Origin of the sequence: Erwinia sp. HDF1-3R (assembly GCF_039621855.1) — a bacterium.
Classification (GTDB): Bacteria; Pseudomonadota; Gammaproteobacteria; order Enterobacterales; family Enterobacteriaceae; genus Erwinia.
In genome coordinates this window covers 3104078-3219420 of the sequence record NZ_CP155071.1, presented here as the reverse complement: position 1 = coordinate 3219420, position 115343 = coordinate 3104078, and the positions used below count along the sequence as shown (strand labels likewise).

Genomic DNA, 115343 nt, shown 5'->3' with positions numbered 1-115343 from the left:
TAACCCTGCTGCAGACGCAGCAGCAGGCTGCCGATGCCCGTTTTGCGCGGCTGTGGGTCTGCCGTGCGGGTGCGCAGCAGGCGGGCGCACATCATCGGCGTCAGCGTCAGCGATATCACCAGCGAGATCGCAATCGACACCGAGAGGGTAACTGCAAACTCTTTGAAGAAGCGGCCGATCAGCCCGCCGAGCATCAGCAGCGGCAGGAACACGGCGATCAGCGACAGGCTCATCGCCAGCACGGTAAAGCCCACCTCGCGCACGCCCTGTAGCGCCGCCTGCAGCGGCTTCATTCCCGCTTCAACGTGGCGTGAAATATTTTCCAGCACCACAATGGCGTCATCTACCACGAAACCGGTAGCGATGGTTAGCGCCATCAGCGACAGGTTGTTCAGGCTGAAGCCGCACAGGTACATTGCCGCGAAGGTGCCAATCAGGGAGACCGGTACGGCAACGGCGGGAATTAGCGTGGCGCGGCCGGAACGCAGGAACAGGAACACCACGAGGATCACCAGCCCGACGGAGATGACCAGCGAATGCTCAACCTCCGCCAGCGATGCGCGGATGGTCGGGGAGCGATCCTGCGCGATATTCAGTTCGACGGAAGCGGGGATCAGGTTGCGCAGCTCGGGCACTTCGGCGCGGATGCGGTCAACCGTGGCGATGATGTTAGCGTCAGGCAGCTTGCGGATCAGCACCAGAATCGCGGGTCGCGCATTGGCCATACCGGCATTACGCACGTCCTGTACCGAATCGGTGACGTTCGCCACGTCTTTAAGCTGCACCGCCGCGCCATTGTTATAGTGAATAACCAGTGGCCGGTAATCAGCGGCGGTTTGCAGCGCATCATTGGTTTTGAGCTGCCAGCGCCGATCGGCATCCTCAACGGCCCCCTGTGGCCTGCGCTGGTTGGCGTTAGCGATGGCGGTGCGTACCGCATCCAGCGACACGCCCTGATTAAACAACGCCTGCGGATTGAGGTCCACGCGCACGGCGGGGAGGGAGCTGCCGCCAATCGTGACGTCACCGACGCCCTCAATCTGCGACAGCTTTTGCGCCAGCTGGGTCGAGGCATAGTCATACAGCTTGCCCTGCGACCAGCTGTCCGAGGTGAGCGTCATGATCATAATCGGCGCATCGGAGGGGTTGATCTTGCGCCAGCGGGGACGATCAGGCATCCCGGAGGGGAGCAGGCTCTGCGCGGCGTTGATGGCACCCTGTACGTCGCGCGCGGCACCGTTAATATCCCGGTCGAAATCAAACACCATGATAATTCGCGTCATGCCCAGCGAGCTGGTGGAGGTCATTTCGCTGACCCCCGCGATGCGGCCCAGCGCCCGCTCCAGCGGCGTGGCAACCGACGACGCCATGGTTTCCGGTGAGGCGCCGGGCAGCGAGGCGGAAATCATGATCACCGGAATATCCACCTGCGGCAGCGGGGCGACCGGCAGCAGCCGAAAACCCAGTATCCCCGCCAGGGTAATGGCAAGGGTCAGCAGAATTGTCGCCACCGGACGGTGAATAAACAGCGCAAAAAACCTCATTCTGCCGCCTCCCGCCGGAAGCGGCGACGCAGGGCGTGCGCCAGACGGTCAAACAGCAGATAGATAACCGGCGTGGTAAACAGGGTCAGCACCTGGCTGACGATCAGTCCTCCCACCATGGCAATGCCCAGCGGGCGGCGCAGTTCGGCCCCCACGCCGGTGCTAAGCATCAGCGGCAGCGCGGCCAGCAGCGCGGCCAGCGTGGTCATCAGAATCGGTCGAAAGCGCAGCAGGCAGGCCTGATAAATGGCCTCACCCGGGGGCATACCCTGCTCACGCTCCGCCGCCAGCGCGAAGTCGATCATCATAATGGCGTTTTTCTTTACGATGCCGATCAGCAGAATAATGCCAATGATGGCGATAACGTCCAGCTCGCTGCCGCTGATCATCAGCGCCAGCAGCGCACCGACCCCCGCCGTCGGCAGCGTGGAGAGGATGGTGATCGGGTGAATAAAGCTTTCATACAGCACGCCCAGCACGATATACATCGTCACAATAGCGGCCACGATCAGCCAGACGGTACCCGACAGGGCGGCCTGGAAGGCCAGGGTACTGCCCTGGAAGTGAGTGATGATATCGGACGGCATCGCCAGATTTCGTTCCGCCTGACTGATGGCGTTCACCGCCTCTTCCAGCGAGTAACCGTCGCTGACGTTAAAGGAGAAGGTGGTGGAGGGGAACTGATCCAGATGGTTGATGCTTAAGGCCCCGTGGCGCTGCTCAACGCGCGCGATGGCGCTGAGCGGCACGGTACCACCCGACGCATTCTTTAGACGGATGCCGTCCAGGCCTGCCAGACCGGGCGTTTCGGTGGTGTTGTGCTCCAGCACCACCCGGTACTGGCTGGACTGAGTATAGATGGTGGAAATCAGCCGCTGGCCGAACGCGTTATAGAACGCATTATCCACGTCGGCCATGGTAATGCCGAGGCGGCTGGCGCTGTCGCGATCCACCCGGATATAGGCTTCCAGCCCCTGGTCCTGCCAGTCGCTGCTGACGTCTTTAAGCTGCGGCAGGGCGGAGAGCGTTTCCACCAGCTTCGGTACCCACAGGCTTAATGCCTCCAGCGATCCCGTTTGCAGGCTGAACTGATATTGGGTCCGGCTGAGCTGGGTATCTATGGTCAGGTCCTGTACCGGCTGTAAATAAAGAGTCACGCCTGGCAACCCGGCAATATCGCGCTGCAAACGCGCAATGACCGCCTGAATACGATCGTCGCGCTCGCTGAGCGGTTTAAGCGTTATTTGCAGTCGACCGCTGTTAAGCGCGGGATTGGTTCCATCAACGCCCACAAAGGAGGTCAGGCTCTGTACCGCCGGATCCTTCATGATGATTGAGGCAACCTGCTGCTGCCGCTGGGCCATATTGCTCCAGGAAACCGACTGTGGCCCCTGGAGTGTCCCCTGAATAATGCCGTTATCCTGGAGCGGGAAAAATCCTTTAGGAATGGCGATCCACAGCAGGACGGTGATGGCCAGCGTGCTCAGCGCCACGGTGAGCGTCAGCCAGGGGTGATGCAGGACCCGGCGGAGTAAGCGGCCATACGCGGCAATCACCCGATCAAACATCCCCTCGCTGGCGCGCGAGAAGCGGTTCTGTTTTCGCAGTGATTCTGCGCTGAGCATGCGCGCGCACATCATCGGGGTCAGGGTCAGCGAGACCACCGCCGAGATAAGAATCGAGATCGCCAGGGTGACGGCGAATTCGCGGAACAGCCTGCCGACGATATCCCCCATAAACAGCAGTGGGATCAGCACCGCAATCAGCGAAAAGGTCAGCGAAATAATAGTAAAACCGATCTCTCCGGCCCCTTTGAGCGCCGCGTCCAGCGGCTTTTCACCCTTTTCGAGATAGCGGGAGATGTTTTCAATCACCACGATGGCGTCGTCCACCACGAAGCCGGTGGCGATCGTGAGCGCCATCAGCGTCAGGTTATTGATCGAAAAGCCGAGGAACCAGATCACCGCGAAGGTGCCGATGAGCGACAGCGGCACCGCCACGGCGGGGATCAGCGTGGCCGGGACGTTGCGCAGAAACAGGTAGATGATCATCACCACCAGCGCGATGGAGAGCATCAGCTCAAACTCCACGTCGTGAACCGAGGCGCGGATATTGGTGGTGCGGTCGGTGAGAACCCTGACCTCCACCGATTTTGGCAGCGAGGCGGTGAGCGCGGGGAGCATCTGACGGATGCTGTCGGCGGTGGTGATAATGTTTGCCCCAGGCTGGCGCTGAATATTCAGCACAATGGCGGGCTGCCGGTTGGCCCAGGCACCGAGCCAGCGGTTTTCGGCACCCTGCACGACGCTGGCGACGTCGCCAAGGCGAACCGGTGCGCCCTTCTGGTAAGCGACGACCAGCTGGCGATAATCCTCGGCAGATTTCATCTGATCGTTGGCGGAAAGGGTTATTGCGCGCTCCGGGCCGTCCAGGCTCCCCTTAGCCGAGTTAACGTTGGCATTGGTGATGGCGGTGCGGATGGTTTCACTGTCCAGCCCCAGCGCCGCCAGGGCCTGAGCATTCAGCTTTACGCGCACGGCGGGACGCTGCCCGCCCGCCAGGGTGACCAGCCCGACGCCGGAGACCTGAGAGATCTTTTGCGCCACGCGGGTTTCCACCATATCTTCAACCTGGGTCATCGCCATGCTGGTGGAGGTGACCGCAAGGGTCATAATCGGCGGATCGGCCGGGTTAACTTTGCTGTAAACCGGTGGATTAGGCAGGTCATTCGGCAGCAGATTGGTGGCGGCATTGATCGCCGCCTGCACCTCCTGCTCGGCCACGTCCAGCGGCAGGGTAAGCTGGAACTGAAGCGTTACTACCGATGCCCCCCCGGCGCTCTGGGAAGACATCTGTTTTAAGCCCGACATCTGGCCGAACTGGCGCTCCAGCGGGGCGGTGATCGCCGAGGTCACCACGTCCGGGCTGGCACCGGGGTAGAGCGTGACCACCTGAATGGTCGGATAATCGACCTCCGGCAGGGCTGAAACGGGCAGGGCGCGATAGCCAAGGATGCCAGCCAGCAGGATAGCCACCATCAGCAGGGTGGTGGCGACGGGGCGTAATATGAACGGGCGCGACGGGCCGCCGCCCGGATTAGGGGACATCACCTGCATCAGACACCTGCTCCCGCTGCGGGCAGCACGCTGTTGGTCGGGGTGCCGGAGGTAGACTGCGGTGCAATGACCTCAACCTGTGCGCCCTCTTTCAGACGGTCAATGCCGTCGGTGACCACCCGCTCTCCGGCATCCAGCCCGGCCTTCACCACCACGCTGTGACTGTCCTGCATCCCGACGGAAACCTGCTTTTTACTGACCTTACTCTCAGCGTTTACCACCCAGACGAAATTGCCCTCGTTGCCCAGCTGTAGCGCAGCGGTCGGGATAACGATGGCATCCTCCAGCGTATTGACCTTCAGCCTGGCGTTAACAAACTGATTGGGGAACAGCCTGTCATCGCTGTTGCTAAAGCGCGCTTTCAGCTTCACCGTGCCGGTGGTGGCATCGATCTGATTATCCATACTCAGCAGGCTGCCCTGGGTCAGCAGCCTGCTGTTCGTGCGATCCCAGGCTTCAACCGGAACGGGCAGGCCGCTTTTCTGCGCGGTTAGCAGGGTAGCGATGTCGTTTTCGGGCAGGCTAAATACCACGTCGATGGGGTGAGTCTGGGTAATCACCACAATCCCGGTGGTATCACTGCTGGCGATCATATTGCCCACATCCACCTGTTTCAGGCCAACGCGGCCCGAAATGGGGGCCACCACGCGGCTGTAGGTGAGATTAAGCTGGGCGCTGGCGACACTGGCTTCATCTACCTTTAGCGTGCCCTGGGTCTCACTGACCAGCGCACGCTGCGCGTCCATCTCCTGACGTGATACCAGGTTGGTTTTGACCAGGGATTCATAGCGCGCCAGATCGCGGCGGGCGTTAGCCAGCGTCGCCTGGTCCTTTGCCAGCTGCCCCTGCGCCTGCATCAGCGCAATTTGATAAGGTCGCGGGTCGATCTCCGCCAGCAGCTGTCCGGCCTCCACCTGCTGCCCTTCAGTGAAGTGCAGCGCCATCAGCGTGCCATCCACTCGGCTGCGCAGGGTGACCGTATTGGTCGCGGTAACGGTGCCCAGGCCGGCCAGATACTGCGGCACACTTTGTCTGACGGCTTCTGCCGCCTGCACCGGCGTGGGCGCGCCGCTGCCGCCGCGATGGCCACCTTCGCCTTTCCCACCGGCTCCCGCCTGCCTGGCATGTTTTGCGTTCGGCGGCGAGGCTGCCTGCTGACTGTGCCACCAGATGTAGCCACTCACTGCACAGGCCGCGACGATCAGAATAAGCAGGATCCTGCGGGAAGGTCGTTTGGTCTTCATGTTGTTAAGCGCTCTCCGGTAGCAATAGGGTGTCCTCTGGATCGAACGGCGATCCTTAAGCCTGTGAGTTTAACCAGTTTAAAGGGTGTAAAAATGAATGAAATATGAATTAAGGCTATTTTTTCTGCTTTATTGTCAGCGACGTAATGCGCGATTGCGCTTGATAACTTAAGTACTCATAAACTGAAAATGTTATGCCACAAATGTACCACGCGCTCGTGACAATGTTTGCTACGCTAATTAGCACGCGAAAATCATTCATTTCAGGAGAGACATGATGAGTCAGATAGAGCACCGTTCATTAGGCCGCACCGGCATTCAGGTTCCCACGCTCACCTTCGGCGGCAACGTCTTCGGCTGGACAATCGACCAGAAAACCTCCTTCTCACTGCTGGATGCGCTGGTTGAGAAAGGGCTGTATTTCATCGATACCGCTGATGTGTATTCGCGCTGGGCACCCAGCAACCAGGGCGGCGAGTCGGAGACCATTATCGGCAACTGGCTGAAGCAGAGCGGCAAGCGCGATAAAATCGTGCTGGCTACCAAGGTGGGTATGGATCTGGGTGACGGAAAAACCGGGCTGGCACCGGCCCGCATCCGCCAGGCGATTGAAGACTCCCTGCGACGTTTGCAAACCGACACTATCGATCTGTATCAGGCCCACCGCGACGACAGCGACACGCCGCTGCAGGAGACGCTGGCGACCTTTGACGCGCTGATTAAAGAGGGCAAAGTGCGTGCAGTAGGGGCTTCTAACTATTCGGCAGAGCGGCTGGCGGAAGCGTTAAAGGTCAGCGAAGCGCAGGGGCTGGCGCGTTATGAAACGCTCCAGCCGGAATATAACCTTTACGATCGCAAAGAGTATGAAAGCGGGCTGGAAAAGGTCGCCAGCGAGAACGGGCTGGGCGTGATTAACTATTATTCCCTGGCGAGTGGCTTTCTGAGCGGTAAATACCGCCGGCCGGAAGATGCCAGTAAGAGCCCGCGCGGCGACGGCGTGGTGCAGAAATACCTCAACCCACGCGGGCTGAGCATCCTGAAGGCGCTCGACAGGGTGGCTGAAAGCAATAACGCCACGCCAACGCAGGTCGCGCTGGCATGGCAGATTGCCCGACCCAGTATTACGGCACCGATTGTTAGCGTGACCTCGCTGGCCCAGCTTGACGAGCTAACGAAAGCCGCCGCGCTTAAGCTGAGCGACGCGGATCTGCGTGCGCTCTCCGACGCCAGTGCCGGTCAGGCTTAAGGCTTAGCTGAACCTCGCTGGCGCGGCATAAGGCTTTAGCGGAACATCACCTGCGCCCAGCGCGCCAGTCCGGCGGTGACCGAGCCGAAGTCATCGCCGCTGGTCAGCGGGATGTCAGGCAGCAGTTCGCTTAGCGCCTGGCGTAGCACCGGCGAGCGTGCGCTGCCGCCGGTGAGGAACACCACATCCGGGCGGGTGCCGCTGGCGGCTAACGCCAGTTTCACCTGCTCCTTTATGCGCTCAACCGGCTGAGAAATGGCCGCCTGAAGCGCATCCACGCTGATAAGCGTCTCCAGGGATGCCTCAATAAAGCTCAGCGGTGCGCCAACCTGCTGGCGATCCGACAGGGCGATTTTGCTCTCTTCCGCCGCGCGAACCAGCCGATAGCCCAGCCGCTGCTGCCAGACTTTTAATAACCGTTTCACCTTTTCGGGCTCGGCGGCATCGCGGATCAAATCCTGGAGCTGCCTGCGGCTGGCGGTGGCGTAGAAGTCGCTTTGCGCCGGGACATCATTGATTGCCACCGCATTCCACCAGGGCAGGGCGGGCAGGTTAATGCCTTTAACGGTCGAGCCACCTAATCCCAGCAGCGGCATCAGCTCTTTGAATGCCAGCATGATATCCAGGTCGTTTCCGCCGACGCGGCAGCCGCTGTGGCCCAGCAGGCTACTGCTACGATCCGCCTTGTCATGCCACTCGGGCCCCATCAGCAGCATCGAGCAGTCGGTGGTTCCGCCGCCAATATCCACTACCAGCACGCGCGTTTCGGCTGTGAGGGTCGCTTCAAAGTCCAGCCCGGCCGCTACGGGCTCATACTGGAACTCAACGTCCTTAAAGCCTGCGCGGGAGGCTGCTCGCGCCAGAATTCCCTGCGCCTGACGGTTGGCCTCATCGCCGCCTAACCCCTGGAAGTTGATCGGGCGGCCAATCACCGCCTGGCTGACGCTGCCGTTAAGCTGTTGTTCAGCCTTCTGGCGAATATGCAGCATCGTGGCGCACACCAGATCTTCAAAAAAGGCGACCTGCTGGGGTTTAAGTCCGTTTGCGCCGAGGAACGACTTAGGGGATTTAACAAACCAGACGTCCTCGGGGTCTTCCATATACTGCGCCAGCGAGGCGAGGCCGAACTGCACGCTGCCGGGGGTGACGTCGATATCTTCTTCACGATTTAAAGCCACCGCGCGACGCAGGATCGCCTGATTCTCCGCGTCCGGCGTGGGCACCTGATGGTGACGAAAAAGCCACTCACTGACGGCCTCTCTGGTCGGTGCACACAGCATCGAGGGCAGTAAGGTCGAGCCCTGCTCCAGAGGCAGCAGTTCGGGTGCGCCCTCGTTCATGATGGCTACCGAGCAGTTTGCCGTACCGTAATCAAAGCCGATAAACATATGTCCCCTCCGCGAGCGGTGAAAAAAGGGGGGGACTTTAGCCCAGGGCCGCGTGGAGAGCAAGAACCCCGCGCGATTAAATCGCCTGACCTGAGCGGGATGAGCGCGTCGGGTTACTCGTTTTCACGGCGGGAGAGCAGGGGGTTCAGATGCTTAAGCAGAGCGGAACCGTATACTGAGAACTGCCCGCGCCCGCTATGCTTGGCGTTGTAGCAGGCGAGATCGGCCTGCGCCATCACCTCGCTGTCGTTGCAGTTATGGCGATTGATCAGCGTAATGCCCGCGCTGGCACCAATCGGGTAGCGCTGACCCTGCCACATAAAGCGGTATTCGTTCACCGCCAGCACCGTGCGGGAAATTCTCTCGCGTGCCTCCTCCAGCGTCACGTCGGCCAGCAGCACGCCAAATTCGTCACCGCCCAGGCGTGCCAGCATGTCGCTACTGCATAACCGTTGCCTCATGACGCCTGCCAGCTCGCGCAGCAGGGCATCTCCGGCCGCGTGTCCTGCACTGTCGTTCACCGATTTAAAGCGATCGAGGTCGATAAATACCAATACGTGCTGCTGATGATTGTCCCGTGCCGATTGCAGCAGTCGCTGGAGCTGAAGCTCAAAATTGACGCGGTTAGGCAGGCGGGTCAGCATATCGTGTGAGGCGCTGTGGCTCAGGCGGCGCATCATTTCCCGCGACTCACTGACGTCCTGTATCACCAGTACGCTGCCAATACTCTCCCCTTCCTGAGTTTTCAGCGGCGTGATGGTGTAGTGAATTTCATACTGCGTGCCGGCCGCGTTATGCAACACCAGCTCCCTGTCGATATCCGGCAGGGTAATTTCACATGACGGTTCGCCCTGCAGCAGGATCTCCATGGCGGGGCCGCTGTGTCCACGAGTTATACGCAGAATGTCGCCGATCGGCTTACCCGCCGCGTTCTCCTGCGTCCAGCCGCTCATACTTTCCGCCACCGGGTTCATAAAGGTTACCCGCATCGCTTTATCGGTGCTGATCACCGCTTCGCCAATCGAATCCAGCGTAATATGCATCCGCTCTTTCTCCTGGTAGAGCGCATCGGTCAGCAGGCGCATTGTCGTCATGTCCTGACTGATACCCAGCATCCTTTCCAACTGGCCCTTTTCGTCCAGCACCATCGTCGACTGACTGCGAATATGGCGAATGCCCGACGCGGTGTTGATGCGAAAGTGAATATCCAGCGGCGCGGGCGTCAGGGTGGCCAGGTTGAACGCGTCCGTGGCCATCTGCCGGTCGGCAGGCAGCAGCATGTCAGCCCAGGTGTCATAGGTCGGCTGCGCATCTTCCGGCAGTTGATAAATCTCACACATCCGTTTGTCCCAGCTTATCCTGCCGGTTCGCAGGTTCCAGTCCCACACGCCGATACCGCCCGCCTCATTGGCCAGGGTGATCCGCTGCATCAGACGACGGTTGATCGCCTCGGTTTTTTTCAGCTCGGTGATATCTTCAATCTGCGAGATAAAATAGAGCGGCTGACGTTCGCTATCCCGCACCAGCGAGACGGCGAGCCTTGCCCAGACAATCCTGCCGCTCCGATGGTAATAACGCTTTTCCAGGCTGTAGCTCTCCACTTCACCCTGTAGAAGCGTCCGGGCGTGGGCAAGATCGGCCTCGACATCTTCGGGATGGGTGATCTGCTGGAAGGTGAGCTGCAACAGTTCGTGCGCCTGATAGCCCAGCAGCGAACAGAGCGATTTATTGACCTGTACCCACTGCCCCTCCGGGGAGAGCAGCGCCATGCCAATTTTTGAAAACTCCATGGCGTGGCGAAAGCGGGTTTCGCTCTCCACAATGTGCTTTCTCTCTTCGCGAAAAGAGTGCATCACCAGCGTCATAATATGGCTGGGAATGATGGCCATCAGGAAGGGCAGCCAGGGGGTACGGGTAGTAAACCACCCGCTGTTTGAGCGCAAATCGAGCAGATGTAGCGTTAGCATCAGGGACATCATCGCCAGCGTCGCCAGGAAGACCACAAACGCTTCGAAGCGCGGCAGACGTACCGCGCTGTAAAACAGCACAACAATGACAAAAGTAAACGGCCACGGCAGATAACGCAAAGCCAGATAGCTTAACAGCAGCGTAGCGACCAGGGTCAGGAGGGTTTCCAGCAGCACATGCTGGCTAAAGTTTTTGTGAAAATAGTCGCTGCGCCACAGCAGGCAGACCGGCCCCAGCACCAGCATGCCAATCATTTCTGAGATAACCCAGGTAGAAAAGAAGTGCAGATTCGAACGATCGCTGACGTTGATTAGCAGCGTGGCAACCACCCCACCCAGCAGCGGGGCCAGCAAACCGACTGACGCCACGATTTTTACCCAACTCAGCAAGGTGTCCAGCGGTGCCAGGGGGTCAATCAGACGACGCAGCAGTGCCCCGCCGAAAGCAGCCTGAAGCAGATTAAGCAGGGCAAAGGTCACGACCTCCGGGGAGGGGCCCGCCATCATCGCGTTCGCCCCTGTCAGCCCGACCAGGCAGGCGGAAAGGATCAGCGGCAGGGATTTTAACGGCAGGCGGAAGACGACGATGGTCATCAGCGCCGTGGGGAACCACAGCGGCGAAACAGGTCCCCCGAGTTTAATCAGCATCAGGCAGAATATTGCCAGCGAAAAGGTGAGTGCGCCAAGCGATAACGCCAGCATCCCGTGGGATAAAGCCGTCGGGCTAGCCTGTAAAGGAGTCTGAGTCGTCATTAACTATTCCAGCGGGGACAGACGGTCACGTCAGCGCACTAAGCGTTGCTCAGAACATGCTAGCATAACCTTTTCTGAATGCCTGCCAGAATTCAAAACTGTGCGTTATTCGGGCGATTGATTAGCCGGGCTTGCCTGCTACTGGCGCATTTTTAACAACTCTTCGCGTGTCCAGGCATGATCGATCCCGGCAATATGCACCGACAGGCGCTGCAGAAACTGCTGCGTTGTCGCCAGTCGTCCGTGGCCCAGCAGCACCAGGGGCAGCAGCAGGGCAATAGTGAGCTGACCGGTCGAAAAGCCCTTCAGCTGGGCATGGCGCTGGCTGACCAGGAAGGCGCTACTCAGCGTAAAGCCCAGGATGAGCCCCGCGAAGACTTCGCTATGGGAATGGTAGTTGAGGATCAGACGCGATGCGCCGACCATTAGCGGGATAAGGTAGCCGATGCCGACCGCAAATCCCCGCCAGAGTGGGGGCAGACGGCCGCTCAGCAGCCAGAGCATTACTGGCCACAGCGTCGCGGACATGGCGCTGTGGCCGCTGAATCCGGTGAAGTTATAGCGTGCGCTGCCAATGCCAAAGCCGAGAAAGGCAATTTTAGAGAGGCTGACAATTGCGCCAGCGGCACAAAAAGCCAGCACCCAGTACCAAACCGCACGACGGTCGCTGTTTTTCCAGTTAATCAAAATAGCCATGATGACGGCGGTCGGGATAAGCAACATGCTGTCGCCGAAATAGGTCAAAAAATGCAAAATATGCCAGGACACCTGATTTCCTTTTTATTGTGTTACGGGGCAGACGGGCTTTCACCCGGGGCTGTCTGGTCGTGATCCATTGTTTATTTGTCGTTTGCCAGGCGCAATGACCGGGCTAAAATTGTGAAGCCTGTCTCACTATTGTCATTCTAACGGTGAACCTCTTTAGCGCATAACGGGAAAGTCTTAAAAGCGTTATGTCGCATTTCGCTGGCATCAAACCCCCGAAATCCCTATAATTACGCGCGAAATCCTCCTCTCCATTGTCTCTGACAATCAGTAACCAGGTCTTTAATTTATGACTGACAAGTCGCATCAGTGCGTCATCGTAGGTATCGCCGGCGCATCTGCCTCCGGGAAAAGTCTTATTGCCAGTACGCTCTATCGCGAAGTCCGCGACCGGGTCGGTGATGAAAATATTGGTGTGATCCCTGAGGACGCTTACTACAAAGACCAGAGCCATCTGACCATGGATGAGCGGGTGAAAACCAACTACGATCACCCCAGCGCTATGGATCACAGCCTGCTGCTCCAGCATTTGCAGATGCTTAAGGCCGGGCAGGCGATCGATTTGCCGGTTTACAGCTACGTCGAGCATACCCGTACCGAACAGTGCATCCAGCTTAAGCCAAAGAAGGTCATTATCCTTGAAGGCATCCTGCTGCTGACCGACGCCCGACTGCGCCAGGAGATGAACTTCTCTATATTTGTCGATACGCCGCTGGATATCTGTCTGATGCGCCGCATGAAGCGTGACGTTAACGAACGCGGTCGCTCCATGGATTCGGTCATGGCGCAGTACCAGAAAACCGTTCGTCCAATGTTCCTGCAATTTATTGAGCCTTCCAAGCAGTATGCCGACATTATCGTGCCGCGCGGGGGTAAAAACCGTATCGCCATTGATATTCTGAAAGCCAAAATTAATCAGTTCTTCGAATAGCAGGATAAGGTCACCCGCTGCCTGATGAAGGGCGCGGGTGGCACAACGCGCAGGAAGCGCACCTGTCCCAGCCTTCCTGCCAGTTTTAGCCCATTCACACCTAGTGGAGACGCCACCATGAGATTATGCGACAGCGACATTGAAGCCTGGCTCGACAGCGGGCAGCTCGACATTGCGCCGCGCCCACCGGTTGAACGCATTAACGGAGCCACCGTAGATGTGCGCCTGGGCAACCAGTTTCGAACCTTTCGTGGACACACGGCCGCCTTTATTGATCTGAGCGGCCCGAAGGATGAGGTGAGTGCCGCGCTGGATCGCGTCATGAGCGATGAGATCGTGCTGCCGGAAGGCGAAGCTTTCTATCTTCATCCCGGCGAGCTGGCGCTGGCGGTCACGCTTGAGTCCGTGACCCTGCCGGATAACCTGGTCGGCTGGCTGGATGGCCGCTCCTCGCTGGCGCGCCTCGGCCTGATGGTGCACGTGACGGCGCACCGTATCGATCCCGGCTGGCAGGGACGTATCGTGCTTGAGTTCTATAATTCAGGTAAGCTGCCTCTGGCGCTACGTCCGGGTATGCTGATTGGCGCACTGAGTTTTGAACCGCTTTCAGGACCGGCTGCCCGACCCTATAACCGTCGGCAGGACGCGAAATATAAGGGGCAGCAGGGCGCTGATGCCAGCCGTATCGACAAAGATTAAGTCTCAGGCACTGAGGGGAAGGCATGAAAAGATTCATTACCACGCTGGCCATTTTGCTGGTGGTGATAGTAGCCGGAATGACTGCGCTGGTATTGCTGATCAATCCTAACGACTTTCGCACCTATATGACCAGCCAGGTGGAACAGCGTAGCGGCTACCGGCTGGCACTGAATGGCGATCTGCGCTGGCACGTCTGGCCACAGCTAAGTATTCTGTCGGGGCCGATGAGCCTGACTGCGCCCGGGGCCGCACAGCCGGTGGTCAGCGCGGAAAATATGCGTCTGGACGTGCACCTTCTCCCTCTTCTCTCTCACCAGCTGTCGGTTAAGCAGGTGATGCTGAAAGGCGCGGTTATCCGTATGACGCCCGACAGCGACAGCCAGCAGCCCGCGAATACGCCGATGGCGCCCAGGGACAGCCGTCCGCCGGAAACCAGCCGGGGATGGAAGTTTGATATTGACGAACTGCGCATGGCGGACAGCCTGCTGATCTGGCAGCAAAGCAATGGCGAGCAAATTAATTTCCGCGATCTGAATTTACAGCTCTCCCAGAACAGGCAAAAACAGGCACATCTGGATCTGAGCAGTCGCATCAGTCGCGATCAGCGCGAACTGCTGGTGCATGTTAACGCGGATACGGATATGAGCCGCTATCCCCGGCAGTTCTCAGCGACCATTAATCAGCTTGACTACCAGCTCACCGGCGCGGATTTGCCGACCCGCGGCGTGAAGGGCCAGGCAAATATGCAGCTGAGCTGGCAGGGTGACAGCCAGGCGTTCAGCCTGAAAAACCTTTCGCTGCAGGCGAACGACAGTCAGCTGACGGGAAGCGTCAGCGGCACGCTGGCCGAACGTCCAAAGATCGATATTAATTTACACTCTCCCTCGCTGAATATGGATTCCCTGCTGGGGCTGACGCTTAACGGCAGTAACGGCAGCCAGGGCATACAGGCCCAGCGCGCCGCTCCCGGACCGGTTATTGCCCAGCCCGCCCAGCGGAGTAATGCCGATTCACCGTTAAATGCGCTGGACGGCAGCCTTAAGCTCACCGTCGATAAAATGCGCTGGCGCGGGATGGATCTGGCACAGGTGCAGGTTAATGCGGCCAGTCAGCAGGGCATCCTGAATCTCACTACCCTGCGCGGCAAGGTTGGTCAGGGTGAGTTCTCGCTTCCGGGGCGCATAGATGTATCAAATGCCGTGTCGGCTATCGCCTTTCAGCCAGTATTCAGTGCTATTCCCGTGGCGCCACTGTTGCAGGCGTTTGACCTTCCGGCATCGCTGAGTGGAAACCTCAGCCTGACCGGGAATTTCAGCGGCACAGGCCTGTCAGTGCGTTCGTTCCGGCACGACTGGCAGGGCAGGGCGGACGTCAGCCTGTCGGATGCGCAGATGGCGGGGCTTAATTTTCAGCAGATGATCCAGCGTGCGGTAGAGCGCAGCAGCGATCGCGTGCGCGGGCCGTCTGACCACCCGGCAGGTAGCGCACTGCAGCATATCACCGCCGGTGCCACGCTCAATAAGGGCCTGTTGGCCTTTGATTCGCTAAAGGGCACCTCGTCAATGCTGAACTACAGCGGCGAGGGGGGGGTGAACCTGGCAAACCAGCAGGCGGATATGACGTTTGGTATCACAGTGACGCAGGGCTGGCAGGGTGATGACGAGATCGTTCGGCGCCTGCAACAAACCCCCGTGCCGCTGCGCGTTTACGGGCCCTGGTCGGCGCTGAATTACTCATTGCAGATTGATCAGGTGCTGCGACAGCAGCTACAGGACGAGGCGAAAAAACGTTTGCAGCAGTGGGCCGATCGTAATCAGAACAGCGATAAGCGCGGATCCGTGCAGAAGCTGATTAAGGATTTATAAACGAGGCCGGGAGGGAGGGATCCCCCGGCCCTGCTTTACGCCCTTCTCTGGACCTGTAGCGCGTATCTGAGAAGGGTTGCGTTGCCTCGATCCTGACGCTAAGAAACGTATTCCTCTCCCCGAAGCCTATACCTCGTAATCTTCTTCGTTGACTGCCAGCGGAACAATCTGCACCTTCTGCACCCGATGGCTGTCAACCTGAAGGATACGGAACAGCGTGTCGCCGATCTGAATCTCATCTCCTGCCTGCGGCACCCGTTGCATATGCTCCATCAGTAATCCTGCCAGGGTATGATAATCGCGCTTCTCATCGATCGGCAGCGCCATATACATGACCAAATCGTCCAGCGGCATATGACCATTTGCCGTCCAGCTGCCATCGACGTTTTGCTGAATGTCGTAGCGGGGATCGCTATTCTCCCCCTCATTGGGTAAATTCCCGGCAATGGTCTCCATCACGTCGCTCAGCGTCACGACGCCCTCTATCGAACCAAATTCATCCGCGACAAAAGCGAAGTGGGTTCGCGCGTTGCGAAACTGCTCCAGCGCAGGCAGCAGGGTAAGCTGTTCCGGAAACACCAGCGGCTGACGTACCAGCGCGCGGATATTCAGGCTGTTGCCGTGCAGCGCCTGCTGCAACAGGTCGATAACATGAACCACGCCCAGAGGGTCATCACTGTTATCCGTGACCACCAGCCGCGTATGCTGATTACTGTCCAGCAGCGCCATTATCTTCTCCGGCGATTCGCTGAGGTCGACGTGCTCCACGTCGTGGCGTGAGGTCATGATGCTGCTGACGGTGCGCTGTCCCATCCCCAGCACGCGGGCAATCATCATTCGCTCCTGCTTGTTGAAGATGGCCTGGCTTTCAGCGGAATCGGGTGCCAGAGACGCGGTTTCGCTGTCCAGCTCGCTGCGGTCAGGGTCGCCCCGCAGCAGGCGAAGCACCGCTTCTGCCGTACGCTTACGCAGTGGAGATTTCGCAGACAGGAAACGCCGCCGGTTAAACTGCGCCAGCTGATTAAGCGCCTCAATAATGATTGAAAAGCCAATGGCCGCGTAGAGATAGCCTTTCGGTATGGCATAACCAAAGCCGTCCGCCACCAGGCTGAAGCCAATCATCAGCAGAAAGCTCAGGCACAGAATCACGATGGTGGGGTGCGCATTGACGAAACGCGTCAGCGGCTTGCTGGCCAGCAGCATCAGGAAAATGGCGATGATCACTGCCGCCATCATCACGGCCAGGCTGTCGACCATGCCCACGGCGGTAATCACCGAGTCCAGCGAGAACACCGCATCCAGCACCACGATCTGCGCCACTACCGGCCAGAATTTAGCCCCACGCTTTTGTGGATTTTCGTCTGCATCCTTTCCCTCCAGACGCTCGTTCAGCTCCATGGTGGCTTTGAACAGTAGAAAAACTCCGCCCGTGAGCATAATCAGGTCCCGTGCACTAAACGGATGACCGGCAAGGGTAAACAGCGGCGTAATTAAAGACGAAAGCCATGAAATGGATGCCAGCAGCAGCAAACGCATCACCAGCGCCAGCAGCAGCCCGGTTATGCGCGCTTTGTCGCGCAGGGCAGGGGGGAGCTTTTCAGCAAGAATGGCAATAAAAACAAGGTTATCGATGCCCAGTACCAGTTCCAGCACAATAAGCGTCACCAGCCCGGCCCACACAGACGGATCGACGATCCATTCCAACATTAGATACTCACCCAATCGGCGTTAAGAAATTTTTATGATGATAGTGAATCCTGATCAATACCACAAATAAACCCATCAGCGGCGGAAGCTGGCTCTGATAAATAACCACGGCAGGGATAATCATCAAATGAAATCACTCTGTCGCGCCATTACCAATTAGCGTACGCACGCTTTTCAAGATTATTCGTATAGGTGGGTAAAGCAATCTGGTAGATACTTAACGGGTGGAGAGAAAGTGTTCAGGATTAATCTTAGTCCCACAGGGAGTAAATCTGAATTTCAACCACCGGGGAAACAGGATATGTGCGCGACAGTCTGGCAGCAAAGGTAGTCTTAATCCTAAAAGACAGTGCGGGCGGGGAGAGACTCTTGTAAACAGGCCATTTATAACTAGTATAGCAACGTGTTAGGAAATGTCTGTGGTTATGTGGCAAAACGGCATTTCGATGTTCTTTTTTGCGAACACACGCACATTAAGACGAAACACGTTAGCCTGCCGCTCAGAGAGGACAGGATAAAACCAACAAAGTATGAGCGTTACAGCGCATTGGCAGCTACAAGCCAGGGGCGGTAGCGTGTCCGGAGAGGGGTTTTTGCCCCGGTCAATTCTCTTCTGACCCGTCATCTGTTGTTGATTTTACATGTCAATTCTCTGCTGCAACGTCAGTTAAGATGACCTTTTACACGACTCCCAAATACGTTTTCTGTGTAATAAATGACGTGATTAAAAAACACGCAATTATTTCCAGTGATGGAATTAATAAAGCACAGGCTTTCGAAAAATAATTAAGAGTTAACTATGCGCGATATTGAATACACCTTCAAAGGGTTGTTGATTAAACTGTCACTGGCTCTTTCAGATCTCATTTTATTTAATGCCTCTTTATTTATTGCTATCCTGCTGATTAAAGCGTTTCCAGGCCATATGCTGGAAGATATTTCCTCGCAGGATCTCCATTTAAAAATTGCCACACACATCATCCTCTCAATAGTTTGTATTGGCTGGTTCTGGGTGCGTCTGCGACACTACACCTATCGCAAGCCTTTCTGGTTTGAATTAAAAGAGATCTTCAAAAGCATTTTGATTTTCTCGGTGATTGACCTTTCCATTACCGCCCTCTCGAAGTGGGATATGTCACGCTGGATTTGGGTGATGACCTGGTTATTAGCACTGGTACTGATCCCGATTGGTCGTGCGCTGGTCAAGCGCGTGCTTAATCACTACGGGCTGTGGAAAAAACAGTCGATCATTATCGGTAGCGGCAAGAACGCCGAGGAAGCCTGGCTGGCGCTGCAAAGCGAAGAAGTGATGGGCTTTGACGTCGTCGCGTTCTACGATGTTGATAACACCACTCCCGCACTTGCTCTGTTTGGCGTACCCGTTATTCGTGATGAAGAGTCGCTGTGGCAGAGAGTGAACAGCGAAACGCAGTTCATCGTCGCGGTGGAGTACGAACAGAGTCAGTATCGCGACCTCTGGCTGAAGAATCTCGCCAAGCACAACTGCCGTTCCGTTTCGGTTATCCCTTCCCTGCGCGGCGTTCCCCTTTATGGTACGGACATGGCCTATATTTTCAGCCATGAAGTGATGATCCTGCGCGTCAGCAACAATCTGGCTAAGCGTACATCCCGCATCCTGAAGCGTGCGTTCGACCTGGTCGGGGCGCTGGGGATTATTACCATGCTGATGCCTGCGCTGGCCGTACTGATCTTTATGGTGGCGCGCGACGGCGGTAAACCTATCTATGGCCATGAGCGTGTCGGGATGAATGGACGCAAGTTCAAGTGCCTTAAATTCCGCTCAATGGTAGTGAATTCGAAGGAAGTGCTGGAAGAAGTGCTGCGCACCGATCCCGTGGCCCGCGCCGAATGGGACAAAGACTTTAAGCTGAAAAACGATCCACGCATTACGCGTATCGGCCACTTTATCCGTAAAACCAGCCTGGATGAGCTGCCGCAGCTGTGGAACGTGGTGCGCGGAGATATGAGTCTGGTCGGGCCGCGTCCGGTTATCGAAGATGAACTGGAGCGCTACGCCGGTGACGTTGACTACTACTTTATGGCAAAACCGGGTATGACCGGCCTCTGGCAGGTCAGCGGGCGTAACGATGTTGATTATGAAACACGCGTTTATTTTGACTCCTGGTACGTCAAAAACTGGTCGCTGTGGAATGATATCGCCATTCTGTTCAAAACCATCGGCGTTGTTTTAAAACGTGATGGTGCCTATTGATTCACGGGGTTACCCGTCAATCGGGAGCAGGTCGCAAGGCCTGTTTCTGTATTACCAGCGTCTTTTGACTGTTAACTGTCATTGACTTGCTAGCTAAACAAACTTTTTTATTGACGAATGTTAAGCGTCGGTTTTAATCAAACCGGCAAGGCATAAAAGGATAGGGAGTTAATTAAAATGACTGACAGTTACAGCGCCTGATGTGAGACTCACTTTATAACTTTTGCATGACGCTACACAGCGGCGGATTCGCCACTATCAATCAAATTACTGATAGCGATGAGATAGATGATTACAATCAAAACGAAATTGATACCCCTGATGGTATCAGCAGCTCTTCTGTCCGGATGTACCATTGCACCGGGCTCTGGTCTTTCCACCAGCGGAAAAGACGTTATTAAGCAACAAGACAGCGATTTTGATATTGATAAGTACGTTAACGTCTTCCCTCTGACTCCGGGCCTGGTGGAGCAGATGCGTCCGCAGCCCGTGGTCGCCCAGCCGAACAGCGGCCTGCAAAATGAGTTGCAGAACTATGAGTACCGGATCGGCATTGGCGATGTCCTGACCGTCACCGTCTGGGATCACCCAGAACTGACCACCCCTGCGGGTCAGTACCGCAGCGCCAGCGATACCGGCAACTGGGTTCACTCTGACGGCACCATCTTCTATCCTTATATCGGTCGCGTCCGCGTAGCAGGCCGTACCGTACAGCAGGTTCGTGATGAAATCTCGAAGCGCCTGGCACAGTATATTGAAAGCCCGCAGGTTGACGTCAGCGTGGCCTCGTTTAAATCGCAGAAAGCCTACGTGACGGGTGAAGTCACCACGTCCGGCCAGCAGGCGATTACCAACGTCCCCTTAACGATCCTTGATGCCGTTAACGCAGCAGGGGGTCTGACGCAGAACGCCGACTGGCGTAACGTTGTACTCACTCACAATGGCAAAGAGATCCCCGTTTCTCTCCAGGCGCTGATGCAAAACGGCGACCTGTCGCAAAACCATCTGCTCTACCCTGGCGATATTCTCTACATTCCGCGCAATGACGATCTGAAGGTCTTTGTGATGGGTGAAGTGAAACAGCAGGCCACGCTGAAAATGGACCGCAGCGGCATGACGCTGGCTGAAGCGCTGGGCAGCGCGCAGGGCATGGATCAGACGACGGCTAATGCTACTGGTGTATTCGTTATTCGCGCCATCAAAGGGCAGAACCGCAGCAAGATCGCCAATATTTATCAGCTGAATACTAAAGACGCCTCGGCGATGGTGATGGGTTCCGAATTCCAGCTCCAGCCTTATGACATCGTCTATGTGACCGCGACGCCTCTGGCGAATTGGAACCGTGTTATTTCACAGCTGGTCCCAACCATTAGCGGCCTCTACGATGCGACGCGCAACGTACAGACTATTCATAACTGGTAATTTTCCGGGAACATTATGATTAATTCGATCTTAGTGGTCTGCGTCGGCAATATCTGCCGCTCTCCAACCGGGGAGCGGCTGCTGAAAGCGGCGCTGCCCGATAAAAAGATTGCCTCTGCGGGCCTTAGCGCAATGACGGGCTATGCGGCTGACGGTACGGCAAGCAGCGTTGCCAGCGAACATGGCCTGTCGCTGGATGGCCACGTGGCTCAGCAGCTCACCTCGGGCATGTGCCGGGATTACGACCTGATTCTGGTGATGGAAAAAAGACAGGTGGATCAGGTCAATCGTATTAACCCCTCCGTACGCGGCAAGACCATGTTGTTTGGTCACTGGCTTAACCAGCAGGAGATAGCGGATCCCTACAAGAAAAGCCGCGAAGCCTTTGAAGCTGTGTACGGATTACTCGAAAACGCTGCCCAGAAATGGGTCAACGCATTAAGCCGATAGTTGGGATTATCCATGAATATAAAAAGTAAGGTACCGTCTGCGCCGAAAGAGGAATCTAACGGATGGGATTTGGCGCATCTGGTGGGGCAGCTGATTGACCATCGTTGGGTAATTGTGGCCGTCACAGCGCTGTTTATGCTGCTGGGTACGCTGTACAGCCTGTTTGCGACGCCAATCTACAGCGCCGACGCGATGGTGCAGGTGGAAGACAAAAATTCCAATACCGTGCTGAACGACCTGACGCAGATGATGCCGAACGCGCAGCCGATGTCCGCCACGGAAGTGGAGATCGTCACCTCACGTATGGTGGTGGGTAAAACCGTTCACGATCTGGGGCTGGACGTGCTGGTTCAGCAAAACTACCTGCCGGTGATTGGTAAAGGCCTGTCCCGCATTATGGGTAATAAGCCGGGTCAGCTTGAGATCCCCCAGCTTACCGTACCGACCGACTGGGAAAAGCGTGAACTCGAGGTTGAGGTTAACGGCCCGGACAGCTACACCGTCAGTAAAGACGGTAAAGAGCTGTTTAAAGGTAAAGTGGGTCAGCTGGAAAATCATAATGGCGTGACCATGCTGGTCAGCGGCATCCAGCAGGTTGATAAAGGAACCGACTTCACGGTCACTAAACTGTCGGACCTGCAGGCGATCAAACTGGTGACCGATAATCTGGCGGTCGCAGACAAAGGTAAAGATACCGGCGTACTGGGTCTGACCTACACCGGCGAAGATCCGGTGTTGATCAGTAAAGTTCTGAATCAGCTGATCGATAACTATGTGGGTCAGAACATTGACCGCAAATCCGCGGAAGCTCAGAAGAGCCTTGAGTTCCTGAAGGTGCAGCTGCCGGACGTGCGTGAAAAACTTGATGCCGCGGAAGATAAGCTTAACCGCTATCGTCGCCAGAATGATTCAGTCGATATGTCGCTTGAAGCGAAATCTGCGCTGGACTCATCGGTCAGCATCCAGAGCCAGCTCAACGAGCTGACCTTCAAGGAAGCCGAAGTTTCTCAGCTGTTCACCAAGGATCACCCAACTTACCGCGCGCTGCTGGAAAAACGCCAGACGCTGGAAAATCAGCAGAAGCAGCTGAACCAGAAAATTGGCCAGATGCCGCAGACCCAGCAGGAAATCGTGCGTCTGACGCGTGACGTTCAGTCCGGTCAGGAGATCTACATGCAGCTGCTGAATCGTCAGCAGGAGCTGAACATCAGCAAAGCCAGCACCGTGGGCGATGTTCGCGTCGTTGACCATGCGGAAACGGCAGGCAGCCCGGTAGCACCGAAGAAGATGCTGCTGATCCTTGCCAGCATGATTTTAGGTCTGGTGGTCTCCGTCGGCTATATCCTGCTGAAAGCGCTGTTCCACCACGGCATCGACAGCCCGGATCAGCTGGAAGAGCAGGGCATGAACGTTTATGCGAGCGTCCCACTGTCTGAATGGCAGCGTAAGAAGGATACGGAAGCGCTGACGAAGCGCGGTCTGGGCAAAACCGACCCGCATAACACGCTGCTGGCGCTGGGTAACCCGACTGACCTGTCAATCGAAGCGATCCGCAGCCTGCGTACCAGCCTGCACTTTGCGATGATGGAAGCGAAAAACAACATTCTGATGATTACCGGCGCCAGCCCGGGTATTGGTAAAACCTTTATCTGTTCAAACCTGGCGACGCTGGTGGCGAAAGCCGGTCAGAAAGTGCTCTTTATTGATGGTGACATGCGCCGTGGCTATACCCACGAACTGTTAGGGGCAAGCAGCAAAACGGGCCTGTCTAACATTCTGTCGGGTAAAACGCCGTTCACCACCGAACTGATCCAGCAGGGCGCTTACGGATTTGATTTCCTGCCGCGTGGGCAGGTGCCACCTAACCCGTCCGAGCTGCTAATGCATAACCGGATGCAGGAGCTGCTGGCATGGGCGAGCAAGAACTACGATCTGGTGCTGATTGATACGCCACCGATTCTGGCGGTGACCGATGCTTCGGTTATCGGCAAGATGGCCGGTACCTCGCTGATGGTGGCGCGTTTTGAAACTAACACCCTGAAAGAGCTGGATATTAGCTATAAGCGCTTTGCCCAGAACGGCATTGAGATTAAAGGTGTGATCCTTAACGCCGTGGTGCGTAAAGCGGCTAACGCCTATGGATACGGCTACGACTATTACGATTACAGCTACAAGCAGGATGCGAAAAGCTAGCGGATTGCGATGACCTTCCCAACGTTGGGAAGGTCATCTTATTACCGACAGCGTGGCGATTAAGGCCGTTTTTTTTAGACGTTTAAAGGTGCCTGCAATGAAGGATATTTTCTTTTCGATAGTTATTCCTGCATACAATGCATCTGAATCTATCGTAACCACATTAGATTGCGTGGCTGCGCAGACCTGGCAAAACTTTGAGGTCATCATTGTTGATGACAAATCCAGCGACGCAGATAAGTTAGCCGCGGTAGTGCAGTCAGAAAAATACAGTAAGCTCAAAATCAACCTCGTGCTGTCGCAGGAAAAACTGAATGGCTCGGGTGCCCGTAATAAAGGCATTGAGCTGGCGACCGGGGATTACATCAGCTTCCTGGATGCGGATGATGAGTGGCACCACGACAAGCTGCTGGAGTCGGTGAAAACCATTCAGCGACTGGAAGCCGAGGGTCGCCAGAAAAGCATCATTTTCAGCCAGGTCAATATCATTCAGGATGGTCATTTCCTGAAGGTGATGCCGATGCAGCGACCAGGCCGCAACGAGACGGTGGCTGAATATCTGTTTGGCTGTTACGGCTTTATTCAGACCAGTACCCTGGTGATGAAGCGCGAATATGCCGAAGATATTCGCTTCGACACCCGCTACATTCGCCATCAGGATTATGATTTCTGCATCCGTGCAGACAAAAAGGGCTATGAGTTCGTGATGATTGAGCAGCCTCTGGCTAACTATCATCTGATCACTAAATTTGGGTCTAAACATAAGGGCGAGTCGGTTAACTACTCACTTTTCTGGCTGGATACCATGAAGCCTTATCTCACCCAGCGCGATATCAATACTTATAAAGCGTATAAGCTGCCGCTGAGATACAAAATGGATGGCAAGTCTCTCCAGGCCAGCGTGAGTTTTATTCGCTACTTTTTCTTAACAAATAAAGACAACCGTACCTACTTTATCAATCGTTTGAAGGATAAAGTCAGCCAGCGGTTCGGTAGAAAATAGCGTTATCTTCCGCCAGGAAAGATAGCGCGGTGGGGAAAAGAATGGCGATATACTGGATAATTAGCTACACACTGCTCATTTTTTGTCTTTTTGAGCTGGCAACCATTGGCCAGCTGACGCAGCCTAAAATGCAAAGGGTAGTGACCTATTTCTTCTTTATCGGTGCGGTTGGCCTGATCCTTTTCGCCGGGATGAGGGGACCCGGTTCCGGGATTGATGACTGGCAGTATCTGGGCTTTTTCCACGACTTTTCCCGTCAGACGGAAATGAGTGGTTATCAGACCGTAGCCAACGTTTATCGGTACGAAAATCTGTTTATGCTGCTGGCGTGGGTGCTGTCATGGTTTACCCAGCAGAGCTACTACTTCCTGTTGTTCATCGCATTTATCGCGGTATCGACCAACGCCTGGATCTATAAAAAATATTCGCCGCTGATCCTCTGTTCGCTCTGTCTCTATTCGGCGCACCTGTTTATCAACAAGGATATGAACCAGATCCGCTTCGGTCTTTCCAGCGCTTTCGCGGTGGCCTGCATCTGCTCCGCCGCGGGACGGAAATACCTGCTGGCGATTATTTTTCTGGTACTCAGTTCGCAGTCGCACTCAACCGGCTATGCCGTGCTAATGGTGACGCCGTTCCTGTTCCTGAAAGAGCGTAAATATTTTGGCCTGGCGATGGTGATTGCTGCCATTCCACTGGGGATAGTCGGCGGTAAAAGGCTGTTTCTTGACTCGCTGGGGATCGTACCGGTGATCGGTGACAGGGCCATGGGCTACAGCGGGACCAACTTTGACGTCGCCTCGCCGGTTTTCGGTCTGGCGAACTTAAAGAACATCGCTTTTATTGCCTTCTTTACGATGGTCTACTTCCGCAAAGCTATTACGGAAAAAGATCGCCTGGCCTACCTGCTGTTTATCGCTTACTCCGCTGGTGCGGCCGTCCGTATCGTCTTCTCAGACTTCTCGATTCTGGGAGGCAGGGTGGGGAACCTGTTCCTGCACTGTGAGCCACTGCTGCTGGCCTTCCTGATGCTGCGTATCAGGAACGTGATCCTCAACTTCGCGCTGCTGTTTGCCATGACGTCCTACTATCTGGCTTATAACACCATCCTGTCCGTACAGTCGATCGACGGCTACAGCGTTGCACCACTCTTCAGGCTTTTCTGATTAACTGGCCAGGGTTCCCCTGGCCGTCTTACGTATAACCCTTTTAATCGTTCAGTTTGCAGCGATGCTGACTGCCGTCCCTTGCCCCGGCAGGGCTGGCTTTTAACGATTCAGATTCAGGATATCAGATGAACAATCAAATCGGCACGGTGGGCATCATCATCCCCATGTACAATGCGCACAGCACGGTCCTGCGGGCGGTACAATCGGTACTTGATCAAACCTGGACGGACTGGCGCATCTATCTGATTAATGATAAATCGACCGATGACTCGCTGGCGCTGGTGCAGGAGCACTGCAGGGATCCGCGTATTACCCTGCTCAATAATGAGGTCAATCTCGGTGCGGCCGAAACCCGTAACGTGGGCCTCCGCGCCGCAAAAGAGGAGTTTATCGCTTTTCTTGACAGCGACGATGAATGGCAGCGCGATAAACTGATGCTACAGGTTCAGGCCCTGGCAGCGGGTGACGATCTGGTCATCTCGCATTATGGCTACAACTCCCGCACCAAATCCTACAGCGTCACTTACAACAAGCCCTTGCTGATGAAAGACAGCTTTGTGAAAAAGCAGTTTCGTATCTGTTTTTCCTCCGTCTGCTACCGACGGCCCGCGCGCAGTATCTATTTTCAGAAAAAAGGTCATGAGGACTTTTTGTTCCTGTATGAGCTCTTTGAACAGTACCGCCAGGCTCGCGTAATTAATAAGGAACTGGTTGTTTACTATGAGCTGGGTGATTCACTTTCGCGTAATAAAAACAAAGCGGCGAAGTGGCACCTCGACTTATTAAGATTTATCTATAAAAACAATCCACTAAAAGTGTATTACTATTACGTCTGGTACATGGTTAACGGGGTTTTGTTCGCGCTGAAGCACAGATAGCGTTGCAGACTGAAACGTTTCAGTTGGGCACAGGCTAAGCCCGCCTGGTGCGAAAATTCTTTGTAGCACCAGGTATTTAACATTGATGTGATTAAGGTGATGACTTCGCGATGAAAAAAATAGTGCTGGTGATTAAAGACGCCTACTCCTATGCCGGAACGGAAAACATTTGCAACTTTATGTCCGAATGTCTGGGCGACGCGCATCAGGTGACCGTCTATTCGCTGGAAGGATCCGGTCAGCCCTTTTATCCGTTTGAAAAAGTGAAAGAGATCGTCAGCTTTGCCGGCGTGAAGAATCCTATTCGCAGCGCGGTGCAGCGCATTAATCAGGAAGGGTTTGATGCGGTTTTCCTGATCAGTATGGGGCGCCTGAGCGTGATGTTTGCTCTCTACAGCCTGCTGGCGCGCAAAAAGAAAACGTCAAAGGCCTACGCCTGCGAGCATATTGCGATTAACTCCTTCGGCAAGCCGATCAAATTCCTCAAGTACCTCTTTTTACGCTATTACGACCGCGTCATCGTGCTGACCGACAAAGACCGCAGCGTCTTTACCCGCTGGGGCATCGCCAGCCAGACTATCCCCAACCCCGTGGTGTATAAAAATCATCAGCGCAGCGTGCGGCACCGCCAGGCGCTGGCGGTTGGCCGTCTCGATCATCAGAAAGGTTTCGACCTGCTGCTGGACGTCTGGCAGGGCTTTGCCGCCACCAACCCTGACTGGAAGCTGGTGATTGCGGGCGACGGTGAGTTAAAAAGCGAACTGTTGGCTAAAGCGGCGACGCTTAAGATTACCGACAGCGTTAACTTCGTCGGCAAGGTATCCAACATCAACGACTACTACCGCGACAGCGATATGGCATTGATGACCTCGCGCTATGAGGGGCTACCGCTGGTGCTGCTCGAGGCAAAGTCCTGGGCGCTGCCGGTTGTCGCCTATGACTGCCCGACGGGTCCGCAGGAAATTATTAACGACAGTCAGGATGGATTTCTGGTCGCGATGAATGATCGGACCGCTTTTATTGAAAAAATGAACCAGCTCGCACATAACGATGCGCTGTTTTTTGCCGTGAGCGCGAAAACAGCCGAAACCTCGCTGAAATTCGACGGCAAGGTCATTAAAGAGAGCTGGCTTTCACTGGTGTAATGTCACCGGTTTCTGGTATGCCGGGCAATGCCTTTGGGACACACATTCACGCCTCCAGGGGCACATTGACTATGGGATTCCATCAATGAAAAGAAGAGAAGTAATTACCGCATTCTCATCCATTTTCGCCGCCCTTTCGGTAAGCTCGTTCTCGAGCCAGGCTGCCAGAAAAGAGCCCGCCGTGTCGCTGAAAGAGGTACCGGTAAGCGATCTGCCTAAAGAAGACGTCCCGATCCTGACGCCTGAAAATATCTACACCATGCCTGACCGCTTTTGGAAAAACTTCAGTGGCAAGCTGTACATTGGTAAAGTCGGCACCGATCCGACTCAGTCAGCTAACCTGACGGATGTTTTCCTGCGTAACGCCAGCGGTAAGCTCTCTAAGATTGAACAGCCTATTGCGCTCAACGAGGGGACCTTTCAGAAGTTTATCGCCGATAACGGCGCGCTGATTGCCACGCCCGCGCACTCCATGGCGGTGGTGGATGATGGCGGAAACGTTCTGTTCAATATTCCTGACGTCAGCCATCCGGGGGCAAATACCTTCAGTAAGCGCCTGTCGCAGCCCGCCGGTTACCAGCTGATTGGCGAAATCGCCTCCGTTGACGATCTGCGAAAAACGCGTCCGCTGTTCGAAGGGGCCAAGGTTAAGCTCAGCAGCTGGCATAACGGGCTGGAGCAGGGCGGTGGCGAGTTCGTCGGCAGCCTGAGCGCTGCGCCGGATGACGGCGGGGTGATTTTCTCCGGGACCGACTTCCACTGGCGGCGCGTGGTTGACGACTTCAACCGCCTGACGCTGTTTGATTTTGGTGCCATCGACGACGGTAAAACCGACGCGGCACCGGCCATCAAAGCCATGTATGCCTGGTCGCAAAAGGCCAACCAGCAGATCTGCATTCAGTTTCCCGCCGGTGACTTCTTCGTCAGCGCCTGTGATTTCTCCGGCGAGCAGACGCGCTTTTTCCGCGTCTGTGGGGCCATGGTCAACTTCGGCTACTTCCCGGCCACCAATATCGTCTCCGACGGCAAACCCGGGTTTGTTTTCCAGGTTAACGCCCGCTGGGTGGAAGTCAGCAACCTGAACTTTAACGGTCGCACCGACGTAAAAGACAACGGGCAGGGCTTCTTTAACAATACCTGCAAAGGCGGACAGTTCTTCCGCGGCGCCTGCCTGCGTTTTGTTCAGGTCGGCGGCACCTCACTCAGCCTGATGGATACGCTCGATTGTAAAATCGACCAGTGGTACGCCCTGCGCTGTACCGGCGATGTGATCAAGTCCGTCTGGTCAAACCTGCCGAAAGGCAAGTGGGACCACAGCACGGCGATCGAGCTCTCAAACTTCAATGCTCAATACTGTACCAAAGGGATGGTGCTTAACCTTGAGCGCTGCGGTCAGTCACTGATCCATAACGGCTGGATTGAGCACTCCGAACATCCGGGCAACATTTCCAACGGCCAGTGGATCATTGATGCCCTGAGCCTGGAAACCTGCCCGAATCCGCTGATAGCCCACAATTCGCGCCTGAATATGCGCCAGACCAATTTGCAGGCCGGAAGCTGGATCGACAACTCGCTGGGCGATCACGAATGGCTGAGCGCCTATGAGCGAGGCTCAACGCGCGTGGAGTCCTACGGCATCGCCGTTGACGGCAGCATGAAGTACAACTACCTGACGTCGCGCTATCGCATCATCAACAATACCAATCAGGAAAAGTGGTATGAGCTGGGCAATATCTTTACGCCCGACGTCGGCGACAACTGGGAAATCGAAATTTTCGGCCAGTCCTCCTACAGCAACGGCACCGATAAGAGCCTGCTGAACCAGGTAGTGGACGGCAAAACCACCGGCGGCAAGGCCATAATCAGCCTGCAGCGTAAAGCACATAAATTCGAAGCCAGCTGGCATGCAGAAGGTGCCAGCCCGATCCTCGATGTGATGTACGAAACGCCCTATGACACCGATACCCGCGTTTATGTCAAGCTGGCCGGCTGGCTGGCATCCGCTGGCGTACTGATGAAGTCGACCGCCCGGGACCGGTTTATGACCGGCAAATGCGCGCGGTTCGACAGCAAAATGGCCTTTGCAGATAAGCCTTCAGGCGGAAATGCTCATCAGGCGCTACAGCGCTTCACCCTGCACAACGGCAAAGCCGGGATTGGGGCTAACGAGCAGGGCGATGTGCTGCTGGAATCACGGCTGTTAAAAGCTGAAGAGGTGAATACCTCACAGGCCGAAGGCTATGTGTCGATGGTGATTAACGGCAAACAGGTTGCCGTGCCTTATTTTGCATTGAAAGGGTAACAAAAAGGGGCGGCCAGAGTGCCGCCCGGCATCAGCGAGTCAGTCGGCAGGTTGCGGATCGCGGATGGATTAAGTGGCGAGGCAGTATTGATGGGTGTTCTGGCAGGTATTTTGAACAATTATACTTATTAATTAACCACTTATGGTTAGTGACGGTTTGTAAAATTACAAAAATTTTTCTGGAGTTGTTATGAAGATTTTATTAGTTGGCAATCATACATGTGGAAATCGTGGTGATGGCGCTATTTTACGCGGTCTTATCGACTCGCTTAACCTCGCAAGGAACGATCTGGACATTGATATCATCAGTCGCTATCCAACCAGCTCAGGCTATCTGCTACAGCAGACGGTCATGCCGGATGAGCTCTTTCTTGAAACAAAGAAGGGCAAAAATAGCCTGACCGATAAAATCAAACGCCGCCTGATGCCAAAAATTATGATGGCGCACATCAGCGGCAGCGGGCTGTTTAAATCTTTTCCCGTACCAAAATATCTCCAGGAATTTACCAACCGTCTTAAGCAATACGATGCGATTATTCAGGTCGGCGGCTCATTTTTCGTTGACCTGTATGGGCCGCTCCAGTTTGAACATTCGCTGTGCGCGCTGCTGGCAAAGAAGCCGATTTATATGATCGGGCACAGCGTCGGGCCATTCCAGAAAGAGAGATTTAACGAGATTGCCAACTTCGTTTTCTCGCGCGTTAACAGCCTGGTTCTGCGTGAAAGCGTCAGTCTTGAAATGATGAAAAAGGGCAGCATCACCACGGAAAAGGTGGTCTCCGGTGCGGATACCGCCTTCCTGGTTCGCGCCCGCAGCGTTGAAAATCCCAGCCATAACCTGCAGCACTGGCAGAACCTGATTGCCGCGAAAAAAACCGTCGCCATAACCGTGCGCGAACTGGCTCCCTTTGATAAGCGTCTGGGCGTCACGCAACAGGAGTACGAAGAGGCGTTTGCTAAGGTGATTAATGCGGTGATCGACCGGGGCTATCAGGTCGTTGCCCTCTCCACCTGCACCGGCATTGACAGCTACAACAAAGATGACCGTATGGTGGCGATGACGCTGCGCGACCGCATTGTGCAGAAAGATCAGTATCACGTCATCATGGATGAGTTTAACGACCTGGAGCTGGGGATACTGCTTGGCGAATCCCATCTGACCATCGGCACCCGACTGCACTCGGCCATTATCTCCATGAACTTTGGCACCCCCGCCGTGGCGATCAACTATGAGCACAAATCTCTGGGTGTGATGAACCAGCTGGGCCTGCCAGAGATGGCAACGGATGTGAAAAGCCTGATGGATGGCAGCATCATCACCCGGGTTAACAGCATTCTGGACAATTACGACGCCGTAAAACAGCAGGTTGATCTCGCGGTTGAGCAGGAGAGAGTTCTGGGTAACAACATTACCGCAGACGTCGTCAGACATTTAGGGTGAACCGATGAAACTTACATTCTTCACAATGCGATTTCCGGTCTCGTCAGAGACCTTCGTGCTCAATCAGGTCATCCATTTTATCGACAGCGGCTATGACGTGGAGATCATCTCCGTCTTCCCTGGCGATCTGGTGAACCGACATGGCGCATTCGATCGCTACAATCTGGCAGAAAAAACGCACTATCTGCTGCCGGAAGAGAAGGTGAGCAACGCGGACAAGCTGAAGCAGCGCCTGCAGATTGTGCTGCCGAAAATCCTCAGCCTGACCACATTGAAATCCTTCAATATCGGGCGCTATGGCGCGCAGTCCAGCAAGCTTCTGCTGCCTGCCATCGTTGCCCATGCGAAGAAGACCTTTACCGCCGATATTTTCCTGGTGCACTTCGGCTACGCGGGTGCGCTGGCGAATAAGCTGCGGGAACTGAATGTGCTACGGGGCAAACAGGCGACCGTATTCCACGGTGCGGATATTTCCCGCCGGCATATTCTTGAGGAGCATAAGCAGGACTATGCCAACCTGTTCCGTCAGTCCGAACTGATGCTGCCTATCAGCCATCTGTGGGAAAACAAACTGATTGCCATGGGCTGTCCGCCTGAAAAAATTCACGTGACGCGCATGGGCATTGAGCCCGAGAAATTCAACCTGAAAGAGCGTGAGTCGCTGCACTCGCCGCTGCGTATCGTCTCTGTCGCACGTCTGACCGAGAAAAAAGGTCTGGGGGTCGCCGTTGAGGCCTGCAAATACCTTAAGGCACAGGGCGCGAATTTTGAATATACCATCATCGGTAACGGTGACCTGGAAGAGACACTGCGTGACACCATTCGTACGGCACAGCTGGAAGACTGCGTGAAAATGGTCGGATTCAAACCCCAGGAAGAGATCAAGCGCTACCTGGATGAAGCCGACATCTTCCTGCTGCCTTCCCTGACTGCTGCTGACGGCGATATGGAGGGTATTCCGGTTGCCCTGATGGAAGCCATGGCCGTAGGCTTACCCGTAGTCTCAACCGATCACAGCGGCATTCCTGAGCTCATTGAAAATAACGTCTCAGGCTGGCTGGCGCAGGAAGGCGATGCGAAAGCATTAAGTGACATCCTGTTCAAACTGGCGAAAAGCGATATTGACGTGGCACCGGTCGTTGCGGCCGCACGCGCCAGGGTAGAAACCGAGTTCAATCAGCATATTGCTTATCGCCAGCTGGCACAGCTTTTGGAGCAACTTGCGTGAGTAGTTTAAAACATCAGGCCGCCTGGCTGTTTGGCGGCACCTGTTTCGCCGCCGTATTACAGGTCGTGCAGCTGGGCGTGCTGGCCCGCAGGCTGGAGGCCCACGAACTGGGCGTTCTGGCTATTATCAACGCCATTCTGGCGGTAGCGATGGTGTTGCAGGATATGGGGATGAGCAGCTATATCGTGCATCGCCAGAACATCACCCGGAAAGAGCAGAGCACCATCTACTGGGTGAACGTCCTGCTGAGCCTGATAACCGGGCTGCTGCTGATCGCCATCGCCTGGCCTATCGCGCATTTCTATCATATTCCTCAGCTGACCGGACTGATTATGCTAACCAGTCTGAACTTTCTGGTGCTGGGTTCGCTGTCGCAATATCAGGCTCATTTTATTAAAGCCAAAAAGATGGTGCTGCTGGCGAAAATAGAGATGGTCACCAAATTCCTGGCATTTATATTTACCGTTGCCATGCTCTGGTTTACCTCCCTCAACGTTGCCGCCGTTATTTTGGGGCTGTTTTCAAATGCCGCCATGCGTATTCTGTGCATGATTTGGTTTGGCGATAAAGCCTGGCGACCCACCTTTGAATTTGATAAAGCCACTTTTTTAAGTTCGATTAAATATGGTGTCTATCAGCTCGGTTCCCAGACGATAAATCAGCTGCGTACTCAGGCCGACTCCCTGATTGTGGGTAAGGTCATGGGAGCCGATATGCTGGGGGTCTATTCTCTGGCAAAAGAGCTGGTGCTTCAGCCACTTAAGCTGGTTACGCCGGTGATCAACCGCCTGGCGCTGCCGCGCTTTGCTGAAAAGCAGCATGAACCGGCGCAGCTTCAGAAACTGTTCCTGAAAGGCACGCTGGCCATCATGCTGTTTAGCAGCCTGATGTATCTGGCGATCGGCATCCTTTCACCGGTGATCGTGCGGGTGCTTTATGGCAGCGCACATGAAGCCGTCGGCCACCTGATACCGCTGATGCTTCTCTTCGGCATGCTGCGTCCAATGGGCGGCCTGACGGGCGCAATTTCGCAGGCAAACGGACGGACTAACGTCGAGTTTTACTGGAATATTGTGGCAAGCATCATTGTGGTGCTGGTGCTGGCCACCACCTGGATCTACCCCAACGTCTGGTATGTGGCGCTGACGCTGTCAATTTCTCAGGTGCTCATTTCGGCCTTTGCCCATCCATTCTTTATTAAGCCGGTGATTGGCATCCGCTTTATCCCGTATGCCCGACAGTGGGTCTCGGTTTCAGTGGTGTTTGTCGGCATAATGGCGCTGGTCAGCTACTACAATTTGTTTATTATGCCGGAGTGGTTTAGCGGCTGGTTTTAATAAATTTGAGTTGGACAATAATAAAAAGGCGATCGCTCAGGCGGTTGCCTTTTTTTTTAGTACCAGCGGGGGAAAATTTTCAGATTAAGATTATACTTCCACGGCATCTCTTTAATGCATAATGATTGAACGCTTTTTACTTCATTTATATGGAAAAATTATGACCAAGCTTAAAGCAGTTATCCCCGTTGCGGGTCTGGGTATGCACATGCTCCCTGCTACAAAAGCCATTCCTAAAGAGATGCTGCCGATTGTAGATAAGCCGATGATCCAGTACATCGTCGACGAATGCGTGGCAGCAGGGATCAAGGAAATTGTTCTGGTCACCCACGCTTCCAAAAATGCGGTTGAAAACCATTTTGATACTTCCTATGAACTGGAAGCCCTGCTTGAAGCGCGCGTTAAGCGTTCACTGCTGAGCGAAGTTCAGTCAATCTGCCCACCGGGCGTCACTATTATGAATGTTCGCCAGCCTCAGCCGCTGGGCCTGGCTAACTCTATCCTGTGCGCCCGCCCGATGCTGCATGACGAAGCGTTTGTGGTCGTGCTGCCTGACGTGCTGCTGGATGATTCTACCGCTGACCCACTGCGCTACAACCTGGCCGCCATGGTTGCACGCTTTGAAGAGACCGGCCGCAGCCAGGTGCTGGCGCATCATATGCCGGAAGCCGACCTGTCTGAATACTCGGTCATCAAAACGCGCGACGTGATGGACAACCCGGGCCAGGTCAGCCAAATCGTCGATTTCGTTGAGAAGCCTGAAAACCCGCAGACGCTGAACTCCGATCTGGCCGCCGTGGGTCGTTACGTTCTGTCTGCCGATATCTGGGCTGAACTGGAAAATCTGGAGCCGGGTGCATGGGATCGTTATCAGCTGACCGATGCCATTGCCAGCCTTGCGAAGAAACAGCCGGTTGACGCTCACCAGCTTTCTGGCGCAAGCTTCGACTGCGGACGTAAACTGGGCTATATGAAAGCCTTTGTTTCCTGGGGCTTACGCAACAACGCCCAGGGCCGTGAGTTCCGTGAGGCAGTCCAGACCATTCTGGCAAAATAATCCGATATTCGAACATGGCCGCGCCAGTGTGCGCGGTTGCAAGGAGTCAACATGGCTATTTTAGTCACGGGCGGGGCGGGTTACATCGGTTCCCATACGGTTTTGACGCTGCTTGAGCGCGGCGACGACGTGGTAGTACTGGACAACCTGATCAACGCTTCGCGCGAATCCCTCAGCCGGGTAGAAAAGCTGGCGGGTAAAAAAGCCACTTTCATTGAAGGTGACATCCTCGACCGCGCCTGCCTGCGCAATCTCTTTACCCAGCATGATATCTCTGCGGTGATCCACTTCGCCGGCCTTAAAGCCGTAGGCGAATCGACCCGTATGCCGCTGGAGTACTATCAAAATAACGTGACCGGCACCCTTATCCTGCTGGAAGAGATGCGCGCCGCTGGTGTCAATCAATTTATTTTTAGCTCTTCCGCCACGGTGTACGGTGCGGATGCGCCGGTTCCCTATGTGGAAACTACGCCAATCGGCGGCACAACCAGCCCGTACGGCACCTCGAAACTGATGGTCGAATTCATCCTGCGCGACTTTGCAAAGGCCAACCCGGAATTCAAAACCATTGCGCTGCGCTACTTCAACCCGGTTGGCGCACACGAGTCTGGTCAGATTGGGGAAGATCCTAACGGTATCCCAAACAACCTGCTGCCCTATATCGCCCAGGTGGCCATTGGCCGACTGGAAAAGGTGAATATTTTTGGCGGTGATTATCCCACCAAAGATGGCACCGGTGAGCGTGACTACATCCACGTGATGGATCTTGCCGAAGGTCACCTTAAAGCGCTGGATCACATTGCGTCCATCAGCGGCTATAAAGCCTATAACCTTGGGGCGGGCGTAGGATATTCGGTCCTGGAAATGGTTAAGGCCTTCGAGAAAGCCAGCGGTCGTACCATTCCTTATCAGATTTCCCCTCGCCGCGACGGCGATCTCGCCGCCTTCTGGGCCGACGCCTCACTGGCAGACAAAGATCTCAACTGGCGCGTTTCGCGCGGTATCGACCAGATGATGCGTGATACCTGGAAATGGCAGAGTTTGAATCCGCAGGGATATAAGTAACATCCTCTTATGAGCCGGGCCGTTAAGCAAGGCCCGGCAATTCATTTACGTATCGAATCTTCAAAAATTTTTTCATTTAGCAGTAAACTCCTTCTATATCATATGTATCCTGCGACGCACATCTCGACAGATTATTGAACAATAAGTCTGTTGGATGATAAATCACCGGTTTTGCTTTATCTGTGTAATTTCTCACCAAAACTTAACTTGTTTTAAGATATGTCCTAATGTTGCCTTTAAATCCGGACAGAACGTCGTAAAATGAGGGCCGTAGCACCAATAATTAATCATTGGTGATAATCTTAAAATACTGCTTTAATTTGGTGTTTTTCTGAGATGGCACAGGTAAAATTAGGCCTGAATTGTTGAAGATGAAGCTGATGTAACCGTAAAGGTTAAGGTGACCACGAAAATTATATAGTGTTCAGTAGGTTGGTAGCTGTAAGCCAAGGGCGGTAGCATGCTCGTGTTACGCTAAATAGTATGATATTTGAGCAATAAATTGTGGCTTCGTTGCGCTTTACTAATGTTAGGGGTTGTTGAATGTTACTTCCAGTAATCATGGCCGGTGGAACCGGCAGTCGTTTGTGGCCCTTGTCCCGAGAGCTTTATCCGAAGCAGTTCATCTGTCTTCACGGGCAAAATTCTATGTTGCAGGAAACCGTGCTGAGATTATCTGGGGTACAGGCCCGAGATCCCGTTGTAATATGTAATGAAGAGCACCGTTTTCTCGTGGCTGAGCAGTTGCGTCAGGTAAATAAACTATCGCACAACATTATCCTCGAACCTGTGGGGCGTAATACTGCACCAGCCATCGCCCTGGCAGCACTTAACGCTGTAGATCAGGGAGACGATCCTATTCTTCTCGTCCTGGCTGCTGACCATATCATCGATGATAAATCGGCTTTCCATGAAGCGATTGCGCAGGCGATTAAATATGCTAAAAATGGAAGCCTCGTGACCTTTGGCATCGTTCCCACCGGGCCTGAAACAGGCTATGGCTATATCCACCGCGGTGAGAAAATCAGCGATGATGAGAACTCGCCACACCGTGTACAAAGATTTGTCGAAAAACCTGACCGTGAAACAGCTGACGATTACATTCGTTCAGGTCAGTATTATTGGAACAGCGGTATGTTTATGTTCCGTGCCAAACGCTATTTGCAAGAGTTAGAGAAATTTCGGCCCGACATTCTGGAAGCCTGTAAGCGGGCAATGGCGAATGTTAAGGAAGGAGATGATTTCATCAATATTGATAAGGATGATTTTATAGCCTGTCCTGATGAATCCGTTGATTATGCCGTTATGGAAAAAACAGACGACGCCGTGGTAGTCCCTCTTGATGCGGGATGGAGCGATGTGGGTTCCTGGTCAGCATTATGGGAAGTAAACGAGAAAGACGTTGCAGGTAACTCGCTGAAAGGGGATACCTTCATACATAATGCGAAGAATTGTTACATTAACACAGATGATCAGCTTGTAGCCGCAATTGGGGTTGAGGATCTGGTTATAGTCAATACCAAAGATGCTGTTCTGGTCGCCAGACGCGATCAGGTGCAGGACGTAAAGCGCGTTGTTGAGTTTCTAAAAACCGAATGCCGCAGTGAATATCGCAAACATCGAGAAACTTACTGGCCTTGGGGCCGTGCCGATTTAGTCGTTCAGACTGGACGGTTCAACGTGAATCGTATAACGGTTAAACCGGGTGAAGCATTTGATCTGCAGATGCATTATCACCGTACCGAGCATTGGGTTATTCTGTCGGGCACCGCAAAAGTCACTATCCAGGATAAAACAATATTGCTGACTGAAAACCAGTCTACTTTTATACCTATCGGTTCAATCCATACGCTGGAGAATCCTGGGAAAATTCCTCTGGAATTGCTTGAGATTCAGTCAGGATCTTATTTAGGTGATGATGATATTATCAACATCAAAGAACAGTATTTGAAAAGTTAACAGAGAATAATCGTATTATGTCAGCATTAACCTGTTTCAAAGCATATGATATTCGCGGTGAGTTAGGTGTGGAACTTAATGAAGATATAGCCTATCGCATTGGTCGCGCTTATGGAGAGTTTTTAAAACCCAAAAAAATAGTAGTGGGTGGCGATGTACGCCTGACAAGTGAATCGCTCAAGCTTGCACTTGCAAATGGTCTGATGGATGCAGGTACTCATGTGCTTGATATTGGCGTGAGTGGCACCGAAGAAATTTATTTTGCCACTTTTCATCTTGGTATTGATGGTGGGATTGAAGTGACTGCTAGCCATAATCCCATGAATTATAATGGGATGAAACTGGTTAAGGAAAATGCACGGCCTATCAGTGGCGATACGGGACTGAGGGATGTACAGAAGCTTGCTGAAGAAAATAAATTTCAGGCTGTTGATCCCTCCACGCGAGGAACGTATACGAAAATTTCTGTACTTGATGCGTATATTGATCATCTGATGAGTTATATCGATCTCGCTAATTTCCAGCAAAGCATGAAATTGGTGATCAACTCTGGTAACGGGGCTGCTGGCCACGTAATTGACGAAATCGAAAAGCGTTTTAAACAAGCCAGTGTGCCTGTTGAATTCATTAAAGTGCATCATCAACCCGATGGCAATTTCCCTAATGGGATACCTAATCCTCTTTTACCTGAGTGCCGTAAAGACACGGCGGATGCGGTTAAGGCCCATTCTGCTGATATGGGTATTGCTTTTGATGGCGACTTTGACCGTTGCTTCTTATTTGATGAAAATGCGGAATTTATTGAAGGCTACTATATAGTAGGTTTGCTGGCTGAAGCTTTTTTACAGAAAGAACCGGGTGCTAAAATTATTCATGATCCACGACTCACCTGGAACACTATTGATATAGTCACGAAAGCCGGTGGTTTACCTGTTATGTCTAAGACAGGACATGCATTTATAAAAGAACGCATGCGCCAGGAAGACGCGGTATATGGTGGTGAAATGAGTGCTCATCATTACTTCCGGGATTTCGCTTATTGCGATAGTGGTATGATTCCATGGTTGCTGGTAATTGGATTGATAGCTTTACAAAAAATGACGCTCAGCCAACTGGTTTCTGAACGAATGAATGCTTATCCAGCCTCGGGAGAAATCAATCGTAAACTAGACGACCCGCAATCAGCCATTGCTTTAGTGGAATCATTTTACAAAGAAAGAGCTATCATGGTTGATTCAACCGATGGAATAAGTATGGAGTTTGAGAAATGGCGGTTCAACATTCGCTCATCAAACACAGAACCAGTGGTAAGGCTCAACGTTGAGTCAAAGGCTAATATCAGCATAATGCAAATGGAAACGGATCATATCCTGACACTTCTAGATGGTAAATAAAAATGGTTAACGGGATGATTAGCGGTATCAGTCGCTATCGAGGGTTTATTATCGATAGTATAAAACGTGACTTCCAATCGCGATATCAAAGTAGCTTCCTTGGAGCTGTTTGGTTACTAATTCAACCTATAGCGATGATAGCTGTTTATACATTGGTATTTTCCGAATTGATGCGTGCAAGACTGCCTGACATGTCGACGCCATATGCATACAGTATATATCTTTGTTCTGGAGTATTAACTTGGGGGATGTTTGCAGAGATATTAAACGGTCTCGTTAATGTTTTCCTTAGTAACGCCAATATACTAAAAAAACTGAGCTTTCCCAGGATATGCTTGCCTATTATTGTGGTGTCAACGGCATTCATAAACTTTTTAATCATTTTTTCACTGTTTATTATTTTTCTAGCGCTGACTAATAATCTCCCTGGAACAGTAATATTTACAATAATACCAGTTCTTTTTCTACAAATTGTTTTTACTGTTGGTCTGGGCATCATATTAGGTGTTCTAAATGTATTTGCTAGAGATGTAGGCCAATTTGTGGGTATTTTATTACAATTTTGGTTTTGGTTTACACCGATAGTATATATTAGTAAAACTCTTCCTGATTGGGCTCAAAATGCATTAAAATATAATCCGATGGCAAACATTATCGAATGTTACCAAAATGTATTTCTATATCATAACAGCCCGCAATGGAATTCCTTAATTCCTGTAAGTGTAATTGCGCTACTGCTGATAGTTGCAGGATGGAAAATGTTCAAAAAACACTCAGCTGATATAGTGGATGAATTATAATGAACAACATCACTGTTAAAAAAGTAGGTAAAGCTTACAAATATTATCATTCGAAATGGTTGAGGGTTATCGAGAAACTAACACCATCTTCCTCATTAAGACATACTAAGAAATGGGTGCTGCGAGATATCAGTTTTGAAATCAAACCTGGAGAGTCCGTAGGCATCGTCGGAGTTAATGGCGCAGGTAAAAGTACTTTACTAAAGTTACTTACTGGCACAACGAAACCTACTCAGGGGTCAATCGAAATTAATGGGAGAGTAGCTGCTCTACTAGAGTTAGGAATGGGTTTTCACCCTGACTTTACTGGTCGTCAAAATGTTTATATGTCTGGGCTAATGATGGGGCATACGCGGGATACTATTTCCAAACTAATGCCTGAAATAGAACGGTTCGCAGAAATTGGTGACTATATAGACCAGCCCGTAAGAATTTATTCTAGTGGAATGCAAATGCGTCTTGCATTCGCAGTTGCAACTTCATCAAGACCTGATATCTTGATCGTTGATGAAGCACTTTCTGTAGGTGATTCTAAGTTTCAGGCCAAATGCTATTCACGTATTGCAGATTTCAAAAAACAGGGATCTACTTTATTACTCGTTTCACATAGTGCAAGCGACATAGTAAAACATTGCGACCGCGCAATATTTCTTAAGAATGGCTCCATCGAAATGGATGGCACCTCGCGCGATGTTACTAACCGTTATCTGGATGAGCTATTCGGTAAGAATAATAACGACCCCTCTGTCAAAGGCAATTCAGATACAATTACAGATAATAATCTATCGTTTGAAGACATTGAAGATGTATATCATACCCGCCCAGGCTATAGGAATGATGAATACCGCTGGGGAAATGGAGGTGCTACAATTGTAGACTATGATATACAATGTAATGGCAATAAATATCCTTCAAACATAGAAAGCAATGAACTTACTGACTTTTACATTAAGATATATTTTGAAAATGATTTCGATAGTGTGGTTCCGGGTATTCTCATCAAAACCTTAGATGGTCTTTTTTTATACGGGACTAATTCTTTTCTGGCAAGTGAAGGAAAGAATACTAATAGAGTAAGTCGGGGAGATGTGCGCATTTTTAAATTTAGCTTCCCTTTGAATTTAAATCAAGGTGATTATTTGCTGTCATTTGGAGTTTCTGCCGGTGACCCTCTGGAAGAAATGATACCTCTGGACCGACGTTATGATTCAGTAATTTTTCACGTCAGCAAAGCCATGGAATTTTGGGGAATTATAGACCTAAAATCAACATTTCAAGTTTATAAATAGAAAGGTTGTAGCATAAATGAATACTAACCTGCAGAATCTAGTGTCAGTACTGCCAGAAGTATATCAAACAATTTATGGTCATAATGAATGGGACGGTGATGTGTCCCGTGATTGTAGTGAACGCCTTGATATAATTGCTAAAAATTATTTGACCCTTTCAAAGAAACTAAATCGCCCGCTACGTGTTCTTGATTTAGGATGTGCACAAGGTTTTTTCAGCTTGAGTCTGGCGAGTCTTGGCGCTTCAGTACATGGCATTGATTTCCTCCAAGAAAATATCAACGTTTGCAATGCTCTGGCGGATGAAAACAGGACGTTAACAGTCACCTTCCAAAAAGGACGTATTGAAGAGATAATCGAGACAATTGAGCCGGGGCATTACGATTTTGTAATTGGCTTAAGCGTATTTCATCATATAGTCCATGAACACGGCATTGAAAGAGTCAAATCCTGGTTATTAAAATTGGCTAATTCTGTACATGTAATTATACTTGAACTCGCTTTGAAATCGGAACCTCTTTACTGGGCTGTCTCACAACCTACCGAGCCTAGAGAACTAATCGAGCAATGTAGTTTTTATCAGCAGATTGCACATTTCTCGACGCACTTATCGAATATTTCTCGTCCGATGTTCATTATAAGTAATGATTATCTAATTATTAACGATTACTGCGAAAAATTTTACAAATGGAGTCTTAATCCATACGAAGATGCTAACTCAGTCCATAAAGGTAGTAGACGCTACTTTTTTGGAAAAGATGTGGTATGTAAACTTTATCATTTTTCTACCTTAAGCGGAACTTTACTTCCGGCAGAAAGTGAAAGAAACTTGGTTGAACTCAAGCAAGAAATTAGCTTTTTGAAAACCCCACCCCCTGGCTTTCCAGTTCCTAAACTTTTCCTTGGTGGATTTGATGTAAATCAAGGATGGTTGGTGATGGAACGCTTTGAAGGTATACTTCTTTTAGAGCGGATCTCCCAAGAAGAAATACTTGATGTGGATGGTATTTTCTCACAACTTCTTGAACAGTTGGTAATACTCGAGAAAAATGGCTTATATCATGATGATATAAGAACGTGGAATATTTTAGTGGATGACTCAGGTGAGTTAAAGCTAATTGATTATGGTTCTATTTCTAGTCAGCCTAAAGATTGCGTATGGCCTGACAACATATTTCAATCTTTCTGTATACTTGTAAATGAAATATTGAACCCTAAATCTACTACGGGGGGCTTTTTACGTCCGGCAGCACTCAGTCCATTTAATTTACCAGAAGTTTATGCAAGCTGGTTATCTTCTTTTTGGAGCTACCCTGTTGCTGAATGGAGTTTTGCACTTCTATTAGAACTATTTCACAAAAGAAAAGAACTACCAAAAATAACAGATTTAAAAAATGGATTAGAAATTTGGATTGGTGCCTCAGAAAAAGTCACAATGCATAATCAATCCCATATACATCAGGTTGATGCTCTGATGAATGAGTGCAGAGCTCGCGTGGAGAATATTGAACTCCACCTTGAGCATGGATTAAGTGAGAAAATTGCTCAGATAAAAAAAGATAATGATATAAACATAGAGAAAATTGAGTCACAAATCAGCAGCTCTCATGGCCGTATTCAGCAGATTGAACAATTGGTGAATGAAAGCATAATACAAAAAATAGATTTCCTAAAAGAACAAGGCTTAATATTTGAAAAGGCTTTGCTTGAATATAAAAATATAATAGCATCTGATGGAAATAATCAGGAACTAACTTTATTACCACATGAAGTGTTACAGGTCAAGATAACAGAGGCTGAACAGAGGATTGATAGGCTGGCAGCCGAAAATTCAGCATTGCAAACTCAGATTCAGTTAATATTGCAAAGTCGTTCCTGGAAAATGACGGCTTGGTGGCGTACGCTTGGACATCCGATAAAAAATTTCATTGTAAAACCTAAACGCCATGTTATCAAATCTGGTACAAAGATATTTTTGATAAAGACGGCAAGTTATATAAAAAATAGACCACTACTCAAAAAAAGAGTGCTGAAAGGTCTGTCCTTTACTGGTCTATATCCATTAAGTATTAAATTATATCAGCGGGTTTTCCCTATTAATAATAGCGAGCCAATAAGCGTTGAACTACCTCAAGAAGATATTTTAACGTCCTACAAGGATAATACTCAGTTACCTTCATTGGTTGAAGAAATTTACCTGAAAATTAAAAGGTAATTTTGAACTTATTCAAGGAGAAATCTTTGCACATTTTATTAGACATGCAAAGCTGTCAATCAGAAAGCAGACTTCGGGGCATTGGGCGCTATAGTTTATCTTTGGCGAAAGCTATTATCAAAAACCCTGCTAATCATAAAGTTAGTTTATTACTAAATGGTTTATATCCAAACAATATTACCAATGCCGTAAAAGAAGAATTTAGAGGAATCATTCCTGCTGACCAAATTTATACTTTTTGTGCTCAAGGGCCAATCGCCTACCATGATCCTTCTAACCGTTCAAGGAATGTAGCGGCTAAGATAAGCCGCGATATGGCTATCGCTAATATTTCACCTGATATCATTTGTAATATGAGCTTTAGTGAAGGTTTCGTTGATGATTTTGTTGTCTCTATTTCGGAATATCCCCATGGTGCACGACAGTTTTCCATTGTATACGACCTAATACCGCTGCTCAATAAAAGTATATATCTTGTAGATCCTACTTTTAATGATTTCTATATGAAAAAATTAAAAGAATTTGAAAAAGCTGACGGATTACTTGCAATATCAGCCTCAGCTGCGAATGAAGTAATGCAGTACACCGCTGTATCTCATGAGCGTATCACTAATATATCATCGGCTATTGATGACCATTTTAAAGTAATTTCTCTAAGTGATGATGAGCAAAAAAGACTGTTAGAGAAATACAATATCCCAAATGATTTTATAATGACAATAGGGGTGCTTGAGCCTAGAAAAAATATTGAAGCCTTGATTCATGCATACGCCTTGCTTCCTGAAAGCATCAGATTGAATCATACACTGGTGTTAGCATGCCAAATAAAACCTATCGATCGTGAACGATTGTTAGGAATAGCTAAGAAGTATAGTTTGAATGATAATGATATTGCATTTACTGGCTTTATCCCAGATAAAGAGCTAATTGCCTTATATAATATTTGTAAATTATTCGTTTTTCCTTCAATTCACGAAGGCTTTGGGCTGCCTCCGCTGGAAGCAATGAGTTGTGGTGCGCCTACCATTGCATCTAACACTACGAGCCTACCAGAAGTTATGGGTTGGCATGAGGCAATGTTCGATCCTCGTGATGTAGATGAGATGTCTGAGCTAATAAAAAAAGCGCTTACTGATGAGTCATTTAATAAAGCATTAATAACTAATGGCATGAAACAGGCTGCACTTTTCTCATGGGATAATTGCGCTCAACTTGCCCTGAACGCATTTGAAAAAAGCCTCAACAACCTGCCACAAATTTCGATCTCTTCCGAAGAGGCTCTGTCAATAGCAATTAATAAGATTAACGCTCTGGATAATCCTGTTATTGAAGAAGTGGATAAGCTAGGTGTTGCATGGGCTTTAGCGAGAAACAGTTTTAAGAAACATCAAAAGAAAATATTAATTGATATTTCTGTTTTGGTACAGCATGATGCGCGAACTGGCATTCAACGCGTTGTTCGTAGTGTTCTTTCATCTATGATTGAACAGGGTTGCGAAGGTTATGAAATTCGTCCCGTGTACTGCGAGATGGGAAAACTTTTTCATTATGCGAATAAATATACTGCTGAAAAATTTGGTGTTGATTACGGTACATCAGTAGATGAACCGGCCCTGATTACTAAAGATGATATTTTCGTTGGCTTAGATCTTACTGCACATTTATTTCCTTACTTGAACAATCAGTTAGATTCAATCAGAAGAGCTGGCGCCAAAGTTTATTATATAGTATATGATTTAATCCCGCTGATTCATCCTGAATGGACTGATGTCAATGTTCGAGCTGCATTCCCTAACTGGATTTCATCACTAGTAGAACATGCTGATGGAATCGTTTGTATCTCTGAAAGTGTGGCAACAGAATTGAAGACATGGATTGTCGATAATAAAAAAAATATTAGACCGAATCCCTTTTTGCAAATTAAACATTTCCATCTGGGCGCTGATATGAGTGCCAGTTCTCCTTCTACAGGCAGACCAAAGAATGCAGACTCTTTACTTATCCAATTGAGGAAAAATCCTGTTTTTCTTATGGTAAGTACCATTGAACCGCGTAAGGGCCATTCTCAGGTTCTTGCTGCATTCGAGAATTTATGGCAACGTGGAGAGGAGTGTTCGTTAGTTATTGTTGGAAAAAAAGGTTGGGGTATTGATGAACTTACTGATAAAATTAGTACTCATGACGAACTAAACAATAAACTCTTTTGGTTGGAAGGAATAAGTGATGACTTCCTATCAGAAGTGTACGCTTTATCGCAAGCTTTAATTGTAGCATCTTTGGCCGAAGGCTTTGGTTTGCCTATAATTGAAGCTGCTCAGCAAGGATTGCCTATAATTGCAAGAGATATTCCAGTTCTCAGAGAAGTAGCTGGTGATAATGCATTTTATTTTAGTGGTAATGAACCAGAATATTTAGAATTGGCTATTTTAGAATGGCTCCAGCTCTATAAAAATAAACTTGAACCAAAATCTACCAGTATTCCGTGGCTAACATGGAGAGAAAGTACACAGCAATTATTAGCGCAACTTCCAATTAGTAAGTTGTAAATTTCGATTATAGGAGTAGTGATGAAAACTGCAGTTGTTACCGGTATAACAGGTCAGGATGGTGCTTATCTCGCTGAGCTCCTGTTGGAAAAAGGTTATAAAGTATACGGTACATACCGCCGTACCAGTTCCGTAAACTTTTGGCGAATTGAAGAATTAGGTATAAAAAACAATGCTAATCTTCATTTGGTTGAATATGATTTAACCGATCTCTCTGCAAGCATTCGCCTTTTACAGCAGAGTGGCGCGACTGAAGTCTATAACCTTGCCGCGCAAAGTTTTGTTGGGGTTTCGTTTGAACAACCATTAACGACCGCCGAAATCACGGGTATTGGTCCCGTTAACCTGCTAGAAGCTATTCGTATTGTTAATCCGAAAATTCGCTTCTACCAGGCATCTACATCGGAAATGTTTGGTAAAGTTCAGGCTATTCCGCAAAAGGAAGATACGCCATTCTATCCTCGTAGCCCGTACGGCGTTGCTAAGCTTTATGCTCACTGGATGACAATCAACTACCGTGAGAGCTATGGAATTTTTGCTTCCAGCGGCATCTTATTCAACCATGAGTCCCCGTTACGCGGCCAGGAATTTGTGACCCGTAAAATTACTGATTCAGTAGCCAAAATCAAACTTGGTAAACTTGATGTCTTAGAACTGGGTAATATGGACGCCAAGCGTGACTGGGGCTTCGCTAAAGAATATATCGAAGGCATGTGGCTAATGCTGCAAGCAGAAGAGCCTGATACCTTTGTCCTTGCGACTAATCGTACTGAAACAGTACGTGATTTCGTCTCTATGGCGTTTAAGGCTGCCGGTTTTGAACTGCGCTTTGAAGGTAAAGACGAGCAAGAAGTGGGTATTGATGTCGCAACGGGTAAAACCCTGGTACGCGTTAATCCGAAATTCTATCGTCCTGCAGAAGTAGAGCTACTAATCGGTAACCCTCAGCGCGCTAAAGATATCCTTGGATGGGAGCCTAAAACTACGCTTGAGCAACTCTGCCACATGATGGTAGAGGAAGATCTTCGTCGCAATAAACAGGGATTCTCCTTCTGATGAAAAATAATGGCAAACGTGCTTTGATCACTGGGATCAAAGGATTTACAGGCCATTATATGGCAGCGGAATTATCCGCTGCCGGATATGAAGTTTATGGTCTGGGTTCTCAAACCGATACAAAAACGCCTAATTATTTTTCTGTTGATCTAACCAACGTTGAACAGGTCAATAATGCTTTAGCAAGTATTAATCCTGATGTGGTTGTTCATCTGGCCGCTATTGCCTTTGTTGGTCACGCAGATACAAATAATTTTTATCAGGTAAATGTTAGTGGTACACGCAACCTACTTGTAGCGCTTTCATCACTGCCTGTAAAACCTTCTTCGGTACTTATTGCAAGTAGCGCAAATGTATATGGTAATACTACGGCGGGTAAGCTAAATGAAGCAACTCCCTTCAATCCCGCTAATGATTATGCTATTAGTAAGGTTGCAATGGAGTATGTAGTCGGATTGTTTAAGGACAAGCTTCGCATTAATATTGTCAGGCCTTTCAATTATACTGGTTATGGTCAAGCTGATAATTTCCTCGTGCCTAAAATAGTTAAGCATTTCAAAGAAAAGCAGAACGTTATAGAGCTGGGTAACATCGATGTTTGGCGAGACTTTTCAGATGTCCGATTTGTCGTATCATGTTATCGGAAAATCCTGGATTCTTCCTGCGAAAACCAGACAATAAATGTAGCATCTGGTGAGATGGTTTCTTTAAGAAATATTATTGATATATGTCAGAAGATCACCAGCCATAATCTGGCGATAAAAGTAAACCCTGCTTTTGTCAGAGAAAATGAAATAAAAGAACTGTGCGGTGACATAACTAGACTTTCAGAAGTTATTTCTTCGTGTGAACCCATTCCATTAGAGAAAACGCTTCGCTGGATGCTGGAAATTTAATGTTAAAGGTCATTCTCTCTACTGATTGTATTAAGTATCCACTGACTGGCATAGGAAAATATGCTTTTGAACTGGGAAGAAAGCTGCAGGATAACTGTGAAATAAGCGATCTGGTTTTTTTGAATGGCCTGAAAATATCTCATACTTTACCCGTTGCTGCTGAAACCAGCAAAGCTGCTGAAGGTCTTAAGCGTAAGCTACAAAAAAGTAAGATAGTCAGTGATATTTATCGCATGACTTTCCCATGGTTGAAAAGCCAGGCTATTAAGAATTATCGCGAATATATATTTCATAGCCCGAATTATTACATACCGCCGGGTACACCTAATGCGGTATCAACGTTTCATGACCTCTCTGTTTTCCACTGGCCTGAGTTTCATCCTAAAGGGCGCGTGCATTTAATGCAGAAAGAATTAGTCAAAACGATGAAGCGCGCTAAAATTCTACTAACAGATTCAGACTATACGCGTAATGAACTTGCTGAATATTTCGATTTTGATATATCTAAAATTATCACAGCCCCTCTGGCTAGTAGCGGCGAGTTTTTCCCACGTAACAAAGCTGATATTTCTTCGGTTTTAAACCGGTTCGGACTTATCGATAAAAAGTATCTTCTTTATACCGGCACTATTGAACCCCGCAAGAATGTTCTAACATTACTTCAGGCTTATGAGATGTTGAGTAGCAAGATTAAGAAAGAATACCCTTTGGTAATTAGCGGTTACAAGGGGTGGGAAAATGAAAACTTGCTCAAACTGTTTGATAAAGGTCAGCGAGAAGGTTGGCTTAAATACCTTGGATTCACGCCTTCTCATGACCTGCCGTTCTTGTTTTCAGGTGCTAAGGCCTTTATTTTCCCGTCAATATATGAAGGGTTTGGTCTTCCAGTATTAGAGGCTATGGCTTCAGGTACCCCAGTGATATGTTCTGATGCTACTTCTTTACCTGAGGTTGTCGGTTCAGCCGCACTTCTTGCATCGCCTATGGATGTGGAAGCATTCACAAATTTTATTAATAAGGTCATTGATGACCCAGTTTGTGAAGAAGAAATGATCAGGGACGGATTTGCGCAGGCTGGTAAGTTTTCCTGGCAACGATGTGCTGATAAAACAATAGAGGCATATAAAAAGGCTTTAGAATAACATGATCAAAGTATTGCACTGCTATAAAACCTATTATCCTGATTCATTCGGTGGAATAGAGCAGGTCATTTACCAACTTTCAGAGGGCGGAAACGCGGTTGGGATACAATCTACTGTTTTCACGCTCAGTCAGAACCCTACAGAAAAAATCGAAAAGCTTGATAATCACTACGTTTTCAGAGCCAAAACAACGTTTGATATCGCTTCAACCCCTTTCTCATTTTCAGCAATAAGTCAGTTCAAAGAGCTTGCCGCAGACGCCGACCTTATACACTATCATTTTCCATTCCCCTTTATGGATATGCTACATTTCCTGGCGGGGATAAAAAAACCCTCGGTAGTAAGTTATCACTCAGATATTGTTAAACAAAAGGCTCTTCTTAGATTTTATACTCCTTTAATGAATCACTTTCTATCCCGAGTGAATCGTGTAATTTCCGCTTCTCCAAATTATGCTGAAAGTAGTTCAGTGCTTCAACAGATCAAACAAAAGGTTGACGTTATTCCTTATGGTCTGGATAAAAATTCTTATCTAAGAAATGAAAATGAGAGGATTGATTATTGGTCAGATAAATATCCGGATGGTTTCTTCCTTTTCGTGGGTGCTTTTAGATATTACAAAGGATTGCATACTCTTATTGAAGCCGCAAAACTTTCCACCTGGCCAATTGTTCTAATCGGATCGGGGCATGTTGAACAAAGTCTTAAGGATCAGGCCGCAGAACTCGGGGTCAAAAACATTCATTTTATCGGTGCCTTATCCGATGCAGATAAAGCCGCTTTACTTAAACTGTCTACATGTCTGGTTTTTCCCTCTCATTTAAGATCTGAAGCATTCGGTATTTCTCTTTTAGAAGGTGCAATGTATTCAAAGCCATTGATCTCCTGTGAGATAGGTACAGGTACTACATTTATCAACATTGATGGTGAGACTGGTATAGCGATACCTCCTTCAGACCCTATTGCACTTCGAAAAGCGATGGATTTTATATGGGACAATCCAGATAAAGCAATTCTATATGGTCAGGCCGCACACAAGAGATTTGAAAACCTTTTCACCGCAGAAACTATGGTTAATCACTATGCGGATTTATATCGTCAACTATTAAAAGCTGATTAATAAAATCAGACAATTTCGCCTCGGCCAATCGCACCAATCACTACCTTTAATCGACTCACCTGAGTTAACATAGACATCACTTTTACACGCGACGCGCCTGTAAGCTTCGCGAGTGACCTTTAGACAGGAGTATGTAATGTCCAAGCAACAGATCGGCGTTGTAGGTATGGCTGTTATGGGCCGTAACCTGGCTCTCAACATTGAAAGCCGCGGCTATACCGTATCCATCTTTAACCGCTCTCGCGAAAAGACTGATGAAGTTATCGCTGAGAACGAAGGTAAAAAGCTGGCTCCATACTACAGTATCGAAGAGTTTGTTGACTCCCTTGAGAAGCCCCGTCGTATCCTGCTGATGGTTCAGGCAGGCGAAGCAACTGACAAAACTATCGCTTCCCTGACCCCACACCTTGATAAAGGCGATATCCTGATCGACGGCGGTAACACCTTCTACAAAGACACCATTCGCCGTAACCGCGAGCTGTCCGAGCAGGGCTTTAACTTCATTGGTACCGGCGTATCAGGTGGGGAAGAAGGGGCGCTGAAAGGCCCATCGATCATGCCTGGCGGTCAGAAAGAAGCTTATGAGCTGGTTGCCCCTATCCTGGATAAGATTGCTGCTCGCGCTGAAGGTGAAGCCTGCGTTGCCTATATCGGTCCGGACGGTGCGGGTCACTACGTTAAGATGGTTCATAATGGGATTGAGTATGGTGATATGCAGCTTATCGCAGAAGCCTACTCATTGCTGAAAAATGCCCTGAACCTGAGCAATGAAGATTTGGCTAAGACCTTCAGCCAGTGGAATGAAGGCGAACTGAATAGCTATCTGATCGACATTACCAAAGACATCTTCACCAAAAAAGACGAAGACGGTAAGTACCTGGTTGATGTGATTCTGGATGAAGCCGCCAACAAAGGCACCGGTAAGTGGACCAGTCAGAGCTCACTGGATCTTGGCGAGCCACTGTCGCTGATCACTGAGTCCGTGTTTGCCCGCTATCTCTCCTCGCTGAAAACTCAGCGCGTAGCGGCTTCAAAAGTACTGAGCGGCCCGACGGTTAAAGCCCTTACGGGTGATAAAGCTGAGTTTATCGAGAAAGTACGTCGTGCACTCTATCTGGGTAAAATCGTTTCTTATGCTCAGGGCTTCTCCCAGCTTAAAGCAGCGTCAACCGAGAATAACTGGGATCTTAACTACGGTGAGATTGCTAAAATCTTCCGTGCAGGCTGCATTATCCGCGCACAGTTCCTGCAGAAGATCACTGATGCTTATGCAGAGAATGCCGACATCGCAAACCTGCTGCTGGCACCTTACTTCAAAAATATCGCTGACGAGTACCAGCAGGCGCTGCGTGACGTTGTGGCCTATGCGGTTCAGAACGGTATCCCAACGCCAACCTTCTCTGCTGCTATCGCTTATTACGACAGTTACCGTTCAGCAGTACTGCCAGCTAACCTGATTCAGGCTCAGCGCGACTACTTTGGTGCACATACCTATAAACGCATCGACAAAGACGGTGTGTTCCATACTGAGTGGCTTGATTAATCTAAAGCCTCTTAACTGATTATTATAACCACAGTATTTACTGTGGTTTTTTTTTAATCTCTTTCATTAATAAGGCTGGTCAGATAGTGCCCATACGAAGTTTTGGCCATCATTTCTGCCTGCTGTAGAACCTGCTCGTTGCTCAGCCACCCTTTTCGCCATGCTATTTCTTCAAGACATGCTACTTTCATTCCCTGCCTTTCTTCGATGGTGTGAATGAACTGCGAGGCTTTGATAAGACTGTCATGCGTACCTGTATCTAGCCATGCAAAACCCCGCCCAAGTAGTTCTACTTTAAGTTGCCCCTTTTCCAGATACATTTCATTGAGCGTAGTAATTTCGAGTTCTCCGCGATGGGATGGAGTGACCTGTTTTGCCATCTCGACAACATCCTTGTCATAAAAGTAAAGGCCCGTGACTGCCCAGTGTGATTTGGGTTTTAGGGGCTTTTCTTCTATAGACAGAGCTTTATAATTCTCATCAAACTCAACTACACCAAAGCGCTCGGGATCCATAACCCGGTAGGCGAATATTGAAGCCCCCTGATTCATATCTGACAGAGTGAGTAATTTCTGTCCAAAGCTTTGCCCAAAAAATATATTGTCCCCTAAAATCAGAGCACATGAGTCGCCTGCAATAAACTCTTCGCCAATAATGAAAGCCTGGACCAGACCATCAGGTGAAGGCTGGACTGCAAACTGTAATTTAACGCCAAATTGAGAGCCATCGCCTAGTAATCTCTTGAATGACTGCATGTCATCTGGCGTTGTAATGATTAGTATGTCTCTAATCCCGGCCAGCATAAGTACTGAAAGAGGATAATAGATCATTGGCTTATCATAAATCGGCAGCAGCTGCTTCGAAATTCCGCGTGTTATGGGGTAAAGGCGTGTACCTGAACCGCCAGCAAGTATGATGCCTTTCATAAAACTCCTTGAGATAATTGATTTTCACGCTGGTCCATATAGGCACCCGACTGAATAGGTTGCCACCAATCCTGATGCGTAAGATACCACTCAAGAGTTTTACGTAATCCGCTCTCAAAGGTCTCAAGGGGTTTCCAGCCGAGTTCCTGCTCTATCTTCCTGGCATCAATGGCATAGCGCATATCGTGTCCGGGACGATCGGTAACGAAGGTAATAAGAGACTCGAAACTTTCAATATTGTTCGGTTTATTGACTATCAGCTCATCAAGAAGAGTACAGATTGTTCTTACAACGTCAATATTCCTTTTCTCATTATGGCCACCAATATTATAGGTTTCACCGATTCTACCGTCGCTAACAACCTTATAAAGTGCACGAGCATGATCTTCCACGTAAAGCCAGTCTCTTATTTGTAATCCAGCACCGTAAACAGGTAAGGGTTTACCCGCCAGCGCATTTAAGATCACTAAAGGAATTAATTTTTCAGGAAAATGATAGGGTCCGTAATTATTTGAACAGTTGGTTATTACAACGGGTAGGCCATACGTTCTGTGCCATGCACGCACTAGATGGTCGCTCGCCGCCTTCGAGGCTGAGTAAGGGCTACTGGGTGCATAAGGCGTTGTTTCCTTGAACAGTTCGTCTGTATCGTTTAAATCACCATAAACTTCGTCGGTCGAAATATGATGAAAACGAAACCCAGCTCTATCATCCGTTGACAGCTGATTATAATAATTGCGTACAACTTCAAGAAGGCAATAGGTACCCAATATATTAGTTTGTATAAAGTCTGCTGGCCCATGAATAGAACGATCAACATGACTCTCTGCAGCCAGATGCATGACGGCGTCAGGCTTGAAGTGCGCAATAGCTTTTTCCATTGCTGTGCTGTCACAGATATCTGCCTGAAGAAAATGGTAGCGAGGATGATCGGCTACTGAGGCCAATGAGTCCAGGTTACCGGCATAGGTCAGTTTATCGACTACAAAGACCCTATTTTCAGTATCGTTGATCAAATGCCTTACCACGGCAGATCCGATAAAACCTGCACCGCCTGTAACCATAATATTCATGAATTACCTACTTGCCATTTTGATGAATTGACCAGAATGCCCAGGCCAGACCGGGTATTTTAGTCATTTGTCACCCGGCGTCCGATTTCGGTCCATCATAACAACAACGCATATATTGGTGAAGCTTGATGATTGATGTCATCAAGCTTCAGAAATTTTCGCCAGGTTGTCATGCGTTTGCATAAAGCGGATCCTCTGATGCTGTAGAATTTTGCGCTCTTTAGCTTTTTTCTATATTATTCAGTAGGTTATTTTTTTTAGAAAATTTTACTACCGTATGGCCAGCCAATGCCGATACTAAGTCAAATGTTATGCAAATCTGAGCACAACCTGTAGAGATTTCAGCGGCTCTCATTCACGACTTTATGATTGACTAACGGTGCCTAAATGAATGTTATTGAATCGCGCATAGATGGCGTAAAGCTTCTCCATCCCAGAGTATTCGAGGACGAAAGAGGTTTCTTCCTTGAAACTTATACAAAAGAGAGCTACCAGCAAATATTAAATACCGAGCTGAATTTTGTGCAGGATAATCATTCCCGCTCCTATAAGCACGTTTTGCGGGGTCTCCATTTTCAGACCTCACGTCCTCAGGGGAAGCTGGTGAGGGTGGTGCGGGGGAAAGTTTTTGATGTGGCAATCGATATCCGTCCAGAATCTCCAACGTTTGGGCAGTGGGAAGGCGTGTATCTGGATGAAGCGGATAAAGCGCAGTTCTGGCTTCCTCCGGGCCTTGCACACGGCTTCGTTGTCCTGTCTGACTATGCGGATTTCGAATACAAATGTACCGACTACTACGACCCTGCAGGGGAGGCGTGTCTTCTGTGGAACGATCCCGATATCGGTATTGAGTGGCCAGTTGAATCACCCCTTTTATCCCCAAAGGATGCGCAGGGTAAGCTATTTAAGGAGATATTTCGATGAGGGTATTTTTAACCGGTGCAGCAGGTCAGGTGGGGAAATGTTTCCAGAGTTTGGTTAATAAAACCTATCCTAATGTTACTTTATTAGCGACTGATCGTAATCAGTTGGATATTACTGATGAAAGGGCAGTCGAGGCTATCATCGCGGTGTTCAAACCCGATGTCATCATCAATGCTGCGGCCTATACGGCTGTCGATCGGGCTGAAAGTGAACGTCAGCTTGCGTTTGCGGTGAATGCGCAAGCGGTGGGACATCTCGCGAGAGCAGCGAAAAAACATCATGTGCATTTGATCCATATATCAACTGACTATGTTTTCAGCGCTGAAGCGTATACGCCTATAAAAGAGGATCACCCGTGTCAGCCACAAAATATCTATGGACTCAGTAAACTGGCTGGTGAAAGTGAAGCTATGGCCTGTCCGCATGCCACTATCATCAGAACGTCCTGGGTTTTTAGCGAATTTGGTAATAACTTTTTGAAAACGATGCTGCGCCTGGCGGATACCCACCCTACAATCAATGTGGTTGCCGATCAAATTGGATGCCCGACTTACGCCGGAGATATCGCTTCACTGCTCATGAAGATAATTTTTTCCCCTGAAAAGCCGCAGGGTATTTACCATTACTGTGGTAGCGGGGCGGTGAGTTGGTATGATTTTGCCAGGGTTATTCTGGAACAGGCCTGGTCAGATAAAATGATCGCCGTTAAGCCAGCATTAAATGCGATAACGACCGAACACTATCAGACACCCGCAAAGAGACCGTTGTACTCTGTGCTTAATACCGGGAAAATTTCTGTTTCTGGATTTCCACCAGAACCCTGGTTGAAATCAGTGCCAGTCGTACTGGCCCAACTTAGGAAAGGGTCTCAGCTGTAGTCTTTTAAGCGATCGAGGATGCTTAATACCAACCATGGCGTGTCACCTGCAGAGGGATACAACAAAGTCGATTCCTATCAATCAGTGCCAACGAAATTGTCGGCCCTGATTAGTTAAGCCCGCTTTTCTACCCATTAAGGTTAGGCTGCATGCTACCCTGCCGTCGTCAGTTCTGTGTCTCTCCCGATCTCGACATGCGCCAACCAATGTAAATCCCAGAGCTAAAAAAACTTCAAGCCGGGTCTACTCCCTTCACTATCTCTGTAAATCATATGGGCCTAATTGAACAGGCGAGCGGTAATGCAGTCTGTAATATTAACCCAATGTTACTTTATGATTTTGTGCGTTTTAAATTACTACTAAATGTTACGTTTAGGTTCTGTTTAACTACTAATCCGCGTTCTTATTATACTTGCCTTAACCTTTTACATTATGAATTGACCGCTTTATTAAATTCGTATTTTAAAAATAAATATCCCGGAAGCATGAGTTAAATATAACCATCGGGATAATTGGCAAGGACATTGATATGTCGGATACAAGCATCTCTCTTAATACCGCTACGCTTACTCATCCGCTTTCCCGATGGGGGGCCGAGCGCGCCGAATCCGTTGTTGGCGAGCTGGAACAGGGCAAAGTGATTTATCTGCCACAGCTGGCATTCGCGCTGACCGGGCAGGAACTGGCATTATTGGATCCCGCCATTGTTGATCCTAAGCGTAAGAACATTAGCTATCAGCCTTTGAAGGATAAGCTTACCGGCGTTGCCGCCGCTGAGCAGGAACCGGCCGTGCGGGCGCTGCTTAAGCGCCATTACCAGTCCAGTTTGCAGCTGATCGCTGCTATTCTTCCCGAATATAAGCAGGTGCTGCATACGCCCACTAACAGCCTTCGCGTTCATCCGGTTAAGGCATGGTCGCAAAGTACCTCGTGGCGCAAAGACGACAGTCGTCTGCACGTCGATGCGTTTCCTTCCCGCCCCAATTATGGCGAGCGGATCCTGCGTATTTTTACCAACATTCATCCAGCCGGTGAAAGCCGTAACTGGCGGGTGGGCGAGACATTCCCGTCGCTGGCCGCACGCTTCTTACCACGTCTGAAATCCTACTCGCCGTTGAGCAGCTGGCTGCAAGATGCTGTAGGCATCACCAAAAGCCGCCGCAGCCACTACGATCATCTGATGCTGCAAATGCATGACGCCATGAAGGCTGATACTGATTACCAGAAGCAGGGTCCACAGGTGGCCATCGACTTCCCTACGGGCAGTAGCTGGATCTGCTTCTCAGACCAAACGCCGCATGCGGCGATGGGCGGCCAGTTCATGCTGGAGCAAACCTTTCTGCTGCCGGTTGATGCGATGCAGAACCCCCAGCATTCGCCGTTACGGGTGCTGGAAGGGTTGCTGGGTAAGCCGTTAATTTAATAATCAAGAAGGTGAGCTGAGATGGGCTACAGGGCAAGGCCTGTAGCCGGTCAGCGGGAAGGGCAGGCGAGCGTTAGCAAAGCCCTCAGGGCACCAGCAAATCCCCCTCGCGGCAGGCTTCATCCCCTGCCAGACGGGTCACCAGCATACCGGCGGTGGCGAACCGTCCTCCGTTGCGTGCATAAAGTCTGCCGCCAAATGCGGCGGTTAGCGGCGTAAGCGTGTCCGTTAACGGGTCGAGGATATCGGCGACCACCTCGCCCGGCATAATCCACTCACCCAGGCTGCGGCGATGAAGTATCACGCCGGAGTGGGGCGCCGTGATGTATTCGCAGCCTGCCAGCGGCACGGCGGGATGCGGCAGCGCCGGCAGGGCGGGTGCTACACCATAAATAAACCCGCCCAGGGTCAGGGCGCTGATTATCGCATCGGCGTCTTTCTCTGCCTGAATATGACTGACATCTCTGACGCCCCGCAGCTCCAGCGTCACCGGCAGTAGCCCGTCGGGTAGCGGAAAGCGGTCGCCCAGGGTGCGCAGCAGATATTGCCAGGGTTCGCAGCAGGCTTCATCAAAAGGTTCGCCGCCCGATACCTCGGCGATCAGCTGCACCTCGCTGCCTATATAGCGCGCCAGCGGTTCGATGGCGGGCCAGGCCTGTGGCGTGGTGTAGAGATGCGGCAGGGCTTCCCAGTCGCAGTGCAGATCAATCATCAGGTCCGCCTTACAGGCCATCTGCATCAGCGTATGCCGCTGAGAGGCCAGCTCGGTGACCGGAGGGTGACTGTTGAAGTAGTCATCTATCGCCTGGCGGATTAGCAGGCGATTCTGCTCAGGATCCTGCGTTAGCCGCTGCGTCAGCTGGGCGGCAAGGGCGGGGCCGAGCGCCGGAAACTGGCGATTAAAATCCTGCCCCGAGGCGGTATCAAAGCGTCCCAGGTGTGTGCCATGCCAGTGCTGTCCGAGGGCTATCGGGTTGGCAACCGGCACCAGGGTTATCTGCGCCGCCAGCCGGTCATCGGATTCCAGCGCCAGCAGCTTCTGTTTTAAATACCAGGCCACCGCCACGCCCGGCAGCTCATCGCCGTGTAGCGCGGCCTGAATATAGACCTGACGGGATGAGGGGTTGCCAAAATGGTAGCTGATGATTTCACGCTGGGTTCCCAGCGAGGCGCTGAGCAGAGGGTGGTGGCGCTGTTGCATGGGTAGATTCGCTTTCAGAGGAGTGAAGAGCCGCAACCCGCAGGTGCGGCTCAGAGGCTGTTACTGTTTTACCGAGATATCAGTCGCAAAATAGCGCTTCTGGATTGTATCGAAGGTGCCGTTTTTGCGGATTTCTGCATAAGCATTGTCTATAGCGGTTTTCAATTCAGTATCGCCCTTACGCAGGCCGATGGCGGTGCCCGGACCGATAAGCGGATCCTCAACCACCGGACCGGCCAGCGCAAAATCCTGACCCTGCGGACGCTTCAGGAAGCCAATTGCGGCCTGGGCGGCGTCGGTGAAGACCGCATCAAGACGGCCAGACACCAGATCGCTCTCCACCTGAGCCTGGTCGCCGTAGGGCACCACGTTGACGCCATACGGCTGCCATTTAGCACGGGCATAGCGTTCCTGAATTGTTCCCTGCTCCACGCCAACGGTTTTACCCTTAAGTGACCCGGCGGTAGGGAGCAGACCGGAGCCTTTACGGGCAATCAGCTGGACGTGGGTATCGTACAGCGGGACGCTAAAATCGATCTGCTTCATGCGCTCTTCGGTGATGCCCATATCCGACAGAATGCCGTCAAACTTCCGCGCCTTCAGCGCCGGGATCATCCCGTCAAACTGATTCTCGACCCATACGCACTTAGCCTGCATCTGTTCGCAGAGGGCGTTGCCGAGATCGATATCAAAACCGACCAGCTTGCCCTGTGGCGTCTTCGACTCAAAGGGTGGGTAGCTCGGGTCAACCGCGAAGCGAACCTGTTCAATTTTAGCCTGAGCGCCGAATGCACAACCGGCCATAACCATCAGGGCGGCCGCCTGGCGCAGACGGGTAGAAAGCGAGAATTTTGCCATAAGTCCTTTCTTATCAATAAGTTTACGCAAGTTAACAGATTAACCGCCCTATGGCGGCCCGTGAATCGCTATTTAATAATGTTTGCCCGTTCGCAGGACGCAACGCGCTGGTAGTCCTGCACGTTAAGCACCATGGATTTTTCCAGCAGTCCGGCATTAAAAGCAATCTCAGTGTTACGCTCGAAAAGCGCAGGATCGACCACCAGTTTTAGCTCCTCATGGAAGCTGAACGGCGGGATAGCCCCGAAGACGCAGCCGGTCAGACGATCCACCTCTGGCGGGCTGGCCAGTGACGCGCGCAGACCGCCTACCGCTCTGGCGACCTTGCTTAAATCTGCCTGCTCATCGGCGGGAAGGACGGCCAGCACGTACTGCTTTATGCCGTTCCCCTTGATATGACAAACCAGCGCCTTGGCGCCCTGACCGACGGTGGTGCCGCGGATGGCTGCCACCTCTTCACATTTTCCGGTGGGCTCATGCTCCATCAGTGTATAGCTGGCCTGCTGACTGTCGAGCAGGGCGGTAAGTTTCTCGAAGGTGCTCATCGGTGTCCCCAATGTGGAAGGCCGGTTGCCCGGCCTTATCGGTGAAATCTGGCTTATTTATGACGCTGGCGCAGGTTGTTAATGACCGTGCTGAGATCCAAATCCTGATCCTGTAGCAGCACCAGCAGATGATAAATCAGGTCGGAGGCTTCATTGGTCAGTTCATGACGGTCATTGACGGTAGCCGCCAGCGCCGTTTCCACACCTTCTTCGCCTACCTTCTGCGCGATACGCTTGGTGCCGCTGGCATACAGGCTGGCGGTATAGGAGCTTTTGGGATCCGCGTGCTTACGCTCTGCCAGCAGCTGTTCAAGCTGATACAGAAAGCTCCAGTCTGATGCCGCGGGGGAGAAGCAGCTGGATGTGCCAAGATGGCAGGTTGGGCCAACAGGATTAACCAGCAGCAGCAGCGTGTCGTTATCGCAGTCCGGCGTGATACTGACCACGTTGAGGACATTTCCTGAGGTTTCCCCCTTGGTCCACAGCCGCTGTTTAGTGCGCGACCAGAAGGTCACCTGCCCGCTTTCAAGCGTTTTACTGAGCGCCTCCTGGTTCATATAACCGTGCATCAGCACTTCACCCGAAACGGCATGCTGCACGATGGCCGGCATCATGCCGTCGGTTTTGACCCAGTCCAGCTGGTCTGTCTGTTGTTGAGTTAACACGCGCGAATCTCCACACCTTTTTCAATCAGAAACTTTTTCAGCTCAGCGATATTGATAATTTGCTTATGGAATACCGAAGCCGCCAGCGCGCCGTCCACATCGGCATCGCGGAAGGCCTGGTGGAAATGTTCCATAGTGCCCGCCCCGCCAGAGGCGATCAGCGGCACGTTGCAAACCTCACGCACCTTTTTCAGCTGCACCAGATCGTAGCCATTACGCACGCCGTCCTGATTCATCATATTTAAGACGATCTCACCCGCGCCGCGCTTTTGTACTTCCTGTACCCAGTCCAGCGTCTGCCAGGTCGTGACCTGCGTACGGCGTTCGTCACCGGTATACTGGTTGACCTGATACTGCCCGCTCTCCGCGTCGAACCAGGTGTCAATACCCACCACAATGCACTGCACGCCGAAGCGATCTGCCAGGCGGGTAATCAGCTCCGGATCGGCCAGCGCCGGGGAGTTGATGGAAATTTTGTCTGCGCCGAAGGAGAGGATCTGCGCCGCGTCTTCAATCGTCTTAATGCCGCCCGCCACGCAAAAAGGGATATCAATGACTTCCGCTACGCGAGAGACCCAGCTTTTATCCACCACGCGGCCATCGGACGACGCGGTAATATCATAGAAGACCAGCTCATCGGCCCCTTCCGCCGCGTAGCGCTGCGCCAGCGGCACGATATCGCCGATAATTTCATGATTGCGAAACTGCACGCCTTTGACGACCTGGCCGTCTCGCACGTCCAGGCAGGGGATTATCCGTTTTGCCAGCATGAAATGGCCTCCGTTACGGTGAATTTATTCTCAAGCAGGGCGCGGCCAACAATGACGCCCTGTGCTCCGCTGCCGCGCAGGGCAGCAATATCGTTAAGTGAACCAATACCGCCGGAAGACTGGAAGGCAACCGACGGATAGCGAGCGGAGACTTCGCGATAGAGCGCCACGTTCGATCCGCTGAGCGTACCGTCGCGGGAGATATCGGTGCACAGTACGTGCTTCAGGCCTACCGCCTCAAACTGCCCAATCACCTCTTCAAGCGTGACGCCAGCCGCTTCCTGCCAGCCGCTGATCGCCACCTCTTTACGGTTATCGGCATCGATGCGCACGTCCAGCGCCAGCACAATGGCTTCAGCGCCGTATTCTTTGAACCAGCTCTGCACCGCTTCCGGCTCTTTTATCGCCGTTGAGCCGACCACAACGCGGGTGGCACCCGCTTCCAGCAGCGCGTCAACGTCGCGACGGCTGCGGATACCGCCGCCCACCTGAACCGGTACGCTGACGCCCGCCAGCAGTTTTTTTAGCAGCGGGATCTGCCGTGCGGCGGGATCCTTCGCGCCGGTCAGATCCACCAGGTGCAGCACGCTGGCCCCTTCGGCCTCATATGCCTGCAGGCGCGGCAGGGGATCGCTGCCGTAGTCGCGCTGCTGGCCGTAGTCGCCCTGATGCAGACGCACGACCTTGCCCTCAATCAAATCTAATGCGGGAATAATCATGCCGGTTACATCTCCAGAAAGTTTTTCAGCAGCTGAGCCCCGGCGGCCCCGGAGCGCTCCGGGTGGAACTGCACGCCAAAGAAGTTATCTTTCTGCACGGCGGCGGTGAAGGCTTCGCCGTAGCTACACTGTGCGATAGTCCAGGCATTCACCGGCATGGCATAGCTGTGCACAAAGTAGAAATACGCGCCCTCAGGAATGTCGCGGAAAAGATGGTTACCGGCCTGGGCGGTGATCTGGTTCCAGCCCATATGCGGCAGCGGCAGGCCGTGATCGGTCATGCGGTTAACCGGCTGGTCGATAATGCCAAGCGTCGTGATGCCGCCGGTTTCATCGCTCTGTGAACCCAGCAGCTGCATGCCAAGGCAGATGCCCAGCACGGGCTGGGTGCAGGCCTTAATCAGGTCGATCAGCTCACGCTCGCGCAGTTGATCCATGGCCGCGCGGGCGGTGCCGACCCCGGGCAGCAGCAGCTTGTCCGCCTGGAGGACGATATCAGCCTCGCGGCTGACCTGCGGCTCATAGCCCAGCCGCTCCAGCGCCCATTTTACCGAGGAGAGATTGGCGCAGCCGGTATCCAAAATGACTACGTTCATTACAGCACTCCTTTTGAGCTGGGAAGCGTGTTGCCTTCAACGCGGATTGCCTGACGCAGCGTACGCCCAAAGGCCTTAAACAGACTCTCAACGCGGTGATGGTCGTTCTTACCTTTGGTACGCAGATGCAGGGTGCTGGCCATGGAGTAGGAGAGCGAACGGAAAAAGTGCTCCACCATCTCGGTGCTCAAATCGCCCACGCGCTGATAGTTGAATTCAGCCTTATATTCCAGATGCGGACGCCCGGAGATGTCCAGCGCGCAGCGGGCCAGGCATTCGTCCATCGGCAGCACAAAGCCAAAGCGGCCAATGCCGCGCTTGTCGCCCAGCGCTTTTAACAGCGCCTCACCCAGCGCCAGCCCGGTATCCTCAACCGTGTGGTGATCGTCAATATAGAGATCGCCTTTCACCTCCACGTTCATGCGGAAGCCGCCGTGGGTCGCAATCTGATCCAGCATGTGGTCGAAGAAGCCCACGCCGGTGTTGAAGCGGCTGTTGCCCTCACGGTCCAGCCAGACTTCCACCTTAATCTGCGTCTCTTTGGTATTTCGCTCCACGCAGGCATGGCGATCGCGCTGGGTTAACTGCTGGGCGATAGCGGGCCAGGTGAGGCCGCTGGCGGAGTAGAGCAGGCCGCCGATGGACATATTGCTGGCCAGCTCCATATCGGTGGCACGATCGCCGATGACATAGCTGTTGGCGACGTCGAGGCGACCCGATTCCAGCCAGGGGGCGACCAGACGGGTTTTCGGCTTGCGGCAGTCGCAGCCTTCATCAGGCATGTGTGGACAGATCAGGACTTCTTCAAACGCCACGCCCTGCGATTGCAGTACCTGCATCATCAGGTTATGCGGGCCGTCAAAATCCGCCTGCGGGAAGCTCTCGCTGCCCAGACCGTCCTGGTTGGTGATCATCACCAGCGAAAAGCCCGCGCTCTGTAGGGCAAGCAGGGCGGGGATGACACCCGGCTCAAAGGCCAGCTTGTCCATGCGGTCCACCTGAAAATCTTCCGGTGGCTCAGAAATAATGGTGCCGTCACGATCGATAAAAAGGACTTTCTTACTCATGCTTGCTCCCTGGAAGCGGCGGTACCCGGTAAATTTCTTAGCGCGGCGATCACGCGGTTGCACTCCTCACGGGTGCCGATAGTAATGCGCAGGCAGCCGGAAAGGCCGGGCTGTCGGGACTGGTCACGCAGGATAATGCCCTGTTCCCACAGGGTTTTAAATGCCAGACTGGTGGCAGTAAAGCGGGCCAGTACGTAGTTGGTATTACTGGTAAAGACCTCTTCCACACAGTCACAGCGGCGCAGCTGGCCTATCAGCTCCTCGCGGGTGGCGACCAGTTCGCTAACGTGCTGTTTCATCAGCGCCACGCCCTGTTCGCTCAGCGCCTGGGCCGCGATGTCGGCTACCGGGGTTGAGAGCGGATAGGGGGCAATCACCTTCATTAGCAGCGTAATGACCTCCGCATTCGCCAGCGTAAAGCCGCAGCGCAGCCCGGCCAGCGCGAACGCTTTTGACAGCGTACGCAGTACCACCAGGTGCGGGTAGTCTTTCAGCCAGCCCGCGACGGAGGCTGACGGACAGAATTCAATATAGGCTTCATCAGCGACGACCAGCGCTTTGCCCCGCGTCATCTCCAGCAGCTGGCGCAGATCGTCCGGGTTGACCAGGTTGCCGGTAGGGTTATTCGGGCTGCAAACGTAGACCACCTTCACGCCGTCCAGCCGTTCCGCGATGGCGGGCAGGTTTAGCTGCCAGTCCTCGCGGGCTTCTACCGTACGGACTTCCACGCCAATGGTTTCCGCGCTGACGGCATACATCCCATAGGTGGGTGGGCAGAAGAGTACCGCATCCTGACCCGGCTCGCAGAAGGCACGGATCACCAGCTCAATGCCTTCATCGGCGCCACGGCAGACCAGCACCTGATCCGTGGCCAGGCCGGCATAGCGGGCGTAACGTTCAATAACCTGCTTTGGCTGACACTCTGGGTAGCGGTTCAGCGTGTTCTGGCTGAGCTCAAAAGGCACCGCCAGCGGGTACTCATTGGCATTTAGCCAGACGTCGCCGTTGCCGCCAAGGCGTCGCGCGGAAAGATAAGGCGTCAGCGCACGCACGTTCGCTCGGGCAAGTTCTTCTATAGAGGTGCTCACTGTTTCTCCTTTAGCGCGGCAACGCGCAGCGTAACGGCATTTTTATGGGCGGTCAGCTGTTCTGCCGCAGCCAGAATCTCAATGGTCGGCGCCAGGTTTAAAAAACCCTGAGGCGTCAGCTCCTGCACCGTCATGCGCTTCTGAAAATCTGCCAGGCCCAGGCTGGAGCAGGTGGCGGTATAGCCATAGGTTGGCAGCACATGGTTAGTGCCGGACGCATAGTCCCCGGCTGACTCCGGCGACCAGTCGCCGAGGAACACCGATCCGGCGCTGGTGATGCCGTCTACCAGTTCACGCGCCTGGCGCGTCTGAATAATCAGGTGCTCCGGCCCATAGCGATTGCTGATCTCCACGCACTGCGCCAGGTCAGCGGCGACAATCAGGCGGCTGCTCTCCAGCGCCTTACGGGCCGTCTCTGCACGGGGCAGGGCAGCGAGCTGATTTTCGACCGCCTGCGCCACCGCTGTTGCCATCTGCCGTGAGGGCGTTAGCAGGATCACCTGCGAATCCGCCCCGTGCTCAGCCTGCGAAAGCAGGTCGGAGGCGACAAAATCCGGCGTCGCCTGCTCGTCGGCAATCACCAGCACCTCTGACGGTCCGGCAGGCATATCAATCGTCGCCCCGTCCAGCCGCTGGCTGACCTGCCGTTTGGCTTCAGTCACATAAGCATTGCCCGGCCCGAAGATTTTGTCCACCCGGGGCACGGAGGCGGTGCCAAATGCCATGGCGGCGATAGCCTGCGCGCCACCGACCTGAAACACCTCCTGTACGCCGCAGAGCTTAGCGGCATAGAGGATTTCATCGGCAATCGGCGGCGGTGAACAGAGCACCACGCGCCCACATCCCGCAATCCGCGCCGGCGTGGCCAGCATCAGCACGGTAGAGAACAGCGGCGCCGACCCGCCGGGAATATAGAGGCCGACGGAGGCCAGCGGGCGGGTGACCTGCTGGCAGCGCACGCCCGGTTGGGTTTCGATATCTATCTTTGGCAGGATCTGCGCCTGGTGGAAGGTATCGATATTGCTTACGGCAACGGCCATCGCCTGTTTGAGCGCATCGCTGAGCCGATCGGCTGCGGCATCCATCTCCGCCCCGGAGACGCGCAGTGCATCTGGCTGGGTTTTATCGAAGGCCGCGCTGTAAAAACGCAGCGCCTCGTCCCCTTGAGCTTTTACCCGGTCGAGGATCTCGCGCACGGTATGAGTAATATTTTCTGCGGCAAAGAGTGCCGGGCGCGCCAGCAGCGTCTGCTGCTCATCCGCGCTACAGGCCTGCCAGTCAATGGGCGTCGCGAAATTAGCCATGGTTACTCCATCATCTTCTCAATAGGGAGCACGAGGATAGAACTGGCACCCAGCGCTTTTAGTTTTTCCATGGTTTCCCAGAACAGGGTTTCGCTGCTGACCATGTGCATGGCCACGCGGCTCTTATCGCCCGCCAGCGGCAGCACGGTAGGGCGCTCTGCGCCCGGCAGCAGGGAAATAATGTCATCCAGGCGCTCGCTCGGCGCATGCAGCATGATGTATTTAGATTCACGCGCCTGAATCACCCCCTGAATACGGGTCATCAGCTTGTCGATTAGCGCCTGCTTAGCGGCGGGCATCTCGCCATCGCGCTGGATCAGGCAGGCTTTGGAGCGGTAAATCACCTCGACCTCACGCAGGCCGTTGGCCTCCAGCGTCGCGCCGGTAGAGACCAGGTCGCAGATCGCATCGGCCAGTCCGGCGCGCGGGGCCACTTCTACTGAGCCATTCAGCAGGCAGGATTTGAAGGCCACGTTCTGTTTATCGAGGTATTTTTTCAGCAGGTGCGGATAGGAGGTGGCGATTCGGGAGTTTTGTAAACACTGCGGGCCACTGTACTCATCGTCAACCGGCATCGCCAGCGACAGGCGGCAGCCACCGAAATCAAGGCGACGCAGGGTAAAATAGCGGGGATCTTCACCCTGTGCACGGCGGGTCAGCAGCTCCTCTTCCAGCACGTTTTCACCGATGATCCCCAGGTCAACCACGCCGTCCATCACCAGGCCGGGAATATCGTCATCACGTACGCGCAGGATATCTATGGGCATGTTCTCGGCGAAGGCGATCAGCCGCTGCTGCTGAAGGTTAATTTTAATGCCGCAGCGGGAAAGCAGTTCGCGTGAATCATCGCTTAAACGGCCAGATTTCTGCATAGCTATGCGTAAACGGGTGTTATCTAACATCGGTAATTATCCTCATATCCTGTCTGCTGCTACCTGCGGTTATCGCCAGTTCATCTCTTCTTACCCGGATGACGCCCATAAAAAAAGCCCCCGGGAGAGGATCTTCCGGGGGCTTCTCTTGCGTTCTGCACCACTGGAAGATCCTAAACGTCTTCCAGCACACATCGCCTGAAAGACTAGTCAGGGTGATGGTGATGATGGTGAGTAAACTGAACGCGTGTCATAAATTATCCTGGATGAATGTATATTCATTTCGTGTCCATTAACCTAACCAGGATAAACGCCTCGCGCAACCCTTTTTTGTCAACGGCGAAAAGATTTGCTCACCAACTGAATATTGTCAGCGGGCGCGGGCTGGCGTAATTTTAAGGAATGATATGGATGACTTCTGGAGTCACAGGATGAAGAGAGTAGCGATAGTAGGTTTAGGCTGGTTAGGTATGCCGCTGGGATTGGCATTAACCGCGCGCGGCTGGCAGGTCACCGGCAGTAAAACAACGCAGGACGGCGTTGATGCGGCCCGCATGTGCGGCATCGACAGCTACCTGTTGCAGCTGACGCCCGATCTGCTGTGTGATGCTGACGATCTCGATGCGTTAATGAAGGTTGATGCGCTGGTGATTACGCTGCCCGCCAGCCGAACCGCCGCAGGGGGAGAGGGCTATCTGCTCGCGGTGCAGCAGATCGTTGATACCGCGCTGGCCTATGCTGTTCCCAGGATTATCTTCACCAGCTCAACGTCGGTTTACGGCGGCAGCGCCGGAGTGAAGAAGGAGAGCAGCCCGCTTATGCCAGTGACGGATGCGGGCAAAACGCTGAGAGAACTGGAAGACTGGCTGCATCAGCTGCCCGGCACCTCGGTTGATATTCTGCGGCTTTCCGGGCTGGTGGGACCAGACCGCCATCCGGGCCGCTTTCTGGCGGGTAAAACCAATCTGGCCGACGGGCAGCACGGCGTTAATCTGGTGCATCTGGATGACGTTATCGAAGCCATTACCCTGCTGCTGCAGACGCCGAAGGGCGGGCACATCTACAACCTGAGTGCGCCCGCGCATCCTGCCCGCAGCGAATTTTACCCGCTGGTGGCGCGCCAGCTTGGCCTGACGCCGCCAACCTTCCTGCCGGAGACCGACAGCGATGCGGGGAAAATCATCGACGGCAGTAAGATTTGCCACGAGCTGGGGTTTGATTATGCCTGGCCCGATCCGGTGAAAATGCCGCTTCTCTGAATCGAGGGTGAAATATCAGTACGACAGGGCGCTGGCGAAATGAACTGGCGCATTTATTCTCTTATTAAATACTCAACTTTCTTATTAAATACTCACTTTTCTCAGAAAGAAAAAAGAAATTCTACCCCCACGCCTTAACCGCTTGTCTTATACCCTGTGACCAGGGCAGAATACGCGCCCTGGAAATTGACATTTACTCACGTCGGTCAGTTTGCAGGTAAACCTAATCGCATTTAAGAGGCCGGTCCAGAACCGGATAGATACAGTCTGGTACACGCAAAAACGTGTCATGTTGAGGAATTAAAAGATGGGGCAACACTTCATTACTCCGGTCCGCGCCGGCTATCGCCTGCGTGATGACTACGGCGCCGCTGCAGGTTATCTCTCCACCCCCGCCTGCCACACCGTTACCCCTCTTGATAAGTACGCTCGCACAACGCGAAGTTTCCCCGTGGTTCAACCCAGACAGGTTGATGCTATGGGGAGGCTGAATCATGTCGCTTGATACCCAAAATCGTGCGACCCCGTCGCGCCCTGGCCTGAAAAAAACTCTTACTCTGTTACCGGTCGTCATGATGGGCCTTGCCTATATGCAGCCGATGACCCTGTTTGATACCTTTGGCATTGTCTCCGGTCTGACCGACGGCCATGTTGCAACGGCGTATGCCTTTGCGCTGGTGGCGATCCTCTTTACTGCGCTGAGCTATGGTAAGCTGGTACGCCGCTTCCCCTCTGCGGGCTCCGCTTATACCTATGCGCAGAAAGCCATCAGCCCGCACGTCGGCTTTATGGTCGGCTGGTCATCGCTGCTGGACTACCTGTTTATGCCGATGATCAATATCCTGCTGGCGAAAATCTATTTTGAAGCGCTGGTGCCGGGTATTCCGTCGTGGATTTTCGTGGTGATGCTGGTCGGCTTTATGACCCTTTCTAACCTGAAAGGCATTAAGACCGTGGCCAACTTTAACAGCGTGATCGTGGTGCTCCAGGTGGCGGTGATGGCGGTTATCATGGCGATGGTGATCTACGGCGTGGCTCACGGCGAAGGAAGCGGTACGCTGGTCAGCAGCCGACCATTCTGGACGGAGAATGCGCATGTGGTGCCGATGATCACCGGTGCGACGATCCTCTGTTTCTCGTTCCTTGGCTTCGACGGCATCAGCTCACTTTCTGAGGAGACGAAGGATGCAGAACGGGTTATCCCGAAGGCGATCTTCCTGACGGCGCTGATTGGTGGGGTGATCTTTATTGTGGTCTCCTATTTCCTGCAGCTCTACTTCCCGGATATCTCACGCTTTAAAGATCCTGATGCCTCGCAGCCGGAAATCATGCTTTACGTGGCGGGCAAAGCCTTCCAGTTTGGCATTCTGATCTTCTCGTGCATCACCGTCCTGGCGTCGGGTATGGCAGCGCATGCGGGCGTATCCCGTCTGATGTATGTGATGGGCCGCGATGGCGTTTTCCCGAAAAGTTTCTTTGGTTACGTCCATCCGAAATGGCGGACGCCTGCGCTGAACGTACTGCTGGTGGGCGTCATTGCGCTTTCAGCCATTACCTTTGACCTGGTCACCGCGACGGCGCTGATCAACTTTGGTGCGCTGGTGGCCTTTTCCTTCGTTAACCTGTCGGTAATTTCCCAGTTCTGGATCCGTGAAGGGCGTAACAAGACGCTGAAAGACAATATTAACTTTCTGCTGCTGCCGCTGTGCGGCGCGCTGACGGTGGGCGCGCTGTGGATTAACCTGGAAGAGAGTTCGATGGTGCTGGGGCTGATTTGGGGCACCATTGGCCTGATTTATCTGGCCTTTGTGACCCGTCGCTTCCGTAACCCGGTACCGCAGTGGACCGAAGAACCGATGTAAGCCGTTCCGGCTAACGACTAAAGGGCGCTCCGGCGCCCTTTTTGTATTTTTAATCTACCGTTCATCGACCTGGCCGCAGCGTTAGGCAGACTCCGGCTATCCAGCCTCAGGAGACCAGCTCGCGCGCATAGTCAAACAGCGCCTTAAGCTGATCCATCTTCGCTTTATCTCCCTCGTACTGGTTATAGAGCATCTCAAGCTCCTGCACGTAGCTCTGCACCCGCTCAGGATCCAGCGCGCTACGGCGATGCTCCAGCCAGCGCTTCTGCTCGGCCTCATCCAGCGTGCCGGGGAAGTTGCGTGCGCGGTAGCGGAACAGCAGTTTATCGATGCGCGCGTCGTTAAAGGTCAGGTCCAGTGCCGGGAGATTTTCAGGTGCCGTATCGCGGATAATATTCATCGCCGAGCGGTCGGCGTCGCTGAAAAAGCCGTCATAGAGCTGGGCATCGACGTCATCAGAGGGTTTAAATGGCTCAGCCTCGGCAAACAGCGCCACCACCTTTTCCCGGATCTCCGGATGCTGACGTAGCAGGGCCAGATTATCCAGGCAGCGCTGGCGGTCGACGCCCAGGCGCTCTGCATCTTCAGGGCGTAGCGTACTGGCGGGGGCTACCACCGGGCACTTATTGATATGCACCAGCTTAACCGGGACCGGTGAGGCTTCGCCCAGCTCATCGCGGCGGGTATAAAGCCGCTCGCGCAGCGCATCGGCATCCAGTTCCAGCAGCGGGCTGATATCGCCGGCCAGATCGCAGGCGATCAGCGCGTTCTTATTCACCGGATGCCAGGCAAGCGGGGCTATCCAGCTGGTATTGCCGCGAAACGCGCCAAACATTCCCGAGATATGCACCAGCGGCTTCATCTGTGGAATATCAATCAGCGTCATGATTTTTTGCTTATTGCGGTGGCTGAACAGGAAGTCATAAAGACGCGGCTGCGCCTCCTTTACCCGCTTAGCCATCGCGATGGTGGCGTAAACGTCCGACATCGCGTCGTGAGCGTTCTCATGAGCCACGCCGTTGGCTTTGGTCAGATGCTCCAGTCGGAAGCTGGGAAAGCCATCGTCATTCTCTGGCCAGACAATGCCTTCAGGCCGTAAGGCGTAGCATGCGCGCATCACGTCCAGCAGGTCCCAGCGGCTGTTACCATTCTGCCAGCTCCAGCCATAGGGATCATAAAAGTTGCGATACAGCAGATTGCGGGTCACTTCATCATCAAAGCGTACGTTGTTGTAGCCCACCACGCAGGTACCCGGCTCGCTAAAAAGCGCGTGGATGCGCCGGGTAAACGCCGCCTCGCTGATGCCCTTCGCCTGTGCCAGCTGCGGGGTAATACCGGTGATCATCACCGCCTCCGGCTGGGGCAGGTAATCATCCGCTGGCTGACAGTAGAACACTTCAGGTTCACCAATAATGTTGAAGTCCATATCGGTACGGATGCCGGCAAACTGTGCTGGGCGGTCCAGCGACGGGCTTTTGCCGAAGGTTTCATAGTCGTGAAACAGGAATGTTGGCTGTACTGGTTTGTCTTTCACTGTGTAGAGTCGCCTTCGGTTACTAAATTAGGTGCATGAATTTACTGAAATTAATAAATATCCCGCTGATTTTCGGCGGCATTTTCACCTCAGCCATCTGTGACACCACGCTTCGCTATCCATATGGTAAACCATATTCCGGTACACCTGAAATAACTGATTCAGACGGCCCAGGAGTCTGTTTGAGTTGACCACGACAGGGCTGGATTACACATAGTTCAGCGTGAAGTGGTGAAGCTCGCCGTACCAGGTAACAGCTTAACAGGAGAAGACGCTATACAACCTCGTACCGAAACCCACTTTGTAAGACAACAATGCTCACACTGTGCCGGGAAAGGCACAGCTGCTTCCCTCTGCTGTTGCAATGGGGCTGGAGTGCAGAGATTTAACAAAATCAGCGCGGCAGGGCACACAAGTGAATCAGGAATGTGGAAATTGCACTGGGCGAGAGTTTAAGCTCTTATCCGCCAGCCCGACATTTCAGGCTGTATCATTTCTAATACTCGATTTTACTTAACATCAGGGTCATTATACTGGTAGTTAATTTACGAAAAGCGGGTGGCGAGATGCGAGATTGAGGAGAGCCATGTCGATGCTGTATTATGTAATGTAACAAAATAGTATGGGTATTGCATAAAAGTTGTTTGTTTAGCCTTAATAGTGGCGACTCTACGTATGTATAACGCAGAAATTAAAATCCTCGTAATGTAATGGACCTGTAAGCCAATCTGACTGTCTGGTAATGTCACTATAAATTAGTGATTTATCCATTTTTTTATTATCATAATAACGCTTACAAAAAAGATGATGGCTTGTTGCGCACGCGATAAGTTTGTTTTAGATTTTTAAATCAAGAAAGGCTTTATTAAAAGGAGCTCCCGTGACGCCAATAACATTTTCAGTCATGGCTATAATAATGTGGTTTTGGAAAAGGAAAGTAACATTCAGTCATAAGCAGATCGGGATCATGATTTTTGTTCCAGCGTTTATAAATATCTTTTTCCCTCTGCATCTCTTTACTAATGAAAGAAATGCTTTGCCGTTAAGGAATTATTTGTTATCGATATCCCACAACCTGATAATTTCAATAGTTATCAGTTTTATTACTGTTCTTATAATAAGGATGATTAAAAATGAGAGAGATACATAGTTATGACATGAATATTTCTGGCGCAGGCTATCCCAGCAATGGTCAAATTCCTGGTGGTATAACAGAAAGTATGCTGTGGGGTGCCGGGTTGGGATTTTTGTTTACCGGGCCATTCGCGCCAGCAGGTGCTGCTTCCGGTGCTTTAGGTGGAGCACTCCAGTATGTAATCCAAAACGCCATTAATGGCGGCCCTGTTCCTGTAATCATGCCAAACTTTCCAATGGGGCCCTCATGGAATGCCCGGTTAATGGATTTCTCCAACACATTGCGTGCTGGAGAAGTCGAAAATGCCTAACCGACCTGTTCAACCGGACGCGGTGCCAGCACCTTCTTACCCAGCAGAATGCCTGGCTTCTCTACAAACTTATATAGCAGCGAGGCCAGCGCGTAGGTAATGGGAATGCATATCGCGCAGATTGTTGCGAAACGCACGATGTCACTTTTATTACCCAGGCTGGTATGAGACAGCATCAGGGCGATAGCAGGAATGACAATCAGCAGATGCAGCAGATAAACGGAAAATGAAACATCCCCCAGCCAGGTACTCAGGCGGTTATTCAGCAGCCTGCGGGGCAGGGCGATAAGACGGGCCATCAGGCCATCAGGGGCGTACTGCCACAGAATCGCGGCCATGCCCACGATCATCAGCACTTCCATTATTACCTGTAGCTTAATGGCCTGCAGACCAATCACCACGCTGGCAACCGGCCCCAGCAGGGCAAAAGCCACATAGAGCAGGGCCTTACGGCGTACCGCTTCAGCCAGCAGCATTCCAGACAGGAACATATTCAGCTTAATCAGAATCATTGACGGCATCACGAAGGCTTCATAATAGTCGGCCAGCAGATAGCGGCCCACGCAGCACAGCGCCATAATGCCTATTAGCGAGGCGGCATACCCGAAACGCAGCACCACCAGCATAATAAACGGGAACAGCGCGTAGAACTGCATCTCAAGCCCGATGCTCCAGTCCGGCAGCACCGTATTAAAGCCATAAGCAGGTAGCAGACCAAACAGAAAGCTGAAATGCGTCAGAATATTGGCCAGTGACTGGTCAGAATATCGGGAGGATTCGGTGGCGGTAGCGGAATAAAACTGGGCGATGGTATCGCGCATTTCGCCAAACCACGGGCCATATATTAGCGCCACGATCAGCAGTAAATAGTAAAGCGGCGCGATGCGGAAGAAGCGGCGGATCCAGAATTTCTTAATGGTCGTGGCGCTTTGCCAGGGTTCTTTTTGCTGACGCTCGACGTAGTTTTTCGCCATCAGGTAACCGGAAAGCAGGATAAAGAGATCGACGCCAATGCCGGGCGATGATATCAGCGTAATATGACAGTGAATCAGCAGGCTGATATGTCCAACCAGTACCCAGAGTGAGGCAATGCCACGCAGCCCCTCCAGTTCCGTAGACCAACCCCGTGTTGCAGACATACCTATCCCTCAATTGTAAGTTTTTCGTCAGTGAACGGTAAAGGAGCGACGCGGAGAAACAAGGTCAACTGTTCCTAAAGTGAAACTTATCAGATTATCCCTGGTACTGATTTTTCCTCTGGTCCTGAAGACTGAAAACCGCCCCAACGGCCAGGGCAGGCTAATCGGCTGAAAATTAATATTTTCTTGCAATTTATTAACACACTGGCGCGCCGGATACCGTACAACGGGCTGTTTTTTTTCTACAGCACATTATTGAGGGTTTACCGGTGAAGAAGCGTCAGCTTGCAAGTTTAAGTATGGTCCTGGCTTTTGCCTCCCTGGCGCAGGCCGATGAAAATCCGTTAGCCTTTCCGATGACGGCTCCGGCAATTGATGCCGCCTCGTGGGTTCTGATGGATGCGACCACCGGTCAGGTGCTGACCGCAGGTAACGCCGATGAGCGCCGCAATCCCGCCAGCCTGACAAAACTGATGACCGGTTATGTGGTCGATCGCGCTATCGACAGCAAGCGAATTACCCGTGACGACATGGTTACCGTCGGCAATGACGCCTGGGCGGCGGGGAATCCGGTGTTTAAAGGATCATCGCTGATGTTTCTTAAGCCGGGGGAAAAAGTGTCCGTACGCGACCTGAGTCGGGGCGTAATCATTGACTCCGGCAACGATGCCTGCGTGGCGCTGGCGGATTACGTCGCGGGCAGTCAGGCGGCGTTTGTGACGCAGATGAACCAGTACGTCCAGAAGCTGGGGCTGACCAATACCCATTTTGAAACCGTGCACGGACTCGATGCTCCCGGTCAGTACACGACGGCGGGCGATCTGGCGAAGCTTTCGCGCGCCATCATCTACGGTGAGCCCGATTTTTATCAGATGTACGGTGAAAAATCCCTCAGCTGGAACGGCATTACTCAGCAAAATCGTAACGGTTTATTATGGGATAAAACCCTGCACGTGGATGGTCTGAAAACCGGCCATACGGAGAGCGCAGGCTTCAATATTATCGCCTCCAGCGTGGACGGCCAGCGCCGCCTGATTGCGGTTATTATGGGCGGGAAAAGTTCGAAGGGCAGGGAAGAGCAGGCGCGCAAGCTGCTGGTCTGGGGCCAGAACAATTTTGATACCGTCCAGCTGTTCCATGCGGGTAAAGAAATTGGCCATGAAAACGTCTGGTATGGCAATCCTCACCAGGTCAGCGTCGGCAGTGATAAAGACGTCTATCTGGCGCTGCCACGGGACGAAGTGAAAAAGATTAAGGCGAAGTACGTGATTGAGCGTAAGGACCTTAAAGCGCCGCTCAGGCTCAACGAGCAGGTCGGCACCATTCAGCTGGTGGACGGCGACAAGCAGCTGGCCTCTTATCCGCTGGTCACCCTACAGGCGGTAAATGAAGCGGGCGTGGTGACGCGTATTGAAGACTACATTAAGCAGAAGCTGTAACCTCAGCCTCGGTCCAGGGTAGCCCCTCAGCTGCGCCGATGAGCGAAGCTGGCCGGGCTGCTTTTAGCCACCTGTTTCAAGCGGAGCGGACAGGTCAGCTATTAGCTGCATAGCTTAGCGAAGCTGGCCGGGCTGCCGTTAGCCGCGTAGTTTTAGCGAAGCTGATAAAACGCCATTACCAGCCCGTCGTCACCACGCGCCCCCCGGCCAATGAATATCTCTTTCTGCAAAAATGAGAGCGCGTCATCAGCGACCTCAAAGGTCGGGGTGGTGAAAAAATAGATCTCATCGGGCGGGATAGTTGAGAAAAAAGCCATATCATCAGCAAACAGCTGCGGCAGATACCTTGCAGGCACCCGGCGTATACCGTTGTTTTCGATAAAAAAGCGTTTGCCGTCCTCCGTTTCCACACCATAGCGGGCAGAGAGGCGGCAAACCCCTTCACGGTCAATTACCTGGCTGTCCATGCCGCCGGGCAGGATCCTTCCCCTCAGCCTTCCCATCATCTCACCGCCTGATATGGGAATAATCTGTCTTTTTAGCTTACCCGGATCGTTGAAAATAACGATGGGGCGATCCACGCGGATAGTCAGCGTAATAAATAACTCAAGGGACGGATGCATGATGACTCCCGGCGGACGCAGTGATTGGATCAGTCAGAAGGATAACTGCGAAATACAGGGGCGACGCCCTGGTGTTTCCGTCAGTTATTCACTTCGAATGCCCTTTAGTTTTCCAGGTTCTCAGGGAAATCAGCGGGTAATTCGCTCGCCGCGCAGGCAATGACGCTGTCGTTATCCACGCCGCAGTCGCGAACAAAGGTAATGGTGGCAAACTCGTCAATCACCTCGGTAGGATAGGCCGGGCCGGTATCCCGATAACGCTGCATCTCTGCCAGATGATCATTCTGGAAACAGACGGTTTTTTCAGGATTATTCATGACCCAGCGCGGGAAAAAGATGGTGCCGTGGAACAGCTTATCGCTCAGATTGACGATCAGGCTGACGTCAGTACCGGTAGGTTCTGTCCAGGAAACTTTGTAGATCTGGGTTCCGACGCGCACCACATACACATGCTGGTCTTTCACCCAGCGATTTCCCACCAGGCCGCTGTGGATGCGGTAATCAATAGTCTCTTTATTTTTAACGTACAGCTCATAGTTCCAGCCGTTATCGTAGGTATAAACCAGGTGTTTACCGACAATACCGTCAAGATTATGTTTATCGAATGTGCTCATCATTACTCCTCCTGTTGGCGTAGAATCAGTCTATCTCTTCATTTTATTAATGAATAATGCTAATTTTGGATGATACTCATTCATAATTTAGATGAATAATGCATAAGTCGACGCTCGAACAGTGGAGCCTGCTCAACGAAGTGGTGAGACAGGGTAGTTTTGCCCGGGCTGCCGAGGTGACCAACAGAAGTCAGTCTTCCGTTAGCTACAACCTGGCCTTGCTACAGGAACGATTAGGCGTGACGCTGCTGGAGCCGCAGGGGCGCAGAACGGTGCTTACGCCTGCTGGCGCGCTGTTGCTGGCCCAGGTGCGGCCGCTGCTTAAAGCCTTTGATTATGTAGAATCTCACGCCGCCTCATTGCGCGACGGCATCCGCACCCGACTGGAGCTGGTGGTGGACAGTATTTTCCCGCGCAGCAGGCTGTTTTCCGCGCTGCGGCAGTTCCAGCACCTGCATCCACATACGCAGATCAACCTTACGGAAGTACTGGAAACCTGGACCGGCAGCGGTGCCGAAGCGGATGTGATGGTCATGACGCGCCGCCAGGATATGACCGGGCGCGGTGAATGGCTGATGAACATCGATTTCGTTGCCGTGGCGCATCGCGATCACCCGCTGCATCATCAGGCGGAGAGGCTTACTGAGGAAACCCTGAGGCAATACCCTCTGATACGCATTGCGGAAAGAGAGCAGCCGCCGGTGCAGGATGAAAGCAGCAGTAGCGAATCCTGGACCTTTTCCACCATCGAGGCAGCCATTGAGGCCGTTATGCATCAGGTTGGCTATGGCTGGCTACCGGAGGAGCGCATCATGCAGCATCTGAATGCGGGTAGGATGAAAATTTTGCCGTTGCAGAGCGGTATTCGCCGAGCGACGCCACTCCATCTGATCGTAAAAAAGGACATTATCAACATTGATTCCCAGATGCAGACCCTGCTTGAGCTGCTGAGGAAGAGTGCCTGAAACCCCGGCGGAGCGGGACCGAGTACGCTTTTTAGCCGATGTCGCCAGCCGGTTGCGAAAGAAAATAAGACGGGAGTCTGGTACGTAGAGTTTTCGATCGGGTATCATCCACGTCGATGACCTGCCACCAGGAGAACAGAGTGCGTCCCGACAAGCCGCTATCGGCCTTTGAATTCACCCTTTACCGCAACTATCGAACCGTTCACGGCATCCGTGTGGCGCTGGCCTTTGTGCTGACATTTCTGTTAGTGCGCCTGACGCATATCCCCGAGGGGAGCTGGCCGCTGATCACCCTGGTGGTGGTGATGGGGCCGATCTCCTCATGGGGAAATGTCTTTCCCCGGGCGGTGCAACGTATAGGCGGAACGATTTTTGGTTCGGTGTCCGGGCTGATAGCGCTGAAGCTTGAGCTGATTTCGCTGCCGGTCATGCTGGGCTGGTGCACGGTGGTGATGTTTCTGTGCGGCTTTCTCACCCTGGGGAAACATCCTTACATGGCGCTGCTTATTGGCATTACCCTGGCGGTGATCTGCGGTGCGCCGCCGGGCGATATGACCACGGCCCTGTGGCGGGGCGGCGATGTGATTCTGGGGTCGATCCTTGCGCTGCTGTTCACCAGCATCTATCCACAAAAGGCCTATACCCACTGGCGAATCAGGATGTCGGACGTCTGGCTTGAGACGGCGAAAATTTACCACGCCGGTGTCTCCCCCAATCTGGTGGAGAAGCCGCGGCTGACGCGTCCTCTCCAGCGGCTACTAACCGGCGTGGTAAAAATGCGTGCGCTGATTGAGCCGGCCAGTAAGGAAACCCGTACGCCGCGCTCGGTTTTCGAAGGCATACAGACGCTGAATCGCAATATGGTCTGCACGCTGGAGCTGCAGCTGAACGCATGGTGGGCCTCACGCGAGAGTCATTTGATCATGCTTAATGCGCCGACGCTGCGTCGCACCCAGCAGATGACCGAAAATACGCTGCGCGCACTGTCGACGGCGATTGTTGCGGGCAGCACAGATAAAATTGCCGCCAACAATGCCGAACTGGCGGAGATTGGCCGCGAGCTGCGTCAGCTGATCAAGGCATCTAACAGCAGTGAGGGAGTAGAAACGCCGATCCACGGTTACGTCTGGCTGAGTCTTGAGCTGGCCGGACAGCTGGAAAGGCTGTCGGATCTGCTACGCCTGGCGCTGCGTAAATAAGCGATATGCAACAACTTACTGCGGGAATTAGCGCTTCGCGGTAAGATAAGTGCCAGTCTGACTCTACAGTTTGAAAATTGCCTTCGGCGGCGGTGAGCCGTTAAGCTGAGGGCTACGATAATGACGCCTGTGCGAACAGGCCTAAATGAAAGGTGTCTTCATGGAAAATGCAAAGCAATCATTTCAGGACGTGCTGGAGTTCGTACGGATGTTCCGTCGCAAGAATAAGCTGCAGCGCGAGATACACGACAACGAAAAGAAAATTCGTGATAACCAGAAGCGTGTCCTGCTGCTCGACAACCTGAGCGAATATATCAAACCGGGCATGAGCATTGAAGCTATTCAGGAGATTATTAGCAGCATGCGCAGCGACTATGAAGATCGCGTTGATGATTACATCATTAAGAACGCCGATTTGTCGAAGGAGCGCCGTGACCTGTCGAAAAGGCTTAAGGCCGCAGGTGAACCTAAGGCGCAGTAACTTTTCAGCCATTTGCTGATTACACATCAGGGCGGTCGTCGATCGCCCTTTGTCCGTTTGCCATTCCCCTTTTTGACTCTTTAGTGAGGGGCGCCCACCCGCCTGCTCCTTTTGCATTGTGCTGGCTGTGGGTAAGGGCGGTTCCAGGGGTTCTGGAGACAGTCCGGCAGGTAGCTTCGGTTTCAGTAGACATACAAACGGTTATGGTTTTGCTAAAAGCCCGTCAGGTGCCTGCGTAAAGTCGAACCGAATTTCCTGGAGCATCTCAGAAAACTGCAAAAAAAATCAGAAGGTTAAATCTGAGCGGAGTTGGATAAGGTCAGTATATTAGCTCAGACTTTCCTGACACAACTACGATACAAGGCTAAACCTAATCGGAGAGGCAGCGCTGTGCCAGGAGCGAACATAACTATGCAGAATGCATCTGTAATACCAGCAATGGAAAATCGTTGACCAAATAAAATGGAAGTAGGAAGAAGCCTCAGAGAGAAAAAGCGCGCAGGTAGAGTAAGGAGCAAAACGGTGAATACATGCACTTGAATGTCAGATATAACAGCAAACTTCCCGTTCAGATTTTTATTGTAATTAATTGGCAAAGGTCGTTTGATTACATATCCAGGAACAAAAATTGTCATTTCTTTGCCTTTATGAGTCCGGACATCACATTCTTGCATCAGTGCAGGCCCAGAGTTGCCAGAAAACGTTTTGTCAACGGTCTTGTTTCCTCTTTCCGCCACACGGCAAAAAGGGTGATTTCAAGCGGCAGCCAGGGGAGTGATACCAGAGCAACATTATCCGGAACAATCCGCGCAAGGCTTTTCTGTATGAATGTGAAACCCAACCCGGCCTCCACACAGGCCAGCGCAGCCAGTGGCCCGCTGACTTCCAGACAAATATTGGGGCGAAAACCGCCTTTCTGACATGCGGCGAGCAGTCGCGCCCGCGCCGTAGGATTCAGGTTTTCCTGATCTGCTATCCACGGCTGGCCATTGAGATCATCAGGGCCGGTAGCCGATAGCATTCTTTCTTTTGGCATTGCCAGTATCACATGTTCCGTAAGGACTTTCTCCTGACAGAACATGCTATTAGCTTCAGGTGGCGTATGCAGCAGGGCCAGATCAATGGCTCTTTCCCTCAGATGTTCAATCTGTTGCTTTGAACGCATAGCATGTAGGCGGATATCCGCTTCATGCCCCATCCCAAGCCGTGCAATTGCCTCAGGAAGAAGCCGGGAATGGAGTGCCGCTTCTACATAGCCTATATCCAGTCGCCCTGCGTAATCATGCGAAAGATGCCGGCCGTAATCTTTCAGACGATCGTGATGTTGTAAAAAAGGCGTTACCTCATTAAGAAATTTTCTTCCCTCTTCTGTCAGCCGTAACCGCTTTTTATCACGATGAAAGAGCGTAATACCTAACTCACTTTCAAGCTGCTGGATCTGTCTGCTGAGTGGAGATTGAGAAATATGAAGCCTTTCTGCTGCCTGTCCGATATGTTCGAATAAGGCAACGGTGGCAAAAGAACGCAGTAATTTTATGTCCACAACAATTTTGGTCTCAACTGAGTCGAAAATTATCATAGTCTCATCAGGCATTTAACTTCAATATCTTTTTGCCGTGACTGTAACACTGACGTGTCAGCGACTGTGACTGACTGGTTTAAACATCACGGACCGAACGAAGCAGCAGATTATAATTTTATTCATTAAGTGAGGATAGTATGGATACGTCACCTTTTCTTTCGCAAAAAATTGGCCATTACTCGGTAACCGCAATAAGCGACGGGCGAATGAAAGCCAGCCTGGGTTTACTGTCAGGCATTGATTTAACCGAGGCAGGGAAAATTCAGGAGAAGTCAGGAATAACCGCTCCCGATGATATTCATATTTACTGCTACCTAATACGCGGACAGGGACGCGTCATACTGGTGGATTCCGGTATGGGAGGACTGAATTATGCAGGTGGCGAATTTAAAAAAAACCTTTACTCGGCGGGCGTTAAGCCAGACGATATAGACACTATTCTTCTGACTCACGGACATCCAGACCACATCGGCGGTCTGCTGAATGAGCATGGTCAGCCTGCATACAAAAACGCGAAACTTTTCCTGAGTCGTGATGAAGCAGCATTCTGGCAGGATGAAAATAAGCTGAAACTCACGAGTGAGCGCCTACAGATGACCGGGTCACTGGTTCGTCGCACGCTGGAAGCTTATGGCCCTGTTCTGCGTTTTACTGATGAAGCAGAAATCAGTGAGGGGATCAAGGCTGTAAGTCTGCCGGGACATACGCCTGGACACACCGGGTTTCTGATGAATTCATGCGACGAAAGCCTGCTGATCTGGGGTGACATTGTCCATTATCCGCATATTCAGTCAGCCCGGCCGGAAGTTTCAATTTCGTTTGACTGTGATCCTGCCCAGGCAGAGAAAACAAGAAAAACCATTCTTGAACAGGCCGCTCGTCAACATTTACTTGTTGCCGGCATGCACTTCGGTGAACCCGGGTTCGCATATGTTTCCGGTTCTCCTGAAAGAGGGTATTTTCTGACATCATCTTCAGAACAGCAGTAAGTCGTCCGCGGTATAACGGTATAACAACCCGCAAGCGAAAGCCGGCTGAAAGAATTAACCTGGCCGTTCGTCATCTAACCCCAGTTGTAGGGCCCGGAACGAATCTTTTCGCGGTCCGTCGGAGTTTCCCAGCTTTGCCCGATTAGCGCATTAGAGCTGAAGACCCGGTTAAACCTGGCAACCGGAGGGATGCAGGATATTAATGCTGATATCCGCTCTGTGCCAGGAGCGGAAATTCAAGGAACAGTGCCATCGTTTCGTAATGAAACAGATGACGAATAGTGTTTTATTTGCGTAAGGTAAATGCTGAGTCAACAGCCAAATAGAAGGAGTAAGAATGGGCAGGTTTCAGGGTAAACGTATATTGATCACTGGTGGTACAAGTGGCATGGGCTGGCAGGCGCTCAGCGTATTGTCGCTGAAGGTGGTCATGTAGCCATCACGGGGCTTAATGAAGAAAGGCTGGAGCGTGCACTTAGCCTGCTTCCTGCGACATCGCTTATTCTGAAAAGCGACGCTGCAAGCGAACCTGATATAAATACGCTGCGGAAAGCTATTAGCGGTTGGGGTGCTCTTGATGGATTGTGGCTTAATGCGGGCTTCGCAGAGGTAAGCTCTCCGGAAGCTGTAACGGCAAATTCTTTTAATCGTATGATGAATACTAATGTTCGCGGCCCAATGCTACAACTGGCAGCTTTATCCAAATCACTTAATTCTGGCGCATCCGTTCTGGTTACTTCATCCTCATCTGTATATGAAGGTGCGGCGATGACGAGCCTGTATGCAGCGACGAAAGGCGCCGTTATTGCTATGGTCAAGAGCTGGGCATCTGCGCTGGCTGAACGCGGTATACGCGCCAATACTTTGGTGCCAGGTCCGATTGAAACCAACTTTAGACACTTTATGCCCGAGGAGTCGCGTCAGCAGTTTGAAGATTTTGTGGTAAGTCAGGTTCCTCTTGGTCGCGCAGGAACATCAGAAGAGGCCGCTGCAGTCGCACTTTTCCTCCTGTCAGATGACGCATCCTATGTTACCGGCAGCCAGTATGCCGTAGATGGCGGATTGATACATCACTGATCCTACCCGCCAATAGTGGACATGCGACTAAGTGAGTAAACTCTCAACCAGAGGTAGCTCACATGACAAAGTCCTTATCAAACAGTGAGATGCCACGTAAGCAATATACGCCTGAATTTCGCAACGAAGCCCTGAAGCTTGCAGAACGCATTGACAACCTGCCTGAATACAACATCAAAACCATTGCCGCCAGCCTGCGCCATCAGGGGCTGCTGGCGAAAGCCTCCCGGAAGCGCAGCCCTGTCAGCTATTGCGCACATGATCTGCCAGTGTCGGAGAATCTGCTGAAGTGGGACTTCACCGTCGATGCAGCCATCCCCTTTGGCTTTGCCGCCGCTGTGGGCGCTGTCCGGGTTGCTGCCGTTCGTTCCGGAAGGATAAGTCTGGCCATGCACGAATCAATGTCAGGGGCAGCCAGCGGTGGCCATACTGTGGAGCGTCATATCGGCAAAACGGCCGGAGAACTGTTTGCAAGACTGGAGCGACGCCCTCACTGCCAGCCACGAGCAGTTTGGCAGCTTACGCAGTGTTCTGCGTTTTGAGCAGTGGAACGGTAAGCCATATTTTGCTCTCACCGCATTTCCGAAGGCTTAGCAATGAAAAAATTAAATCTCAATGAGCTGGGCTGTTTTATCACCCTCTATTTCGGTCAGGATTATGACCTTATCGATGATAGCGATGAAATAGAGCCGAAAATAGATGCGTTTCTTCACGATGCGCATACTGCCGGAAAATATGGCCTGATTGCTGACATCGATCTACTAACGGAAGAAAGCGCAGATCTGGAGATCGCCTTCAGGAAACACTTCGGTGATGAGTTTGAGCCGGAGTTGTGGGGAACCACGGCTACCGATTTTCTTCGACACGTCAGGCAGAAAACGCAGTTATCCCTGAATAAGGATTAGCGCGAGGTGGGACTCGCTTAATGGAACGAAATTACCCGTTAAGTTTACAAGGAGCCTGGCGTAAAACTGACCTGCCCCCAGTCGATTGATGCACTGGGGTGTTAGTAATGCCTTGCGAATTTCCGTTGTTCGCTCACAGCAGACCTGTACCGGCCTCGATCTGCTTAGTGCCAGGAGCAGACATTACTAACAACAGGTTGTATTCATCAATTAATAGCAGCCAATTCACTATCGCTGTTTATGCATCAGCCTGGTCAGCATCTCGCAGAAGGCCTCGCTTGCGGGATTAAAGCGGTATTTATTCAGGCGTAGCAGGCAATCAACCGACGGAAGAGGCATTAATTTCTCAAGCTCATACACGTTACAAATCGCTTTCTCAACGCTGTATTGATTGAGTATTCCCACCCCCAGACCCGTGGTTATCGCCGCAAGCATACCTGCTACTGAAGGACACTCCAGCATCACAGCAAATGGAATTTTTGCCTGGCGAAGTTTTTCCTCCGCCAGGTTACGGTAATAGCAATCCGGTCCCCAGGTAATAAGCTTCAGGCTCTTATCCGATTCATGCCGCCAGGCAGGCGTTGCGTACCAGTATAATTTTTCACTCCACAATACCTTATCTTCCGGCGATGCCGTGCCCGTGAAATCCTGATGTAAGATGATCTCCAGGCTTCCTTCAGAAAAATGCTGACGCAGGAGATGACTTTGCTCCACCACCAGTCGTATATCCACCTCGGGATGATGGTGAGTGAAGGTTGAAATGACCCCGCATATTTCGGTCATTGAGATATGTTCAGTGACCCCAATTCGTAGCTTGCCACGGAGTGGCGAAGGCGAAAAATAAGCCACGGCATGATCGTGTTCAGTGAGTATTTTTTCCGCATGGAGCAGCAGAACGCTGCCCTTTTCTGTCGGAACGGCTTTTCCGGCGATGCGCGTAAGTAGCTGGCTTTGAAGTTGATCCTCAAGCCGTCTGAGCTTCCAGCTTACTGCGGACTGGCTCAAATTAAGAAGTAATGCAGCCTTACTCATATTGCCCGTTTGCACCACAGTTTTGAATACTCTGAGCGCATCAACAGAGAGTCGTTTATTCATTTTAATATGACAAAAGTGGGTTCATAGCGGGAAATAATGTCACTGGCGTCATATTCAGTCAACGGATAGCCTGACCGAAACAAGCACAACGGAGAACGCTTATGCCCGCTAATAACCCATTACTGACTGACGACGTTTTGATAAAAGGTTGTCGCATTGCGACCGGGGTCCATGGTTCAGGTATACCTCTGGTGCTGGTTCATGGCACTCCCGCACACTCAGTGATCTGGCAGTCACTGGTGCCGGTATTTGTCGATGCGGGTTTTCACGTTCACCTGTATGACCTGCCTGGGTTTGGCGCATCAGAGCGCCCTTTGACGGCTGATACCTCGGTTGCCGCACAGGTCGGTTTTCTGCTGAAACTGCTTGAACACTGGCAGCTTGAAAAAACACATCTTTTTGGTCACGATATCGGCGGGGCAATTTCACTCAGACTGGCATTCGACAGCCCATCCCTTCTGAAGACGCTTACGATTGCCGATATTCCGAGCTACAACTCCTGGCCTTCGCCCACATGGAAAGATATGCGGGATAACTATGCGGATTATGCGCTGATCCCTGCCACTGAGCATTCCCGCGCGATGTCTCGCCAGTTAAAGATGGCTGTTTTTAATAAGCATCTTATGACAGAGCAGCGTCTGGAAAGTTATCTCGCGCCGCTTTGTGGAGTGGTAGGCCAGCCTTCATTTTACCAGCATCAGGTTGCGCACTATAATGCCTGTTACACCCGTGACTTTGCAGAAAAATTGCCGCAACTCCAGCTGCCTGTGCAGGTTTTATGGGGCGCCGAAGATGAATGGCAACCGGTTGAGTATGGAAAGCGTTTGCAGCGCGACATCGTCTCTTCCACGCTGCATATCTATGAACAGGCCGGACACTTTTTAATGGAAGATGCCCCCTTACCTGTTGCCGCACAGTTAATTGATTTTATTAATCAACATAATATGAGGTAGAGCCATGATCCTGATCGGAATGCTGGATTCACCCTATGTCAGACGGGTTGCTATTTACATGAAAGTATTGGGTATTGAATTCGAACATCGGCCGCTTTCAGTATTCGGCGATTTTGATGCCTTAACAAAAATTAATCCAGCCGTTAAAGTTCCAACGCTCATCACAGATGATAAGCAGGTGCTGATCGACTCAACACTAATCATTAATTACCTTGAGAAATACTCCGGTCATTCGCCTGCACCCACATCAGCGTCCGGAGCGGAAGATCTACGGGATCTGCATCTTACCGGATTCGCCCTGGCAGCGTGCGAGAAAGCGGTGCAGATTGTATACGAACAGCGTCTCAGGCCGGAAGAGAAACAGCATCAGCCCTGGCTGAATCGGGTAACTCAGCAACTTCATGGTGCCTTGCAGACACTGGAAAACGGGCTGCGGGAAAGTCATCCTGACATGCTGTCCGTGGCCGGTATCAGCATCGCAGTAGCCTGGAGTTTTACAGAATTGATGCTGCCGGATACCGTCAGCCGTACGCTGTATCCGGAAGTCATCGGGTTTACATTGCTGGCCGAACAGCGACCGGAATTTTTGGCAACACCTTTGATTTAGAGAGGGGAGGGGCGTCTCACTGATGCAGTATTTGTGTAAGCGAAACACTGGCTGCATTAGAATCAGCTCTTGCAAAAGGTGACTCTATGGACACCAATTAAAATAAGATAAACGTTAACATGTGTTTTTTGCTCATAATTGGCTATGCCCTGCGCACATGTCTGCTCGGTGCCAGGAGTGGACGTTCCAAACACCACAATACGTTAATTAATGGAGAGTAGCTGATCCCATATTTGCTGTACCAACGTACCGCCATTCTTAAGTTACTTTCCGAGAATATTGTTAACCGCTTTCAGGTGGCCAGATTTATCTTTGTGGTTTGAGATAACCTGTATGACGGTGAGTTTTTTTTCAGCGACCGCCAGCAAAGTGGCCTGTTGAACATCATTCCCCCCCATTTTGTTAGTGGCTTCAATATGATAAACCGGCAGACCTTTAGCGTTTTCGGTTTTCTCACTGATCACTTTATAAGAGGGTGAAGCCTGCATCTGCTTATCTTTAATAGACTTCATACCGTCCAGAAAATCAGCATCACTGGCACCTTGAGCAATGGCCGGGATGGCTTCTTCACCAATAATCACCACGCGTTTTTCCAGTTTATTGACGTACATTTTACCCGGGCCGCCGCCAGGAACAGGCTGAACTTCATAGCCCCGCAGTTGAAAAGTCTGCCTGCCATTGAGTAGGGAGAGCGTCTCAGTCTGCGTGGCTGCGGCTGGCGCCGTTTTCGCTTCGGCTGCCAATGCGCAGACCGAGGTACCGCCAATGACGGCAGTGAGGCAAATGGCGCCCATAATGTTTAATGATTTTTTTAATTTCATCGTGAACTCCTTTATGTTGATGATATTTCCCTGTCGCTGAGATAGCGTCAGCAAAATCCATCTCAGCGATGCAGAAACGTTATCGGGTAAGGTCCCAGAGGCAGATCCCTGAACCGAGCAGAAACAGAATAATCGGCCAGTAAAGCACGGGAATGAAAAAGAAATTGTGGGTTTTTTCGGGGGCCATCATCGGCTGACTTTTCGTTGCCTTTGCAATCGCATCCAGCCATCTTTCCTGCCGGAGCACCCAGACAAAAGCCCCACAAAAAAGGGCTGCAAGTAAAAGCGTGGCGCCTGTCGCCCATAAATGTTCGACAAAATAACCCTCGTAGTAATAAATATCGAACAGCCATTTACACAACAGATAGGCGACAGAAATTAATAGGGCAACAAAAAAACCGACTCCGCTCCAGGCGATCATATTTATATCCTTTAAAAGGGTAAGGAACGAGGAATTATTTTTTAAAAATTAACATGTTTTTATCATGGTGGCGATGATTTCTTTGATGCTAATATGAATTACATCCCGCTTAGGGTGTGTTGGGTCTGTGCGATTAAAACCTTACTGATTCTGACTGCTTTAGTTGCCAATGATGTTACTTATCCGGCACCGGTGCAGCAAATTCTGCAACGCAGGGTGTGGCATGCCTGTTTGTACCGTGACGATATTATTTCTATTCTAATGATACCGACGGCAGCATCACTCTTTTAAAAACTTGCATGTGCTGTTCCGGCGGGTAAAGATCTACTTTATCCGGCAGGGTTTAACAGTCGGGCAGGAGACGGGGCAGAATAAATGTTGAATACTAACTAAAATTATTGCTGTCGCAGCAGTAAAAAAGGGGAATTACCAGCTGAATAGCCTGCGAAAAAGGGAAAAGGGAGTGACCAGCTGAATAGCCTGCGAAAAGGGAGAACCCCTGAAATATTTTCCTTTTCAAAACAGTATCAGGCTGGATTATAATCCGTCTGCAATAATTATATTATCGCTGAAGCTTGCAAAAATGTTCCCGCATCTTCTAACCGGGCCAGGCCGTTCTTTTCGGAATTTCCTGATAACAGCAGCTTCCCCCTGGCATTGGCACACAGGAATTCATTATTTTGAAAACATTAATGGAATTGAAAAAGAGTTATCTGAAGGTATTTTCCTGGCTGTTGTTCACACTGTTTCTCATCCCGGTCATTACCCTGTTTTTTGCTGAATATGGCAACACGCAACTCGATCAGCAATATACACAGATCTTTGTGGACGATGCGCGGGAACAGCATCAGGATACGGGAAAACTTCAGGCGTTTCTGCAGCAGAACCCGCCATCCAGCGTCTGCGGGCCGGTAGATGAAAATCTGCGGGATTACAAAAACGCCGTCTGCGCACCGCAATCCGAGCTGTGGCAATTCTACATGATGGATAAAGTGGCATTCTGGACCCTAATCTGCAGCGGCATTGTCCTGTTGATGGTGTTGCTGTTCAGCGCGCTGGCCTTTAAAAGCCGCCAGGGACAGGTAATCAGTCTGGCACTGGCACACAAATTTTTGATGCTGGCCTGTTCGCTGGAAGTCATGGTACAGGGCGGCATGCTGGTATGGCTCTCATTCTGGGGAACCGCGTTCTTCACGCAAACCTACTATCCCAAGCTGGTGATGGCGGTAGGACTGCTGGTGCTGGCCGGTATGTATTACATGATCAAAGGTATCTTTAAAAAACTCCCGCCGGAAGAGAGTATTGAAGGCGAAGTGGTAACCCGCGAAGTCGCCCCGGCACTCTGGTCACAGATAGATATGCTGGCCGCCAGAGTGGGCACCACGCCACCCGATCATATCGTTGCAGGTATCGACACCAACTTCTACGTGACCGAAGCCCCGCTGAACGTGAATGGGCATCCGCTCACCAACCGTAAGCTGTATGTCAGTATTCCGTTACTGCGTCAGCTCACCGTTGCGCAGGCTGATGGTGTGATGGTCCACGAGCTGACACACCTTCATGAAGGCGACACCGCCTCCGGGGCATTACTGGGACCAAAGCTGCACCGGTTTGATCTCTATATGCAGCTGATGGGTCAGAATCTGGCAACGCTGATCGTTTTCTATCCGCTCTATCTTTATCGCATGCTGTTTGAGCTGGCGTGGCAGCGTAACAGTCGTGAACGTGAGTTTGTGGCGGATCGCAACGCATCAACGTTGGTATCCCCCGCCGCAATTATCGAATCGCTGATCAAAGTGTCGGCGTATGCCAGCTACCGTAATGAAGTCGAGCGAAACTTCTTTAATAACCAGACGCTGCATGAAAATGAACTGGGGATCAGTAAGGCTATTGCTGCCGGTCTGCCTGAACACGTCGCCTCCCCGGATTTTATTAGCGTTATCCGTAAACAGAATGTGCCGCACCCGTTTGATTCACACCCGCCGCTGACGGAAAGGATGCGCAACGTGGGGTATAACGTTGACGAATCCGACTATGCAGCAGTAGCAGCCGATTTCCCGGCCGAGAGTTGGGTCGATCTGATGCCGGTTGCCGACGAGATAGAACAGCAGTTGTGGCAGAAGTATGAGCGCGACTTCTCTTCGGTGCACGAGGAGAGCCTTGCCTGGCGCTATCAGCCTACCGGTGAAATGGAAACCGCGCTGGTGCTGAAGCATTTCCCTAATGTTCCTTATACCCTGAAAGATGGCTCGCAGATCGTCATCACCTGGCAGGGTATCGTGTCGCCGAAAACCGGCGAAACACTGGAGTGGGATAATGTTAAAAACATCAATGTAATACGTAATTTCGGCAGAGATACGCTCTACGTGCAGCATGTGCAGGCAAACTCGCAGGGGAAAAAACGCAGTGAGATCCGTCTGCCCGGCCTGAAAAAGGAGATTGAAACCTTTAAAAATACCCTCGGTTATTACTGGCACCGTCACCAGACTGTCAGGGCGTTGCTGAAAGATGAATCGTCGGAGACGGCGCAAAGCGCATAACCCGCATGTCATAACCTCCCTCATCGCTGTTGATGAGGGAGGGTTCACCGTACGTCCATTACGGATGATCAGAATGGGATTGCTTAAATAAAACAATTCTGCAGCGAATCCTGTCCTGAATATCTCTCAAATGGATCCGGTGCATCCATTTTACCCCCGCAGCAGTCTGTCTGTATTGCAACGTCAGGGCATGCTGAAGCCTGTGAGCCCTTTATGCAGGCCTGCGCTGTACATCGTAAATCCTGTTACGGCATAACACGGCGATACGCCGGATGCGGGCATTAATTTAGAATCTGCGTTTATAACCCAATGAATGAAGGAGCGATTATGTTTAAAAGAGCAAGCAGGGCCATGATACCCGGGATGCTGGTGACCGCCCTGGTGCTGTCATTGGCAGCATGCGACAACAGTGACAAACCGGATGCAAAGTCGGCCCCTGAGAAAAAGCCCCACGCCGTTCAGGAGGATAGCGCTGCGCAACTCGCCACAAAATTAAATGCCTATGTGGGATGCTTTAACACCACCGATGGATCTGTTCGCGACAGTGCCCAGCGCTATGTGAGCTGGATTGCGCATGTTGAAAAGGGGCCAACCGGCAAAGAGCGTAATGTCAACGTGCTGGGCGATGTCACACCTTACGAACTGGAGAGCTGTACCAAAGCCATCACTCAGGCATCCAGGGCCAGCCCCGCATTACCGACGCTGGATGCAGCTGCCACACAGTATCTGGCAGATTTAACGACGCTGGATCCGCTGGTTTCGCAAGCCCATCTTTACTACAGTCAGGGCGATTACAAGGATGATGGCTTCGCGAAAGGTAAGCAAATGCATCAGCCGCTCATGAAGGCATTTGACCGCTTTATGAAATCCAGCGACCTTTACGGTGCCGAAGTGGAAAAAGAGACCAATGCGCTCACTGCCGCGCAGCTCGTTGAGATTGAAAAATCTGAGGGCCGCCATAGTCGCTACTACCGCCTGGCGTTAATCACCCAGGCCAAACAGCTGGCGACCCTGCTTAGCACCCCCGCTCCCGACGTGGCTGGAATGACAAAAGCGATTGATGCTTACAGTGCGCTGCTGGCTGAGGCAGGTAAGGCAACGGCCAGCGAGCCAGGCAAGCCGTTCAGCTGGTCCATCTTCCAGGATAAAGCCGGAACCTTTCTGAAAGACTGCAAGGATCGCATGCGTCGGCTACGCGATAAAACGCCTTACAACAACAGTGAGCAGGCTCTGCTGAAAGGAAATAGCAATACGGGCTGGATGGTATCGGGTTCACCGATGCGCGTTTTCAGATCCTATAACGAACTGGTTGAGGCCAGTAATCGCCTGTAAGCTGTCTGTCCGCCCCGCATGAATTTCAGGGACAGGCTTTGTCAGTCGGACTGCTGCGTGCCACCCGGCTGACGGCGCTACCTGCCGCATGAACAACATGAAATTTTCACGCGCCAGCGTCTCGTCAAAAAAGTCAGGCCAGCCCCCTGTGCTGAAATGGTCTGAGATCGGCGGTATAAAGCAGCCCTGTGAGCAGGATGACCGCTGCATCAGATTTCCTGTCTGTAAAATTTTATCCCGAAAGGAGCAAGAGTGCAGGCAAAGGTCGGCGATATCTGTAGCGTGTATTCCCCCGCCCCGGAGGTGTTGATCTGACAAGCGCAGCCGGGAAAATGACTCTGCAACTTACCGTGAATGCACGTATTAACGCCGGGATCAGTATAAGCGCCATTGCCTGGAGCAGAAGTTGCACACTAACTCCTATGTTAAATACTGAAAGCCGTAATCGAAGGGGCAGTATGTTAGATTCAGTAGTTAATAATAAATCGAGGATAGCGAATGTTCAGCATTTCAGAAGTAGATAAAGGTGATTCTGATCTGGCCTGGCTGGTCAGCGAGCTCGATGCCTTTCAGAGCGAACTATATCCTGCAGAAAGTAATCACTGCCTGGACTTTTCAACAGTAAGTGACGAGCAGCTCCGGTGCGTTATCGTCCGTAATGAAGGTGGCTCACCTGCAGGTTGTGGTGCTTTGCTATTTCAGGAAGATGGCTCAGCTGAGATTAAGCGGGTTTATATTCGACCGGAATACCGGGGCAGGAAGCTCGGAGAGCAGATAGTCAGTGCAATCGAGACAATTGCTTCAGAAAAGAATTCGAGCCTGTTGCGGCTTGAAACAGGGATTCATCAGCAACCGGCTATAGCACTGTATCGCAGATGCGGTTACGAGATATGCGATGCATTCCCCCCGTATGCAGCAGATCCTTTGAGTGTTTTTATGTGCAAAGAACTTCCTTAACTTCACGTTTTTATAGTGCTAAAGGGTGTAGATGCAAAGTTAAAATGTCCGCCTCCCACCTCTGAACAGGCTATCTGGTTTATCGGAGAGGCTTTTTCATTGAAGGTGATGTGTGAGCCACAAAACCATTCCGTTCATAAAAGGGTATCGCCTGCTGTCGGGCATCGAGGAACACGAAGTTCATATCCCTACTTTCTGATTCAGTGGTGGCAAAATCCAGCAGTTTTTTCCCTATCCCCGTGCTTCTTGATGCCTCATCAACGATCAAATCATCAATATGGAGATGTGATCCTCTGGCCAGAGTATGAACGGGACGGAAGCCCATCAGGCCAGGCATTTTCTCATCGCCAAATGCGCCAACAAGCTCATAACCGTTCATGGTCTGAATTCTGACGCTTTCGATAAATTTCTCTTTGGAAATATTCCGGAGCTGTGAAATCAGACTGTAAGCATGACCCCATTCAAGCGGCAGTAATTTTCTGATTGAGATGTTCATATTGCCCTCATTACCATATAGGTTTCTGATTTTATAGGCGTATAAGCAATGTTTCGCAACAGAAAACTTATGTTCAACGTATTGGAAACACTCAGCTGTCATAAGTGAACGTCCGCTGTTCACTCATAGCTGCCCTTGTAGTAGTCAACAAAAACTGGCCACGGCTTTAAGAGTTTTTCCAGAACAATCGTTCAGATTCATTCGGCGTCAGACCTCCATTATATTGATGAGGTCTGAGCTGGCTGTAATATCACGTGATGTAATTTGTTATCGCCATGCTGGCTTCGCTAAAATTTACGTACCCATTATCCGGCACCCACTCTGTTTTCAGGCTTCTGAAGAACCGTTCCATTGGGCTGTTATCCCAGCAATTTCCCCGGCGACTCAGGCAATGCTTCACGCTCCTGCTGAACCGTTACTTTCGCGATAAACTTCACGCACAAGGCTCAGTAATGCCACTCTCGTGGCGTCAGGTTTTCCGGGCTGCCGCCAGTATTTATAGCTGCTGCGATGAATCCCAAACACGTTGCATACAACGGCAACAGGAAACCGCGCCCTGAGTTTCTCAACTAATGAGAATTGTTCAGGGAGTCTGACATCAAGAGCGCGGTAGCCTTTTTAAATATATCTCTTTCTATTTCAACGCGTTGAAGGCTTTTCTTCAATTCAAGTATCTCAATCTGCTCAGGTGTCATGGGTGACGCTACTGGTGATTTTCCCGCTCGCTCTTCTTTTAAGTTGTCGAACCCATTTGTCCATCGTGGATTTGCCGACATTCATCGCAGTGGCAGTGGCGGTAACGGTGTAGTGCTGATCGAGTACAAGCTGGGCAGCTTCGAGGCGAAACTCGGGGCTAAAATTGCGTCTGTTACGTCTGGTAATACTGTCACCTGTTTTGGCTATGAGGTGATGATATTACCTCTATTCAGGTAGCCAAATTCACTGTGCCTCTACACCCTTACTGAGATCATAAAATGCTCGTCGAATACCTCAGGTCTTGAAGCGAGCACAAGATACCAAAATGTAAATATCAATGTTAATGTTCTGGCTACTCATGCTCAAAACATTTCAATATGTGATTAACAAGGGCTTTTGATGCATTCGATGGATAGATTAAAAGCGAAGTACCCAGGCGCGAATGCGTGGCAAATTGGTGATAGCCAAATACTGGCCAACGAGCTTGCAGGCCTTATTAGACAAGGGATCAAAACAGCATCATGTGGCTCTTTTGCATCTTATCAGCAGGAAGAGTGTGCCCCCAGGATTGGGAGTTATAACATCATCCTTGATGGTCAGGATGTACCTGTATGCGTTATTAGATTAGTTTCAATGCAACTGGTGCGATTTTGTGATGTTACCGAGGAATTTGCCCGAAAGGAAGGTGAAGGCGATTTGAGCCTTGAGTACTGGCGGAAAGAACATCAGCGATTCTTTATTCAGGAAGGTTATTTTTCTGATGAGATGGAGCTGATCGCAGAAGAGTTTAAGGTTGTTGAGATTCTGTGAGTCTGAATTCATAAAAACTTGCTGAATTGGACTGACCCCACCCCGGTAGACGATCCTGCCCTATAGTTTGGACTGACCCCACCCCGGTAGACGATCCTGCCCTATAGTTGGACTGACCCCACCACACAGACGGTTACAAAATTGAGCTGATAAAAGATGCTCAATCAGGTAGGGGAACCACCGCCTGATAATCTTCCAGTTAACTCTGAATCAAATCAGTTCCAATGCATGCAATCAGGATGGCTTGAGGACTATCACGGCATAGCGGCAAAGATCACCTGTATCATTTTTGAAGATACAGTCAGCAGGATCGCCCAGCTCCAGACAATCACCCGGTGACATCTCAAATGTTGTGCTGCCCTCAATAAATGTCAGCTTACCTTCAATGACCCAGATGAGCTGACGTCGTGAAAGATAGGAAATAGCGGGCATAGGCACGGCAGTATTTGCCGGAAGCTCGATGCTAACCAGGTCTACAGGTATCTGCCCCGGTGAAGCATGGCGACGAATGTAGCCTGTTTCAGGATCCTGCCATACAGCCTGATTTTCATATCTGACAAGCACACCGGGACGAACTTCCATTTCAGCAAGCAGCTGGGACATAGACATATCAAAAGCGCCAGAAAGTCTTGCAAGTAGGGTTGCAGTCGGGCTGCTTTCACCACGCTCAATTTTATGAATCATCGCCCGTGATACGCCTGAGTTTTCTGCCAGATCGGTCAGTGACCAGCCACGTCTTTCTCTTTCAGTCTTTACCTTCAGGCCGATACGAGCGTTCAAATCGTCTTCTTTAATGGACAAATCATCTAACATAATGGATATATAATATAGTGTACTGTTAATCTACTTTAGTAAATTAATGACGGGGTGTCTACTATGCCAATTCGTGCTGCAACAGAACGCGATGCTGAAACCATCGCTGAAATTTATAACGACGCTGTGCTTAATACCACGGCGATCTGGAATGAAAACAAGGTCGATTTTCTCAACCGAATAAAATGGATGAGAGACCGTCGTGAGGCAGGTTTTCCCGTCATTGTCCTTGTTGACGTGAACGATTCCGTACTGGGTTATGCATCATATGGTGACTGGCGTCCATGGGATGGTTATCGCCACACCGTTGAGCATTCTGTATATGTGCACAAAAGTGCCCGGGGACGGGGAGCAGGTAAAGCTCTGATGGAGAAACTGATCAGACTGGCTACTGATCAGGGTAAGCATGTCATGGTAGCTGGCATTGAATCTGAAAACGTCGCATCCATATCGCTTCACAAAAAGCTCGGTTTTACAGAGGTTGGCAGATTGTCAGAGGTGGGCAATAAGTTTGGACACTGGCTCGATCTGACGTTTTTACAGTTACGCCTTGATACCCGGGCACATCCCTGATAGCGGATATTCTCAGAACGCCACAGTAAGAGTAATCACTGGCACAAGGACGTGCCGGTGACAGCGTTTAAGATTAAAACCCTCGTGATGCAACGAGAAAAGCGCCTGTAACCAGTAACACCGCGCCGATTATAGCTGATGCATTTTTAAGCAATTCTTCTGTACCGCTGCGGTAGATGTCATATCCGAGACCTGCGACAAGCTGACTGGCGACCAGTATCGCAATTGTCCGCGAAGCACCGATATTTTGATAACCCGTTATTGCGGTGAAAACAAAAAAACAACCTAAAATGCCCGGCAGAAACATCCAGCTTTTGAAGGACTGTAATAGTTCGTAAAACCCTGATGCACCCGTCTTTCCCGCCAGTAAGCTGATAAGTAAAACAAGCCCTACGGCAGAATTCAGCACCAGAGCTATCAGTACAGTTGAAGCCGAGTGAGTTATCCTGGTCATCAACATGTTCTGAATAACCAGCGCAATTCCTCCGGCAATTAGCATCAGGAATGTTAGTGCTGAAGCCATGTTAACTCCTCTGAGTCTTACCACTGGGATATGAAATTAATATCTTATAGTGGATATATTGTCTACTATTTGAGATGGTCCCGCAAGGAGGTTATGACGCTTCAGAAGAAACGCCAGGTCAGTTTCAAAGATGCGGATCAAGAAATACTGATGTCTGCTTCTCGCTCAAAACTGCCTGTCAAAGTGGTTAAGCTCTACAACAACAGCTCAGAGGTACAAGAAATCACCTCAACGTACAATAATTTTCGATATCCAAACTGACCCCTTCCATACCGCTGGGGGCTTTCAGTGAAGCAGGTAAACACAGCGTTTTGGATTGGGTATATCGTATTCATCCATCCCCTAAAACGGCAACCTAAACCATATGGCCCACAGGATATAAACGCCACCCGCGAGAAATAACAGGCGATAGACCCAGACAATGGCGTTTTCCTGCCGCAGGTAAAATTTCAGCGGGTTGCGCTGCAGGTTGGCCGCATTGTGAGTTTTATGAAAGTGCGTCATCTGTTGCGCGCCTCTGCTGGCTAGTGCAATCATAAAACTGGTCATCATGATCATCACTGATGCCATATAGCTTTTCACCAGAAGCCCCAGGCTCAGGCACAGCCATGGACTGTCGCCCTTGTGCAAGACGACGACGCCATGTTTTTTAAGCGCAATCGCAGCAAAGCTAAGCGTAAGGTGTACGACCAGCAGGATGATAAAATGCTTCGCATTGGTGCGGAAAGTATTCTTCAGTGTGATACCAAAGATCCAGGCGAAAAACAGCAGTGTTGATGCCAGCCACATCATTGAGTTTAGAATCATTCCAGGCCTGCTCAGTAAATTACTCAGTGGCATATTTTTGCCGAATGACGGTAAGAGCGCCAGGATGATTTTTGCTGCTAAATCGTAACTGACAATATTTCACGAATACTCGATCGTACTTATATAAAAGGCCAGCGTCCGCTACTCGCTCAAACCAGACCGTCAGATTTGATAATTTTCTACCTACAAAATCTGTCTGATCAAAACCAAGCTAATACCTATTAAAAAAACACCTAAACTCAATTACTTAAAGCAACTCCAAAGCCTGAGAGGTGGATAATCCCTGCGGGTGAAGGGCAATCCGCAGCGCTGCGGTGAAGACGGAGGGCCAGGCGAGGGCAGCAGGGATGCTGCACTCAGGGAGCGGCGGGCAGGGATGCCCGCTCGCGACCGGGCCGTCCGGCCCGGAGTCGGAGCCAAAGGCACCACGCGAAGCGTGGCGTGAGGACGCCCAGCACCCGCAGGGATTATCCACCGCGACAGCAGATATTGCAGCCCAGCACCCGCAGGGATTATCCACCGCAACAGCAGATATCGCAGCCCGTCACATCCAAACAGTCACAAAAAATTCCCTTTCCAGTAAAATTTTCGCAACAGTCCCACAAAAAGACTTTGCATAATTGTCAGGCTTTTACCATCATCAATCAGGCCTACTCTCCTCTTTCCGGCTGGAACAAACTTGCAAAACTTCAGAGTGACTCTGCTGCAGGCGATCAAACACTCGGCGTGGTATCCCAAAAGACATTCGTACCGTGTTCTCTTCTGGCGGGAAATATCTCCGCTGGCCGTACCCATATTCTTTGAAAACCTCTGCGTCCTGCTGATGGGGGTACTCAGCACCTTCCTGGTCAGCTGGCTGGGTAAAGAGGCGATGGCCGGAGTCGGGCTGGCCGACAGCTTCAATATGGTGGTTATCGCCTTCTTTGCCGCCATCGACCTGGGGACCACGGTAGTGGTGGCCTTCAGCCTCGGCAAACTCAACCGTGAGCGGGCGCAGGCCGCTGCCCGCCAGTCGCTGGTACTGATGACCCTCTTCGCCATACTGCTGGCGATACTGATCGAATTCTTTGGGGGGGCCATCATCAATCTGATTGCCGGAGCGGCAGAGCCGCAGGTTAAAGCGCTGGCGCTCACCTACCTTCAAATCACCGCGTGGAGCTATCCGGCGGCGGCGATTGCCCTGATCGGCTGCGGCGCGCTGCGTGGGGCAGGGAACACCAAAATCCCGATGCTGATCAACGGCGGGATGAACATACTCAATATTATTATCAGCACCGTCCTGATCTACGGCTGTTTCTCCTGGAAGGGCCTCGGCTTTGCCGGGGCCGGACTGGGGCTGACCCTCTCCCGCTACATCGGCGCGGTAGCGGTAATATATGTGCTGATGATCGGCTTCAATCCCCGACTGAAAATTACCCTGGGAAGCTATTTCAGCAAGCTCAACACCAGCATACTGATGGAGGTGCTGGGCATTGGCGTTCCGGCCAGTATCGAATCGGTCCTGTTCAATGGCGGAAAGCTGCTGACCCAGGTCTTCGTCGCCGGAATGGGCACCAACGTCATTGCGGGTAACTTTATTGCTTTCTCTATCGTCTCCCTGATTAACCTGCCCGGCAACTCCCTCGGGTCGGCCTCAACCATTATTGTGGGAACCCGCCTCGGCAAGGGACAGCTGCTTCAGCCCGAACGACAGCTGCGCCACATCTTCTGGCTCTCCACCCTCGGCCTTTGCGCGCTGGCGGCGCTAACGGTGCCCTTCGCGGGTATCCTGGCCTCGTTTTATACGCGGGAAGATGACGTCATTCACGTGGTCAAAGTGCTGGTATGGCTCAACGCCGCCTTTATGCCGTTCTGGGCCGCGTCCTGGGTACTGCCCGCCGGGCTGAAAGGGGCGCGTGATGCGCGCTACACCATGTGGATATCGCTGCTGGGTATGTGGGGATGCCGCATCGTCGCGGGCTATACCCTGGGCGTGCTGCTGGGCTTCGGCGTGGTAGGGATCTGGATGGGCATGTTCCTCGACTGGATCGTGCGCGGCTGGTTTTTCTATCGACGGATGCATTCCGGACGCTGGCTATGGAAATATGCCAAACCGGCCAGCTCGCCCTGACGATCGTTGCCCGCTGACCACACAATAAAAATAACACCTGCTATTACATTCACCAGGAATCGCTATGCCCACACCCTCTTCTGACGCCACCGACTCACTTTTCCACTACCGATCTTTCACCGCATTCTGGCTGGCCCGCACCGCCTCAAGCTTCGGCTTTCAGATGCTTTCCATCGCGGTGGGCTGGCAGATTTATTCGCTGACCGGCAGCGCATTCGACCTCGGGCTGATTGGCCTGGTGCAGTTTCTTCCCGCGGTGCTGCTGGCGCTGCCGGCCGGGCATATTGCTGACCAGTTCGATCGCCGCCGCGTGGTGCTGCTCGGGCAGGCCACCGAGTGGATTGCCATCGCCGTGCTGGCGGGCCTGACGCTGGCGCACCGAACCGACGAGATCCTCCTGCTCAGCTTAATCTTTATCATCTCCGTCGCCCGCACTCTGGAGGCGCCCTCACTGCAGTCGATGCTTCCGGCGCTGGTGCCACCGGCGATTCTGGCCCGCGCGACGGCGGCGAATGCGGCCTCAATGCAGACCGCCTCGATGATGGGGCCTGCGCTGGGCGGGCTGCTGTATGTCGCCGGACCGGGAGTGGTTTATGCTACCACCGCCGCGCTCTATCTGATCTCCATTCTGATGGTCAGCCGCCTGCGCTACGATCATGCGCCGCCCCCGCGTACGCCCGCGACCTTCGCCAGCGTCTTTGCCGGCATCCATTTTATTCGCCGTCGGCCCGACGTGCTGGGCGTTATCTCGCTCGATCTCTTCGCGGTGCTGCTGGGCGGCGCGACCGCGCTGCTGCCGATTTTTGCGAAGGATATCCTGCATACCGGGCCATGGGGGCTGGGGCTGCTGCGCGGCGCACCGGCGGTAGGCGGCCTGCTGGTGGGTTTCTGGCTCAGCCGTCGCAGTCTTGAGCGTAACGTCGGCAAAATTATGTTCGCCTCGGTAGCCGGGTTCGGCGTCGCGACGCTGCTGTTTGCGTTTTCCACCCAGCTGTGGCTCTCGCTGCTAGCGCTGTTTGCGCTGGGCGGCTTCGATATGGTCAGCATGGTGATCCGCGGGGCGCTGGTGCAGCTTGATACGCCGGACGAAATGCGCGGGCGGGTCAGCGCGGTGAATTCGATCTTTATTAATACCTCCAACCAGCTCGGCGAGTTTGAGTCGGGCATGCTGGCGGCCTGGCTCGGGGCGGCTCCCGCGGTGGCGGTTGGCGGCGTCGGCACGCTGCTGGTAGTCGGACTGTGGATGGCCTGGTTTCCCAGCCTGCGTTCGCGACAGCGGCTGCATAACGGATAGCGCGGATGAACGACTCAATCAGACGGAAAATCGGTGCAGGCTGCTTTATTCTCGGCGGAGCGGTCTATCTGCTCGCCGAAAAAATCAGCGCGCTGGCCTGGCATGTTCCTGCTTACCGCTACATGCAGAACTACATTAGCGACCTTGGCATTCCCGTCTGCGGCGTGCTGACAGACGGGCGGGCGATCTGCTCGCCGCGTCATGCGGTGATGAATATGGGCTTTGCCGCCGAGGGTATCCTGTTTTTCCTTGCCTGCTTTCTGATCGGCAGCGGATGCCGTCCGCGAGGCCGATGGCTATTCCTGCTGACCGGCCTGCTGCACGGCATCGGCGGCGTGATGATTGCGCTTTTTCATAGTGGGGGCGGGAACGGCGGCATAACCCTGCATCAGGCCGGTGCGGTACTGGCGATTGCGGGGGGGAATTTGTGCCTGCTGACGGCGGGTATGCTACTACGAGGCCACAGCCGACGGCGCGATCGTCAGTGGGGCATAATCAGCCTGCTGCTGGGCGGGGTTGGCCTGCTCAGCATGCTGATTATCCCCCTTAACCTGCTGCCGACGGGGTTAATTGAGCGCGCCTCGGTCTATCCCATCACCTGCTGGCAGATCCTCACCGGCCTGTGGCTGTTGAGAGCGAAAGCTTAGAAGCGTCGGGGTTTCTCGGGACGAAATCCCAGCCCGATGATCCAGCCAAACACATGGGGTAAAAACCGCAGCCGACTGACCAGCCTGGGGATCGGGCTGCCTGTGCTTTTGCTTTTTTTGCGTTTTTTGCCGCTCATTTTTATCTGAATAAACTGGGTGGCACAGGTGGGAAACTGCCGCCGCTTCTGCACCTTTTGCAGATTTTTCAGGCTGAGGCGACCTTTCCGCAGGTGAGGAACCAGCAGATTGGCGCTGGCAACCGCATCCTGAATGGCCAGATTGACCCCCACGCCGCCAATTGGCGACATAGCATGGGCCGCATCACCGATGCAAAGTACGCCAGGCTTTGCCCACTCATCGAGGCGGTCAATACGGATAACAAGCAGCCTGAGCTGATCCCACTCCGTCAGTGCATCCAGCCTGTCGGGCGGGAAGGGAATAAAGGGCGCAACTTCCTGCTTAAAACCAGCTAAACCCCGCGGTGCCATCTGCTCATAATGACCTTTGGCGATAGCGTAGCCGCACTGCCAGTAATCACCCCGGTCAATAATGATAACGTTCTGCTTTGGCCCTCTGTGCCCCATGCTCACCGCCGGATCGTCGGGCTGTTTCGGCAGCGAAAACCACAGCACGTCGCGCGGGGCACCAAATTCGCGGCCGGTCAGTCCGGCTTTTTCCCTGACGCGTGAATGACGACCATCCGCTCCCACCACCAGCTGTGCGCGGATTTCCGTGGTGGCCGTACCGGATGACGCGCGGATCCCGCAGACGCGGTCCTGTTCACAGATCAGGTCGTCGAGGCGCGTCGAGCGGTAGAGGGTAAAGGTCGGCAGCGCGGCGGCCTTAGCCGCCAGGAAATTCAGGAAGTCCCACTGCGGCATAAAGGCGATAAAGCGACACTTTACCGGCAGCCGCGAGAAGTCAGCCATTGTCACTTCGCGACCGTTCATCTCGGCCTGAAGCTTAGGCGCCTGCTGGTGGGGCAGCGTGAGCAGCTCATCCAGCAGCCCCAGATGGTGCATAATTTGCAGGGTAGAGGGGTGAATGGTATCGCCGCGAAAGTCCCGAAGGAAATCAGCGTGCTTTTCAATCACCACGACCTGAACGCCCGCCAGGGCCAGCAGATAGCCGAGCATCAGACCCGCCGGGCCGCCGCCGACGATGCAGCAGTCAGTGGTGATTGATTCGGGTAGCTCTGCCTGCATAGGTACACTCCGGGATAATATTATCGTAAAGCATGATAATAGTTATCATTAACGCGTACCAGTGTCAGATTGTGCTGCCGAGCCGCGGATAAAGCAACGCTATAGCACCGAGGGGATGAGTCCGCCGTCTACGCGCAGCACGCTGCCGGTAATATAGGCCGCCTGCTGGCTGGCCAGAAACGCGGCTGCGGCCCCGTACTCTTCCGGTCTGCCGTAGCGGCCCGCGGGAATGCTCTGGCGACTTTTCTCCGCGATGGCCTCGGGCGTGCTGTTCTCCCGTCCGGCTTTAATGGCATCCAGCTGGGCAACCCGATCGGTGGCGATGCGTCCGGGCACCATTACGTTTACCGTCACGCCGTCGGCGGCGACCTCGCCCGCCAGCGTTTTCGACCAGCCCAGCAGGCTCATTCGCAGCGCGTTCGACAGCGCCAGGTTTGCCAGCGGGGCGATAACCCCCGATGAGGTGGTGGTAATGATGCGACCCCAGCCGCGCTCGCGCATGGCGGGCAGCACGAGGTCGGTAAGCTGGATAAGCGCCCCGACCATCAGGCTGAACTGCTGCTGCCAGACCTCTGCCGCCACGCCCTGGGCGCGGGCTGGCGGCGGCCCCCCGGAATTATTGACCAGAATATCCACGTCTCCCCAGTGCTGGCGGATGGCGTTCAGTGTCTCGGTGAAGCGCTCTGGGGCGGCCAGATCCAGCGTCCAGGCCTGAGCCGTTCCGCCCTGCTGCTGGATCAGCGCCACGGTCTCTGCCAGCTTTTCGCGATTTCGCCCGGTGACGGCGACGCGCACCCCTTCCTGAGCCAGCGATAGCGCAATCGCACGTCCTAAACCGCTGCCTGCCCCACAAACGAGCGCCACACGGTGATCAATTTGCAAATCCATTATTTTCTCCTGGTTGTATTTTCAGGAGCAGATAATGCAAAAATGATGCCGCTTAAGACTTCGCCGCCTTTTTTGCGACCAGATCGTGCGCCGATTGCAGATGCTGCTGCATCAGCACCGCGGCTTTTTCAGGCTGGTTATCGCGCACCGCATCAAGAATAGCGACATGCTCTTCGCACCACTCCCGGACGCGACGTTTATTGTGGTAGCTGCCGAACTCCAGCAGGCGGCGCAGGCGGTTCTGCTGCTGGACAGCCTGCAGGACATAAAGGTTACCGCTGGCCTCGGCCAGCATTTCGTGAAAGTCGGCATCGGTTTCAAAAATCTCTCTTGCCGGAACCAGGGTGATATCCGGGTGGGTAATCAGCCACAGATGCCGGGCGCGCATGCGTTTGATCGCGTGGCGATCGGGACGGAACAGCGGCGATCGCAGCGCCGCGGGTTCAATCATCAGGCGAAAGCCGTAGCCGTTTTGTCGCGCGACCTCTGAGTCCAGCGTTTGGAGAAAACGCCAGCCGTGCCCGGTATTGCGAGCGATGAGCCCGTCCTCCGCCAGCTTCAGCAGCGTACGGGACAGTACGCCCCGGTCAACATCATAGCGCTGCGCAATTTCCGTCTGGGTAAAAGAGATGGGCAGTGCATCGGCGATGCGATCGTGCACCAGCTTTTCATAGAGAGTCTGATCGCTGGTTTTCGGCTGTTCAATGGCCAGCTGCAACAGCTCATCGACGTTTTTGATTAAGAAGAAACCCTGGTTTGGCCGCGCTTCAACCGCACCCAGCAGGGTGAGTTCCTTCAGTGCGGACCGCACCGGCGTACGCGATACGCCGAGCGCATCAGCTAAATGCTGCTCACGTAAATGATGACCTGGATCGAATCTTGCTTCATATATCAGGTCGAGTATTTGCCGGGCTATCCGGCGACTGCTTGCAGAAGAAGCGGGCTGCATGATGGTAGCGTTCCTGAATGCATTATTGTGGTCAAAAGAGACAATAACACAGGCCACTCCCGACAACGAAGTAAAGCCCGAATCGCACCATGAGGGTGCGGAGATGCACCTTAAGCGCGCAGGTCCGCTGCGTCAGTGATTGTATTTATTGACTCATAAAAGCCAATGCAAGCCTTCACCAGGAGAGCACAATGACCAGAAATAAAATGATGTTCCGCCGCCTGACCGGCCTGATGCTGTCCCTCAGCGCAGCGCTCCCCCTGACCGGTCATACCGCGACGCAGGCCGTTACGCCGGGCACGATCACCTACGGCACGGCGGCGACCTTTATGCCCTTTGAGTTCGTTAAGGACGGAACGCTCAGCGGCTTTGATATTGATCTCATCACCGCCCTCAGTCAGCACCTCAATCTGACGGCGGCCCCCATGCAGATGGAGTTTAAGGGACTGATCCCCGCGCTACAGGGTAAGCGTCTCGACGTTATCAACTCGGCGATGTACGTCAACGCGGCGCGCGCCAGCCAGGTCGATTTTGTGCCCTATATGAAGATCGGCAGCCGGGTAATTGTGCGTAAGGGAAATCCTGCCCGGATAACCGGGCGTGATTTATCGCTCTGCGGAAAGAATATTGTGGTCACGCTCGGGGGCATTGAGGAGAGCCAGGCCCGCGAGGACAGTAAAAAGTGCGTTGATGCCAAAAAGTCGGCGATTAACGTCCTGACCTTCCCGTCAGCGACGGATTCAGCCGTAGCCGTGGCGCAGGGACGAGCCGATGCGGAATTCCTCTCAACCCCTGGCACCGTCGCGCTGATGAACGAGAAGCCCGATCTCTTCGAGGCGGTTGGCCCCGAGTTTGAGGCGGATACCCATATTGCCTTTGCCGTGCGTAAGGGCGACGAAGAAACCCGCGCGCAGCTGGAAAAAGGGCTACAGGCGCTGGTGAAGGATGGCACCTACCGCCAGCTGATTGAAAAATGGCATTTCCCGGACTCGGTCGCCATTTTCTAATCCGCCTCTCGCCGTAACCCGGAGATTATTATGTCGTTAGCATTAATGTGGCAGTACGTCATCTCACCCGCGTTCCTGCAGGGAGCCTGGATGACGCTGTTGATCACCGTCAGCGCGCTGCTGTGCGGCGTGGTGATGGGGTTAATCCTCGCGCTGCTACAGGAGGCCCCCTTCCGTGCAGGAAGGGTGGTGGCCTTTATCTACCTGTGGCTGTTTCGTGGCACCCCGGTGCTGTTCCAGATCATCTTCGTCTACAACGTGCTGCCCGGCTTTGGCATCAGCCTGCCGGCCTTTACCTGTGCGGTGCTGGCCCTGTCGCTGAATGAGGGGGCCTATATGGCGGAAATCCTCCGTTCAGGGCTTCAGGCGGTAAAAAGCGGGCAGCGCACCGCCGGGATGGCGCTGGGCATGACCAACGTGCAGATCATGCGCAAGATTGTGCTGCCGCAGGCGGCGCGGATTGTCCTGCCGCCAATGGGTAACCAGATGATCAGCATGCTGAAGTCGAGCGCGCTGGTGTCGGTGATTGCGGTACAGGAGCTGCTGCTGATCGCTAATCAGACCGCCAGCGCCAGCTTCCGCTACTTCGAAGCCCTCTGCGCGGCGGGGATCTACTACCTGCTGCTGACCTCGATATTTATGCTTTTTCAGGCGTGGCTGGAGCGATCGCTCGATCCTAAACAGCGCCGCCGCCGGGGGCAGCGCACCGCCTCCGCCGGGGCCACACAGTCAGAATCACAACGGGAGATGTCATGAGCCACAGTCAAAAACCGCTGCTGGAAGTGATCGGTATTGATAAAGCCTTTGGGCGTCAGCCGGTGCTTAAGAACTGTTCGCTGACCCTCAGGCGCGGTGAAACCCTGGTACTGATCGGGCCATCCGGCTCCGGCAAATCCACGCTGCTGCGCTGCGTAAACCTGCTTTCGCCTGCCGACAGCGGCGATGTGTTCTTTGGCCGTCAGAATATCAGCCGGGGCGAAGTGCCGCCGCACCAGCTGCGCCAGCGTATCGGCATGGTGTTCCAGAACTATGAGCTGTTTTCCCACCTGACGGCGGCCGAGAACATCATGCTGGCCCCGATGACCGTGCTGGGCCTTAACCGCACGGAAGCAAGAAAGCAGGCGGAAAACCTGCTGGCGAAGGTACGGCTTAACGACCGGGGCGATCACTTCCCGGATGAGCTGTCCGGCGGTCAGCAGCAGCGCGTGGCAATAGCCCGGGCGCTGGCGATGAAGCCGGAGCTGATGCTGTACGACGAGCCGACCTCGGCGCTGGACCCGGAGATGATCCGCGAAGTGCTGGACGTGATGGCCGAGCTGAGCGCAGAGGGGATGACCAGCATGGTGGTGACCCATGAGATGGGTTTTGCCCGCCGGGCCGCCAACCAAATCCTGTTTATGGAGGAGGGGGAAATACTGGAGAACGCCAGCGCCAGCGATTTCTTCTCCGGCCAGGTCAGCGAGCGCGCGCGCCGCTTTCTCGATCAGATTTTACATTAATCACGGAGTTTCTATGTCCATTTACCGCGCCAACGACGCACGTATGAAGCAGGACCTTGCCACGCTGGTGGCGATCAATACCGAGAACCCGCCGGGCCGGGAGCGCGAGGCGGCAGAGTGTATTGCTGACTGGCTACGGGCGGCGGATTTCGACCTCTCATTCAGCGAATACGCTCCCGGACGGACGAACGTGACCGCCGTGCTGCGCAACGGCGACGGCCCGTGCTTTGCCTTTAACACCCATCTGGACGTGGTGCCCGCCGGAGAAGGCTGGGCCAGCGATCCCTTTACGCTCACCGAACGCGACGGACGGCTATACGGTCGCGGCGCCTGTGATGCCAAAGGCCCGCTGGTGGCGATGGTAGAAGCCCTGCGCATGCTGGCACAACGTCGTCAGGACTGGTCCGGCACGCTGATGGGGGTCTTTACCGCCGATGAGGAAGTGGCCAGCGAAGGGGCAAAATTCTATGTCCGCAACGCGCCCCCGGCCATTGATTTCGCGGTGATTGGCGAGCCGACCGCCAACGCCACCTTTTCTGCCCATAAGGGCAGCCTGCGCCCCCGCGTACGGGTGAAAGGCGTGACCGCGCACTCGGGCACCCCGGAGCTGGGGATCAATGCCATCTATCGGGCGGGACAGCTGCTGGGGCTGGTGGAAGAAGCTCATCATCAGCAGGTGCGCTGCCGCTGTCACCCGCTGGTCGGGAGTGCCAGCCTGACCGTGACCCGCATCCACGGCGGCCATGCCGATAACGTGGTGCCCGACAGCTGCGAGCTGCTGCTCGATCGCCGTATGGTGCCCGGCGAGGAGGAGGAAGCGGTAAAAGCCGAGCTGCAACAGCTGCTGGAGACGGCAAAGCAGCAGTTTGGCGTTGAGGCGGAGATCGTCGCCTGGCAGCCTACCACCGGCGGCGCGACGGAAACCGACAGCGCCGAGGCGATCGTGCAGGCGGGTCTGGCGGCCTGTCGTCGTCACGGCCAGTCCGAGCCTGGCCCGTTTGGCTTTCAGGGCGGCTGTGACCTGGTGCATTTCCGTGCGCTGGGTGCGAAGGGCGTGGTGATTGGCCCGGGATCGCTCGCGGTGGCGCACAAGCCGGATGAGTTTGTGCCCGTGGACGAGTTTATCGCCGCCGCCGGGATCTATCTGGACATTGCGCTGGCGATGCTGCCCGTGGCGGTGATCCGATGAGAGCCCGTCTGTGGCGGGGCGATCTTCACTACGCGGGCGTCACCCTGCATACCGCCGCCTCCGGTGCGGTGGCCGCGCTCGATACCCTGTGGCTGACGCTGGACGACGGCGGCGACAGAGGGACTGGCGAAGTCAGGCTAAATATCCGCTATCTGCACGGCTACAGCGAGGAGCAGGTGCTCGGCAACGTCCAGCATCATCTGGCCCGCTGGGACTGGGAGCAGCCACCCGAGGCACAGCTGGCAGCGGTTCACGCCGCGCAGAGTGGACTACTGGCACCCACGCGGATGCTGCTGGAGATGGCGCTGCTGGATCTGCTGGCCCGTCAGCATCAGCAAAGCCTCGCGCAGTGGCTTGGCGCGACCAGCGCACCCTGCGCGATAGCAACCAACCAGACGCTGTTCTGGGGCAGCGAAACGCAGATGATGGATCAGGCCGAAGGCTACGTGGCACGCGGCTTTACCCAGCTCAAACTGCGTACCGGGGTGGCGGATTTCGCCACCGATCTGCAGCGGCTTCGGGCGCTGCGCCAGCGCTTCGGGGAGGGCATCACCCTGGCGATTGATGTGAACGGTCAGTGGTCGGTCGCCGGGGCGCTGGAGCGTCTGCCGCAGCTGACAAGCCTGGACCTCAGCTATGTGGAACAGCCCCTTGCGCCGGAAAACGATCCGCGGCTGCCCGAGCTGGCAGCGTGCGGCATCCCGCTGATGCTGGACGAGAGCCTTAACGGCGAGGCGGCCATCGCCCGGCTGGCGGGCCCGGCGACGGGCGACAGCCAGCCAGCGCAGCATGACACCCTGGCACCTTGCACCTCCGGCAGTGCCATCTGGGCACACCTCAAGCTGGTGAAGCTGGGCGGCATCCTGCCCACGCTGCGCGCTGCGCGACGTTTGCAGGCTGCGGGCGTGAAGCTGATGATCGGTCAGATGAATGAAGGCCACGCGGCTACGGCGGCCGCGCTACAGCTCTGCCGCGTGGTGCAGCCGGGCTTTGCGGAACTTTACGGGGCCGACGGCCTGACTGACGACCCGGTCAGCGGCCTGATTTACCACCAGGGTCGCGTCAGCGTGCCCGATTCTCCCGGCCTGGGCGTGCATTTCGATGCCGCGCGCGCCACTTTCCTTCAGGAGCTTAACCATGCAACTACCCGATAATGTGATTCAGGGCAGCGAATCGGCGTTTAACGCCGAGGAATATGCCCGGCGTATCCGCCGCACCCGCGAACGTCAGCAGGCGGCAGGCATCGACGTGATGATTGTGACCGGCCCGGAAAATATCTTCTGGCTCACCGGCCAGCAGACGCCAGGCTACTACACCTTCCAGGCGCTGCTGCTGCCGCTGGAAGGGGAGCCGGTTTTCGTTATTCGCCAGCTGGAGTTCTGCAACTTTATCGCCAACACCTTTATCGCCGACGCGGCGGTGTATCAGGATGGCGATAACCCGGTCGATTTTCTGTTCGGTATGCTGCAACAGTATAACTGGCTGTCAAAACGCATCGGCCTGGATAAGCGCGGCTGGTTCCTGCCGGTCGCCATCTATGAGGCGCTACAGCAGCGATTAGGCGATATCGTCGATGCCGCAGGCGTAATTGAGCCGCTGCGGGCGGTGAAGTCCCGGGCGGAGCTGGAAAAAATCACCGCCGCCGCGCGCTACGTTGACGCCGGGATGAACGCGGGCATTGCCGCCATCCGCGCGGGCGCTGACGAAAATGCATTAGTCTCCGCGATGATGGGGGCGGCGATTGCCGCCGGCTCCGAGTATGTCGGCATGGAGCCGCTGGTCTCCTCCGGCCCGCGCACCGGCGTACCGCACGGCACCTGGCGACGTCGGGTGCTACAGGATAATGAACCGGTCTTTCTGGAGATGGCGGCGGCTCACGATCGCTATCACGCCGCGCTGATGCGTTCCGCCTGGCTGGGACGCCCCCCGGCCATCGCGCTGGAAATGGAAAAGGTGTGCCAGGAGGCACTCCAGGCGGCGCTGGATGCCATTCGCCCCGGCGCGACCTGCGAAGCGCCTCATCTGGCCTGCCAGCAGGTCATTGACCGCGCGGGCTTCACCGATAACTTCAAAAAACGCACCGGCTACGCCATTGGCGTCTCCTTCGCGCCCGACTGGGGCGAGGGCGGCATCCTCAGCCTCTACACCGGCGTTACCACCGAACTCCAGCCGGGGATGACCTTCCATATTCCCCCCGCGCTGCGCATTTACGGTGATTTTACCGTCGGCGTCAGTGAAACCATCGTGGTAACCGAAACGGGCTATCGCCAGCTCGGCACCCTGGCTCGTCCATTAACTTTGCTGTAAGGAACAACAATGAAAGATATGACTGAATGCCATGAGCGCCTGCGCGGCATCTTCAACATTACCGTCACGCCTTTTGATGCACAGGGCGCCATCGACTTTGTGGCGCTGCGTGAAAATATTGAGCGGGTGATCGGTCTGGGCTACGACGGCATTCTGATTGGCGGCACCTACGGTGAATTCCCGGTGATGTCACTGGCCGAGCGGCGGTCGCTGTTTAGCGAAGTGATGGCCTGCGTGGGCGATCGCATTCCGGTAATGCTGTGCAGCGCCAGCGCCGATCCGCGCGAAGTGCGGGAGCTTACCGCGCTGGCGGGCGATCTTGGCGGCCTGCCGATGGTCACGCCGCCGTTTGTCAGTGAAATCACCCAGGCGCAGATCCACACCTTTTTTTGTGAAATGGCACCGCTGTCAAAAACCGGCATTTTGATTTACAACGCGCCCGGCATTGGTATCACCCTTTCACCCGATCAGCTGGTGCAGCTGGCAGAGATCCCGGGCGTGGTCGGGATTAAACAGGGCGATCTCAACCCGACGGCTATCGACCAGATTGCTAACCGCCTGGGCGGTCGGCTGCGGCTGTTCTGCGCCTCCGATCTGGCCTTCCTTGGCCCGATGATGTGTGGTTTTGACGGCATCAGTACCACCAACAGCGGCGCGTTACCGGAGATTATTCTGGCAACCTTTCGCGCGGTGGAGCAGGGGGATGCGGAGACCGCCCGCAGTCTGCATCAGCTGTGGTACGACTACCGCGCGCTGGCGCGCCAGCACGGTCAGCCGCAGCTGGTTAAAGCGGCAATGGCGCTGCGCGGCTTTAACGGCGGCACGGTGCGCGCCCCGTTAAGACCCATCTCGCCGGAGGCGCTGGCGGCGCTAACCCGCGTGATGACGACGCTCGCCAGCGATCCGCGCAGCGGCGTCACGCTGGCTGAGTAAAGATGACCCGATCCGCTGAGCGGCCCTCGCAGACTGAACGGGGCCTGCGAGGGTCAGGTATCGCTTAGCGATCGGGGATGTTTCAGACCCGTGCGGCGCACCCCACGCTGGCTAAGGGCCGCCTCAAGCAGCCGGGTAAACAGGCCGTGTGGCGCCTCCGGGCGCGACAGCAGTTCCGGATGCCCCTGAACGCCGTGCCAGAAAGGGTGGTCGGGCAGGGAGATAGCCTCAACGGTCCCGGCGGTTTCGGCCGTAACGACAATACCGCTGGCGGCCAGCTGGGCGCGAAGGGCGGGGTTAAACCGGTAGCGATGGTTGTAATGCATCTGGGAGGGAAGCGGGGCGGGCAGCGGCGCAGCAGGGGTAAAAGGCAGCAGCCCGCAGCGGTGAGCGCCATTCCCGAAGCGGATAAAACTGTGCAGGGCGGCATCCGGCGCCACCTCCGCCAGGATTGCCCCGTCGCACCCGGGCTGAAGGCGTACCGCCGCCGTGGCCATGCTCTGCATACCGAGGCACAGGCCCAGGGTGGGTAGATGACTCTGCAGGGTGGCGTGGGCCACGCGGATCTGCCCGCTGACGGCCGCCATGGAGGCACCGCCGGGCAGCACTACCGCGTCCAGTTCGCTCAGCTCATCCAGAGGGGCGGACAGGTCGGCAGGCGGTAAAAAACGCAGGCGGAGCTGAATGCCGAGCGGGTGGGCGGCATCGTCAAGTGCCGCCAGGGTGGCAGGATAAACCTCACGGTGATCCGCTTCCCGTCCCACCAGCCCCAGTACCAGGGTTTCACCGACCGGCTGGGTGCGTGAGCGGCCGCCAGGCGCAGGTTGTCGCAACAGCACGCAGCCTGCGGCGTCGCAGAGCTGTAACAGCCCGCCTGCGTGCTGAGCGTAAAGCCGGTTTCCCGGCAGGTGCGCCACGCGCTCAGCATCACCTGCGGCAAGCACCACGACGGCATCATGCGCAGGAAGCTGCGCGATATCGCTCACCTCCCGCAGCTGCGGGTCGCAGGTATAAAGCCCGCTGGTGACGCAGTAACCGGCCGCGACCACGTGCTGATGGCTGTCGGGGTAGTCGCCGCTAAAGGTCGGCCGCAGGCTCCACAGGGGCAGGCGCTGCTGCCTGGCCCAGGTTACCGCACAGGCACCATAGTGGGCGGGCAGTCTGGCATCGTCGAGGATAAAAGTCAGTGACACGGCAAGCTCCTGGCTGTCTGGGTTGAGGTACGCAATCGATTGTATTCACTGAGTCAACATATACAAAGAGGATTTATGAATAACACCACTACCGCCCGCCGTATGCAGCGGGTAAGACCTTCGCCGACCGCCGCGATTTCCGATCGCGTTCGTGAACTGGAGGCCGCAGGGAAACGGATCATCAACCTGGGAGAGGGGGAGCTGGACTTTGCCACTCCCGATGTCATCAGCTATGCCGGGATAGCGGCCATTGTGGGTCAGCAGACCAAATACACCGCCGTGGCGGGCACCGCCGAGCTGAAACGGGCCATCGCGCATAAGTTTGCCCGGGATAACGGCCTGACATTCCAACAGCATGAGATCATCGCGGGCAGCGGGGCTAAACAGCTGATCTTCAATGCGCTGCTGGCGACGGTTGACCCGGGTCAGCAGGTGATTATTCCCGCGCCCTACTGGGTCTCTTATCCGGATATGGTGGCGCTGGCCGAGGGCGAGCCGGTAATCGTGCCCTGCGAGGAGCAGCACGGCTGGAAACTGCGACCGGACACCCTGGCGCAGGCCATTACCCCGCAGACGCGCTGGGTGATTCTGAACTCCCCCGGCAACCCTACCGGGGCGATCTACAGCCTTCAGGAGCTGCGCGCGCTGGCCGGTGTGCTGGCCGACCATCCGCAGGTACTGATTATGGCCGATGATATCTACGAGCCGCTGCGCTATAACGGCGCGCCGTTTGCTACCTTTGCTCAGGCGGCGCCGCAGCTGGCAGAGAGAACGCTAACGATTAACGGCGTCTCGAAAAGTCATGCGATGACCGGCTGGCGGCTGGGCTATGCCGCCGGACCCGCCTGGCTGATCGCAGCGATGCAAATTCTGCAATCGCAGAGTACCTCCAACCCCAGCAGTATTTCGCAGGCGGCGGCCGTGGCCGCCCTGCAACAGCCCGCCGCCTTTTTTACCCAATGGCTGGAGAAGCTGGCCCGCCGTCGCCAGCGCGTGATGGCATGGGTGGCGGCAACGGACGGGCTAAGCGCCACCCCGCCCGACGGAGCATTCTATCTGTTTGCCAACTGTAAAGGGCTGATTGGGCGCATCACCCCGACGGGCGAATCCCTGGCTGACGATAGCGACGTGGCCCGCTGGCTGCTGGCAGAGGCGGGTGTTGCGGTACTGCACGGATCGGCCTTCGGCATGCCGGGCTATCTGCGCATCGCCTATGCGGTAAAAGACGAACTGCTGGAGGAAGCCTGCCAGCGGCTTGAGGCCGCCTGCCGTCGCTTAACGGCCTGAAAGAGGCGTCGGCAGAGATAGCCGACGCCGTGTTTTAGCCTGCGGTGTTAGCCCGGCGGGATTCAGACCCGGAAGGTGTCCACCATGCTCCGCAGCGCATGAGCCTGCCCGGAAAGGGAGTGTGAAGCCGAGGAGGATTCCTCAACCAGTGCCGCATTATTCTGCGTGACGCCATCCATCTGACTCACCGCGATGCTGACCTGCGAAATTCCCTGCATCTGCTCTGATGACGCCAGTGATATCTCCTCCATCGCGTCGGCGAGGCTGCCGACCATATTAACGATTTTGATGATGCTTTGCCCCGTTCCCTGTGCAACGGCCACGCCGCCTTCCACCTGCGTCACGGCCTGCTCGATCAGCGCTTTTATCTCTTTTGCTGCCACCGCACTGCGCTGCGCCAGCGTCCTGACCTCGCCGGCGACCACCGCAAAACCTCTGCCCTGTTCTCCGGCACGGGCCGCTTCGACCGCGGCGTTCAGCGCCAGGATATTAGTCTGAAAGGCGATGCCTTCAATCACGCTGGTAATATCACGCACCTTACCCGCACTGAGGGAAATATCGCTCATGGTCACCGTCATTCGCTGAACCTCGGCGTCGCCGTTGCGGGCCAGTGACGCCGCTTCCCTGGCGGAGTTTGCCGTCTGCTGTGCGCCGACGCTATTGCTTTTCACCGTTGCGGTTAGCTGCTCCATGCTTGCCGCCGTTTCCTGCAGCGCTGCCGCCTGCTGTTCGGTTCGGGATGAAAGTTCGGTATTACCCCGGGCTATTTCGTCTGAGGCGAGCGCAACGGAAACCGCAGCCTCTTTAATCTGCGACACCAGGCCGCGCAGGTTTACCTGCATACCCGCCAGGGAGGCCAGCAGACTGCTGCTGTCGTTATGGCGTAAAGCGACCGACGTTGTCAGATCGCCGCTGGCGATGGCGGCGGCCAGACGTTGAGCCTGAACCGGTTCACCGCCCAGCTGACGCATCAGCAGACGTACGGTCAGGATACAGACGATCGCTGCGGCAATAACGGAGACCACCATCATGATGCCTAACAGCAGTGAAAGGCGGTTTACGGCTGCGCTGTTTGCCCTGGCCGTCTCCTCGGCCTGTTGGGTCTGAATATCTGTCAGGGCATTAAGACTGGCGACCAGCACCTGCTGCGGGGGCCTCACCCCGTGAGTGAGATAATCTGCGAACCCCTGGAGCTGACGCTGCTGCGCCATATGGGCAGCGGTATCAAGGGCGGTGAGGGCGGCTTTCTCTGAATCACTGA

The 115343-nt window shown here is 52.9% G+C and carries 97 protein-coding genes, 4 pseudogenes and 1 other annotated feature (2 of these 102 running past the window's edge); of the genes and pseudogenes, 62 read left to right on the top strand and 39 right to left on the bottom strand.

The annotated features are described in order from the left end of the window. The 3 genes in view from mdtC to AAGR22_RS14695 are tightly spaced (each overlapping or abutting the next) and all read right to left on the bottom strand, a layout consistent with a single transcriptional unit that may run on beyond the window. On the bottom strand, positions 1-1544 hold the 5' portion of the coding sequence (gene mdtC, locus AAGR22_RS14705; RefSeq protein ID WP_345828223.1) for a multidrug efflux RND transporter permease subunit MdtC. It extends 1561 nt beyond the left edge of the window; the window shows 1544 of its 3105 coding nt (coding positions 1-1544); its start codon is at positions 1542-1544; its stop codon lies off the left edge, out of view. Then, positions 1541-4660 (bottom strand): MdtB/MuxB family multidrug efflux RND transporter permease subunit, encoded by a 3120-nt coding sequence (locus AAGR22_RS14700; protein WP_345828222.1) that lies wholly within the window; start codon positions 4658-4660, stop codon positions 1541-1543. Before AAGR22_RS14700 ends, mdtC begins: the two co-directional genes overlap by 4 nt. Next, entirely contained in the window at positions 4660-5904 is a 1245-nt protein-coding gene (locus AAGR22_RS14695; RefSeq protein ID WP_345828220.1) for an MdtA/MuxA family multidrug efflux RND transporter periplasmic adaptor subunit, read from the bottom strand. Before AAGR22_RS14695 ends, AAGR22_RS14700 begins: the two co-directional genes overlap by 1 nt. 277 nt (positions 5905-6181) lie before the next feature. Between AAGR22_RS14695 and AAGR22_RS14690 the strand changes: the two genes are divergently transcribed. Continuing rightward, complete coding sequence (locus AAGR22_RS14690; protein WP_345831611.1) at positions 6182-7150, top strand: aldo/keto reductase; 969 nt, start codon at positions 6182-6184, stop codon at positions 7148-7150. Positions 7151-7185: 35 nt separating this feature from the next. On the opposite strand, the gene yegD is transcribed toward AAGR22_RS14690, so the two are convergent. From yegD to AAGR22_RS14675, 3 genes are all read right to left on the bottom strand, one after another. After that, the gene (gene yegD / locus AAGR22_RS14685; protein WP_067708498.1) at positions 7186-8538 is read right to left on the bottom strand and encodes a molecular chaperone; all 1353 of its coding nucleotides are present in this window, start codon (positions 8536-8538) and stop codon (positions 7186-7188) included. A gap of 113 nt (positions 8539-8651) precedes the next feature. Next, positions 8652-11258, bottom strand: coding sequence for a diguanylate cyclase (locus AAGR22_RS14680; RefSeq protein WP_345828218.1), 2607 nt, complete (start codon positions 11256-11258; stop codon positions 8652-8654). A gap of 138 nt (positions 11259-11396) precedes the next feature. Continuing rightward, positions 11397-12026 carry a phosphatase PAP2 family protein gene (locus AAGR22_RS14675; RefSeq protein ID WP_231877652.1) on the bottom strand — a complete coding sequence of 210 codons (630 nt, stop codon included), beginning with the start codon at positions 12024-12026 and terminating at the stop codon, positions 11397-11399. Positions 12027-12312: 286 nt separating this feature from the next. Between AAGR22_RS14675 and udk the strand changes: the two genes are divergently transcribed. The 3 genes from udk to asmA all read left to right on the top strand — a co-directional run bounded on the left by udk (position 12313) and on the right by asmA (position 15518). After that, positions 12313-12954, top strand: coding sequence for a uridine kinase (udk, locus tag AAGR22_RS14670; protein WP_067708491.1), 642 nt, complete (start codon positions 12313-12315; stop codon positions 12952-12954). Between the two features lie 117 nt (positions 12955-13071). Then, entirely contained in the window at positions 13072-13653 is a 582-nt protein-coding gene (gene dcd, locus AAGR22_RS14665) for a dCTP deaminase (protein WP_067708487.1), read from the top strand. 23 nt (positions 13654-13676) lie between these two features. After that, positions 13677-15518, top strand: coding sequence for an outer membrane assembly protein AsmA (gene asmA / locus AAGR22_RS14660; RefSeq protein WP_345828215.1), 1842 nt, complete (start codon positions 13677-13679; stop codon positions 15516-15518). A 126-nt stretch (positions 15519-15644) separates the two neighbouring features. Here the strand turns inward: asmA and AAGR22_RS14655 are convergent, their stop codons facing one another. Then, the gene (locus AAGR22_RS14655) at positions 15645-17225 is read right to left on the bottom strand and encodes a TerC family protein (protein ID WP_345828213.1); all 1581 of its coding nucleotides are present in this window, start codon (positions 17223-17225) and stop codon (positions 15645-15647) included. A 799-nt stretch (positions 17226-18024) separates the two neighbouring features. On the opposite strand from AAGR22_RS14655, the gene wbaP reads away from it, so the two are divergent. The 25 genes from wbaP (at position 18025) to gndA (ending at position 52108) form a co-directional block, all read left to right on the top strand. Beyond that, entirely contained in the window at positions 18025-19458 is a 1434-nt protein-coding gene (gene wbaP, locus AAGR22_RS14650; protein ID WP_067708484.1) for an undecaprenyl-phosphate galactose phosphotransferase WbaP, read from the top strand. A 288-nt stretch (positions 19459-19746) separates the two neighbouring features. After that, positions 19747-20880 (top strand): polysaccharide export protein, encoded by a 1134-nt coding sequence (locus tag AAGR22_RS14645; RefSeq protein ID WP_345828211.1) that lies wholly within the window; start codon positions 19747-19749, stop codon positions 20878-20880. 15 nt (positions 20881-20895) lie between these two features. Then, positions 20896-21330: a protein tyrosine phosphatase gene (locus AAGR22_RS14640; RefSeq protein ID WP_067708475.1), complete on the top strand. Its 435-nt coding sequence runs from the start codon at positions 20896-20898 to the stop codon at positions 21328-21330. Positions 21331-21342: 12 nt separating this feature from the next. Next, entirely contained in the window at positions 21343-23523 is a 2181-nt protein-coding gene (gene wzc / locus AAGR22_RS14635) for a tyrosine-protein kinase Wzc (RefSeq protein ID WP_067708472.1), read from the top strand. 97 nt (positions 23524-23620) lie between these two features. Next, positions 23621-24526 carry a glycosyltransferase family 2 protein gene (locus tag AAGR22_RS14630; protein ID WP_067708468.1) on the top strand — a complete coding sequence of 302 codons (906 nt, stop codon included), beginning with the start codon at positions 23621-23623 and terminating at the stop codon, positions 24524-24526. A 41-nt stretch (positions 24527-24567) separates the two neighbouring features. After that, positions 24568-25692, top strand: coding sequence for an EpsG family protein (locus AAGR22_RS14625; protein ID WP_067708466.1), 1125 nt, complete (start codon positions 24568-24570; stop codon positions 25690-25692). A gap of 128 nt (positions 25693-25820) precedes the next feature. After that, on the top strand, positions 25821-26573 hold the full coding sequence (locus tag AAGR22_RS14620; RefSeq protein WP_067708462.1) for a glycosyltransferase family 2 protein: 753 nt from the start codon (positions 25821-25823) through the stop codon (positions 26571-26573). A gap of 110 nt (positions 26574-26683) precedes the next feature. Then, positions 26684-27718, top strand: coding sequence for a glycosyltransferase (locus AAGR22_RS14615; protein WP_345828208.1), 1035 nt, complete (start codon positions 26684-26686; stop codon positions 27716-27718). Positions 27719-27803: 85 nt separating this feature from the next. Continuing rightward, the gene (locus AAGR22_RS14610) at positions 27804-30020 is read left to right on the top strand and encodes a phage tailspike protein (protein ID WP_067708456.1); all 2217 of its coding nucleotides are present in this window, start codon (positions 27804-27806) and stop codon (positions 30018-30020) included. A gap of 190 nt (positions 30021-30210) precedes the next feature. Next, positions 30211-31461 carry a colanic acid biosynthesis pyruvyl transferase WcaK gene (wcaK, locus tag AAGR22_RS14605; protein WP_067708452.1) on the top strand — a complete coding sequence of 417 codons (1251 nt, stop codon included), beginning with the start codon at positions 30211-30213 and terminating at the stop codon, positions 31459-31461. 4 nt (positions 31462-31465) lie between these two features. Continuing rightward, the gene (locus AAGR22_RS14600; RefSeq protein WP_345828207.1) at positions 31466-32689 is read left to right on the top strand and encodes a glycosyltransferase; all 1224 of its coding nucleotides are present in this window, start codon (positions 31466-31468) and stop codon (positions 32687-32689) included. After that, positions 32686-34026, top strand: a complete 1341-nt coding sequence (locus tag AAGR22_RS14595) for a lipopolysaccharide biosynthesis protein (protein ID WP_345828205.1) — start codon at positions 32686-32688, stop codon at positions 34024-34026. Before AAGR22_RS14600 ends, AAGR22_RS14595 begins: the two co-directional genes overlap by 4 nt. A 160-nt stretch (positions 34027-34186) precedes the next feature. Next, the gene (gene galF / locus AAGR22_RS14590; RefSeq protein ID WP_067708439.1) at positions 34187-35083 is read left to right on the top strand and encodes a UTP--glucose-1-phosphate uridylyltransferase GalF; all 897 of its coding nucleotides are present in this window, start codon (positions 34187-34189) and stop codon (positions 35081-35083) included. Between the two features lie 51 nt (positions 35084-35134). Then, positions 35135-36148, top strand: coding sequence for a UDP-glucose 4-epimerase GalE (galE, locus tag AAGR22_RS14585; RefSeq protein ID WP_345828203.1), 1014 nt, complete (start codon positions 35135-35137; stop codon positions 36146-36148). A gap of 543 nt (positions 36149-36691) precedes the next feature. After that, a complete protein-coding gene (locus AAGR22_RS14580) occupies positions 36692-38107 on the top strand; it encodes a mannose-1-phosphate guanylyltransferase/mannose-6-phosphate isomerase (protein WP_345828201.1) in 1416 nt (471 codons plus the stop codon). A 17-nt stretch (positions 38108-38124) separates the two neighbouring features. Further along, positions 38125-39501 carry a phosphomannomutase CpsG gene (cpsG, locus tag AAGR22_RS14575; protein ID WP_345828199.1) on the top strand — a complete coding sequence of 459 codons (1377 nt, stop codon included), beginning with the start codon at positions 38125-38127 and terminating at the stop codon, positions 39499-39501. A gap of 14 nt (positions 39502-39515) precedes the next feature. Beyond that, positions 39516-40301, top strand: coding sequence for an ABC transporter permease (locus tag AAGR22_RS14570; RefSeq protein WP_345828197.1), 786 nt, complete (start codon positions 39516-39518; stop codon positions 40299-40301). Beyond that, positions 40301-41590 (top strand): ABC transporter ATP-binding protein, encoded by a 1290-nt coding sequence (locus tag AAGR22_RS14565; protein WP_345828196.1) that lies wholly within the window; start codon positions 40301-40303, stop codon positions 41588-41590. Before AAGR22_RS14570 ends, AAGR22_RS14565 begins: the two co-directional genes overlap by 1 nt. Before the next feature lie 16 nt (positions 41591-41606). Continuing rightward, positions 41607-43805, top strand: coding sequence for a methyltransferase domain-containing protein (locus AAGR22_RS14560; protein WP_345828195.1), 2199 nt, complete (start codon positions 41607-41609; stop codon positions 43803-43805). Positions 43806-43831: 26 nt separating this feature from the next. After that, complete coding sequence (locus AAGR22_RS14555; RefSeq protein ID WP_345828194.1) at positions 43832-46351, top strand: glycosyltransferase family 1 protein; 2520 nt, start codon at positions 43832-43834, stop codon at positions 46349-46351. Positions 46352-46372: 21 nt separating this feature from the next. After that, the gene (gmd, locus tag AAGR22_RS14550) at positions 46373-47407 is read left to right on the top strand and encodes a GDP-mannose 4,6-dehydratase (protein ID WP_345828193.1); all 1035 of its coding nucleotides are present in this window, start codon (positions 46373-46375) and stop codon (positions 47405-47407) included. After that, positions 47407-48303 carry a GDP-mannose 4,6-dehydratase gene (locus AAGR22_RS14545; RefSeq protein ID WP_345828192.1) on the top strand — a complete coding sequence of 299 codons (897 nt, stop codon included), beginning with the start codon at positions 47407-47409 and terminating at the stop codon, positions 48301-48303. Before gmd ends, AAGR22_RS14545 begins: the two co-directional genes overlap by 1 nt. After that, entirely contained in the window at positions 48303-49445 is a 1143-nt protein-coding gene (locus AAGR22_RS14540) for a glycosyltransferase family 1 protein (protein ID WP_345828190.1), read from the top strand. Before AAGR22_RS14545 ends, AAGR22_RS14540 begins: the two co-directional genes overlap by 1 nt. Before the next feature lies 1 nt (position 49446). After that, a complete protein-coding gene (locus tag AAGR22_RS14535) occupies positions 49447-50565 on the top strand; it encodes a glycosyltransferase family 4 protein (protein ID WP_345828188.1) in 1119 nt (372 codons plus the stop codon). Positions 50566-50701: 136 nt separating this feature from the next. Next, a complete protein-coding gene (gndA, locus tag AAGR22_RS14530) occupies positions 50702-52108 on the top strand; it encodes an NADP-dependent phosphogluconate dehydrogenase (protein WP_345828187.1) in 1407 nt (468 codons plus the stop codon). A gap of 53 nt (positions 52109-52161) precedes the next feature. Here gndA and rfbA read toward each other — a convergent pair whose 3' ends face one another. Both rfbA and rfbB read right to left on the bottom strand, forming a co-directional pair. Further along, positions 52162-53034: a glucose-1-phosphate thymidylyltransferase RfbA gene (rfbA, locus tag AAGR22_RS14525; RefSeq protein WP_345828185.1), complete on the bottom strand. Its 873-nt coding sequence runs from the start codon at positions 53032-53034 to the stop codon at positions 52162-52164. Next, entirely contained in the window at positions 53031-54107 is a 1077-nt protein-coding gene (rfbB, locus tag AAGR22_RS14520) for a dTDP-glucose 4,6-dehydratase (RefSeq protein WP_345828183.1), read from the bottom strand. Before rfbB ends, rfbA begins: the two co-directional genes overlap by 4 nt. Before the next feature lie 387 nt (positions 54108-54494). On the opposite strand from rfbB, the gene rfbC reads away from it, so the two are divergent. From rfbC to AAGR22_RS14505, 3 genes are all read left to right on the top strand, one after another. Continuing rightward, positions 54495-55031: a dTDP-4-dehydrorhamnose 3,5-epimerase gene (rfbC, locus tag AAGR22_RS14515; protein ID WP_345828181.1), complete on the top strand. Its 537-nt coding sequence runs from the start codon at positions 54495-54497 to the stop codon at positions 55029-55031. Continuing rightward, positions 55028-55909 carry a dTDP-4-dehydrorhamnose reductase gene (gene rfbD / locus AAGR22_RS14510; RefSeq protein WP_345828180.1) on the top strand — a complete coding sequence of 294 codons (882 nt, stop codon included), beginning with the start codon at positions 55028-55030 and terminating at the stop codon, positions 55907-55909. The genes rfbC and rfbD overlap by 4 nt, the downstream gene beginning before the upstream one ends. Before the next feature lie 529 nt (positions 55910-56438). Next, entirely contained in the window at positions 56439-57332 is an 894-nt protein-coding gene (locus AAGR22_RS14505; protein WP_345828179.1) for a Kdo hydroxylase family protein, read from the top strand. Between the two features lie 85 nt (positions 57333-57417). Here the strand turns inward: AAGR22_RS14505 and AAGR22_RS14500 are convergent, their stop codons facing one another. The 12 genes from AAGR22_RS14500 to hisL form a co-directional block, all read right to left on the bottom strand. Beyond that, positions 57418-58533 (bottom strand): succinylglutamate desuccinylase/aspartoacylase family protein, encoded by a 1116-nt coding sequence (locus tag AAGR22_RS14500; protein ID WP_345828178.1) that lies wholly within the window; start codon positions 58531-58533, stop codon positions 57418-57420. A 60-nt stretch (positions 58534-58593) separates the two neighbouring features. Further along, the gene (locus AAGR22_RS14495; RefSeq protein ID WP_345828177.1) at positions 58594-59391 is read right to left on the bottom strand and encodes an ABC transporter substrate-binding protein; all 798 of its coding nucleotides are present in this window, start codon (positions 59389-59391) and stop codon (positions 58594-58596) included. Between the two features lie 68 nt (positions 59392-59459). Next, positions 59460-59936, bottom strand: a complete 477-nt coding sequence (locus AAGR22_RS14490) for a YbaK/prolyl-tRNA synthetase associated domain-containing protein (RefSeq protein WP_067708384.1) — start codon at positions 59934-59936, stop codon at positions 59460-59462. A gap of 53 nt (positions 59937-59989) precedes the next feature. Then, complete coding sequence (hisIE, locus tag AAGR22_RS14485; protein ID WP_067708380.1) at positions 59990-60601, bottom strand: bifunctional phosphoribosyl-AMP cyclohydrolase/phosphoribosyl-ATP diphosphatase HisIE; 612 nt, start codon at positions 60599-60601, stop codon at positions 59990-59992. Further along, a complete protein-coding gene (gene hisF, locus AAGR22_RS14480) occupies positions 60595-61371 on the bottom strand; it encodes an imidazole glycerol phosphate synthase subunit HisF (RefSeq protein ID WP_345828174.1) in 777 nt (258 codons plus the stop codon). The genes hisIE and hisF overlap by 7 nt, the downstream gene beginning before the upstream one ends. Next, positions 61353-62090, bottom strand: a complete 738-nt coding sequence (gene hisA, locus AAGR22_RS14475; RefSeq protein WP_345828173.1) for a 1-(5-phosphoribosyl)-5-[(5-phosphoribosylamino)methylideneamino]imidazole-4-carboxamide isomerase — start codon at positions 62088-62090, stop codon at positions 61353-61355. The genes hisF and hisA overlap by 19 nt, the downstream gene beginning before the upstream one ends. A 5-nt stretch (positions 62091-62095) precedes the next feature. Then, complete coding sequence (gene hisH, locus AAGR22_RS14470) at positions 62096-62686, bottom strand: imidazole glycerol phosphate synthase subunit HisH (RefSeq protein WP_067708371.1); 591 nt, start codon at positions 62684-62686, stop codon at positions 62096-62098. Beyond that, positions 62686-63753, bottom strand: coding sequence for a bifunctional histidinol-phosphatase/imidazoleglycerol-phosphate dehydratase HisB (gene hisB / locus AAGR22_RS14465; protein WP_345828170.1), 1068 nt, complete (start codon positions 63751-63753; stop codon positions 62686-62688). Before hisB ends, hisH begins: the two co-directional genes overlap by 1 nt. After that, on the bottom strand, positions 63750-64841 hold the full coding sequence (hisC, locus tag AAGR22_RS14460; RefSeq protein WP_345828168.1) for a histidinol-phosphate transaminase: 1092 nt from the start codon (positions 64839-64841) through the stop codon (positions 63750-63752). The genes hisB and hisC overlap by 4 nt, the downstream gene beginning before the upstream one ends. Then, positions 64838-66145 carry a histidinol dehydrogenase gene (hisD, locus tag AAGR22_RS14455; RefSeq protein ID WP_345828166.1) on the bottom strand — a complete coding sequence of 436 codons (1308 nt, stop codon included), beginning with the start codon at positions 66143-66145 and terminating at the stop codon, positions 64838-64840. Before hisD ends, hisC begins: the two co-directional genes overlap by 4 nt. 2 nt (positions 66146-66147) lie before the next feature. Further along, positions 66148-67047, bottom strand: coding sequence for an ATP phosphoribosyltransferase (gene hisG / locus AAGR22_RS14450; protein WP_067708359.1), 900 nt, complete (start codon positions 67045-67047; stop codon positions 66148-66150). A gap of 79 nt (positions 67048-67126) precedes the next feature. Beyond that, positions 67127-67248, bottom strand: a sequence feature (His leader region). After that, on the bottom strand, positions 67224-67271 hold the full coding sequence (gene hisL, locus AAGR22_RS14445; protein WP_156485023.1) for a his operon leader peptide: 48 nt from the start codon (positions 67269-67271) through the stop codon (positions 67224-67226). It overlaps the preceding feature by 25 nt. A gap of 177 nt (positions 67272-67448) precedes the next feature. Between hisL and AAGR22_RS14440 the strand changes: the two genes are divergently transcribed. Together AAGR22_RS14440 and AAGR22_RS14435 are read left to right on the top strand one after the other, a co-directional pair. After that, entirely contained in the window at positions 67449-68276 is an 828-nt protein-coding gene (locus tag AAGR22_RS14440; protein ID WP_067708356.1) for an SDR family oxidoreductase, read from the top strand. A 494-nt stretch (positions 68277-68770) separates the two neighbouring features. Next, a complete protein-coding gene (locus AAGR22_RS14435; RefSeq protein WP_067708353.1) occupies positions 68771-70138 on the top strand; it encodes an APC family permease in 1368 nt (455 codons plus the stop codon). A 106-nt stretch (positions 70139-70244) separates the two neighbouring features. Here the strand turns inward: AAGR22_RS14435 and sbcB are convergent, their stop codons facing one another. Continuing rightward, positions 70245-71672, bottom strand: a complete 1428-nt coding sequence (gene sbcB / locus AAGR22_RS14430; RefSeq protein ID WP_067708348.1) for an exodeoxyribonuclease I — start codon at positions 71670-71672, stop codon at positions 70245-70247. 35 nt (positions 71673-71707) lie between these two features. Here sbcB and AAGR22_RS14425 point away from each other — a divergent pair. Together AAGR22_RS14425 and AAGR22_RS14420 are read left to right on the top strand one after the other, a co-directional pair. Continuing rightward, a pseudogene (locus AAGR22_RS14425) lies at positions 71708-71860 on the top strand (hypothetical protein); the annotation flags it as partial. A gap of 945 nt (positions 71861-72805) precedes the next feature. Further along, on the top strand, positions 72806-73117 hold the full coding sequence (locus tag AAGR22_RS14420) for a hypothetical protein (protein ID WP_345828163.1): 312 nt from the start codon (positions 72806-72808) through the stop codon (positions 73115-73117). On the opposite strand, the gene AAGR22_RS14415 is transcribed toward AAGR22_RS14420, so the two are convergent. Continuing rightward, positions 73114-74256: an acyltransferase gene (locus AAGR22_RS14415; protein WP_345828161.1), complete on the bottom strand. Its 1143-nt coding sequence runs from the start codon at positions 74254-74256 to the stop codon at positions 73114-73116. The two genes, AAGR22_RS14420 and AAGR22_RS14415, sit on opposite strands and share 4 nt — an antisense overlap. A gap of 269 nt (positions 74257-74525) precedes the next feature. On the opposite strand from AAGR22_RS14415, the gene dacD reads away from it, so the two are divergent. Further along, a complete protein-coding gene (gene dacD / locus AAGR22_RS14410; RefSeq protein WP_345828160.1) occupies positions 74526-75695 on the top strand; it encodes a serine-type D-Ala-D-Ala carboxypeptidase DacD in 1170 nt (389 codons plus the stop codon). Positions 75696-75847: 152 nt separating this feature from the next. Here dacD and AAGR22_RS14405 read toward each other — a convergent pair whose 3' ends face one another. Beyond that, a complete protein-coding gene (locus tag AAGR22_RS14405; RefSeq protein ID WP_345828159.1) occupies positions 75848-76318 on the bottom strand; it encodes a DUF3237 domain-containing protein in 471 nt (156 codons plus the stop codon). A gap of 104 nt (positions 76319-76422) precedes the next feature. After that, on the bottom strand, positions 76423-76935 hold the full coding sequence (locus AAGR22_RS14400; protein ID WP_345828157.1) for a phenolic acid decarboxylase: 513 nt from the start codon (positions 76933-76935) through the stop codon (positions 76423-76425). A gap of 95 nt (positions 76936-77030) precedes the next feature. Here AAGR22_RS14400 and AAGR22_RS14395 point away from each other — a divergent pair, with 95 nt between their 5' ends. From AAGR22_RS14395 to AAGR22_RS14385, 3 genes are all read left to right on the top strand, one after another. Beyond that, positions 77031-77897, top strand: coding sequence for a LysR family transcriptional regulator (locus AAGR22_RS14395; protein WP_345828155.1), 867 nt, complete (start codon positions 77031-77033; stop codon positions 77895-77897). A gap of 140 nt (positions 77898-78037) precedes the next feature. Continuing rightward, the gene (locus AAGR22_RS14390; protein WP_067708323.1) at positions 78038-79096 is read left to right on the top strand and encodes an FUSC family protein; all 1059 of its coding nucleotides are present in this window, start codon (positions 78038-78040) and stop codon (positions 79094-79096) included. A gap of 160 nt (positions 79097-79256) precedes the next feature. Next, on the top strand, positions 79257-79577 hold the full coding sequence (locus tag AAGR22_RS14385) for a DUF496 family protein (protein WP_067708320.1): 321 nt from the start codon (positions 79257-79259) through the stop codon (positions 79575-79577). A gap of 673 nt (positions 79578-80250) precedes the next feature. On the opposite strand, the gene AAGR22_RS14380 is transcribed toward AAGR22_RS14385, so the two are convergent. Further along, positions 80251-81156, bottom strand: coding sequence for a LysR family transcriptional regulator (locus AAGR22_RS14380; protein WP_345828151.1), 906 nt, complete (start codon positions 81154-81156; stop codon positions 80251-80253). Between the two features lie 140 nt (positions 81157-81296). Between AAGR22_RS14380 and AAGR22_RS14375 the strand changes: the two genes are divergently transcribed. The 4 genes and pseudogenes from AAGR22_RS14375 to AAGR22_RS14360 all read left to right on the top strand — a co-directional run bounded on the left by AAGR22_RS14375 (position 81297) and on the right by AAGR22_RS14360 (position 84130). After that, positions 81297-82148, top strand: coding sequence for an MBL fold metallo-hydrolase (locus AAGR22_RS14375; protein WP_345828150.1), 852 nt, complete (start codon positions 81297-81299; stop codon positions 82146-82148). 337 nt (positions 82149-82485) lie between these two features. Further along, positions 82486-83225: pseudogene (locus AAGR22_RS14370) on the top strand (SDR family oxidoreductase). Between the two features lie 164 nt (positions 83226-83389). Then, positions 83390-83524, top strand: a pseudogene (locus AAGR22_RS14365) (IS3 family transposase); the annotation flags it as partial. A gap of 297 nt (positions 83525-83821) precedes the next feature. Further along, positions 83822-84130 carry a contact-dependent growth inhibition system immunity protein gene (locus tag AAGR22_RS14360; RefSeq protein ID WP_345828148.1) on the top strand — a complete coding sequence of 103 codons (309 nt, stop codon included), beginning with the start codon at positions 83822-83824 and terminating at the stop codon, positions 84128-84130. Between the two features lie 228 nt (positions 84131-84358). On the opposite strand, the gene AAGR22_RS14355 is transcribed toward AAGR22_RS14360, so the two are convergent. Then, complete coding sequence (locus AAGR22_RS14355) at positions 84359-85225, bottom strand: LysR family transcriptional regulator (RefSeq protein WP_345828147.1); 867 nt, start codon at positions 85223-85225, stop codon at positions 84359-84361. 101 nt (positions 85226-85326) lie between these two features. Here AAGR22_RS14355 and AAGR22_RS14350 point away from each other — a divergent pair, with 101 nt between their 5' ends. Further along, on the top strand, positions 85327-86178 hold the full coding sequence (locus tag AAGR22_RS14350; RefSeq protein ID WP_345828145.1) for an alpha/beta hydrolase: 852 nt from the start codon (positions 85327-85329) through the stop codon (positions 86176-86178). A gap of 4 nt (positions 86179-86182) precedes the next feature. Then, positions 86183-86785, top strand: a complete 603-nt coding sequence (locus AAGR22_RS14345; RefSeq protein ID WP_345828144.1) for a glutathione S-transferase — start codon at positions 86183-86185, stop codon at positions 86783-86785. Positions 86786-87048: 263 nt separating this feature from the next. Here AAGR22_RS14345 and AAGR22_RS14340 read toward each other — a convergent pair whose 3' ends face one another. Beyond that, the gene (locus AAGR22_RS14340; protein WP_345828142.1) at positions 87049-87606 is read right to left on the bottom strand and encodes a hypothetical protein; all 558 of its coding nucleotides are present in this window, start codon (positions 87604-87606) and stop codon (positions 87049-87051) included. Between the two features lie 79 nt (positions 87607-87685). Then, positions 87686-88027: a hypothetical protein gene (locus AAGR22_RS14335; protein WP_345828140.1), complete on the bottom strand. Its 342-nt coding sequence runs from the start codon at positions 88025-88027 to the stop codon at positions 87686-87688. 692 nt (positions 88028-88719) lie between these two features. Between AAGR22_RS14335 and AAGR22_RS14330 the strand changes: the two genes are divergently transcribed. The 3 genes from AAGR22_RS14330 (at position 88720) to AAGR22_RS14320 (ending at position 92856) form a co-directional block, all read left to right on the top strand. Continuing rightward, positions 88720-90567, top strand: a complete 1848-nt coding sequence (locus AAGR22_RS14330) for a M48 family metallopeptidase (protein ID WP_345831610.1) — start codon at positions 88720-88722, stop codon at positions 90565-90567. Between the two features lie 327 nt (positions 90568-90894). Then, positions 90895-91899 carry a YiiG family protein gene (locus tag AAGR22_RS14325; RefSeq protein WP_345828138.1) on the top strand — a complete coding sequence of 335 codons (1005 nt, stop codon included), beginning with the start codon at positions 90895-90897 and terminating at the stop codon, positions 91897-91899. Positions 91900-92397: 498 nt separating this feature from the next. Further along, a complete protein-coding gene (locus AAGR22_RS14320) occupies positions 92398-92856 on the top strand; it encodes a GNAT family N-acetyltransferase (protein ID WP_345828136.1) in 459 nt (152 codons plus the stop codon). Between the two features lie 79 nt (positions 92857-92935). Here the strand turns inward: AAGR22_RS14320 and AAGR22_RS14315 are convergent, their stop codons facing one another. Both AAGR22_RS14315 and AAGR22_RS14310 read right to left on the bottom strand, forming a co-directional pair. Beyond that, complete coding sequence (locus AAGR22_RS14315) at positions 92936-93352, bottom strand: GNAT family N-acetyltransferase (protein ID WP_345828134.1); 417 nt, start codon at positions 93350-93352, stop codon at positions 92936-92938. A gap of 166 nt (positions 93353-93518) precedes the next feature. After that, positions 93519-94234 (bottom strand): annotated as a pseudogene (locus tag AAGR22_RS14310) (transposase). A 213-nt stretch (positions 94235-94447) separates the two neighbouring features. Here AAGR22_RS14310 and AAGR22_RS14305 point away from each other — a divergent pair. Next, a complete protein-coding gene (locus AAGR22_RS14305; RefSeq protein WP_345828132.1) occupies positions 94448-94858 on the top strand; it encodes an ASCH domain-containing protein in 411 nt (136 codons plus the stop codon). 234 nt (positions 94859-95092) lie between these two features. Here the strand turns inward: AAGR22_RS14305 and AAGR22_RS14300 are convergent, their stop codons facing one another. Beyond that, positions 95093-95671, bottom strand: a complete 579-nt coding sequence (locus AAGR22_RS14300) for an XRE family transcriptional regulator (protein WP_345828130.1) — start codon at positions 95669-95671, stop codon at positions 95093-95095. A 63-nt stretch (positions 95672-95734) separates the two neighbouring features. Here AAGR22_RS14300 and AAGR22_RS14295 point away from each other — a divergent pair, with 63 nt between their 5' ends. Next, positions 95735-96244: an N-acetyltransferase family protein gene (locus AAGR22_RS14295; protein ID WP_345828128.1), complete on the top strand. Its 510-nt coding sequence runs from the start codon at positions 95735-95737 to the stop codon at positions 96242-96244. A 73-nt stretch (positions 96245-96317) separates the two neighbouring features. On the opposite strand, the gene AAGR22_RS14290 is transcribed toward AAGR22_RS14295, so the two are convergent. Then, positions 96318-96767 carry a DMT family transporter gene (locus tag AAGR22_RS14290; RefSeq protein WP_345828126.1) on the bottom strand — a complete coding sequence of 150 codons (450 nt, stop codon included), beginning with the start codon at positions 96765-96767 and terminating at the stop codon, positions 96318-96320. Positions 96768-97109: 342 nt separating this feature from the next. Next, entirely contained in the window at positions 97110-97559 is a 450-nt protein-coding gene (locus AAGR22_RS14285; protein ID WP_345828125.1) for a hypothetical protein, read from the bottom strand. A gap of 694 nt (positions 97560-98253) precedes the next feature. On the opposite strand from AAGR22_RS14285, the gene AAGR22_RS14280 reads away from it, so the two are divergent. The 3 genes from AAGR22_RS14280 (at position 98254) to AAGR22_RS14270 (ending at position 101625) form a co-directional block, all read left to right on the top strand. Then, the gene (locus AAGR22_RS14280; protein WP_067707401.1) at positions 98254-99684 is read left to right on the top strand and encodes an EmmdR/YeeO family multidrug/toxin efflux MATE transporter; all 1431 of its coding nucleotides are present in this window, start codon (positions 98254-98256) and stop codon (positions 99682-99684) included. A 64-nt stretch (positions 99685-99748) separates the two neighbouring features. Then, positions 99749-100978, top strand: a complete 1230-nt coding sequence (locus tag AAGR22_RS14275; RefSeq protein WP_345828124.1) for an MFS transporter — start codon at positions 99749-99751, stop codon at positions 100976-100978. A 5-nt stretch (positions 100979-100983) separates the two neighbouring features. Then, entirely contained in the window at positions 100984-101625 is a 642-nt protein-coding gene (locus AAGR22_RS14270; RefSeq protein WP_345828123.1) for a DUF998 domain-containing protein, read from the top strand. Here the strand turns inward: AAGR22_RS14270 and AAGR22_RS14265 are convergent. From AAGR22_RS14265 to AAGR22_RS14255, 3 genes are all read right to left on the bottom strand, one after another. Further along, on the bottom strand, positions 101622-102830 hold the full coding sequence (locus AAGR22_RS14265; protein WP_067707391.1) for an FAD-dependent oxidoreductase: 1209 nt from the start codon (positions 102828-102830) through the stop codon (positions 101622-101624). The two genes, AAGR22_RS14270 and AAGR22_RS14265, sit on opposite strands and share 4 nt — an antisense overlap. Before the next feature lie 99 nt (positions 102831-102929). Continuing rightward, positions 102930-103718: an SDR family oxidoreductase gene (locus tag AAGR22_RS14260; RefSeq protein ID WP_345828120.1), complete on the bottom strand. Its 789-nt coding sequence runs from the start codon at positions 103716-103718 to the stop codon at positions 102930-102932. A 52-nt stretch (positions 103719-103770) separates the two neighbouring features. After that, complete coding sequence (locus tag AAGR22_RS14255; protein ID WP_067707384.1) at positions 103771-104667, bottom strand: GntR family transcriptional regulator; 897 nt, start codon at positions 104665-104667, stop codon at positions 103771-103773. A 191-nt stretch (positions 104668-104858) separates the two neighbouring features. Between AAGR22_RS14255 and AAGR22_RS14250 the strand changes: the two genes are divergently transcribed. Genes AAGR22_RS14250 through AAGR22_RS14220 form a run of 7 tightly spaced genes read left to right on the top strand, consistent with a single transcriptional unit; the run spans position 104859 to position 111602 of the window. Then, positions 104859-105674, top strand: coding sequence for an ABC transporter substrate-binding protein (locus AAGR22_RS14250; protein WP_067707380.1), 816 nt, complete (start codon positions 104859-104861; stop codon positions 105672-105674). 30 nt (positions 105675-105704) lie between these two features. Continuing rightward, positions 105705-106430, top strand: a complete 726-nt coding sequence (locus AAGR22_RS14245) for an amino acid ABC transporter permease (protein WP_067707377.1) — start codon at positions 105705-105707, stop codon at positions 106428-106430. Beyond that, positions 106427-107173 (top strand): amino acid ABC transporter ATP-binding protein, encoded by a 747-nt coding sequence (locus AAGR22_RS14240; protein WP_067707373.1) that lies wholly within the window; start codon positions 106427-106429, stop codon positions 107171-107173. The genes AAGR22_RS14245 and AAGR22_RS14240 overlap by 4 nt, the downstream gene beginning before the upstream one ends. 13 nt (positions 107174-107186) lie before the next feature. Then, the gene (locus tag AAGR22_RS14235; protein ID WP_067707369.1) at positions 107187-108362 is read left to right on the top strand and encodes a M20 family metallopeptidase; all 1176 of its coding nucleotides are present in this window, start codon (positions 107187-107189) and stop codon (positions 108360-108362) included. Continuing rightward, positions 108359-109516, top strand: a complete 1158-nt coding sequence (locus tag AAGR22_RS14230) for an enolase C-terminal domain-like protein (protein WP_345828117.1) — start codon at positions 108359-108361, stop codon at positions 109514-109516. The genes AAGR22_RS14235 and AAGR22_RS14230 overlap by 4 nt, the downstream gene beginning before the upstream one ends. Next, on the top strand, positions 109500-110669 hold the full coding sequence (locus AAGR22_RS14225; protein WP_345828116.1) for a Xaa-Pro peptidase family protein: 1170 nt from the start codon (positions 109500-109502) through the stop codon (positions 110667-110669). Before AAGR22_RS14230 ends, AAGR22_RS14225 begins: the two co-directional genes overlap by 17 nt. Positions 110670-110678: 9 nt before the next feature. Further along, on the top strand, positions 110679-111602 hold the full coding sequence (locus AAGR22_RS14220) for a dihydrodipicolinate synthase family protein (protein WP_345828115.1): 924 nt from the start codon (positions 110679-110681) through the stop codon (positions 111600-111602). Positions 111603-111655: 53 nt separating this feature from the next. Here the strand turns inward: AAGR22_RS14220 and AAGR22_RS14215 are convergent, their stop codons facing one another. Then, complete coding sequence (locus tag AAGR22_RS14215) at positions 111656-112795, bottom strand: CTP synthase (RefSeq protein ID WP_345828114.1); 1140 nt, start codon at positions 112793-112795, stop codon at positions 111656-111658. Between the two features lie 75 nt (positions 112796-112870). Between AAGR22_RS14215 and AAGR22_RS14210 the strand changes: the two genes are divergently transcribed. Continuing rightward, positions 112871-114082, top strand: a complete 1212-nt coding sequence (locus tag AAGR22_RS14210; protein ID WP_345828113.1) for a pyridoxal phosphate-dependent aminotransferase — start codon at positions 112871-112873, stop codon at positions 114080-114082. A 62-nt stretch (positions 114083-114144) separates the two neighbouring features. On the opposite strand, the gene AAGR22_RS14205 is transcribed toward AAGR22_RS14210, so the two are convergent. Beyond that, positions 114145-115343 carry the 3' portion of a methyl-accepting chemotaxis protein gene (locus AAGR22_RS14205; RefSeq protein WP_067707346.1) on the bottom strand. The gene runs 346 nt beyond the window's last position, so the window shows 1199 of its 1545 coding nt (coding positions 347-1545); its start codon lies off the right edge, out of view — the gene reads right to left on this strand; its stop codon occupies positions 114145-114147.

Bases quoted from the DNA above. Each gene is read 5' to 3' on its own strand.
- AAGR22_RS14700 (WP_345828222.1), bottom strand. From the start codon at position 4,660: ATGCAGGTGATGTCCCCTAATCCGGGCGGCGGCCCGTCGCGCCCGTTC.
- AAGR22_RS14695 (WP_345828220.1), bottom strand. From the start codon at position 5,904: ATGAAGACCAAACGACCTTCCCGCAGGATCCTGCTTATTCTGATCGTC.
- AAGR22_RS14690 (WP_345831611.1), top strand. From the start codon at position 6,182: ATGAGTCAGATAGAGCACCGTTCATTAGGCCGCACCGGCATTCAGGTT.
- yegD (WP_067708498.1), bottom strand. From the start codon at position 8,538: ATGTTTATCGGCTTTGATTACGGTACGGCAAACTGCTCGGTAGCCATC.
- AAGR22_RS14680 (WP_345828218.1), bottom strand. From the start codon at position 11,258: ATGACGACTCAGACTCCTTTACAGGCTAGCCCGACGGCTTTATCCCAC.
- udk (WP_067708491.1), top strand. From the start codon at position 12,313: ATGACTGACAAGTCGCATCAGTGCGTCATCGTAGGTATCGCCGGCGCA.
- dcd (WP_067708487.1), top strand. From the start codon at position 13,072: ATGAGATTATGCGACAGCGACATTGAAGCCTGGCTCGACAGCGGGCAG.
- asmA (WP_345828215.1), top strand. From the start codon at position 13,677: ATGAAAAGATTCATTACCACGCTGGCCATTTTGCTGGTGGTGATAGTA.
- AAGR22_RS14655 (WP_345828213.1), bottom strand. From the start codon at position 17,225: ATGTTGGAATGGATCGTCGATCCGTCTGTGTGGGCCGGGCTGGTGACG.
- wbaP (WP_067708484.1), top strand. From the start codon at position 18,025: ATGCGCGATATTGAATACACCTTCAAAGGGTTGTTGATTAAACTGTCA.
- AAGR22_RS14645 (WP_345828211.1), top strand. From the start codon at position 19,747: ATGATTACAATCAAAACGAAATTGATACCCCTGATGGTATCAGCAGCT.
- AAGR22_RS14640 (WP_067708475.1), top strand. From the start codon at position 20,896: ATGATTAATTCGATCTTAGTGGTCTGCGTCGGCAATATCTGCCGCTCT.
- wzc (WP_067708472.1), top strand. From the start codon at position 21,343: ATGAATATAAAAAGTAAGGTACCGTCTGCGCCGAAAGAGGAATCTAAC.
- AAGR22_RS14630 (WP_067708468.1), top strand. From the start codon at position 23,621: ATGAAGGATATTTTCTTTTCGATAGTTATTCCTGCATACAATGCATCT.
- AAGR22_RS14625 (WP_067708466.1), top strand. From the start codon at position 24,568: ATGGCGATATACTGGATAATTAGCTACACACTGCTCATTTTTTGTCTT.
- AAGR22_RS14620 (WP_067708462.1), top strand. From the start codon at position 25,821: ATGAACAATCAAATCGGCACGGTGGGCATCATCATCCCCATGTACAAT.
- AAGR22_RS14615 (WP_345828208.1), top strand. From the start codon at position 26,684: ATGAAAAAAATAGTGCTGGTGATTAAAGACGCCTACTCCTATGCCGGA.
- AAGR22_RS14610 (WP_067708456.1), top strand. From the start codon at position 27,804: ATGAAAAGAAGAGAAGTAATTACCGCATTCTCATCCATTTTCGCCGCC.
- wcaK (WP_067708452.1), top strand. From the start codon at position 30,211: ATGAAGATTTTATTAGTTGGCAATCATACATGTGGAAATCGTGGTGAT.
- AAGR22_RS14600 (WP_345828207.1), top strand. From the start codon at position 31,466: ATGAAACTTACATTCTTCACAATGCGATTTCCGGTCTCGTCAGAGACC.
- galF (WP_067708439.1), top strand. From the start codon at position 34,187: ATGACCAAGCTTAAAGCAGTTATCCCCGTTGCGGGTCTGGGTATGCAC.
- galE (WP_345828203.1), top strand. From the start codon at position 35,135: ATGGCTATTTTAGTCACGGGCGGGGCGGGTTACATCGGTTCCCATACG.
- AAGR22_RS14580 (WP_345828201.1), top strand. From the start codon at position 36,692: ATGTTACTTCCAGTAATCATGGCCGGTGGAACCGGCAGTCGTTTGTGG.
- cpsG (WP_345828199.1), top strand. From the start codon at position 38,125: ATGTCAGCATTAACCTGTTTCAAAGCATATGATATTCGCGGTGAGTTA.
- AAGR22_RS14570 (WP_345828197.1), top strand. From the start codon at position 39,516: ATGATTAGCGGTATCAGTCGCTATCGAGGGTTTATTATCGATAGTATA.
- AAGR22_RS14565 (WP_345828196.1), top strand. From the start codon at position 40,301: ATGAACAACATCACTGTTAAAAAAGTAGGTAAAGCTTACAAATATTAT.
- AAGR22_RS14560 (WP_345828195.1), top strand. From the start codon at position 41,607: ATGAATACTAACCTGCAGAATCTAGTGTCAGTACTGCCAGAAGTATAT.
- gmd (WP_345828193.1), top strand. From the start codon at position 46,373: ATGAAAACTGCAGTTGTTACCGGTATAACAGGTCAGGATGGTGCTTAT.
- AAGR22_RS14545 (WP_345828192.1), top strand. From the start codon at position 47,407: ATGAAAAATAATGGCAAACGTGCTTTGATCACTGGGATCAAAGGATTT.
- AAGR22_RS14540 (WP_345828190.1), top strand. From the start codon at position 48,303: ATGTTAAAGGTCATTCTCTCTACTGATTGTATTAAGTATCCACTGACT.
- AAGR22_RS14535 (WP_345828188.1), top strand. From the start codon at position 49,447: ATGATCAAAGTATTGCACTGCTATAAAACCTATTATCCTGATTCATTC.
- gndA (WP_345828187.1), top strand. From the start codon at position 50,702: ATGTCCAAGCAACAGATCGGCGTTGTAGGTATGGCTGTTATGGGCCGT.
- rfbA (WP_345828185.1), bottom strand. From the start codon at position 53,034: ATGAAAGGCATCATACTTGCTGGCGGTTCAGGTACACGCCTTTACCCC.
- rfbB (WP_345828183.1), bottom strand. From the start codon at position 54,107: ATGAATATTATGGTTACAGGCGGTGCAGGTTTTATCGGATCTGCCGTG.
- rfbC (WP_345828181.1), top strand. From the start codon at position 54,495: ATGAATGTTATTGAATCGCGCATAGATGGCGTAAAGCTTCTCCATCCC.
- rfbD (WP_345828180.1), top strand. From the start codon at position 55,028: ATGAGGGTATTTTTAACCGGTGCAGCAGGTCAGGTGGGGAAATGTTTC.
- AAGR22_RS14505 (WP_345828179.1), top strand. From the start codon at position 56,439: ATGTCGGATACAAGCATCTCTCTTAATACCGCTACGCTTACTCATCCG.
- AAGR22_RS14500 (WP_345828178.1), bottom strand. From the start codon at position 58,533: ATGCAACAGCGCCACCACCCTCTGCTCAGCGCCTCGCTGGGAACCCAG.
- AAGR22_RS14495 (WP_345828177.1), bottom strand. From the start codon at position 59,391: ATGGCAAAATTCTCGCTTTCTACCCGTCTGCGCCAGGCGGCCGCCCTG.
- AAGR22_RS14490 (WP_067708384.1), bottom strand. From the start codon at position 59,936: ATGAGCACCTTCGAGAAACTTACCGCCCTGCTCGACAGTCAGCAGGCC.
- hisF (WP_345828174.1), bottom strand. From the start codon at position 61,371: ATGCTGGCAAAACGGATAATCCCCTGCCTGGACGTGCGAGACGGCCAG.
- hisA (WP_345828173.1), bottom strand. From the start codon at position 62,090: ATGATTATTCCCGCATTAGATTTGATTGAGGGCAAGGTCGTGCGTCTG.
- hisH (WP_067708371.1), bottom strand. From the start codon at position 62,686: ATGAACGTAGTCATTTTGGATACCGGCTGCGCCAATCTCTCCTCGGTA.
- hisB (WP_345828170.1), bottom strand. From the start codon at position 63,753: ATGAGTAAGAAAGTCCTTTTTATCGATCGTGACGGCACCATTATTTCT.
- hisD (WP_345828166.1), bottom strand. From the start codon at position 66,145: ATGGCTAATTTCGCGACGCCCATTGACTGGCAGGCCTGTAGCGCGGAT.
- hisG (WP_067708359.1), bottom strand. From the start codon at position 67,047: ATGTTAGATAACACCCGTTTACGCATAGCTATGCAGAAATCTGGCCGT.
- AAGR22_RS14440 (WP_067708356.1), top strand. From the start codon at position 67,449: ATGAAGAGAGTAGCGATAGTAGGTTTAGGCTGGTTAGGTATGCCGCTG.
- AAGR22_RS14435 (WP_067708353.1), top strand. From the start codon at position 68,771: ATGTCGCTTGATACCCAAAATCGTGCGACCCCGTCGCGCCCTGGCCTG.
- AAGR22_RS14420 (WP_345828163.1), top strand. From the start codon at position 72,806: ATGAGAGAGATACATAGTTATGACATGAATATTTCTGGCGCAGGCTAT.
- AAGR22_RS14415 (WP_345828161.1), bottom strand. From the start codon at position 74,256: ATGTCTGCAACACGGGGTTGGTCTACGGAACTGGAGGGGCTGCGTGGC.
- AAGR22_RS14405 (WP_345828159.1), bottom strand. From the start codon at position 76,318: ATGCATCCGTCCCTTGAGTTATTTATTACGCTGACTATCCGCGTGGAT.
- AAGR22_RS14400 (WP_345828157.1), bottom strand. From the start codon at position 76,935: ATGATGAGCACATTCGATAAACATAATCTTGACGGTATTGTCGGTAAA.
- AAGR22_RS14395 (WP_345828155.1), top strand. From the start codon at position 77,031: ATGCATAAGTCGACGCTCGAACAGTGGAGCCTGCTCAACGAAGTGGTG.
- AAGR22_RS14385 (WP_067708320.1), top strand. From the start codon at position 79,257: ATGGAAAATGCAAAGCAATCATTTCAGGACGTGCTGGAGTTCGTACGG.
- AAGR22_RS14380 (WP_345828151.1), bottom strand. From the start codon at position 81,156: ATGATAATTTTCGACTCAGTTGAGACCAAAATTGTTGTGGACATAAAA.
- AAGR22_RS14375 (WP_345828150.1), top strand. From the start codon at position 81,297: ATGGATACGTCACCTTTTCTTTCGCAAAAAATTGGCCATTACTCGGTA.
- AAGR22_RS14360 (WP_345828148.1), top strand. From the start codon at position 83,822: ATGAAAAAATTAAATCTCAATGAGCTGGGCTGTTTTATCACCCTCTAT.
- AAGR22_RS14355 (WP_345828147.1), bottom strand. From the start codon at position 85,225: ATGAATAAACGACTCTCTGTTGATGCGCTCAGAGTATTCAAAACTGTG.
- AAGR22_RS14350 (WP_345828145.1), top strand. From the start codon at position 85,327: ATGCCCGCTAATAACCCATTACTGACTGACGACGTTTTGATAAAAGGT.
- AAGR22_RS14345 (WP_345828144.1), top strand. From the start codon at position 86,183: ATGATCCTGATCGGAATGCTGGATTCACCCTATGTCAGACGGGTTGCT.
- AAGR22_RS14340 (WP_345828142.1), bottom strand. From the start codon at position 87,606: ATGAAATTAAAAAAATCATTAAACATTATGGGCGCCATTTGCCTCACT.
- AAGR22_RS14335 (WP_345828140.1), bottom strand. From the start codon at position 88,027: ATGATCGCCTGGAGCGGAGTCGGTTTTTTTGTTGCCCTATTAATTTCT.
- AAGR22_RS14330 (WP_345831610.1), top strand. From the start codon at position 88,720: ATGGAATTGAAAAAGAGTTATCTGAAGGTATTTTCCTGGCTGTTGTTC.
- AAGR22_RS14325 (WP_345828138.1), top strand. From the start codon at position 90,895: ATGTTTAAAAGAGCAAGCAGGGCCATGATACCCGGGATGCTGGTGACC.
- AAGR22_RS14320 (WP_345828136.1), top strand. From the start codon at position 92,398: ATGTTCAGCATTTCAGAAGTAGATAAAGGTGATTCTGATCTGGCCTGG.
- AAGR22_RS14315 (WP_345828134.1), bottom strand. From the start codon at position 93,352: ATGAACATCTCAATCAGAAAATTACTGCCGCTTGAATGGGGTCATGCT.
- AAGR22_RS14305 (WP_345828132.1), top strand. From the start codon at position 94,448: ATGCATTCGATGGATAGATTAAAAGCGAAGTACCCAGGCGCGAATGCG.
- AAGR22_RS14300 (WP_345828130.1), bottom strand. From the start codon at position 95,671: ATGTTAGATGATTTGTCCATTAAAGAAGACGATTTGAACGCTCGTATC.
- AAGR22_RS14295 (WP_345828128.1), top strand. From the start codon at position 95,735: ATGCCAATTCGTGCTGCAACAGAACGCGATGCTGAAACCATCGCTGAA.
- AAGR22_RS14290 (WP_345828126.1), bottom strand. From the start codon at position 96,767: ATGGCTTCAGCACTAACATTCCTGATGCTAATTGCCGGAGGAATTGCG.
- AAGR22_RS14285 (WP_345828125.1), bottom strand. From the start codon at position 97,559: ATGATGTGGCTGGCATCAACACTGCTGTTTTTCGCCTGGATCTTTGGT.
- AAGR22_RS14275 (WP_345828124.1), top strand. From the start codon at position 99,749: ATGCCCACACCCTCTTCTGACGCCACCGACTCACTTTTCCACTACCGA.
- AAGR22_RS14270 (WP_345828123.1), top strand. From the start codon at position 100,984: ATGAACGACTCAATCAGACGGAAAATCGGTGCAGGCTGCTTTATTCTC.
- AAGR22_RS14265 (WP_067707391.1), bottom strand. From the start codon at position 102,830: ATGCAGGCAGAGCTACCCGAATCAATCACCACTGACTGCTGCATCGTC.
- AAGR22_RS14260 (WP_345828120.1), bottom strand. From the start codon at position 103,718: ATGGATTTGCAAATTGATCACCGTGTGGCGCTCGTTTGTGGGGCAGGC.
- AAGR22_RS14255 (WP_067707384.1), bottom strand. From the start codon at position 104,667: ATGCAGCCCGCTTCTTCTGCAAGCAGTCGCCGGATAGCCCGGCAAATA.
- AAGR22_RS14250 (WP_067707380.1), top strand. From the start codon at position 104,859: ATGACCAGAAATAAAATGATGTTCCGCCGCCTGACCGGCCTGATGCTG.
- AAGR22_RS14245 (WP_067707377.1), top strand. From the start codon at position 105,705: ATGTCGTTAGCATTAATGTGGCAGTACGTCATCTCACCCGCGTTCCTG.
- AAGR22_RS14240 (WP_067707373.1), top strand. From the start codon at position 106,427: ATGAGCCACAGTCAAAAACCGCTGCTGGAAGTGATCGGTATTGATAAA.
- AAGR22_RS14235 (WP_067707369.1), top strand. From the start codon at position 107,187: ATGTCCATTTACCGCGCCAACGACGCACGTATGAAGCAGGACCTTGCC.
- AAGR22_RS14230 (WP_345828117.1), top strand. From the start codon at position 108,359: ATGAGAGCCCGTCTGTGGCGGGGCGATCTTCACTACGCGGGCGTCACC.
- AAGR22_RS14225 (WP_345828116.1), top strand. From the start codon at position 109,500: ATGCAACTACCCGATAATGTGATTCAGGGCAGCGAATCGGCGTTTAAC.
- AAGR22_RS14220 (WP_345828115.1), top strand. From the start codon at position 110,679: ATGAAAGATATGACTGAATGCCATGAGCGCCTGCGCGGCATCTTCAAC.
- AAGR22_RS14210 (WP_345828113.1), top strand. From the start codon at position 112,871: ATGAATAACACCACTACCGCCCGCCGTATGCAGCGGGTAAGACCTTCG.